This window comes from Candidatus Babeliales bacterium, from assembly GCA_036260945.1.
Lineage (GTDB): Bacteria > Babelota > Babeliae > Babelales > JACPOV01 > JACPOV01.
In genome coordinates this window covers 460,007-575,349 of the sequence record DATALT010000002.1, presented here as the reverse complement: position 1 = coordinate 575,349, position 115,343 = coordinate 460,007, and the positions used below count along the sequence as shown (strand labels likewise).

Here is a 115,343-nt window from a genome sequence, read left to right as displayed (position 1 = left end):
GGTGCCGCTGTAGGAATGGGTGTTTATCTTTATGATTCCTTTAAGAACCCAGCATTGATTGATAGTCTTATATGTAATCCAAATGTGGCATTAGTACAAGCAAATAGCATTCGCAAACAATTTAAATCGGAAGCGAAGAAGTCTGGATTAGATAAAGTAGAGAATACGGAAAGACTAATAGGCGAATCAGATAAATTACTTATAAAATATGAACAAAAATCGCCAATATTTTTACTTGGAGAATGTGTTAAAGAGGGATGGGGGCCATGTCTTTTGAGTCGATCTTATCAGCCAAAATACCGTGAAGTATTTGAAGAAAAAGTGAGTTCGGCGCTCTTAGGAAAATTAAATTCAAATGGGTCAGCAAATTATGTTTCTTTTGCGTCTGGAGGTAATTTTCAGGATCTTGTTTTATTGACAAAGACATTGGCTTTAAAGCCTGATGCACAGCTTGATGTTCATTTGATCGATTTTCAATATACTCCGTTTGTTAAATATTTAGATGTTGCTCAAAACAACAGAAAATTGGATTCAGATAAATCGTTTGATTTTAGCGAAAAAGTTCTAAGTGAAATGGCTGAATTTGCTCGTAAAGAATGGGGATTAGGGGAGAAAGAGCCAGAAGAGATTAAGGAAATGTTAAAGGGTGACATTCATGGAATTGGTTCGGCAAAGAATCAACTTGCAGTGACATTGAAAAAAATGTTTCCACATGCAGTAGTCAATTTTCATTTACACGACACTGCTGAAAGTTACCTCAACTACATAAAAGATAAGAATTTATCTCATGCTGATGTTATTTCTACATGTGATATTCAAGATGAGATGAGTTTGCTCAAGAGAAGTTTGCTTCATTACAAGAAGTTGTGTGCAGAGACATTGCAAAAAAAACAGGATTCAAAAAATATTTTTCTTACAAAAGATCCTTACAAAGGTGAAGCGGGGATTGCAACTTTATCACTCAATGAAAATCAGAAATCTGAAAAATGGGAAGCTGATGAATCTGAAACAGATAAGACAGTAGTTTACTTAAATATTGAGCCGATAAAAGCGGAATGGTTTACTTTTTTAAGAAAATCAAATTAATGCTTAGGGACAAACTATGAATTTTAAAAAAAATATTATCTACGGATTAATTCTTAGCATGGCGGTTAACGCTGCTTATGCTATGGAAAGCTCGAACCAAAAATCAAAAGAGAAAATCAAATTGCTTGTTATCCCCGGTCAAAATGGACTTGGAGGGGGGAATATTGATAAAGTACTTCCTCAGCTGGAAGCGATTGCGGTAGATACTCCTAGGATAAATACGGTTGCAGATTTATTTGGGAAAAATTCTCCAGATTTGGGCCAGGGAAATTGTATCAATCTTTTGAAACAAACAATGGAGCCTATTCTTCAAGATTCAGATGCTGAAGGAGTAATCATTCATGGTTCTTCGCAAGGAACTGCAACAGCGATAAATTATACAGCAGAAAATCAAAAAAAGGTTAAAGCATTAATAATGGAGGCTGTTTTAGGTTCGGGAAATAGCGCAATTTACCATACGGTAAAAGAAATGATGTCACCTAAATTAGCCAATTTGCCTCTAAGCTATTACTGGATGCCTTATTTTGCCAAAGCAATGTTCCCTTTTTATTCTCCCGGTGGCAAGCAACCAATTCTCAATGCCGATAAAATACCAACTGATATTCCTGTCGTCATTATTCACAATAAGAACGATCCACAACTTGCTTATTCTGATGCACAAGCGCTTTATGCAAAGCTAGTATTAAATGGAAACAAGAATGTTTATTTAATGCCAATGAACCGCAATTATAGAGAACATGTGGTATTATTAAAACGTAATGAGAATGAGAAAGAAATAAAATCGATTCAAACTATTTTGCATAATCATCGTTTATTAAAAGCGGAACAAACAGTAAGTGCTGCAACACTCAAAGAATTTCAACCTGCGCTGAATGATGAATTTCATAAAGCACATTCAAATTTAGTAAGCAAAGAAGAGAAAATGCGATATGTTGATTTTGGTGTAAAAACAACAACGTATGCTGCATTATGCTATTGTGCCTATAAAATATATAAATATTTAAAACCTCAGTAATTAAGATTAGATATTCGATTAAGGACACAATTCATGATTCGTAATTCTTATATTACCAAACCTCTGTTTACTTTATTATTCATCGCAATTGGATCAAATCATTATCAAGCTCAAGCGATGGATCTCAATCCTCTCAATTGGGATTTCAAAACTAAATGCGCTGCGATCGTAGGTACAGCTATTGTGGCAAAAAAGGGGTGGGATGCTGCATGGCAATTAAAAGATCGCTGGCACTATGATGGCACAAAAATTCCTTTGGTGTACCATGAAAATTACGACATTGGTTTTTTTGGTATAGAAAAACTTCATCCATTTGACTCACATAAATATAGTAAAGTTGCACATATATTAAAAACAAAATGGAAAATTTCTGATTTACATTTTTATCAACCAGCATCCCAAGTGTCGCAAGAAGATCTGCTAAAAGTTCACACAGAAAAATATTTGAATTCTTTAAGCTCTTCAAAGGTGATTCAACAGATCGTAGAAGTTCCCGTCGCCAAAATTCCAAATTTTCTTTTGCAGCACTATTTACTTTCACCTATGCGATATGGAACGCAAGGGACGGTAATGGCTGCTCAATTGGCGTTTGATCACGGTGCTGCAATTAATCTCTCAGGCGGTTACCATCATGCAAAGCAGGATAATGGAAGCGGTTTTTGCGTCTATGCAGATATTCCTTTAGCGATTCAAAAGCTGCGGGAGAAAGAAAAAAAAGATTTAAAGATTTTCTATATTGATCTTGATGCGCATCAAGGCGATGGTGTCGAATCATGTTTAAAAAATGATCCGAATGTATATTTCTTTGATTGTTATAATGAGAAAAATTTTCCCTATGCGAGTGATAGTATCGAGCTTCGAGAAAAAATACATAAAAAATTAACTTCAAAAGATATTTACTGTCAGGGCGTGCAGCATTCTGGAAAGTGTCAAAATTGCAATCACGCATATATTGCGAGCGTAAAGAAAGCTTTGCCAGAAGCGTTAGATGAATTTCAAAAAATACATAAAGCAAAACCTGATCTTATTTTTTATAACGCAGGAACTGATCCATTTGAGGAGGATGCGCTTGGCAGGATGAAATTGACTAAGAAAGGTATTATAGATCGGGATGAATTCGTATTTGCGCAAGCAATAGAACATGAAGTTCCAATATGCATGACGCTTTCAGGTGGTTACTCCCTTCGAAGTGCCGAAATTATTTCTGCCTCAATTTGGAATTTGTGGAATAAAGGATATCTAAAGAAAATTGATAAAGAGCGCGTTGTTAAACTTGATTAAGATTTGATTTAGAGTCACCTGGACTTGTTGATTTTTGAGTAATCAGATATACTTTATCTGTGTCCTAAAAATTCTTAATTTTTGATGCAATGCGCGCAATTAAAAATTGGGGAAGTTTGTAAAGATAGAATGCTTAATTTGTCAGGTCCGAAAGGAAGCAGCAAGGGCACGTCGATTCTTGTATGAACTTCCCCTTTATTGTACTCTAAATATAAGCTTCTCTTGGTAAGCTAAATTTCGTAAATAATTTTTTTGGGGTCCCCGAAACCACGGCCGAACGGGCGTGTATGGGGTTATTATCATGGATTTAAATCTAACGCGTAAATGGCGCTCGCGCACGTTTGATGGCATTGTTGGCCAATCGCTCGTAGTTCGCATGCTCAAAAATAGCTTATATCTCGATCGATATTTTCCTGTTTACCTGTTTTCGGGCCAGCGGGGATGTGGAAAAACAACTACCGCCCGTATCTTTAGCGCTGCGGTAAACTGTGAGCAGTTGCCAAACTTCCAAAAAGATCCAAGAAATAGAGCAATTCCATGCCTTTCGTGTGAATCGTGTGTTGCATTATTTGAGAGCCGTCATCCAGATTTTATAGAAATTGATGCTGCATCTCATACAGGCGTTGATAATGTCCGCCAAATTATTGAGGCGGCGTCGTTGCTTCCGCTGCTTGGCAGAAAGAAAATATACCTGATCGATGAAGCTCATATGCTCAGCAAGGCGGCATTTAACGCGTTTTTAAAAATTTTAGAAGAGCCGCCACGCTCAGTTCTCTTTATTTTGGCAACAACCGATCCTCATAAAATTATTGATACGGTTCGTTCACGGTGCTTTCAAGTGTTTTTTGGCCCAGTAGCGATGCCAGAAGTGGTCGATCACTTGAAAGACCTATGCGCAAAAGAATCTATTGCCTATGAAGATGAAGCACTTGCTTTGATCGGAACGCACACCGAAGGATCGGTGCGTGATGCAATTAACTTGCTGGAGCGTGTTCGATTTTCTCATGCAAGCGTCGGCAAACAAGCAGTTCTTGACGTGCTTGGCTATATTGATGATACCCAGCTTATTGAGTTGATGAAGGCGGTTTTAAGCGAATCAAGTGAACAGGTAATTTCTTGGTTTGAGATGAATAAAGTGCAGGATCGATCAGCACCAGCGCTTTGGGATTCATTTATTGAATTGTTGCGTGCTCTTTTATGGGCTCATAACGGTAAAACTATTGAGCGGTATTTGCCACTTGCGCAAGAAGTAACTGCGCTCAGCAAGCAGTGCTCGCTCCCATTTATCAGCCAGGCGCTTGAGCTTTTTTACGATCATGAACTTTTGTTTTTAAAAACAACTTCGCAACATCGCCTTTTTGAATCGCTTATTATGGCGCTTTGTTTGCGCACGCATGAAAAGCAATCATCTACATCCGGCTCAGCCAGTAAACCGACCATAAAACATTCTGCGGTAAAGCCAGTAACTATTTCTGCGCAAAGCACGCCAAAAGACAATACGGCAGTTGTAGTTGAAAATTCACTAGCACAACCTGCGCAATCGGCTCAAGAAACGCCAAAGATCGATAATCGTTGGCACACGGTAGTTCTCGCGATAGAAAAATTAGATGATCCGTTGCTGATATCTCTTTTCAAGCAAGCACGATTTATTTCATTTGAGCAAGAATCGGGCAAGCTCGAAGTAGCATTTGGCAAAGATTTTATTTTTTTTCAAGAGCGAATAGAAAACACGAAAGCAGTTTGGAAACCGATCATAGAATTAAGCTTTGGCGCTCAGGTGCAGTTTCATCCATCGTTTATTGATCATTCAGTTGAAATTGCTGCCCCAAAACCGGTAGCGCCAAAACAGCCAATGCCAACTGCGCAGCAATCAGCACGGCCACAAGCGGCACCGCAATCGGCGGCCCCTCAAAATCAATGGCAGCAACGCCGCAATTCGTACGAAAAAAAAACAGTTAAACCAACTGAACGGGTCAAGCCGTTCGATGTTTCGGATCGCGAACAATGGAAAAAAGCACATCGCATTCTTGAAACATTTCCCGGTATTATCAGCGAGGTACAGCAATGAGTTCATTACCCCAAGTAGTAATTGTTGGGCGAACCAACGTAGGCAAATCAACACTCTTTAATCGTTTATCGACCGACGTGAAAAGCATGACGCTCGATTACGAGGGAGTTACGCGAGATTTTGTGCGCGATACGGTTTGCTGGAAAGATACCTGTTTTGAATTAATTGATAGCGGTGGCATCAGTATTCATAAAGTGCACGATCCATTGGGCGAGCGTGTGCGCCAATTAGGTTTTGATCTTATTGAAAAGGCTGATTTACTTCTTTTTGTCGTCGATGGGAAAGCAGGATTAACTGAAGACGATCGCCAATTGATTCAAGTGGTGCGTCGCAAAGGAAATAAAGTGCTTTTAGCTATTAATAAAATGGATAGCAATCAAGCGCAAGAAATGCTTTATGAATTTGTACAACTCGGCTTTGATGAACAATTCCCGATCTCAGCACAACATGGGACTGGAATTGCAGAGCTTCTGGATGCAATTCTTGCAGCGCTTCCAAAACACGCAAAAATTAAAGAAGAAGAACCGCGTTATTCAGTGGTGCTTCTTGGTAAGCCGAACGTAGGAAAATCGTCTCTTATGAATTTGCTTTTGGAACAAGAACGATCGATTGTTTTTGATCAACCGGGCACTACGCGCGAAGCGATCACCGAGCCAATCAAATTCTATCAAGAAACAATTGCGATGACCGATACGCCGGGTATTCGTAAAAAAAGATCGATCGATGAATCGCTTGAAGAGATGATGGTGAAATCATCATTTCGCGCGGTAAAAAACGCATCGATTATTTTATTATTGATCGATTCTCCGCAAGGGCACATGAGCGATCAAGAATTGAAACTCGCATTTTATTGCTTTCAAGAAGGCAAAGCAATCATTCTGCTTTTCAATAAAGACGATTTGATGACCGATTTCAATAGAAAAGATTTAGCATTTGATCTAGAACGATACGATTATTTTATTAAAAAAATCCCTTCGCTTACGATTTCATGCAAAACCGGAAAAAATATCGGCAAAATTTTACCGCTCGTGAAAAAAGTTTGGGAACGTAATACGCAGAAACTGAACGATCTTGAGCTCACACAGGTATTTAAAGCGGCGCTTGAACGAACGCCTCTTTATTATCAATCGAAATTATTGATGCTTTATCGCGCAGAGCAGGTGCGCAACGCTCCAATTACTGTTTTGCTCTATGTAAACGAACCAAAATGGTTTGGTCAGAGCCAGGTAAGTTTCTTTGAAAATGTAATGCGCGAACATTTTGATCTGGTAGGTGTGCCAGTTCTTTTTATTCTGAGAAAAAGAAATTAATTTTTTTTGAGAGGAAAAGAGCATGAACAAGAAGATTCATTTTCAAGGCATGGATTCGTCTGTTGCCATTGAAAACTATATCAACGATCGATTGCCAAAAATTGAAGAATTTCTGAAAGATAATGCAGGGCCTGTATATATTGATTTCACCGTGCGCCCAGGAATTCCGCATGCGCACAGTCAAGCTGAATTGCGCGTAAAAACGCCTCATCATGAAGTGATGGCGCTTAAAGAAGGGCCGCATGCTTATCAACTCATCGATATGGTGATCGATAGCGTTTATGATCAGCTTCATGAACATAAGCGGAGAATGACTGCCAATAAAAAAAACGGCAATAGCGATTACTTTAAAGGTGCGTAGTTACGAGATTTTATTGATCAATAAAAAAGGGCGCTTGAGAAAGCGCCCTTTTGCATTTCAATATTAATTATTTTTTATAGTGAACGTTCAGCTCATGAATAAATTCGTCACGCGGCATCTGATAGAGCTCACTCGACCAGCGTTTTTCGATAGATTCAGTAGCCGGATCTACAATCAAGAATGCAGGAAGGCCGACGATCTTAAATTTCTCTTTTACGTACTTATATGATTCTTCGCATTCATCGGTACCATCAATTTTGAGCGGTATATAATTGCTGAGCGCATTTCTTACCGCATCATCTTTAAGAGTGCTGTTATTAATGAGTTTGCAAATTGAGCAATAACGAGCCCATACATCGATAAAAAGCTTTTTATTTTCTTGCAATGCGAGTGTGCGTGCTTCTTGATAATGTGTTTGCCAAAAGTCATCGTGCGGACATGCAACGTACGATTTATATCCCTCTGAAAGCGCGAGAAGTGCTCCAATAATAAATAAACTTCCAAGTGCGTTATTAATTTTTTTCCAGCGTCGTGAAGTATGCGTTTGATCTGCAGATAGATAAACGATTCCCACCGCAATCAAAAAGAGAGCAACGAATATCATCAGAATGTGCCATGGTATTATGACGGAAAGATAATAAAAGCACACGCCGAAAAGAAGGAGCCCAAAAAGTTTTTTTACTTCAAGCATCCACATGCCAGCTTGCGGAAGCAAAGAAAGTGAACTAGAGAAGGTGCCAATAATTAAAAGAGGCGTACTTAATCCTACCCCGAATATAAACAAGAATAAGAATCCCATGAACATGCTGCCCATCGTTGCCACAATACTCAAAAGCAGAATGAGTCCGGGAGAAACGCAGGGCGATGCAAAGGTGCCGCTTGCGGTGCCAAAAAGAAACGCGGAGAGAAGCGAGCCGGAGCGTGAACGATGCGAGCCTGATTGTTGCATAAAGCGTGGCACGTACATTTCATAAAGACCAAACATTGAGAGCGCCAAATAGGCAAGAAAGCTGACAATAAACAGTATAAAAATTGGATGTGTAAGTAATTTTCCATAGATCGGGCCAGTATAGCTTGCGCCAAGCCCTAACAGTGCAAACGTTGTTGCAAGGCCGAGAGTGTATGCTCCTGCTCGCGCAAAATTTCCGAGCAATGAAGCGCTCTTTTGCGCATGGAGAATGCCGACCGTGATCGGAATCATCGGATAAATACAAGGGGTTAAGCTTAAAAGTAAGCCAAGCAAAAAAACGAGAGCTAAGCGTATGGGCAAAGAATTAGTATTTTCAATTAGTTGAGAAATGTTTTCTGAGATAGACCATTTTTTTGGAGCAGCTTGCTCACTATTTTTATTTATTGCATTATAGTTTTTTTCATCTTGTACAATTACGCTTTCATCCTGAGCTGACTGATTCTGGAAGGAAATCGGCTTGGTAATATGCCCTGGGCCACGATCGGTATTGATATGGTACATAAGGTGTAAAAAAGCATCGGCAAGTGGAGTGTCATTTTTCTGCTTAACGTCTACCTTAAATTCTGCACGATCAACGTATACCAATTGAGTTTCTTTTGTTGCTGGATCATAACGCTTGAGCGGTTCTTGTTGAGGTTGGAGAGCGGAAACATACATATCCGGATGATCAACCGAAATATGCAGTGCATCTTTATAGAGAAGCTCTTGCGGTTCCAGATTAAATAGAATAGAAACTTCTAACTCATTTTCAGATTTTTTGATTGTTTCTAGAAGCGGTGTGCTTTCTGCAAAAACTGAGGATGCAATCAAAAAAGGGATGATCAAAAAACGGAGAAGGTGCATGGGATGCCTTTTAAAACAGATGACATTGATATTTTTTCTATAGTAATACAATTTAGGTAACATGTAATCGGTGTTCATGCAATATTTTTTTAATTGCATACTCGTTGATCATAATTTTTTGAACTGTAACTCAGCACTATTATCACATTGATCAATCTGTTTTTTCCGTGAGTTTGTCACTAATCGCGACTATTAACTATATTGATAGATTTGTTTTTGGAGCATACGTCGATTTTTGCAAATGAATTTTCTGCGTTTCTCTCTTCAGGCAATTGCTGTGCGTTCCCTAAATAGCCGGTAATTTCTTTGCGCATTTGGTTCCAGGTATTTTTATTTAATTTCGTGCAGAAGGGTTTAAAGGTAAAAAAGAGTTGGCAGTTAATCGAGCCGTTTTCCGCTTTTGCATTTAATTGTGCATTTGTTTCTGGGGGCAATGCGAGCTCGATTTGATCTTTTGCGGTAATGGAAATGGTGCTTTTGAGTGGAATCGTATGAAAACTGATCGAGCATGAACTTTCAGAAATGGCGGTTATTGAATTGCCAATGTGCCGAACGTCGATCGTATCTTGCGTTTTTATATACATGATGCCATCGACCGATTTTATTTTTACCGGGCCGCGTCCCGTTATCGAAACGGTGGTTTGTTCAGGAATCATGAGTTCAAGATCTATTTTGATGCCGTCATCGATCGGTTTAGGTATTGTTATCGATGCCTGTTTTTCATCAACTGAAATATGCATAGTAGGTTTTGGCTTTTTTTCTTTTATATGTTTTACCGATTTGATCACCAGCATTGGGCGTGCCCATGTTTTTATCACAATTGAGCCGACCGTTTCATTATGCACATTTAAAGTACCAAGTGGTTTAAAATGATGTTCTTCGTAACCAGATTCTTGTTGCCCGCCTGAGATCCAACTATTCATTGACTGGAGCGAAATTCCACTTGCGGGCAATGATATTAGTTGCAAGAGGCAGCTGATAATGCATACACTGAAAAGCTGATTCATAAAAAGTACCTTTTTACGCACGGTAAATTATCAGGATGTCACCATGCAGTATACAAAAGTTGATGCAACTATTCAAAAGCGCCTCACTCAGATTATTAATGAGCACTATCCATTAGTGCAGTCGATAGCGCAAAAACTCGCTGAGCGCGGTTGCCAAGCATTGCTTGTTGGGGGAGCGGTGCGCGATCTGTTTTTAGGATTGCCACTTAAAGATTTAGATATCGAAGTTTATAATTGTTCGCTTCAACAACTTGAAGCGGTACTTGGTGAATTTGGCCAGGTAAGTTTGGTTGGTAAAGCATTTGGCGTTTTGCGTGCGCATGGGCTTGAGGCCGATTGGTCCGTTCCGCGCAGCGATGCCTTTGGGCGTAAACCAGAGGTGGTACTTGATCCAAATCTTTCTTACGAAAAGGCTTTTGCGCGCCGCGATTTAACGATTAACGCGATGGGGATTAATTTAATCACGTTTGAGTTGATTGATCCATTTGATGGATTTACCGATTTAAAAAAGAAGATATTGCGCGCGCCAGATCCTGTTTTTTTTATTGAAGATCCGTTGCGCTTTTATCGCGTAATGCAATTTGTCGGGCGGTTTGAAATGAAGCCAGATGCAATTTTAAATAAGTTATGTTCAGAAATGGATCTCAAATCTGTTTCTCGAGAACGCATCGAAGCGGAATTTGCAAAACTTTTGCTCAAATCGAAACAACCATCGCTTGGTATTTCCTGGCTTGATGAGATTGGCAGACTCAAAGATATTTTGCCAGAGATTGCAGCTACCAAAGGAGTTCCTCAAGAGCCGGATTGGCATCCTGAGGGTGATGTGTACGAACATACTAAACAGGCTTTAGATGCCGCGGCCGCCCTTGAATATGCATCGCAAGAAGAAAAATTAAAAATTGTGTATGCAGCATTATGCCACGATTTAGGAAAATTAAGCACGACTCAGATTTTTGATGGAAAGATCATAAGCTATGGGCACGAAAAAAAGAGTGAAACACTCGCTAAGAGAATGCTTAAGCGAATTATGCGCAATAAAGATCTTATTTCATGCATATCAAAATTAGCTCGTTATCATATGCAGCCCGGCCAACTGGTTAAGAATAATGCAAAATTTCCCGCCTATAAACGACTTGCGCGCAAATTGGCTCCAGAGATTTCGATGCAGATGCTTGGCAAGCTTATGCTTGCAGATAGACAAGGAAGAAATCCTAAAAAAGGGGCGCCTCTTACCGAGCAATTTTCTGATGTTGCCTCATTTCTTGAGAAAGCGAAAGAGGCTTTCGTACTTCACGAACCGGAAAAGCCGATTTTACAAGGGAGAGATTTGCTGGATGTTATCAAACCAGGCCCTGAATTAGGAAAGCTTATTAAGCGGGCTTATAAAATTCAGATTGATGACGGTATTAGAGATAAAGAAGAATTAAAAAAACGCGTTTTAAGTAACAATTAACTTATTTTTTTGTTTGTACGAAGTGCTTCATATCAAAAGTTAAATTATTTTTTTGATTGAATTTGCTTTGAGCCTTTTCGAAAGAAAAACGATAAGGTTCCGGTTCAAGTTTCTTTATTATTTTAATTACGCGGCGATCTTTTGTGCGATCTATCCCAAGTGAATCTGTAGTATAGTAATCTGGACGATGCATTAATTTTTGAGCTATTAACAAGAACCAATGTCCACGACCTGAAGGGTTTTGTTCACTCATGGTGCCAATTGGAAATAGTAAAAGACCATTTTCAGTCTGGCGCCAGTCATCGATTGCTTGCTGATATAAATCAATTTGATTTACATCATCAAGTACAATGATACCAGAACGATCATTTGAGTCATGAAATTGAGAAGCTAGTTCTTTAACTTCATCTCCTTCGACCCATTGATCTGGCGTAGAATGCTTTTTCTTCACAAGTTCAGTAATGAGATCATCATCAACTTCAATTTTTATTTTTGCAAGATCCGGTAAGAATTTTTTTATATTTTCTGACTTCTGAAGGTGTGGGAAGTTAGCCATTTGCTTTCTAAAAATGGCATTTATTTCTTTTTCAGTAACCGTAAATTTTTTCTCATTCATTTCTATATAATAGTCAGCAAGACCTTTAGCAATATTATCAAGAGCTTCTCTATATTGGCCCCAAACTTTTTTATCGTTTTCATCTGTCGCTGGTATACTGATTAGGAAATCTTTTAGCTTTTCTTGCAAATATGCTTTAGTTTCTGCCTTTTCTCGATATTCTTTGACAATTAATTTATAACTTTTTCTACCCTGTCCCCCTTTATTTAACGCTAATTTAAAAGTTGCGTCATCGACAAACTGTCCGTGATTATCTAAAGTTATTCCATTTTTATGAAGTTCAATTGCGGTTCGTAAATTGTGAAATGCATGTATACCGCATGTTGCAGGTTCATCTTGCTCGGTACTAGGAAGATGTTTAATTCGATTTTGAATTTCAGGGTTGAGATCGCAAGACTGCCGATATTTTTTTGATAAATATAAGAGCGAGCTCGTAATACCTGCAAGCACGGTGAGAACACCAGCTGCGCGGACAGCTTCTTGTTTTTGTGTATCGAGAGATTCGAAGCGTTTTTTCAAATACTCAAAGCTTTGGGTAAAAATATTTGCTTCAAGTGGGGCAAAAGCAATGCCAAATACTAGTGCGAGAATTACAAAGTTTTTGTTATTCATGGTATTTTTCGTCCCTTATTATATCAATAATTATTGCATTAATTATCAAATTGTCAATTGGCTGGGTTGGCAAACCATTTTTCGTACACTTGTACCAGAGCTACTACTTCAGGCTCTTTAGTGCGGTCGATCTCTTCAACCGTTAATGCCGAAGCGTCTAGCCCTTGTTCTGCCAATAATTGTAATACTTCAGGTTCTGTTTCTGTATGCAGATCGTGCTTAAGAGAATCAAAAATATATGCTTTAGCTTTTTCATTTCTTCTTTTTGTTATGGCCAAGCAATACCAATGACCACGAGAATTAACGTTGTTTTCATTCATCGTTCCGAGAATGTGGACACGAATATAATCTTTTGTCGGATCATATTGGTTATACAATTGGTGGTTTTCAATTTCATTTTTACTACCTAAAACGTCTATCTTGTTGCGATGTTCATATGGGAAATATTTTATGAGGGCTTCAATTTCATCACTTTGCAACCATTCGTTCGTTGTATCTTTTATGAACTTCTTAACAAGATCTTGAAGGTATTGAGGTGTTACTTTTAATTCAAATTCACCGGGAAAATAGGTATTGAAATTTTCAATTAATTCTTTGATACGTAATTGTTGTCTTAAAATATCTAGAATGAATGATTTATCGAGAACAAAAGTTTTCTTGTTTTCTGTTTCAATTTCTGCGATGCCTCTTCCAAAATTATCGAAAGCGCCTATGTATTTCATGCATAAGCAAAGTTCAGAAGGCTTATCATTTTTTGTGTGCTTACGGCTTCGTGGGCACTGAACATTCTTAAACAGCAATTGCTGTAGTTCATTTTTTAATGCGATAGCTTCTCGATAATTGCCCGTTTCTTCTTTCCACGCGATTAGATTGAGTTTGAATAGCTCTTGATTTAGATAGTTATCTGTGGTCTCAATGTCTTTACCCTTTTCAAAATTATCAAAAACAGATTGCGCATTATGCAAGGCATAAAATGCACAGTCACCGCTAGTAGAAGATTGTACGAGCGATTCTATTTTTTTAATTTCAATTGGTTCGATTTTTGAGTTTGAAGATATCGGAAAAACGATTTCTTGTTTACCGTCATTTTGAGCAGGTAAACGTTGTTCCTGCTTGCCGGGATTTGGTTGAGCAGCTGTATCTGCTTTTTTAATCGGGGGTTGTTGCGCAGGTTGAGGATTGTTTTGTGGCATCGATTGAGGAGTCTTCCATTTCAATTTGGTGATTAAAGCCCCAATGATAATTCCAATGGTAAGGGTCCCAGCAATTTTTAATGTTTCTTTGCTGAAGAGATAGTTTTTAAAAGACGCATAGCTATCAGAAAATATATTTGCTTCTGCTGCAGGCATGCACCCAAGCAGAACTGCAAGAATTCCCGTAATAATTCGTTTATTGGTAATCATATAAGCCTCCATTAATTTATAGATTGCCATATAATTACAAATTGTCAAAATTTGATCGATTTTTGACTAGTTCATATAAATCTTGTCCAAAACTATTAAAAAACTGTAGAATAACCGTACGTGGAGGTATAAAAAAAGTATTACTGAAGGGAATTTCATGGTTGGGGTATACTCGAATCCGGTTATTCAGCTGATTACTCAATCAGATGCGATGACAAAAATTATTTTGCTTACGCTGCTCGCTCTTTCTATTATTTCATGGGCGCTTTTTATCTATAAATTAATTCTTGGCGCGGCTCGTCGTCGGCAGCTTATGCAAGCCTTAAAGGATGTTAGGCGTGCTTCCACTTTTGATGATCTACGAGCAGTTGCAAGTGAACATGCGCATACCATGCCCGGATTTGTCATCACAAAAAATTTAACTATTCTAAAAACCATATTGGAAACGCGACAAAGTTTTACGCCACTTTCTGATCGAGAACTTGAGATCGTTGAAGGAGACTTGGAGCAAAGCGTGGGCGATGTTTTGCACACTGAAGAATCGTATTTACCGTTCTTTGCGGCGATCGCTGCCGTTTCTCCATTGCTCGGTTTATTTGGCACCGTGTGGGGATTAATTCACTCGTTCGTGCGCATTAGCGAAAAGCAAACGGCAGACATTCCAACGATTGCTCCTGGTATTGCAGAAGCGCTTATCACGACGCTTGCGGGGCTTATGGTGGCTATTCCAGCTTTAATGATGTTCCATTATTTATCGACGCGTGTACGCACTCTTGAATATTATCTTTATAATTTAACCGATCGTTTAGTGTTTTCGGTCAATACGTTATTCCTTAAATAGCGGGAAGGGTGCGCATGATGAAATTACGCAGACGCCGTCGCGCGCAAGCATCAATACCGGAGCTGAGTTTAACGCCGATGATCGATACGGCACTCACTTTGCTGATTATTTTCATGGTGACAACGCCGATGATTCATAACGCGATTAAAGTAAATTTACCGCAAGGCCAATCAAAAGAGGGCGGCAAGGACGGGCAAGAGATTGTGGTAACGATTGATGCTAAAGGCGGTTTATTTTTGAATAGTAAACCGATAGCATTAGAACAGCTTGGCACTGAAATTAAAGTGCACGCAAGCCGTTCATTTAAAAAACCGGTCAGTGTTTGGGTGCGCATTGATGAAGGGAAATCATGCGGTACCTTGGTAGGGGTTATAGATCGCATCAAGGCTGTTGGGGGTGTTCAAGATGTTAAGATTGCGCTGGCAAGCGTTACGGTTTAATCTATCGCGCTTAATTATTATTTCGTGCACCGCTTCCATTGCATTGCATATCGCAATGGTAGTTCTTCTATTTGTGCCGCCAAAAAATACAAACACGATGCAGGTGATGATCGGTTCTCGCCGCATTTCAGATTTGCCTATTCAGTTTGTTTCCACGGCACATCATATTCCTGGTGCGATGAAGCGAGTTGCTCAATTGCAAAATCAATCACCGAAAAATGTTTCGGAAAAAAAGGTGCCAGTCACTGCATCTCCTGGGCCATCTACGACAATTAATAAAATGAAGCCGGAAAAAAAACAGATTGTTCAAAAGAAACAGCAAAAGCAACCATTAAAGACATCGGCCAAAGAAAAAAAAGCGGAACCTAAAAAAGAAAAAATCGTTGCTGCAGCAAAAAAAACGCCGGAAAAAATAATTGAAAAAAAACAAGAATTAAAACCGGAGCCACTCAAAAAAATTCTAGAAAAAAAAGAAGAGATAGAAAAGCAGCCCGAACAATTAAAAAAAATGGTTACTGAAAAGCAGGAAATTCAGCAGCAACCGATTCTTTCTCAAAACGATATTAAACCCACTGCGGTCGATAATGAAATAATTGCGATCGGCCATCAAGAATATGATGCTCTTTGTTTATATGCGGTTATCCAAGAAGAGATTGAGCGCGCTTGGCATCCACCGGCAGGAATTCGGCCTCCGCGCGGCTGCATCGTGAAAGTATCTGTTGATAATGACGGGAAAGTTTCAAATGCGGTGATTCAAGAATCATCAACCCTTATTACGTATGATATTGCTGCGCGCATGGCGCTATTGCAAACTTATTTGCCACGCGATCTTGCAGGAAAAGAATTGGTTATTGCGTTTCAATTGTAAAGAAAAATGATCCGCACCCGTTCGATACGATTTTTAACAAACTTAAAAATCACTCAGGGCGAGCGGAATTTTATTCAGTTCCAAATGAAAATGAGTAACAAAATTTTTAACGAATGTGTGCTAGTATTATAAAAATATAGAAATTACAAAAATAAAAAAACGCGGGCCGCTCGTCCTGAGTGATTTCGAGCAGAGCGAGAAATTGTATCGAAGGATGGCGGAGCGCAGAATCTTTCCATGATAGGATTATAGATGACGATAAAAAGATATATGAAGATGCTTATTTATATCAACATTGTCTTTTGTACACACCTCATTGCAGAAAATGCTCCGATGAATGTTTCTATTAAAGGATCCTCAGTTCAAAAAATGAAATTATTAATTGGCGTTATCGATGCAAATGAAATAATGGACGAAAGTTCCACGTTGCTTAAAGAGATGCTTGAACGTTCAAAGGCGATGTTGAGCGGATTTTCGGTTACGATCATGCCGTTTGAAAAACAGCCATCAAAAGCTGCAATGAAAGAATTAATGAAAGATGGATTTGGTTTAGGATTATTTTTAGCGCACACGTGGTTTGGCGGAACACTCGAATGGCGGTTATACGATCTTGACGCGCATTGTATGATTAAGGGGAAGAGGTTTTCAATTAAAGAGTATCCTGCGCGGATTGTTGCAGAACATATTGCTGACCAAGTATGGCCATTGCTTACCGGCCAGGGTAGTTTTTTTTCAACGCGCATTGCGTATTGCAAAGAAAAAAGAATCAAGGGGAAAAAAATTGAAAAACATATTTATGTAACAGCGCCCTATATTGATTGCGAAAAGTGTGCAGAACAATCGTCCTTGCTGGTGAAGAATGCAAATGCATTTGCCCCGCGTTGGAACAACGATTCTCTTTCACCCATGATTTTATATTCAGAAATTACGAATTCAAATGTACGGTTAATGTCGGTAGCTATGGATAAAAAAAGAAAAATGGTCGCGAATCTTGATGGATTTGTCATGCGTCCTTCGTTTTCAAGCGATGGGAAAAAAGTGGTCTACTGTTCGTGCGATGGTTCAATTGGAAGCAAAAGCACCATTTATTTATATCAGATAGATGAGCAAACAGGCAGATCTTCTCTTTCACAAGTTACTCATAACGCTGGCCAAAATATTTCGCCAACGCTTTGCGATAATGGAGACATTATTTTTTGTTCAGATGCGGGCAGTAAGCAACCCTATATTTGCTATTATCATGCAGATACAAAAGAATTTGAAAGATTAACCCCAGACGGCTATTGTTCAAGCCCAAGTTTTTGCCAAGCGACGAAAAAAATAGCTTATTCACGTATGTGCAACGGCACTGCACAACTTTTTTCATATGATTTGAATACAAAGACGCATACACAATTGACGTTTGATAACAGTAATAAAGAAGAATCGTGTTGGTCGCCCTGCGGAAACTATTTAGCATTTACTGTCACCAATGGAAAGACAAGCAGAGTTGCAGTGCATCATGTTTTTAGCAATGAACGAATTTACGTCACGAGCGCACAAGACCGTTGCTGCTATCCAAGCTGGTCGCCGCTTTATGAACAGCCAATAGGCGTATAGAATAGATGCTCGTTATTTAAATTTTGCTGGAAACTGTTTTACAATGCCGTTTGACAACTCTTGGCCCATGCCTCGTAACTGTTCCATAACTTTATCAAAATTGGTTACGTCGCCACTCCAATCTTTTTTCAAGCGAGCTAGCACTTCATTTGTAGTCAATTTAAGGTGATCATAAAGCATTGTCTGCAGGGGCTTGAATTTCCAATTACCTGGATTTGCATTTCGTAGAAATAGCGCAATATCATCTGCATTTGAATGCCATAAATTATCGTTGGCTTTTAATTTTTGTTGGTTATTTGCTTTTGCAGCATCGACAATGTCTACGGCAATTTTAATATGATTTTTTAACAGAGCGGTCATTTTTTTTCCAGCGTCTTCTCCATAAAACTGCGCAATCGCATTACCAATATCATCTTGATTTTTCATCAAGCGGTCAGCAGCAGCTTCTTTTCCTGGAGCGTTATTAAGTGCTTCGATAATGTAAATGCGTGTCCAGATACCATGATCAGACCAGAGCTGCGTCATCGCTTCGCGAAGATTGTACTCTGCCATTGGAATTGTTTTTCTAACATCGGGTTGAGTAATTGCAGCGGTAATTCCAGATGTTTTACTGAAAACAAAAATGATAAATAATGCGGAAATTCGTGATAATTTCACCATTCTGGCCTTTCGCAGTGCATGCCAATAAAATATTCATAATAGAAATTTTATCACAGTTCGCACATGTCAAACAATAAAAATAGACAATCGTTGCTTGGTAAAAAAATTTTGTTTTCTTTTGCTCTTTGGATATAGAGCTGCGCATTCTACAATGATTCTTCTTGAAAAATTGCTGAAGAACATCAACTCATGTTTGTTCACGCCCTAAAACGCTGATTTTAGGGCAATCTATCGACAGTTTTTTGATAATATTGTATACTTTGGACATAATAGAACGGCCCTTAGGCCGTAAATTAATTCAGTCAGGAAAAAATGGCTCTGGGGTTTGAAGCGAAAGAGCCGGTAACGCGACACGTTAAAAAAATATAAGACCGATAGGATAGCGCTTATGAAAAAAATGCGATTCAATCAATTATCCAAAGGGCCTCGAAATCTTATCTTTATTGTTATATTATTTGTTGCCTGTTTGGGACTACTTACAAAGCTGACCGATTATACGCGTCAGGTTAAAGGAATTAGTTATTCAAACTATTTAAAAGCGGTTGAAGAAGGCAATGTTAAAGCGGTTCATGTTTCTGGCCAAGATGTTTTTGGCGTTATGAACGATGGCTCTCGTTTTGAAGTAACCGTGCCTGAAAATACTAATAATTGGGACATCCTTAAAAATCACAATGTAGAATTCTCGGTAGCTGCAAATTCTAATCCGTACAATATGTGGTACATGATGTGGATTGCAATGTTGTTGGTGGTGCCTCTTGCAGCTTGGTATTTCATGCGCCAAGCACGCGGCTCAAATAATAGTAGCGGCGGCATTTTTTCCATGGGTAAAAGCAAAGCAAAAATGTTTACCCCTTCTATGATCAGTGAAAACTTTTCCGCTGTTGCAGGCGCTACCGATGCCAAAGAGGCGTTAAAAGACGTTGTAGATTTTCTAAAAAATCCTGAAAAATATCGTCGTCTTGGGGCGCGTATTCCTCGTGGTGTGCTTTTAGTGGGCGACCCAGGTAATGGAAAAACATTACTGGCAAAAGCGATGGCAGGCGAAGCGCATTGCCCATTCTTTAGCGTTTCCGGTTCAGATTTTATTGAAGTATTTGTGGGCGTAGGCGCAGCGCGCGTGCGAGATCTTTTTGAACGTGTACGCCGTCATTCGCCGGCGATTGTTTTTATTGATGAAATTGATGCAATTGGCCGTCAACGCGGAAGCGGTTTTGGTGGTGGGCACGATGAGCGTGAACAAACGCTTAATCAGCTTCTGATTGAGATGGACGGTTTTGAATCGTATAATTCTGCGGTGATCGTAGTCGCAGCTACTAATATGCCAGAAGTTTTGGATAAGGCGCTCTTGCGTCCTGGTCGTTTTGATCGCATGGTGACGGTCGACTATCCCGATGAAATGGCGCGCGAACAGATTTTAGCAATTCATGCACAAAAAGTTAAAATGGGTTCCGATGTTGATTTGAAAGATATGGCACGAGAAACGGCCGGATTTTCTGGCGCAGATTTGGGCGATCTTATCAATAAAGCAGCCTTGCAAGCCTCAAAAGAGGGCAAAGCGGACGTTGGTATGGCAGATTTAAAAGCTGCGCATAAAAAAATCGTACACGAGAAGAAAACGAGCGGCGCTACTTCCGTTAATCCGATGGTTACGGGAAGCGGAAATGCGAAAATGTTTGTTCCTTCACAGATCAAAATTACGTTTGCCGATGTCGCCGGTATGCCCGAAGCAAAACAAGAATTAAAAGATGTTGTAGATTTTCTGCGCAATGGTGAAAAATATCGACGTCTTGGCGCGCGCATTCCGCGCGGAGTGCTTTTAGTGGGCGATCCAGGCAACGGTAAAACATTGCTTGCAAAAGCGGTTGCTGGGGAAGGAAATTGCCCATTCTTTAGCGTTAGCGCTTCAGATTTCATAGAAAAATATGTGGGCGTGGGTGCATCTCGCGTGCGTGATCTTTTTGCACAAGCGCGAAAGCATATGCCAAGTATCATTTTTATCGATGAGCTTGATTCAATCGGTTCGCATCGCACATCTGGCGGCGATGGGGGCAGTGAAGAGCGTAATCAAACATTGAATCAATTGCTGACGGAGCTTGATGGATTTAATACGATCGATTCTTCGGTTATTCTTATTGCTGCAACAAACCGTTCAGATGTTTTAGACCCGGCATTGTTACGACCAGGAAGATTTGATAAGCAAATTCACGTTCCTTATCCAACGCTCAAAAGCCGCGAAGAGATTCTTAATGTTCACCTTGCGCGCATTAAAACTGATGGTGGTATCGATGTGCCTCGTATTGCGCGAAGCACAACAGGATTTTCTGGTGCCGACCTTGCGAACTTAGTAAACGAAGCGGCATTGATGGCAGCAAAACGAGCGGATGATAGCGTGGTAACTATGCACGACTTTGAAGCGGCGCGCGATCGTTTAACTCTCGGCCAAAAAATGGAATCTCGTGTAATGAGCGACGAAGAGAAAAGAATTACCGCCTTTCATGAAGCGGGGCATGCATTGGTACGCATTCTGATGCCGGAGCATGGTGATCCACTTGATAAAGTAACGATCGTTCCACGCGGCGGAGCATTGGGCGTAACTCACTTCTTGCCTGAGCGGGATGTAATGCTTGAAACAAAAGATAGATTTATGGCATTCGTGTACGTTGCTCTTGGTGGGCGCGCTGCCGAACTGCTTGCGTGCGGTGTGATGACGCCTGGCGCTGGTGATGATTTCAGGAAGGCGACTTCTTTGGTGCGCAGAATGGTATGCGGCGGAATGACGGATGAAATGGGCCCAGTGGTCTATGATCAAAGCCGCGAATATCGTTATTCTGAAAAAACTGCCGAGCGCATTGACGAGCTTGTTGAAAAAATTCTGAGCAACTCGATGGTGGCGGTAAAAGAACTCCTTCAGAATCACCGAGAAAAACTTGATAAATTGGCAATTGCGCTTCTTGAAAAAGAGGTTCTCTATGCCGATGAGGTTTACGAGCTTCTTGGTATCGATCCGCGCAGCAATTTCCGATTAACGGGGCAAGAAAGCTAAAACTCCACCGATACTACGGTTATCCAGGCCTTCCGTCTTGGCCAAGGCTGTGGCGGGCCCTTAAAGTTGTATGGGATATCGCAGTCAGAATGCCTCTTAATTTTGGAGGCTCGTGGTCTGGTAGGAGCGGTCATCGGGGCCGATTATCGAGCCTAGAGTACTGGAAATCCTCAAATTTATCGGTAATTGATGCTTTATCTTGTTAAATCAGATTGAAAAAAAACGATTTTATAGTACATTGTAAAGAAGAATACGATTTAATGACGTTCGTGAAAGGATGTTTGGTATTATGTCAAGAATCTGTTGCCTCTGTGATAAACGTCCTCAAAGTGGAAACTTAGTGAGCCACGCAAATAACCGTACAAAGCGCTGGGTGTACCCAAACGTACACAAAATGCGTTTCAGTATCGTTGGCCAAGCGCAAAAGAAAGTAATGCGTGGAGCTGTGTGCACCAAGTGTATCAAGGCTGGTAAAGTCGAGAAAGTTGTATAAAATCCTCAATTTACACCGCTTCGCGGCGGGTTGTGGGGACCCTGAATAAAATAATCTTTGCATACAGGCAAAGATTAGAGAAAAAATAAGGTCTAACGATGGCAAATACGAAATCTGCTAAGAAACAAGCACGTAAAAATATTAAGCGCCGCGATGTAAATCTAGCGCGCAAAACAGCAATTAAAAGTGCTGCAAAAAAAGTTCTTCTTGCAATCGAGCAAGGCGAAGATATCAAAGTAACGCAAGAGCTTATGCGTGATATCGAAGCGAAATTAGCTCGCGCAAAAGGCAAAGGCACGCTTCATAAAAAAGCGGCATCCCGCAAAATCGGCCGTTTGGCAAAGCGAGTAGCAGCAGCAAGTAAATAAATTTGCGCTGATTGCTAAAAATTTTTAAGAGCAGTGGATTAAATTCCGCTGCTCTTTTTTTTGCTCGTTAGCTATAATATTAGAAAAAATAATAAGGGGATTCATATGCATAAATTCCTTAGCAACTATTTTCGTTCTTAGTTTTTGTGATAGTTTACGCGCAATGGAGAGCACATCTGGATGGGTTATTAAAAAGGAAACCAATACCTACGAATCATATTATCTAGGTACAGAAAATGTTAAAGTCAGGGCGACTCATTATTGAGAGGGCCCATTGATGGGGATTGTTGATTGCAATTATTTATCTGATGGCAACCCCAAGCCTATTAATGTAGGATCAACTACATTAACAAAAATAGAGGAGAAAACTCCTAAGGATATGTTTCAATTACTTAAAAAGATGTACGAGTTGCAGTTTGAGGCGGCGCTACATGCACATCCAAGCAATTAAATGATCACGATTATAAAATTCTGAGTATTATGATTCTGGCTTTCTGAATATTTTGGGGAATCAAGATGTATAAAATGTTAATAGCAATAAGCTGTGTTGTTTTTTTGAATAATCTTGATGCGATGGATAGTAAAGTTTCTAAAGGGGAAAGTGAAAAATCTGAGTTCTATAGCTTTGACGGTATTGTTGCCACTCAAAATAAAAAAAACAAAAAGACCTTTGCAGCAAAATATGTAAATGGTGAAGTTGTCCAAGTGCCAGGCGCTACAGATATTTTTGAAAAACTAAAAAAACAATATGAAAAAGAGCAGGCACTGCGCCGAACGACTTAAAGAGATTATTGCGAGCATTAAAAAACGCTCATTGCCGATTGCGGTGCTATTTTTTTATGCCAATCACTTAGTCCATATTACACTCATTTTTATGAGATGGAGTTCTGAATGAAAAAATTTTTATCGTTAGCCATACTAATCAGTTTAAATGCTTCTTTTTATGCTATGGAAAATATTTTCAGAGGAGAGAACGTCAATTGTGAGTGGTTTATTGCGAGCACTGGTAACCAAATAATAATGGCGAGTTGCTTCTGGGAAAACAAGACATTTTTTGCGATCAGCAAAAGCAATAATGAAGAGTTTGATGAAAAAACGCTGAGCAATCCCGAGAACATCTTCAACGAGCTAAAAAAAGAGTTTCATAGGCGAACGCAACTTTCTAAAACCGCACGAAAAAGCTGAGCCTGTTTATCTATTCTAAAATTAAGCAGCTGCAGCGCATTCTTTTTCTGCCATCATATCTCGATAATTAACAAAGAACATTCTTTAAATTTCTAATAACGAAATTTTGCGCTATCAGAAAAATAGTAATGATTTTCATTATTAGTAAACAATATAAAAAAAATAATTATAATTGGAGGTGCATAATATTAATTGGCAGAAGGAATATGTATGGAAAAAAAATTTACAATAAATCATAAATTAAAAATTTGGTTATTGGTCATTGCGAACTTTTCATATACATATCCTATGAATCGCCCGAGCAATTCGAATCCTAGCTCGCCCAGAACTCCTGTCATTTCAGTCACGCGTTCAATAGGGGGATCACCGAGCACCGCCTCAAAAAGTTCACCAAGTCAGCCGAGCAGCGGCTCATCAAAAAGCAGTCAAAATACATCAACGGCGAAATCAAGACAGCCGGTCATGCTAGTTCAGCGCACAATAAATGGTGTAAGCAATCAATCATCCAAATCGGCTCCAGCTATTTCGAATACACATGGGCAGCCTAACCAAAATACGTCAAATCATAAGCCAGCATTTGTACCTGAAGCTCCTAAAGTACCCCGAGCTAAACCCACTTCAATGCAGCGAGATTACACTTCTCATGAACCAAACCTTTCTCAGGTGGAAATAAAAAACCCAACCCGAGATCCATGGAGCGAAACACTTCCCGTTGTGCCATATCATGATTTCGCAAAACCTACCAAATCTCAGAAGACAATAAATAGCCTTCAGGGCGATGATCAAAATGTACAACCCAAATTAATGCCAGAATCAATGAAAGACAACGCAATTAAATTATTGCAAGAACTGGAGTCTAAAAAAAATAATCATGAGGCGTACCAAGCGTGTGTTTTTGATCACAGATATGAAATAGCTCGTATGCTTAAGGCGCTGGGCTATCCTATTCCTGATACTCATCCAAGTCAAGCGCATTTCGCTCCGCCGGCGATAGGATTTATTCTTGCAGAAGGACCCAGTTTAATAAGATATGCTTTGGAAGCCAGTATGGCAATTGCTGGTGCGGCAGGGGCAGCTTGGTTAATATCAGGCAATAATTCTGAGCTCGATTGCACTAAGGAAATTGAGAGAATCAATTCTAATCCTAAGAATATAAAACAATCGTTAAAGGAAGCAAAAAAACGATATCAACGAGATTATGGATATGAGTTCAATATGCTTAGCACCGATTACGCAGATCGTGTCTATTCTCCCTCAGAAGTAAAAGAAATGAGGCAACGTGGCATCGATTCTCGTATTTTGACGCTAGAAGATGAGAGAGGTGCCTTTTTTGATCAATCACCACCTATCGAGCAAGCAAATCAGATAAATGCGTACTCTCCGATTGGTCAAATGGCTGAGTCAGAAGATGCTATCAGAAATTCGACCTCGAACAACGAAGTAAATAGTTCTCAACTTTTATCCACTATTACTCCAAATAATCAGAAAACGGGGCAGAAAGAAAAGAGTACGGAGAGAAATACGGAAACTAAATCCAGTCATTCAAGTGCAACTGGTGGAAGTCCAGATCCTGAAGATCCGTGGGGTGGAAAGAATAGGCAAAATTCAAAAAATAAGAAAGATTTTAAGGAACGTAAAGAAAATAAAATCTCAAAGAAAGAATTTTTTGAAAAAGTAAAACCAGATTATGAGTATTGGAAAGATGGAATTTACAAGAAAACAAGCAAAGCTGAAAGTTTAGCTGGAGCAGAATACTTGCAATGGGACCATCTTCACAATGATGTTGAGGCCTATAATTCCTCTTATAAGCATCTTGGGTCGATTGACCCTGAAACTCTAAAGCTATATAAGCCGGCTGTCCCATCAAGAAAAATTAATAAATGAGGATTGTCTATGGATTCCCCAAAAAATAATAAGCACATTTTTGAAGAAATTACGAACATGATCGATAACGGAGCGTCGGATGAACAAATAAAAGAGATTTTTGAAAAAATAAAATCTGAAGATTTTTATTTAACCAATCCGATCGTTTACGATCTTATTTCAAATAAAAGAATCAATATTTTAGATTATTTATATGAAAAAAAAATTCCTCTATCTTATGTGGACAATACGGGTGCTACGCCGCTGCACGTGGCATGCGCTATTAATGGAAGTCTTGAAGCCGTAAGATTTTTATTTGAACATCATATTGCTACTGACATTAATGCTAAAACTGATGAAGGCGAAACTCCTTTCTTGTTAGCAGTAATGTATGAACATGAGGATATACTAAAGTATTTTTTGAAGCATGCTAAACCAAATTTACAAGTAACTAACTCGTCTGGCGATACGGCATTTTCCTTAGCAGAAAATATTGGAAATCCTGAAATATTATTACTCCTACAAAAATTTAAAAGTGAAGATAAATTAAAGAGCAGGTAACGAGATTCTTTTTGAAATTAGCGCGTTTTTTACTATGGAAAAAAGAATTATTTTGGTATGTAAACCATTACGTTTTTACACAACTAATGATGAAGATTTGTTTTTTAATTGGTTAAAAAAAATAAAGTGCATAGAAGATTATAAAGGGGTGGGAAATGCTCTCCACGTTCTTATCAAATCTAAAAAAATCGAAGATAGCGAATTGCTAGAATTATTCGGAATTTTCGATCGATATAATTTGATGCAGAACAATTAACGATATTTAAAAATGCGGGCAACAAAGCCTGGTTCAAATAGCGGATTTAAAAAAAGAAAAAATGAACAATAATACAAACTATTTAGTTTGCAAAAATATTAAATTTGGTTCTCAGCATGATGAAGATGCTTTCTTTGAATGGATAAAAAAATTAAATGCATAAAAAGTTTTGAGGGCGCTCGGAATGAATTATATTTGGATTTGGTGGATGATAAAATTGAAGATCTAGAATTGCGGGACATTATCGCTTTATTTCGAGGATATAAAGTTGATATGGCGCAATTGAAGAGATTTTTGACTGAAGATAATAAGCGGTGGTTTTTTGACAATAAAAGAGCTTATTGGTATAAAAAAGTTTTTGAAAATAGGAGATGTTAGACAGGTTATTTTTGAGGTATTTATGGAGCTTATGCCGCAGCGGCAGATTCTTTTTCTGCCATCATATTGCGATAATTAACAAAGAATTTTTTAGCGACTTTTGGCGCTTCTTTAGAGGAACTTACATTTTCAACAAGCAATACCATAACGAGCGGTTTTTCTTTTTTATATCTAAAGCGGCCGGCAAACCATGCATGATAGAGCGGTTCAAGCTCCCCACTTTCTTGCGTTTCCATAGAGAAAATTTGCGCCGTTCCTGTTTTTGCATACACTTTCACGTTATTTATTTTATTAGTGCGCTGCGCTGTTCCGATGGTTACCACCGCTTCCATCGTCTTTTTGAGAAATTGGCGCGTTTCAGGTTTAATGGCGAGCGGTTTTTTTATTACCGGTTCGCTTGCAATAATGCGTGGGTTCACCAAATAGCCGGTGAAAATACTCGCGATCATGCGGGCTGTTTGCAGTGGGGTTACTAAATAATAACTTTGACCAATAACGGCTGATAAATTTTCTCCGGGCCACCATGGTTCACGCTTAACTCGCCGTTTCCATTCACTGGTTGGCACGAGGCCGGTATTTTCCGGCAATAAAATATTTGTTTTTTCTCCCAAACCAAAGCGATGTGCATAATCGGCTAGCGTATCGATCGATATTTTTTTTGCTATTTCAAAAAATAAAATATTGCACGATTTAGCGACCGCTTCATGAACAGAAAGTGCGCCGTGTCCATCTCTATTTGCGCAGTGATATTTGCGCCCGCGAAAGCGCGTAAACCCTTTGCAATAGGTAACCATTTCAGGATTAATAAGTTTATTTTCAAGTGCTGCACTCAAGGTAACAAGTTTGAAGGGCGATGCTGGCGGATAGCAGCAGACGGTTCGGTTTAAAAACGGTTTTTTCTCTTGCAATAATTGCCATTCACTGAGCGGAATCGGATCAAGAAAGAGCGCTGGATCGAAAGCGGGGCGGGAAACAATCGCTTTTAACGCGCCATCTTCAGGATCCATAATTAAAAGGCAACCACCATTTTCTAGCGGGAACGATTCTTCCGCAATATCTTGCAGCGTTAAATCGAGCGTTGTTGCAATATCTTGGCCCGCGAGCGCTTTGGAAAGTTCTTCAGCATATAGATTCGTCCCTACCGAATTGATCATTTTCAGTACGGTGCCTTCTTGGCCTCGCAGCATCGGCTCAAACATTTTTTCAATCCCCATTTTTCCCGCACCTTCTGAGTTCATGCTGCTAATATAGCCAATCACGTGACTTGCCTTGCTTCCGTAGGGATAGCAGCGTTTTAATTCTGTCGTAATGTTTATATTTTTATCGGTCGGAAAAAGTTCCGTAATTTTTCCCAACTGCTCAAACGTTGCGTTGGAAAAAAGAATTGCATCTTTTGAGGTGCGCTCTGCATATTTAATGGCGCTCAATTGCGTTTGTTCGATAGTAATTCCTAAAAGCTCTGCAACTTTTTGCAGCGTTGCTTGTTGCTCAGTAGTAAGTTGTCGGTTACCAGAGCCGCGCCAATAAATATTAGTAATAGGGCGATTCGTGGCAAGAAGTTTACCATTGCAATCAAGAATATTGCCGCGGCGCGAATATACTTTTTCGACGCGCAAAAAATTATGGCGTGCTCGATCATGAAGGTCTTTATTGAGATACACTTGGAGATACGTTAAGCGCATCATAATAATCATGCATGCAATCACATAAAAAATCGCAATGTATTTTATTTTTTTTGTATACGAAACGATTGTTTCCATGTATTAACTCCCCTCAATTATCGTCATCTGATTTAATTATGGTATTGAGCGGGTGGATTGTATCGCACATTTCGCTTAACTGTTCAGTGCTTACATGCGTATATTTTTCGGTACTCGCGAGCGTTTTATGCCCGAGAAGTTCTTGCAGTGTTCTTAAATCAACGCCTTGATTAAGTAAATGCGTTGCAAATGAATGACGTAATTTATGCGGCGTTATCTCTTTTTTTATTTTCAAAAATGCACGAAACATTTCAATAATCCGCTGCACAGAACGAGTGGTGAGTGGTTCGTTTCGGTTGTTTAAAAAAAGACGATCACTTTGACTTGTTGCTTGCGGACGTTCATGGGCAAGATACGAAAGCATCATCTCTTTTGCTTTTTGGCCAAAAAGAGCAATGCGTTCTTTTCTTCCTTTTCCATAAATCCGGATTGTTTTTTGTTCAATATCGATGTCCGAAATCTTAATGTGCACGAGTTCTGAGCATCTAATACCGGTCGCATAAAGAAGTTCAAACACTGCTTTGTCCCGATAGGGTTTGCGTGTTGGCAATTCATCAATTCTGACTGTATCAAGCACATGAAATATTTCATCCACGCTTAAAAAAAGCGGAAGTTTTTTATCCAGGCGCGGTCGGGTAATGGAAAGAGGAACGGTAATTCCAAGGGTTTTAAGAAAAGAAATAAACGATTTCATGCACGACATTTTTCGTGCAATAGAACTTTTTTCAATTTGTTCATGATAGAGAGCAACGCAATAGCGTTCAAACGCTCGATTGAGCGGAATATCTTCAGAGCTATTATTTTTCTGAATTGTTTGCCAGAAAGTAAGAAAACGTTCCAAATCGGTTTGATACGCGCGTACGGTATGTACTGAAAGATTGCGCTCAACTTCTAGATAGCTAATAAAATCTTTTATTTTTTCTCTAAATAGTTCTGGAGACATTTTTAACCTTGTAGTGTGTTTGTTGCATACAACATAAAACAGGTGATTATATTGATCAATAAAAAACGTTAACTATTTCTGCTAAGATGAGGCATTACGGACGTAAACTTAAAAAACAGGGCGGAAAACATATGTTTAATTATCTATCGATTGGCACTGCTTTTGTAACCATTTCATGGCTTTTCATGCTTTATTCAATGATTCCCCAGATTATATTAAATTATCGTCTTGCTAATGTGCATGGCCTGAGCGATATGATGCTTACCGGTAATCTTATTATGAATCTCTGCGGCATTTTTTTTATTTTTTGTTGTGAATTGCCTTTAGTATATCAATTATTAGGATCTGTTGGTTTTCTATTATTTCTCGTTGTTCTTGTGCAGAGGATTTTTTACGATTGGCCACGTTCAACATATTTCTTTATTGTAATCGCAAGTATCATTTCTCTTTTTGCCAGTTCAATTCCGTTGGTGATGCGCCATCCGTATTTTTACGGTTCAATCCTGGGGTGGTTTGGCTTCTGGGCCCAATTTTTATATTTATTTCCACAGCTTATAAAAATTATTCAAACCAAATCGGTAGAGGGTTTTAGTTTTGCATTTATTACATTACTGACGCTCGCTAATCTTTTTGAACTGATTGGTGCACTTATTCTTAATTTACCGTTCAATATTATTGCAAATGATATTCGTGGTTTGATGATGTATGTATTGTTTTGTATCCTCTTTGGGAAATATCGTAAAACTAACGACAAGGATAGCAATGGCAAGTAGATGGCGTTTATGGCATCTTTTAAGGGATTGTTCCCTTTTTGCAGCGATTAATTTTTTGGTATTTACTATTTTTTTTAACGCTCAATCGGGTTCATTGACTTATTATAATGCGCATCTTGCAGCTTTTTTTGTTCTTTTGGGATTTGCTTTGCGGCGTGTTTGGCGGCAGATTCCAGAATCGCTTTCTTTTCTTTACGCGCTCATTATTAATCTTGTTTTTGCGAGCATGCTCATTCCATGCACTTGGTAGCTTATACAAAAAAAATGAGATGAGTTTTACTAAGGAACCTATTCTCATTTCATAAAAATTCATATTTGAATTGTTTTGGGCCTTAAGCCTTTGCTAAATTAGGTACAAATTAATTAACGGACCATTGTAAAAATGTGAGGTTGGTAATGGTGAAGAAGCTGGCTTTATTTACGATATTGATAAGTGGATCGTACCTTTTTAGCATGGAATTACCATCAGCAAAAGTTGATGAGGTTGTCATTGCATGTGCAGATGGGAATACAAGCATTCCAAGAATTATTTTCAAGGCTATTTTGCTTAATTCAAAAACGCTCAAAAATTATCTAGAATCTACAGGGCAATCAGCTGCAGAAATTAATGAGATACCGTTAAAGGCACTCAGTATTCGCCAAGTTGAGTTTATCGCTAAATATTCAACACATCTCGGGCAGAAATCAGAATTGATAGAAGAGTTCAGTAAAAAAGATATTTCACTTTTTAATTTGCAAATTATTTTGAAGACAGCCGATTATTTGGAAATAGATAATTTATATAAAGCTGCAATATCTGTGCTAGCAAAAAAAGCTGTAGAACTAGCAAAAAAAGATCCTACGAGTGTGAATTTCAATGAGCTAAGCAATGATCTGGATCGTGTACTTGTTGCTGCAATGATCGAAAGCGATCCTGCATTTCTTTCTGATTTTTTTGGCAATATCAAAGTTCAGTCGATTTTCGAACGAAAAGAAACATATCGCGTTTCACCTCAAAAGCCAGCTGCAATGGCAATTAGTCCGAACGGCAAAACGCTAGCGGTGCTCTCTGGCAATCTTATTAAAATAATCGATAGCGAAAGCAAAAAAGAAATACAGGTAATTGAACTAAGTAGCGACGAGAAATTCAATGCTCTCACTTTTAGCCCGGATGGGAACATGATAGCGGGGATTTTTTGGAGCGGTGCCATTGCTGTATGGGACGCAAAAACTGGTAATGAGCTTTGGAGGTTACAACAACCAATTCTTGGGACATGGTCTAATTTTTATGCAATTAAGTTCAGCCATAATGGTCAAAAGGTGGCCCGCAATAATAATCGATCAGTTGATTTTTTTGATGCAAATTCTGGTGCACTTATTAAAACGTTGCCGACGAATATAGATTGGGCTCAATTTGCATTTAGTAATGATGATCAGAGCATATTTGTAACAATGAGGGGCGCAAGTGATAAGGAGTATTTAGTTGAGCGCTATGATTTGGAAACGCTTAATGTTGTTGGAGAACCGCTTGTAATAGTTGGCGATCCGCATGGTGCTTTAATGGATGAAAAATATGAGCGGATGGTGACCTACGGCCCTTACAAGCTGCCTCAAGAAACAACCACGGTTACTGTATGGAATTTGGAAACGAAGAGCAATCAATTATTTGAAATACCATCAGTGGTTAAGGGGCCCCATTTTTTTGGAATAGACGGATTGATTTTTGCTAGTGGACGACCATTCGAGATGGTATTTTCAGAAATAATTTTTTATAACATGAAAATGCGCAAAATAATTAAGTCATTACCAGTTCCGCAAATTACTAACGAGATGATCCATATAGGAGGTCAATTAGTTGGCATAAGTGGTTACAGCGAAAAAGAATCTAATTATTATGTTTTCGATTTTTCTCAATTAGAGAGTGTCATGGCTCAATTAAAAAAACTTTCAAGCAAACAGTTTGCACTTATTCTATATGCGGTAATGAATCCGGCAGTAAAAGCAAAACGGATTGATTTAAAAAACAATCAGGCATTTACCAAAGCGTTTGAAAGTCTTCCGTTACAACTGCAAGAAATTATTGGTAAAAGTGCACGCATAAAAGTTGGTTCGTGTCCGATTATGTAATAAAAAAGCGAATGCTTTTCTATTCTAAATTGTATTCTTTACATCTACGATTGACCGATGAGCGGTTGACGCCGAGGAACGTAGCGATTTGGTTTTGATTACCAAATTTGTTCCATAAAAGGGACATCATGCGCGGATCTTTGAGCGCTTTTTTGCCAAGACGAGCTGCTTGGATCAATTCGGGATCGGTAACATTATAAGCAGGATCGAATTGCGTTTCATGATAAATATGCGATTTTTTAGATTTGTTTACTAAGAACTGTTCAATCTTCGCTTTAAACTCATGCAAACTTACCGGTCGGTTATAAATAATCCGGTTCGTTTCTTGATCGGTCAGTTCGAGTAAGTTTTTAAATGGCTGTGTTTTAATTGCCTGTTCACTAAATCCGTGCGCAAGTTCTGCAAGTTCTTGCTCTGAAAGCGTGAGCAATGAAGGAAGGCTGAGCGTTGCTTGCTTTAATTCACTGTAGAGTTCAGCACTGAATTTACCCGATTGCACGAGAGGCATCATATCAAGCTGCGTCGTGCAAATAATGCGCGCAGTACTCGATAGTTTTTGCTCACTTTTAAAACGACGATAGAAACCATATTTCATAAATTCTGCTAAGTGATTTTGCGTTTCAAGCTCAAGTAGATGAATGTTTTGGATAATAAGTGTCCCCGTTTCGTTTAATTTTTCTAGAAGTGCCGGTTCATTCGAGCCGCCAAAAAGCTGGTTCAAGCCAAAAATTTTATGCGCAGTTTCGCTATTTTTTTCAGGTGAGTGCAATTTTAGAATGTGCAGCGTTTCGCGCAAACTAATATGGTGAATAATTTCTGCAGTTGCGACCGCATCTTGCTCAGCCATATCGAGCAATAACGCTTTTTTACTGAGCGCGACTTTTAAAAGCTCTATTTTATATTGCAGCAATCGTGGGCTGTTACTCGGAATAAGTTGATTGATTAATTTTCCTGATTGCGTCGTTTCTAGATACAGTAAATAATCCCATTCGCTTGGATCTTTAATTTGTTCGAGTTGTGGCTTGAGCAGATCCCCGATTTCTGGATAATAAACCGTGATAATAACTGCATTCTCTTCCAAATGGGGAATGCCGGAAAGCACTATTTTATTCCCGTTAGTATCATTTGCAAACGCCGTTTGGCCAGTGCGATAATCTTGCACTTGAAGAGCGATATTTTTGAGTGCTTTGGAGAGCGGATGGCCCTCAAGAGAGTTTGGATTAATACTCACAAGCTCTTTTGCCGCTTGATTGCCAAAAATGAAACGTCTGTTTTTATAAAAAATAATACCAATTTTGCGTTGCTGAGCTGAGCGGAGAAACGATTGAATGCTTTCTTTGTATTGATTAATTTCTTGATGCTTCCGATAGAGCTCTTCTTGCATCTCTTTTTCACGCTCCATGAGTGCGTCAAGATTTCGATTTTGAAGCAAATGGATAATGTTGCTCAAATAACTTGCAAAAACTACCATCTCATCCCGCTCAATCCGATTATAAAATTCATTCGTTCGTGCGTTTCGCTCAACGAGAATATAAGCAATGATAAGATCTTTTTGATAAATTGGCAGAAAAATATCAGCGTCGATTTCATCCATGAAGCGAGACACGGAGCTGCCAACAGAACTATCTTCATAGAAGTTACTGAACGCGATCTCGTCAGCGATTAATATTTTTGCTTTCTGCAAATAACGTGCAATTTCACAGGTCGCTTCATCATGATTGCAGATAAAGTTTTCTACGATCGATTCACGCCATTCGAGAGTGCCGTATTCATCTTTAGTCATTTCCGTATTCGGCAAACGGCGCAAATGGAGCGAGATTCTATTTGCAGGCAAATAAAATGCGCCTTTAAAGAAGTTTACCGTGATATGCGCAAGCTCTTGCTTGGTGGTGGCAAAACTGAGTTGCTCAAGAACGTTTTTGAAATCATCAATAAAGTTAAAGTGGGGCGCTGTTTGTACGTGTTCCTGGAAGTTTAAAAAGCGTAGGCCAATAATTTTTTTGGCAGAAAAGTAAAAAGCCATCGTTAATAAAATTGTAGAAATGCTTACGACTGCATAGTTACTTGCAATATAGGTCTGTGAAAAAGAAAAGGGAAATATCTGAATAAAATCAAATAATAATTGCGGTGCAATTATCATCTGAATTAGAATCTTAATCTGTTTTTTTAAAATTTTTGGCATGTGAGGATTTCTTAGGTGCCTCAGGACAACTAAGATGCTTGGAATAATTAAGAAGAAAATATAAACGGAATTAATGGTTAATAATTGAAATTCAATTGGAGGACGATTTGTAGGATTATTGAATTCAAAGATTGCAAGATACACAAATGAGAGTGCGAAAATCGTGCTGATTGCCATGAATATTCTCTGATGCAAACGAAGGCGACGATCTTTCTCTGTTAAGCTTTCAAGAAAAAAACATAAAGACTGGTATTGAATAATTGTTAAAGCCCATGCGAGTCTAATAATGAATAAAAAAGGGCGATAATCAAGATTAGAGAAAAAAAGTCGATATGACGTCGAGGTTATCCATGCTATATCAGAGAACATTGCCCCAATTAGTACTGGAACTAAAAAAAACCAAGGACGCTGGATTTTGGATGCCCTAATGCCATGCGAAATGGTCATCGCGAACAGAAATGTTTTACAAATTAATGCAGTAATTGCAACAGCTAATAAAAATGGATTACTGCTAATAATTTGGTATAAAAATAAAACAATATTCATCATGTTTCTTGCTATTAGGAAGTCCAGTAGCTATAATGATTTCGTCTAAAAAAATGTGTTTAATAATCTATATTAAGGGGCTTTTTGTATGCTATCTCTATTTTATAAATTAACCGGAATTCTTTTTGCAGTCGTGATTTTGTTATCTGAAATTCCGCCAGTAAGCTAATAGTGGATTTATATTCTTCATTCTAACAGGAAGCGCAGTTTGCGCAACCCTGACCAGTTTTTTAGGGGTAAAGCCATTTCTTCGCTATCGGCTTCAAAAAAAGAGCATGTCAAGCAGATAATTTCGATTCTCGAGAAAAATGCTGAGCATCTTGGAAACCCGATGGTTTTTTCCATCAGCGAGCAATTAGGGCGGGATCCGTTTCTAGTACTTATCAGTTGCTTACTCAGTTTACGGACCAAGGATACGGTGACGTTTCCCGCTTCAATGCGTCTCTTCGAGCACGCTCGCACGCCAGAGCAACTTCTTAATCTTCCTATTTTAAAAATAGAAAAACTTATCTATCCGGTGGGGTTTTACCATCGCAAAGCATTTTTGATGCATAGTGTCAGTAAAGATCTCCTTGATCGTTTTGGGGGCAGAGTCCCTAATACGGAGGAAGATCTTTTAAGCATCAAAGGCGTCGGTCGCAAGACAGCAAATTTGGTCTTAGGCGAAGGATTTGGCATTCCGGCTATTTGCGTTGATACCCATGTTCATCGCGTCGCTAATCGGCTTGGTTTAGTGGAAACACAGACCCCAGAAGAAACCGAAACTGAACTCAAAAAGATTATTCCTAAAAATTATTGGATCCGTATTAATCAATGGCTCGTCGTTTGGGGCCAGCAAATTTGCGTACCAATCTCTCCATTTTGTTCAAAATGTCCATTACGGCCCGTTTGCAAGCGGGTCGGTGTTATTAAAAGCCGGTAGGTCTTTTGTGCCATCACTCGACTGTCCGCATCCTTCGATACGATTTCTCGATTAACTCGAAATCACTCAGGACGAGCGGAGAGTTATCAATTTTTTCGCGGTGCTTAAACAAAAGTCGAGCTGAAATAGATTGAAATTAGTTCTGGTGCCCCCAAAACCAAGGTCGAAGCGCAGTTTTTTGGGGATAAAAAAAATAAAAGCGCTGCAAACCAGAAGGTTTTTAGCGCTTTTATTTATCAAATAAGCGAAGCTTATTTTCTTTTAGCGGCTTTTTTAGCTGCTTTTCTTTTCGTGGTAGCTTTTTTAGCTACTTTACGGCGAGCTGTTGTTTTCTTAACAGTTCTTTTTTTCTTCATTGCCATGGGCAACTCCTTTTTTTAGAAGAACGATTAAATAATACTTATCATCTTCACTTTTGATGTTACAATTTGAGATAAATTAAAGTCAACAGTTTGCGTCTATTAAAATTGATTATTTCAAATAAATGCGCATCAAATTTTTCGATAATATAATAAATAATTGTTCTTTTTAGGAAGATGCTAACTCTTTCGCTTTGATCACTAGATCGTTAAATTGGAGATTTGGTTCTTGTGAGCCGTTTGCATGCCGAAGCGTAACGGTTTGCATCTCAACCTCTTTTTTACCAATTACCAGCATCCAGGGAATTTTTTCTATTTGGGCAGTTTTAATTTTTCCAGAAATCGGATCTGAGGTGTGATCCAGTTCGCTACGAATCCCTGCATTATTCAAAAACTGCAAGAGTTTTTGCGCATATTCTTTCTGATCATCGGTAATAGTAAGGATTTTAACCTGTACCGGCGCAAGCCAGAAGGGTAGATGTCCTTTATAATGTTCAAGTAAAATGGCAAAAAACCGTTCTAACGAGCCGTAAATAGCTCTATGAATAACAACTGGCCGTTCTTTAGTGCCAGCAGGGGTAACATAGCTTAAATCAAAGTTTTCAGCTGCAAAGAAATCTACCTGAATCGTACCGCACTGCCATTCCCGCTCCATAGAATCTTGAATCTTGAATTCAATTTTAGCGCCGTAGAATGCCCCTTCCCCTTCTTGAATCACAAACTTCATTTCTGCTTTATTAAGGGCGTTTTTGAGTGCGTTGATTGCTTTATCCCATACTTCTGGAGAACCCATTGCGTCGTTAGGACGCGTTGAGATCGCAACTTTGATATTTTTGAAGTTGAAGCGATTGTAAACTGTTTTTGTCAGGTTGATCATTTCAATCAGCTGTTCTTCTAGTTGTTCGATAGTGCAATATGCATGCGTATCATCCTGCGTAAACGCGCGCACTCGCATTAACCCATGAAGCACGCCTGAAAGTTCATGCCGGTGCACAAGGCCAAATTCTGCTAATTTCAGGGGGAGTTCTCTATAGGAATGTGGGCGTTCTTTATATACCAAATAAGAACCAGGGCAATTCATGGGGCGAATTGCATATTCTTTCTCATCGATCGTACAAAAATACATATTATCTTTGTAATGCGCATAATGGCCAGAACGTTTCCACAATTCATCGCTGAGCATAATCGGTGTGGCGATCTCTTTATACCCATGCTTGGTTTGCAAATCGCGCAAATAACCAATAAGCAAATTGATTATTAATTTGCCATCGGGATGAAAGAAGGGAAATCCAACTCCTTCATCGTGAAATGAAAAGAGATTCATCTGTTTGCCGAGTTTGCGATGGTCAAATTGCGCTAATTCCTCTTTCTTGCGCAAAAATGCATCGAGCTCTTCTTGAGTATAAAAAGCGGTGCCGGTAATGCGCTGAAGCGCTTGATTATTTTTGTCCGCTTTCCAATACGCGCCAGAGATGTTCAGAAGTTTAAAATGTTTGATATCGCCAGTAGATGCAACATGCCCACCGCGGCAAAGATCATAAAAATCACCCTGCTTTGAGAGGCCGACCGTTTCAGCCGGGATTTCATCAATTAATTGAAGTTTAAATTTATTATTTTTAAAAATTTTTCGCGCTTCATCTTTACTGATTTCTGTGTGCGAAATAGGCAGATTGCGCTGAGAAATTTCGTGCATGCGCGCTTCAAGGAGCGGTAAATCTTCTTCTTTAAAGTTTCGCGTTGGCAAAAAATCGTAAAAAAAACCTTCCGAGGTAGCCGGCCCGATTGTAAGCAGCGTTTCCGGATAGAGTTCTATAACTGCGTGTGCAAGTAAATGTGCGGCAGAGTGACGAAGAACCGAAAGATTTTTATCTGATGCCATTGGAAAACCTTTTTCTTAATTCGAAATGTTCGTTTCATAGACTATTTTATCAATTATAAACAGAAACGCATCGTTTGCATCTAGATGCGGTTCCTGTAGAAATCGCTATTGTTATCGATTTAGATGTAGAAGACGCAAAAAAAGTAAAAAAAAATCATTTACCGGCGGGAGCCGGCCGTGGTCGTAATGAATGTGAAGTGAGCAATACAATTAATTTCCATGTTATTATCGATAGCACGAATTGCGCTATGCGTCAAGATTTCATATGTTGAACCAGTTTTATCTTAATTGAGCAATTGTTCGCTTTATATCGTTGAGCAATGTTTTTGCATCTTCAGAATTTTCATCTTTAAACTCTTCTTGCAACATTAATTGAAGTGCTGTTAGTTTTGGCATAAGCGTTTTCTTCTCGAGAGCCAATCGATCTTTTGCAAAAGCGTCTACAGCATAAGCAAGATAGGAAATCAAAGCGGCATAGGTTGAAAAATAAAGTACGCTCGTTATTTTTTCAGCGCTTGAATGGCGATAATCTGAAAAATAATCGATGGCCTTGTAGGAATAAAAAGGGGCATACGCAAGCGCATATCCTGCGGAAACGATTCTGCCTAATGATGCAGCACGCTCAACTATGCGTAAATCTTTCAATAGTGATTCGTATTTATAAAGCAAATCAAGTAAACGCAGCGTGTTTCGTGCTGTATCGCTGTGGGGCGTTTCTCGAATGTTGGTTAATTCTATGGTGTCTGCATGTAGTTGAATAGTGCTCAATAGAAGAGCTGCTAAAAGTATGCGATACATGTTTCAATTTCTTTTGAAGATTCTATTGTATTGCGCGTAATTGTATAAAAGATTACCAGTTTTCTCCAATTTTTCTATTTCTGGCGACCTGTTGCGGATAATGGAAACTGTGTTATCATTAAAAAAACAGGTATATATTTTACTGAAAGGCTTTTATGGCACATCCGATCTATGATGCGACCATTTTTAATACATTTTCTTCTAGCCTTCGAGTCCTCCCTCTAGCGCTCGCGCGCCACCTTTCTCTTTTATCAAATTAATTTATTCTTTTTTCTTTACAAATAACTATTTGTTTGGGTTGTAATATTTAGTAATTTTACAAAAGTGATTTTTATGAAGAGCAAACACTATTGGAGAATCGTTATCGTCGTAATGGGTTCTTCGTTTATGATATTTTCTAATCCAGAACGTAAGCCAATAATTTATAAAGACATCGTTGATGAAATGAAAGAATCGCGTAGCATGCCGGAACCGGCAGTTTGCGAAGATTTTGATCTTATGCAGAAACGGTTTAAAGAAAATAACTGGCTCTCTAAAGATTTTCAAATAGATGTGCGGACCTATAACGAAGCGGATGAACAAGAATTGAAAGCGGTTGGTTCGCCAACTGATCACAATCTTTTTAACGTTTCGAGTGCAGTAAGCCCAAAATCTGTTGTGATGATGGCTAAAAATCATCATAATTTTTTTACACGGAAAGAAAGCCAAGGGATTTTCGGGCATGAAATTGCACATGCAATTATTCGTGAAAATGGTTTTATCAATCCGCATAATTGGATGTTTCAAGGGCAAATAGCTGGTATTGCGGGTATTATAGTAGGGCCATTAATCATTGCCCGCGGAATGGCTAAGAACTCTGTCAAAACTATCGCTACCGGAGGATTTGCTACTATTGGTGGGCCCATGATGTCGACCTATGTTGGCCAGAAAATGCATATTCATCGCCAGTTCGGCAAATATGCAGTTGAATATGATTTTCCATTTATTCGTAAATTTGTTGAGATTGAGTGCGATATCATTTCAGCTCTTGTGCACAAAGACGGTGCGAGTGCGATTAAAGGAGCGCTTCAAAAATGGCAAGTTTACAATACTGAAAAGAAGATAACTTCATCTCCTGATCATCCAAAATTGTCGACTCGCATCGCGATATTAAATGCTTTGGAGAAAATGCAGAAGAAGAATAGAAAAAATCAATCTGAAGAGTAATCGGACTATTGTAAGATTTTTTACAAAGAGAGCGAAGAGAAATCTCGCTCTCTTTTTTTGACAGAAATTATACTCATTATTCGTGCGCCATGAGGTGGCCCATTTGATCACACGTTTGGTTGTGCTGCGTTCTGCTATCCCGTGCAAGATGATCCTATCATAAGATGACTCGTTAAAATCGTCGACTCGTATCGCACAATTAAACGTCCTGCGGCGCATTCAAGCAGTAGGAAAATTTTGTGGAACTAAAAATTGATTTAATTGCGCGGGTATTTGGAGTGTGATACGGTTCAATCGACATCGAGAAGGTAGTAAATGAAGCTTCAAAAAAAAGGAATCCTATGGCAGCAGAGCGTATTTATGTCCTTGATACGAATGTGTTGTTGCACGATCCTGAGTCGATTTTTAATTTCAAAAGTGCGCAGGTTGGCATTCCTATTTTAGTTCTGGAGGAGCTTGATAGGTTCAAAGGTGAGAGCACCGATCGCGGGCATAATTCTAGGCAAGTTATTCGTTATCTTGATGGGTTGCGCGCGCGTGGTTCGTTGCGGGAAGGAGTTGAGCTCGATAATGGGGGAATTTTAAAAGTTCTATTCGCACCTGATAAAAAGGTGATGTTGCCAACATCGTTAAGTTTAAATATCGTTGATAACCTTATTCTTCTTACGATTCTTGAGCTTAAGCAGCGCGGCTATGAAGTGCAATTTATTTCTAAAGATTTAAATGCGCGCGTAAAAGCGGACGTTCTTGGCATCTCTGCGCAAGATTATCTAAAGGGGTATATTACCCCCGAAACATTTTATAAAGGATGGGCACAATTTAAGGTGCCATCAGTTTCATTGAAAAAAGATTCACCGGTCGAACTCCAGGAGATTGCTGAGCATCACCATTTAATTTTGAATGAGTTCGTGCTTCTTGAAAGTAATAATAATCCATTTAATTACAAAATTTTTAGATATCTTGGAAATAAGCAGTTCAAGACGGTTACCGTGCCCACCCTCGGTTGGCCACTTGAGCCACGCAATGTTCATCAATTAATGGCGCTCGATCTACTTTTTGATGAGCGAATTCAGTTGGTAAGTTTGCTTGGCCCAGCAGGAACGGGAAAAACATTCTTGGCGCTCCTTGCCGGGCTTTCTCAAGTGGTGAATCAACCAATTTATGAAAAAATGCTGATCTCTCGCCCCGTGATTCCGTTGGGGCCCGATATTGGTTATCTTCCTGGCACGATTCATGAAAAATTGCATAGTTGGATGCAGCCAATTTACGATAACATGGAATTCATTTCGCACACCGTTAATCGTGGACGGCAGCAAAGTAATGAATCATTTGATCATGACGCTCCTCTTTATACGGGAAAACGTGATAAAGGGAATAAGCACAAGAAAAAATTTGAGCATCGACAGGATAAAATTTCGCCACTCGATCAGTTAATTAAAGACGGAAAAATTAGCCTTGAAGCGATAACCTATATGCGCGGCCGCTCCATTCCTTATCAATATATTTTACTTGATGAAGTTCAAAATTTAACGCCACACGAAGTGAAAACATTAATTTCGCGTGTCGGGGAAGGAAGTAAAATTATTTTGGCGGGTGATCCTTATCAAATCGATTCACCATACTTAGATTTCAGTTCGAACGGTATCGTGGTTGCAACTAATAAGTTCAAAGGGCAATCATTATTCGGCACCGTATTCTTACAAAGTAGCGAACGTAGTTTATTAAGTAGATTAGTAAGCGAGATTTGGTAAAACAGAAATTATCAAAAAATAGGGCGGCTCGCAACGGGCCGCCGTTTTTATTTTAGACGTGTTTACCCAACGGGCAGAACTGTTTTTTAAGATGTTCAATTACATGTTAGACTCGAGAGGAATGTTATAAAAAAGGGAAATATATGCGATCGCCAAGCAAAATTACTATTTATTATTTAGCTAGAATCCTAATTTTATTTTTAGTGCAGCATCCGCTTATCGGAATGGAAAAAAAAGAGGGAATGGAGATCGCCATTTCTAAACATACGCTTTTTATTACACAATACGTTGAGAAGCATATCGATCCTATTTGTCGCGAGGATTTTGCAAAAGACAAATGGCCCGATCTATTTACGATTCATACTGTGCAAGGAATTCCTCATTCTTTTCATACATCGTGTTTGTATGATCGAGTAATAAAAAACAGTCAATTAAATTGCCCAACTTGCAATGTACCGATTTCCCATGAGCAAAGTGAAAGAATACGATTAACCTTCGGGTTACCCAAAAGGATAGGAAAGCTTTCCGAATCTGCAAAAAATGAGTTTAAAGTATATATAGCACAAAAAGCTAAAGAAATAATGCTGAGTCGGGAAAGTCTTGAGCAAAAGATTGCTAGGAAAGATTCAGTAATCAGCATGCAGAAAACATGGATTCAAGAGTTGCAGGCAGCATGCATGAAAACCGAAAAAGAACTGCAATTAAAAGAAGAAATAGTAACTATTAAGGATCACGTGATTGGCATTAAAGACCAAGAGACTAACAAATATAAGCGGCAATTAATGTTTACGATTATTTGCAATGCCGTTTATTACGGTTATAAGGGTTTTGAATTTTTTTCAGGGCAATAGTTAGGAACGAAGTCTGGCCCTTGAATTAGTTGAGTATATAAAACCTAAACCGATATCTTAGCTGGCCAGAAACATAAAGCTATGAAAGAGTTAAAGGCAATCAACAATTAAAAAAATAAATCCATGGTGAGCACGTAATGAAAAGCATTATGTAAGAAGCATCTTGCATAAGCGGGTGATATTCTTTATGTGTTTTTCTAGCGCGCTTTGACTCAAATTAATTGACCGATCAACTGTGTACATCATCGGCTCAATCCCAAGAAATTGCAATGTTTTTTTTACTTGATCCCGAGCCGGATCCCCGAGCCATAAAAGATTATACCAGCGTGGCGTGATTGTAAGATTTATTACTAGCGCTTTTTTTATCTGATGCAAAGGAATGGCCGATTTGTACGGCCCATTAAATTTCCATGCAAACTGATTAATTAAATCGAACCAACATTTTAAAATGCCTGGTGTACTATACCAATAGGTGGGGAAAACAATAAGCAAGCGATCAGCTTTTAAAATTCGCTCTTTATTTTCTTGATAGAAAGCATTGGCCTCAAGTTGGGCACGGTTACTCGAATAAAAGGGTATTTCTTCCGCGCGTGAATAAAGATCTAAAATATCAAGCTCGATATTTTCTTGCTTGCTCAAAAAAGTGACTGCATGATTAAATATTGTTTTGCTGAGCGATGTTTCTTTATCGTGAGCAATTATTGCTAGAATGCGCATAGGAAAATCTCATCATTACCAAAATGGGTTACAGGCAATCAGTTGCCTTAGAATTGAAGGAAGTGCTTTTTTCAACGGTAAATCTTGTAGCTGCATGATTGCAAAATTTCCACATGAGATTGGAAATTTGCACGATGCAAATCCTAAAAAAGGGCGAAACGCTTGAAAAAGAGAAATAAGCAGCTGGTTAATCATGTGGCCGTAACCCTTTAAGAAGAAGGGATTTTGTTTCGTCAAATGAGAGCGTATGCGCTCCCGGTTTGATAAAGACCAGCACATCTTTTTTAAGAGAAAATAATTGTTCGCGATAGTAAATAGATTTAAGACGACGTCGGATAAGATTTCGTTGTGGAGCGGTTCCAACTTTTCGGGGAATAACAATTAAAATACGCCCCACAGCAGAAAGGCTGGGAGCGATTCTAATATCCATAAACGATACTTTTAACGCCGGCTGAGCTTGAGCAAAAAGCTTTCTTATCTCAGCCGGAGTAAATATCGTAATTAAACGCGCAATTGAGCGATTTTTTTTAACCGCTGACCGTGAGGCGTTTTCTGCCTTGAGCGCGGCGGCGGTTGACGATTTTTCTACCATCTTTTGTTGCCATTCTCTTGAGAAAACCGTGTTTTCTTGTTCGTTTGCGGCGACTTGGTTTGTAGGTAATTGACATCCTGATATCCTTGCAATATAAAAAGTGGCGCTTTTTGGGCAACCATTACTTGTGATTGTTTACCTATTCTAAGGCCAAATCACATTTTTTTCAATCCAATCTTTGCGTATCCGGCACTTGCGACTTTGCTAAATTCCTTTAGCTACGCCCAACAGGTTCCAACTTTTTGCTCCGCCGCGACCGCTAGCGGCGATTGGCGTGATTGATTTCTTCCAGGTAGCGTTGGGCGTCAAGGGCTGCCATACAACCGGTACCTGCAGAGGTTATCGCCTGCCGGTAAACCGCATCGGCAACATCGCCAGCAGCAAATATTCCTGGAATCGATGTTTGGACACCTTTTACTTTAAGGTATCCATAATCGGTCAGATCTAATTGGCCCTTAAAAAGCTCGGTATTGGGGGTGAGCCCTATGGCGACAAATACGGCGCCGACCGGCAGATCCTGGGTTTCACCCGTTTCTTGATTGGTTATTACCACTTTGGTAACATGCGAACCGTCCCCAATAATTTTTGATACGGTGCTCTTGTAAATAAGAGTAATTTTAGGATTATCGAGTACCCGTTCCTGCATGGCTGCAGAAGCGGTGAGTTTATCTTTTATATGCACGATCGTGATTTTATCTGTGTACCGGGTCATGAACGAAGCATCTTCCATGGCGGTATCGCCGCCGCCCACGATGATAACGGGCCGATCTTTATAAAAGGCACCATCGCATACCGCGCAGGTGGTAACGCCCTTGCCCCAATATTCATTTTCGCCCGGGCAACCGAGTCGTTTCGGAGTGGCTCCCGTTGCAATAATTAAGCTATGCGCTTTAATCGTTTCGTTCGTGGTCGCTATTGAGAATGGATGGCGCATGCAATCAACACCGATAGCAGGCTCACTAATAATCGTGCAGCCTAAATCGCGTGCGTGTTCTCGCATATTCATCATAAGGGTAGGCCCGAAAATTTCGCGGTTGCCCGGCCAGTTTTCGACCATTGTGGTGCCCATTAACTGTCCGCCGGGAGCTTTGCCTTCAATGATAATCGGATGGAGATTAGCACGTGCGGTATAAATACCTGCAGTAAGCCCTGCTGGTCCTGAACCCAGTATCACTACCTCATGAATCATAGAGTCGTTCATATGATGGTTACTTTCGCGTCAAATGATAAATAACATGGTTGAGTGTTTTTTCTCGCAAGCAGCACCGTTTAAGAATTTGCGTAGGCAATGGCATTTCTTGGCCTTGAATTTTGGTCGGTGGTGGATTAAAGTACACAAATTCTTTGGTGCGTGCACGTTTTAAGAGATTCAGATAGCTTTTAATATCATCCAGCGTAATTGTGATATTTTCGTGGAACGCTAGTTGATCTACAAACAATAGTTCACGTGCTTGTTTAAGTGCTAGCTGTTTGATCATATCTTTAAACGAATTTTCCGTTTTATAAACGTGATAATCTGGGTTGTGCATCACCGATTCAAGAACCGATTTTTGTTGGCGCAGCACTAAGTAATGCGGAACATCGATGTGATGTTTTGAAATGAGTAATTTAAGTGCTTCTTCGGCCATCATGCGTCGTTGCGAAATATCGTTTCGAAATGAAAAAACTTCAATGAGCTTTTGATGCATCTCTTTTGTGCTTTTGAGCTTGAAATGTTGCTTAAATAAATCGAACGAAAAATGAGATGCAGGAATTCGATCAATAATAATAATTTTAAAAACGTATTTGGTATCGAGTTGAGTACTAAAATATTCTTGCAGGCAACTGCTTGCGGTTATGAGTTCATCGCCAACTTTATGCCCCATAAAAAGCTCTTGAAATGGTGCATCAGCTTCTTCATTGCCAATTTTTAACCAAACATGTTCTCTATGCTCACCCAAAAGTGGCCCATTTATTTTATTGAGAAGATACATTTCAAAGCACACCCAATCTCCAATCTGGATTGAGTCACTCGCGCTGTTTGTAAATGCATGTTCTTCTTCTTTTATAAAAAGTTCAACTTGGCGATCTATATCTTTGTAGTTTTTTCTTTTTGGAGCTTTAAATGGGAGCGTTTTCCAATCTCTAAATTCAATCGGTGTGCTGACAGAAAGTTCAAAAACAAATTGAGCATCTTTGCCGGGAATAATAATGATATCTTGCAATCGCGGTTCGCCAGCAATCGCGGTATGAGATTCGTGAAGTTGTTCATATAGTTGACTCAGAACACAGTATTTAAAAAGGAATTCTTTTAAATGCTCCGTAAGATTACTTTTATAATGTTCTTTAATGTAGGAGAGGGGTGTTTCACCTTTGGTAAAACCATACGTGCTTGTGTTTTCTTTTTGATCGAGAGCAGTTTCATGGTAGAGCGTGTTGACATGCTCTGCTGGAACAGTAACGGTTGCTCTAAAGAGTCGGGGATTAATTTCTTGAAACGCACACGATTGCGTGCTTGCTGTCATTACCATATTCATCTCCTTTTGCTTCTGCCAGATTCTAAGTCATATGGCTAGAACTTAGCGCAGTTCAATACTCTTTGCAAAAGGTTTTCATGAATAAAAGCAACGCATTTCGGAAATAGGATGAACAAAAAGAAAAAAGGGTCAGAATTGAAAGTGGTCCCTACTTTGCTCGTGAAAACGAGCTACGAAGGGCATACTTCCCCTTTAAAAGATTGGCTCGACTTACGAAGCCTTGGCGAAGTATGGTGCAAGAGAGGGGAGTCGAACCCCTATTCCCTTTCGGGAGCTGGATCCTAAGTCCAGTGCGTCTGCCAATTCCGCCACTCTTGCGATAATATTTCAATGTATGGAAACTGCTGCGTCGGTCCAGGCTTCGTTTATCCGGGTCATCAGACTCGACAAACTACGCCGGACAGCCTCCGCATTAACCTGGCCGCGCCAGGCGTAGCCCGTTAGGGCGTAAACTGGTGGGCCGCATTGGAATCGAACCAATAACCTGCAGATTAAGAGTCTGTCGCTCTACCAATTGAGCTAGCGGCCCAAAAACTACACGATAGAGTGTAGTTCAGGTGCATTAAAACGTCAAATTAAACTGTCGTAATTTCTTTTTCTTTTTTCTCTGCCAACGCTTCTGCTTTTTTAATAAAATCATCGGTGATTTTTTGTAGCAGATCGCTCAATCGGCGCGAATGATCTTCAGATATAGCTTTCGCCTTTTGGCTATCGCGTACGAGATTGTGAAAATCTTTGCGTACATTACGAATGCTAATGCGTGCATCTTCCAATTTCTTACCTAATACTTTAACTAATTCATCGCGACGCGCGGTAGAAATTTCTGGCAAGATGACGCGCAAGATTCCTGAACCATCGTTTTGCGGTGAAATCCCAAGCTCAGATTCACGCAATGCGCGTTCTATATCACCGATAACGGCAGGATCCCATGGTTGAATAACAATCAAGCGCGCTTCTGGCGTTGTGATCGAAGCGGTTTCTTTCAAGCGCATGGTGCTATTGCCATATGCTGCAACTTTTATATCTTCCACAAGAGATGGATGTGCGCGGCCTGTACGAATTGTTATGAGTTCGCGTTCGAAATGTTTAATGGGTTTATCCATTTCGACATTCATCGCTTTTTCAAATTCTTTGGTGTTTTGTTCTGTAAGTTTCAATGTTATCATAGTATCCCTTTCAAACAATTTTTTTCAGTAACTAACTTATGGTACTGCCAAACGTGCTATCGTTAGCTGCGCGCACGAGTGCATTATCGCTAAAAATGTTAAACACCCGAATCGGCAATCGAGATTCGCGCGCTAACGCGATCGCTGTTGCATCCATGATGCCAAGCTTTTGCATTAATGCATCGTTATAGGAAAGTGAGGCAACAAGTTGGGCGTGTGGCGCTGTTTTTGGGTCTGCAGTATAAACGCCATCGACGCTCGTACATTTCCAAACTTCGTGTGCATTAATTTGTAAGCCGCGCAAAATTGCGGTCGTATCGGTGGTAAAAAACGGATTTCCGGTACCGCCAGTAAAAATCATGAGCGAATTACCAGCCCGGGCATTTTGAATTGTCTGCGCCGAAATTGGAGAACCAACTTCGGGTGACGGAACAGCGCAAAAAACGGTGCAAGGTAATCCTTCTTGTTCAAGAAGGTCTTTGACAATGAGACCGTTCATCATCGTTGCAAGCATGCCAATTTGGTGGCCGACAGATGGGGTTAATCCCAAAGCTGTTCCCTGCTTACTGCCACGGAAAAAATTTCCGCCGCCGATAACAATGCCAAAACGATGCGTCGCTTGCAGCTGTTTAATTTGTTGAGCAATAACCCGGACCCGTTGGCTATCAAGCGCTTGAGTAAGGGGCGAAACAAGTATTTCGCCCGTCAATTTCAATAAAATCGTAGTTTTGCTATGCATACATCAATCTTAGTTTGCTCGCGAGAGCGGTTTTCTTGATCTCAGTACTTTAGTTTACGCCAATTTCGTAGCGTGCAAACTGTTTGATTTTGATATTTTCGCCAATTTTACCAATAAGCTCTTTCAATAATTAATCAACGGTTAGTTGATCATTCTTAATAAACGGCTGATTAAGCAAGCATACTTCGCTGTATACTTTTTGTATTTTGCCTTCAACGATCTGATTGATTATCTTTTCAGGTTTTCCTGAACTTGCAAGTTGTGCTTTAACTATATCGATTTCTCGTTCCAGGAACTTTGGATCTACCTGTTCTGGAGAAAGGTACAGTGGTTTCATTGCAGCGATATGCATGCAAATATCGTTTGCAAATTTTTTAAGATCTTCCGTAGCTGCTACAAAATCTGTTTCGCAGTTGATTTCAATTAAAACACCAACGCGTGCACCTGGGTGAATGTAGGCGTGAACTAAACCTTGATCAGTAACGTTTGCGCCACGTTTTGCAGCCACGGCTGCCCCTTTTTTACGCAAAAGCTCAACCGCTTTCTCAACATTGCCTTCTGTTTCTTCAAGCGCTTTTCTGCAATCAAGCATACCAACGCCGGTGCGGTTTCGTAATTCTTGTATAAGATCTAAGCTGACTTTTGCCATATGAGGGCTCCTGTATCAAAAAAATAGTACTTTGACTATTAGTTTGCCAGAAAGGCCATAATTGGCAAATTGCTTATATATTCCAGTCTGGTCCCCAATCGTATGTAAAAGTCGCTTCAGATTCTTCAATTGGTTCAGAAATAGTCACCGTAGAAATCATTGAAGCCGAAGGATGTTCAGATTGGTTAATGCCATTTTTATTAAGAATATCGTATCGAACGTGGGATTGTAACCCATCAGAGGGGCCTATTTCTTTATGATCAGACTGGCTGAAATGAAGAGTTGTATTAAATATGGTTTCATATGAAAGCTTATTAAAATAATATTTGTTAGAATTTGATAAAAGTTTCAATTTTATCCAGAGTTCCAGATTATACAATTTGCTATCATTCGTATTAAATAATATTATTCTTCGTGCCGGTCTATACGTGACTTTTTCGTACTGCGGTATACCTTCCACAACCGTATAAAGCAAAGATTCGTTTAAGATAAATTTTTATTTATTGCTGTTTCTGTTTTAGGCTTAAGCTCTATTGCTATTATTTCCTCTTTATCGATTTTGCTCATGATATTCTGTTTACTTTCAATCTCCCCTAAAGAATCCGTATTTGACTGAAGTAACAAATAGAGTTCACACGAAGTGTTTTTTATACTTTGCAAAGTTATTGAATAACTGAGTGGATTCGGTTTTTTATCTTTTGGATGAAAATCCATGCAGCTTGCGGGTGCAGAAATGTAAAACAAAACGATAGTTATTATTGAAATTAATAATTTCATATTAATTAATGCTAAGTTTACATTTTCTCAGGGCAACTAATACCAATAAGCTTCATGCTGGTGCTAAAGGTATTTCTCAATAATTTGATCAGCAAGAGTCGTCCGCGGCTTTGCTCGATATGGTCCGCATCAATCACGCGATTTTTTGCATAATAACTATGGAAAAGTTGTGCCAATTCAAGAATATAATACGTAAGTGCGTGGGTTTGATGCGTATTACCAATAGTTTCGAGCAATGTTTTGAGCGAAACCATTTTTTTTATCAAAAGTTGCTCAGCTTTGCCTAAATTCTTCGCATCATGCACGCCAATTTCAGCCAGTCCTTCTTCGTGCTTACTTTTTTCTAGAATGCTACCGGTGCGAACGTATGCATATTGAATATAAAATACTGGATTCTCTTCAGTTTTTTTAAGCGCGAGTTCGATGTCAAAATCGAGATGCGCATCAGCCTTACGGTTCAAATAGAAAAAGCGGGCGACATCTTTTCCCACTGCTTCAATAACATCGCGCAAATTTACTATGCGCCCAGCACGTTTGGACATTCTGAGCGCTTCACCGCCCTCTTTAAGGGTGACCAGCTGATATAAAATGACATCAAGCATTTCTTTATTGTAACCAAGCGCTTGCAAGATTCCCGCAAGGCGCTGCTTATAGCTATGATGATCTTGACCAAGCACAATTACTAATCTATCGGCGCCGCGTTCAATTTTGTTTTCAAGATAGGCAATATCGGCCGCTGCATAGGTCAGCTCGCCGGAAGTTTTACGCACAACGCGATCTTTATCGTCTCCATACTCTGTTGAGCGGAACCATAACGCACCATCTTTTTCGTAGGTCGCATTATTCTTGGCTAATTTTGCGAGGCTTTTATCGATCGCTCCGCTTTCGTGTAACGTTTTTTCTGAAAACCAAACATCAAAGGTAATGCCGTACTCAGCAAGGGTCTTTTTGATCGCTTCAAGAAGGGCCGTTTTTGCATACTGCGCAAAAAAAGCATCATCTTCACCAAGAAGAGAAACGCCATATTTGTCCACGCATGTGCGTGCAAGTTCAACTAAATATTCACCTTGGTAGCCCTCTTCAGGCAATTGTGCATCTTTTCCGAGTACTTGCAGGCATCGTGCTTTAAACGACGCGCCGAGCTTTTGGATTTGATTGCCCGCATCGTTGATATAAAATTCTTTGGTTACGTTGTGCCCCAAGAAGCGCAAAATATTGCCTAAAACGTCGCCGATAATGCCGCCGCGGCCGTGCCCCAAATGAAGTGGGCCCGTTGGGTTTGCGCTTACAAATTCGATATTGAAATTAGAGCGAGGCGCCGATTGCTCAAGCTTGAAAAATTGATCTTCTTGCTCATACAGCGTTTCTGCAAGGGTAATAAACGCATCTTGCGTTAGGAAGAAATTTAAAAATCCCGGGCCAGCGATTTCTATTTTTTCAACAATCGGATGAGTGAATTTTTCTTGAATTTGTTGTGCAATTGCTCGCGGCTGCATAGAAAGTGGCTTGGCCAAAATCATTGCGCTATTGCTTGATAGATCGCCAAATGTTTGCTTTTGCTCATCAACATTAAGGGAAAGTGCGTGATCTTTAAGGAGATTTTTGTCGATACCAAATGTTTTGATTAAGAAATCGTGAAATGCTTGCTCGAGATGGACTAACAGATTCATTGTGCTTACCTGAAATAATGATTTTTTATTTCAGTATAATTCCAGAGAATGAATTTGTCATTTATAAAAAAGGGTCAATTATTGAAATTGACCCTAACTGTTATCGATATGAAGGGCCGGCGATAAACCGGCCCTTCATATTTTATAACGCTTGCACTTCTTTCATCAATTTATTGAGAGCAATTTGATAAATACTTGCTTGTGCATAAAGAATGGTGCCCACTTTGTCTTTTGTTGTAGAGATTTGCGCCATTTGGAGCGATGAAGCGCTTGGATAGATGTCGCGAACTCGTTTAATAATCGCTTGCGCCGTGTTAATAAAGGCTAAGTTACTTTCAATTTTCTTTTTTCTGCCATCGTTGCCAAACCAGCTTGTTTCGATCTCTTTGCTCAATTTTTCGTTATCTTTTTGCAAGCGATAAATAACTTGATCCAGCGTATCGGCAACATCTGCAATCTTATATTTGCTCGTGATCCCATTTTGCTTTAAGAAGTTTATAAAATCGCTATCGGTAAATACGCGGCCTTTTGTTCCTTGGTGCAGCTTATCCCATTGAGAAAAGAATGAGCCGTAGGAAATGCTTCCTTTTGTATCTGTTTGGATCATAAGTTTCGAACTATCGGCTTTTGCAATCCAGTCGGCAGGTGCTGGATTTTGCCGTGCAATTGAATCAAACGTTGTTTTTTCGATCAGCGAAGCTTCTTGTAGTTTTTTTCGTAATTCAGTTTCTGTTTCTTGTTTTCTTGCCGCCCCGATTTGCTTATCTTTCAATTTTTGAGCGGTGTATTTCACTAAAGTAAGAATGTCGTTCAGCGACGAAACTTGAAGAGCATAGCCTTGGGCTGCGGCTCCCTTATTTATTTGCGATGTGACGTATCCATTAGCTGCTTGCGCGTAATTGGCCCACTTATCAAAATCTTCTTTCTGGATGCCAGATTTACTGAATGAATCGACAGCAAATGCTGGGATGCTCAAGTTATTAAACTGTTGATAGATTTCGTAGGGCGAGGCACTGGCTATTTTTTCATAAAGGGGCGTTGATGGATTTACCGGTTTTTTTGCGTCAAATGATTTGCCTGTGCAATCTGTGTCAAATCCTAACTCTTTAAAACCCTCTGCGTTTTTTGTGTTTGCAGCACCTAGGCTCTTGAACGATCTGAACCGAGCTGGTGGATTTGATTTAAGAGCATCGTACGCGTTATTTATTTGTTGATAGGCCGCTTCGGTTACTTTTTTTATTTCTTGATCGCCGGGAAACCGTCTATTAATCGTATCTGGATGGAATTTTTGCAGCAAATTAATCGAGGTGGTTTTAATTGTTTTTTCCGCAGCCGCCTTATCTACGCCAATTACTTCATAGGCAGTATCGGCGCATAGTGCTCTTTTAGCTTCGGCGATGAGTTGTTTTTTTTGTTCGTTAATTTCGCTGGCTCGGCTTATAGTTGCCAGTTGGGCCCCCACAAAAACAAGTTGCACGATATAATATAATTTTTTCATAACACCTCCGTTTATTAAAATGAGATTTTTTGCCCTTACGATCCATCGAAATTTAGTAAAGTGTGCCAGGATAAATCAATACATTCGCTCGATAACGGTAAGCTGGAGGGTAAACGGGGCGGAACCTGTAAGCCGGGCCTGATTTTTTTTAGTTTTTGCGCTATTCTAGGAGAGTAGTTGATTTAGTAAGGGTTTTTGGATGAATATTGCGGTTCTCGTATCTGGCGGTGTTGATAGCTCGGTTGCGCTCAAATTGTTGCGCGATCAGGGGCATAAGGTGACCGCTTTTTACTTAAAAATCTGGCTTGAGGATGAGCTTTCTTTTTTAGGGAATTGCCCATGGGAAGAAGATTTATCGTACGTTCAGGCGGTTTGTGCGCAGCTTGATGTGCCGCTTGAAGTAATCTCTCTTCAAAAAGAGTATTGGGAGCAAGTAGTTTCCTATACGATTTCCCAAGTGAAAATGGGAAATACTCCAAATCCAGATATTTTATGCAATCAACGAATAAAGTTTGGTGCTTTCTTTTCAAAAATTGATGGGTCATTTGATAAAGTGGCAACGGGGCATTATGCACAAGTACACGAAGAAAACGGGGTATTTGTTCTCAGCCGGGCACCAGATCCTATCAAGGATCAAAGCTATTTTCTCTCGCATTTAAGCCAGGAACAATTAGGCCGAGCGCTTTTTCCTATCGGGCATTTGCAAAAAAATGAGGTGCGAGCGCTGGCTCAAGAGTTCGATTTACCAAATAAAACGCGCAAAGATAGCCAAGGAATTTGCTTTTTGGGAACGCTTGATTTTGCCGCTTTTCTGCGCCATCATCTTGGTGAAAAAGAGGGTACGCTGGTTGAATTGGAAACGGGAAAAATAGTGGGTACCCATAAGGGCTTTTGGTTTTATACGATAGGCCAACGGCAGGGATTGGGGCTTGCTGGCGGTCCTTGGTATGTTGCCGATAAAGATCCTGAAAAAAATATTGTCTTTATTTCTAAAAATTATCACAGCGCGGAAAAAGAACGAAATTCATTTTATGTTGGCGATTGCCATTGGATTTCAGGAAGAGATCCTGAACAGAAAGAATTTTTAGTAAAAATGCGGCACGGCGCTCAAATTTATAAAGCGTGTGTCGATTATAATCGTGAAAAAAAGAGTGCATTTGTGCAGCTTGAAGGGCGCGATCAGGGAATTGCGCCGGGCCAATTTGCTGTATTTTATGATGATGCTGTATGCATTGGAAGTGGTACAATTACGAAAAATGCATCGGGTGATGCATTATGAAATTGATAAGCGAAAAACACCTCAATTGGTACGCATGGTGTACCTTGCCGACATTGATTACGCTTTTTCGCATTGCACTCATTCCTTTTATTGTTTATGCGTTGCATGATCAATCGTATTTACGTGCATTTATTTTTTTTATATGCGCCGCGATCAGCGATGTGCTTGATGGTATGCTTGCTCGATTTCTTAAACAGCAAACAATCATTGGAGCGCTGCTTGATCCGCTAGCAGATAAACTGTTAATCGGAGCGCTTGTTGTTTTTTTTACGTTTTATACGCAGCAGCTCCCGGTTTGGTTCTTTATGCTGTACGTTATAAAAGAATGTACGCTCATTTGCGGTGCGGCTTACTTGTTTTTTACAAACGGAGCGACGATTAAAGCGGATGTTTGGGGAAAGTTGGCTATGGGAATCCAAACCATTCTTATGGTGGTTCTCATCGGTGATTTAATGAAAAAGAGTTTTTTTCAAAGCAGCATTATGCTGGTGTTCATTACCGCATTTTTTTCTGTAGCAGCTCTTTTTTCGTACGCAGTTCAAGCGATGAAGTTAAGGAGGTCGGCATGCATCGATTAATTATTCCAGTTTTTGCTTTGTGTATTTTAGTGAGTAATTCTCCCGCGCCAAAGAAAGAACGTGTTGGCGCTCTCAAGGATGAGATCGGGCAACTGTATGGAGAATTAATTAAACAAAATAACGATACCATTCTTGCGTGTGCACGCTTAAATCAAACCTTTATGCAAGAGTTGCAAGATTTAATTGATGGGGAACGCCTCTTTGCAAATCCCACTAAAGAAGATCTGCAAAAAAAACGGGATCAATTAAAAAAGCAATGTATATAAAGATCCCTTGTCTTAAGTAATTTTTTTTTTCTGTTATTATCAAAATAAAAATAATAAATTTTTCCCGTTTGGAAAGGACATCTCGTGGCTGGCTATAATCGTATTATTATTATGGGTAATTTGACTCGTGATCCTGAATTTAAACAATTAGCATCCGGTCAAGCGGTGTGCCAATTAGGCTTAGCTTCAAATCGCCAGTATCGCAATAAACAATCTGGGCAGATGGTGCAAGAAGTGTGCTTTATTGATGCAGATGTTTTTGGTGCGCAAGCAGAAAGCTGCCGTCAATTTTTAGCAAAGGGGCGCGCAGTGCTTGTTGAAGGCCGTTTGAAATTTGATACGTGGGAATCTCCAGAAGGCCAAAAGCGCAATAAATACTCGATCGTTGCAGATCGCGTTGTATTCCTGGGCAACGGCGGTGGCGCTGATGCGGAAACTGGCGAACGCTCAATGCGCCCAGCATCACGCGGTAACGATAGCGTGCAAGCGGCCGCAACGGCAGAAATCGATGTTGATTATGATGAAATGCCAGCAGCAGCAAAAAAGAAACCGGCGGGAAAAAGTGGCGAACTAGAGTTCAAAGATGAGCCGCCATTTCAAGACGACTTGCCATTTTAAATCCCCACTCATGATCTGTGATCATGTCGCCGGGGCCCCATTATAAATTGGTTTCAGCCAAATAACGAATAATAATTAGAATTTTATTTTAAAAGGTGGCGTTAAAGCCACCTTTTTTATTTTCTTACGCTATACTATTCATTGCATTTATGCATCTTGATAGGAAACAAGACAATGAATCTAAGTAAAGCATTATTAGTAGGGGCACTGATCCCACTTCAGATAGTTGCAATGGAGCAAACAGATCAAAAAAAACAGAAGCGTGTTTCTTGGCCGAAAGAATTAGCCCAGATAAGATTTTTCGAACGCTATTTGCCGACTCCTGCGGAAGAATTCAATTCATCGACAACCGATGAACAATTTTCCACAGTTTTTACTCTTGTTCCTGGCGTGATGCTCAATAAAAAGAAAGAGAAAGAGCTCTTTCTTAAGCTATTTGGATTTGATTTTACACATAGGATTGGCAATCTGAGAGCAACTGGCAAAAAAATTACGTTTACCATAACTAAAGATGGCAAAACCGTGAAAACTATTTCGTTAAAGCGTCCTATAGATCACGCTCCGACTAGCTCTGATGGAAAAAAACGCAAAAAAGATGAAAATATTGAGAACTGATATGAAAAGTTGCACCAAAGTTTTTATCTTATTGATAGTGTCAACTCCACAGGCGATTTTTCCTATGGCAAAAACACCTAAAAGTGTGACGTGGGCCGATGATTTCGATAAACAATTGGCGAGCGTACGTAAATATACGCCAGATCCAAAAGAAATAAGCTTCGATAAAGAATTCACCAGCTTTTATGAAATAGCGCGGGCGTTGGCGCGATCTAAATCTGAGGCTGATGAACACGATAGATTATTAAATGTTTTCGGATTAGAAAAAAATGGAAGCATAAGTAATATTCAGTGCAGAAAAAATACATGGCATTGTGATGTCCGCATCAATGGATGTTTCATTGATGATATTTACACTTGTTCTGTTGCGCCCAGTAGCGATGATGATAATAAACCGTTCCATTTGCAAGTAAAAAAGTGCGCAAGCGTGCCAAATACGGTAGCATTTTGTAGTTTAGTGGTCGGCATTATCGGTGGAGCAATGGTTACTTTGGGTAATTTGAAATAATTTATGAAAAATGGCCTTATTTTTTTAACTATAATTGCTTTAACGCCGTACAACGATATGCGTTGCATGGACGATAACTCTTCAATTATCGTTGCCTGGCAAGATTTTACTTCGCAAGAACCAGCTCAGATTCAAAAAACGGCTGATTATCTTATGTGGCTTTCTCAGGGCAATTTAATTATTGGCAGTGATATACAAATTTATCGGCTACGGAAAGTATACAAACAAAGTTCAAAGCAAATTCACACGACTTATATTTTAGAACCCAATTTGCTTTACCACCGAGTTCAAGATCAGTTTTTGGAAGTGTCGGCTAACTCTCAGAGAAATGATGCAGCCCACATGGAACATCTAGGGCATCGCTTATTGGGATTTCCCAAATTCGTCGGTTGCACACCTCCTTTTAACAGGGATTTGAAAGCCCTCCATAGAGCGAATCGTTCCCTCCCCGATCTTGCGAATCTCTATAAAAATGAATTCTCAGCGCCCTATTATGTAGTTTCTGGCTACGTTAAAACTGCTGTTTTTATTGGGTGTTGTTTTATAGCGTATAAAGAGCTGAGATCGTTCTCTTCGCGGCTTCTTATTGCCTTGACTCCATAACTAAATCGTTCAACCGCTCTTTTTTGTGTAAAAGCCGCTCATTTAGGAGCTTCTATTTATTTTTAATTGACAATTAGAAAATAAATAATGCATTCTGGAGATGATGAGGCAACATTTGAGGTTAAGTGGAGTCTGAACATGAAACATCTGAAATCGATGGTACTTTTTCTTCTTTTTTTTCACATGAGAGCTACAGAGCACCCATTAACCGATATGGTGGCGGTTTCAACCGAATATCTTTATCCCTACAGCCAATTTTATCATATTGAAGCGATCTGCAAAAGTGTGTGGAGCGATCTTGATCTTTATTTAACACATGAACCGTTTGAACAGTTGGCGGAAAAAATTCCCCTTTTGAAGAAGAACCTTGAGCAGTTGATGCATGAAGTGAAGCGCATGGTTTTTAATTGCCCTGAATCGGCTTCCTTTTTGCCAGAAGACACTATTTATTTAATGCGGATGGTTACCGTACTTGCAAATAAATATCGCCTCGTATGCCAAAAAATTAAAGAGAGCACAGGAGAAGATGTTTCTATTTTTAGTCAACGATTTGAAGAAATGCGCCTAGATCTTGAATATTTGCGCGAATCACGCGATGAAATTGCACTGCTTGAGTAGTTTGATACCCGTCTACGCTAAAGCTATGCCGGGTCTTAGTACGAAAAAAACCTTATGTTTCTGATGATTTTAATTATTTCGCAAATAAAGCCATGCTTTTTCGGATGAAATTTGGGGTCCTCGCGGCTACGTTTCGTCCGAGCGGGGGATTAAATTTGGGGCCCCACGGCATGACTTTGTCATCAAGTGGGGATGTTTTAGTATACCCACGCGCAATCAAGGCCGATCATTAAATCATAAAGATGTGCGTTAAAAATGCGTCTGCCACCAGCAATAATATCAAACCAGAAACCGATACGTGGGCCAACATCTCTTAGAGTATCGGCGCAATCGTACTCTATCATTGCATGAACGGTATGCATGTTCCATCCGCGCAATCGTTCATCTGAGTTGATGACGAGTTCATTAAAATAGCTCCCGCCCGTTTTAAGCTCAAGCGAATCTGCATCGCGCTTAGTAAATGAATACCCAGCCAAAAGTGATAAGCCACGCACAAAATGATCCGCTTTAAAATACGTGCCTAATTCCCAAATAGTTCCTGGATCTATTTGCACTTTGTTTTGAGCAAGGAGGATGAACCCATTTTGTTGCTCAGCAGTTTTGAGCCGTATCGTTCGATCTTTTTTAAAAAGAAACAATGCCCCGCTATGAAAGCCGATGGTCACCCAATCAAAAAAACCAATTGCACAATCGAATTTTAATGGTAATCCATAGTGCCCATTATAACCGAGTGGCAGATCAAACGGTTGATCGATGTTTGTTGTTTGGGCGGTAGGAAAAAGGACCCCGATTTTTGCACTCGCATCAAGAAAATCTAAAATACAAGTATCTTGATACGTGCCGGCCCAGCCTGCAAGAAACGAAAAATCACCAATGCCGGTTCTGTGGGATGTTGGTTTGAATCGGACGCCGTAACGATTAAAAATTGGCCCCAAATCGCCAAGAAATGCTTGCCACTCGGGAGTCGTTATATTTGGAAAGGTATCATCTCTTGGTGATAGGTCCTCGAAATGAATATTGGAAATGGTCAGCGAGCGAATGAGCGGCATATGAAATTGAAGAAAAAAACCGTTTTTCAAATTTTGATAATATTCTCCAATGCATTCAAAGAGTGCAAAGTTTCCGGTAAATGATAGCTTTCCAAACGTACCATTTTGCGGGAGCTCAGCTAATGCTATTAAAATTTGATCAATCGGATTTGCTGGATCAAGATTTGGCACACCTAAGCCGATAAGCTGCATATTTTGCGGACCAATAATATCAAAAAGGGGGCCGATTTTTCCGCTGTCATCGCGCGAGTGGCTGGTGCGCGCAAATCCGCTATTGAGTTGCCATGAACTCAATTTATTTCGTTCAAAACGGGGCTCATCCCAAAATCTGAGAGCGCGATAAAAATGTGGGTTATCAATAGGGAGCGTTGCGTGTGAGCAAAAAAGTAAAAATAGTGCAAGCAGGCAACCAATGTTAGCCTTCATCTGTTTATATCCTTAATGCTGCCTGATTGGCAATTTTATTCGCTATGTACCAAACCAAAAACTCTTTCAAGCCAAAGTAATTTTTTTCTGGTCAAACGGCTGCGTATTATAGATATACTAAAAAGGCAGAGTTGTCACGTATTCATCATATGCTATACTAACGAGAAAGACACAAAAAAATTGCAAAAGGTATATCTATGGATAATTCGGCTATTAATCATCAAGCGCAAGATGAAAACAGCGTTACAGAGGGTAATCAAGCGGGCGATAAAGCTTTAGAGGCTTGTGAGGCACAATTGGCTGAGATCAAGCGTAACTATGCGCTTCTCAATGCTGATTTTGAAAATTTTAAAAAGCGTCTGGAAAAAGAACAAACTGCGGTGATGTTTGGGATGCAAAAAAATTTGTTAGTGCCGTTGCTTGATATTGTCGATAACTTTGATCGCGCTTTAAGCGATAATGCGATGGCCGATAAAACTATGGCAGCACATCTTGAAGGCTTTTCTCTTATTAGAAAGAATTTGCAAAAATTACTTGAAAAATTTGGGGTAAAAGAAATTACCGATAATGCGTTATTCAATCCAAATTTTCATGAAGCGGTAATGAGCGTTCAAGCAACCGATGGAAAAGAATCCGGATCTATTGCGGCGGTTCTCCAAAAAGGTTATATGCTTAATAATCAAGTGTTGCGTCCGGCAAAAGTAACGATTGTTTCATAGGGATACAGATGATTATTTTTAGGGTGGGATTTTTTTTAATTCTTCAATTGTTTGCTATTTCGGCTTATGCGATTAATCTCAAGGGAATATATAATAGAATTGTTACTAATGGTTATCAAGAGCAATTAAGACAAGCCAAATTATTAAAAAAGAAGCAACAAGCAATGTGGTTTGTTCAGCTTGACTTGACGCCACGAGAAAATGAACTCTATGCTCAGCTTTTTAAAAATATTTCTAACAAATCTGCAAACGCTGGGCCTGGATCGGAATTTTTAGTTAAATTGATTGAGGACATTGATTTTTCAAAAGTTGACGGGAGTCAAGACTCTATTATTCATGCAATAACAGAAAACATCGCAAATAAAAAAGACACACTTTTTCTTGCTAGCGATCCCGAAATAAAACCGATTGTGTCTGAATTATTCAAATCAAACGCAATGAACTCGGTAACCATTTTAGCTACTTTATACGTCACGCTCCTTACCTCTTGGCCCAAAGTCGTTGACCAGGAAGAATTCAGAAGGGCTTACAATAATTTAGCAAATACCAAGCAAGTACAGGATGCAGTACAAGAAATTATCCAAAACCCGAAATTGCAGCCTAAAGAAAAGCGAAAATCGTTACAACTATTAGAACAAGAAATTAAGCAAATTGTGCTTGCTCAGATTTCTAAGCCTCTTGTGGGCAAAGAGTGGAATGATAAAGCTGGGAACCTTCTAAATGAATGGTCCGAAACGGTTTCTAACGCGGAGGCTTTCAGTAAAATCGAATTTAGAAAACCCGTCATTTTAAAACCTTTTGTTTTCGAGACGCCGTACTATTCATTATCGGATGAAAGAGAGCGTTTGTATAAAAATAAGAAGAAACATCTTAATAGCATCGTTTCTAACCTAGAACTATTTCAAAGTTATTATGCTGATGAATTACAAAGAGCAAAGGCAAGGTTTGATGCTGTGGACCCTTTAGAATTGGAAAAATGTTGCATTTTTTTAGGTGTTAATGGTAATGAACCGAAAGAAATGCTGGAAAAAAAAGCAAACGAACTCAAAAAAGCTAACGCCAAGATTTGGCATCCAGATAAATATCAAGACCCAAAGGGAAAAAATTGGGCAACAGAGCAAATGAATATGATAGGGCATGCACCTCAATACATTCATTCGTGGCAACAAAAAAAAATAGAGCTAGAGATGGTTCAAAGGCAGGTCGAACGACCGCTCGCCTTTTTAGGCTTGTGGATAAATAAGTATAAAGAAATACAAAAAAACTCAGAAAATGTTTATTTGCCAGCTAACCACTCAAATCAATATCTAAGTAAACTGATAAGAAAGCCTAAACGTGATTTATATCCTCTCGTAGAAAAATTTTCAAAGGAAGAAATAGATCAAATGGGCGATGCTGAAATAAGACTGAAGATAAAGCAAACTCTGCTTTATGCTGATTTAGTCAATGTCCGAGGTCCAAAGTCTCTTAAGACTGTCGAATTTGAACAAGATTAAATTTGCTAATTTATTTTAAATAACTCAAAATACCGACTACGAGCTCAATAAAAATTAATACAATGACGAGTACTGAAAGTAGATCTTCGCGCGTTGTATCGATTTTGCTTTGATAAACTGAAAGTACATCTTTAATAATATCGAGTTTGGTATTGAGCGAATCTTTCCAGCTTTTTAAATCGAGTTTTTCAACAAGCAGCGTATAGGTTTCAGCAACGTATACATCGCCCGCCGTTTTCACGCTACTTTCTATGCGCTCAATAATAACCGAAATTTCTACTTTCAGCCGATCGAGATTGCTAATTGGATCTTTGGCGAGTGAACTAATAAACGGAATGTAAGCAGTAATCGGAAGCGACCATGCTTCTTGCTGATAAACCACATTGAGTTGCTGATCAAGAATGCGGTCGTAATAATGCAGTTCTAATTGCTGAATATTTGCAAACTCAAAGAGATCTAGAATTTCTACATAATCTTCGTCGTAAACAAATGCTGCGGCAGTATCGATAATAATTAAATCGCCGCGATAGTAACCGGTGGCCGATTCCATAATGGCATCTTTTTGATATTCTGAAAGGCTTTCGGTTTCAAATTGCAGCAGCGAAACGATTGTACTACCATGATTTTGCTTGAGATCGACAACGCTCAGTTGCGGATCCTGATCAACTTGTATAACAACGTACGAATTCCGTAAATGAAAAAATCGAGCTTGCTTAATATAGTTTTTTATTTTGCTAAATATAGCATGTGCATCGGCAATACTTTGCTCGCGAAATTCTGCATCGAGAGTATTGAGCGTTTTTTTCATCGTCTCGAGCGTATCTTTAAAAGGCACTTTGTAAACGAGTGAAATAACGCCAAAGCTATGCAGCGTCGCTTTGATGCATTTGGAATTGGCAGAAGCTTGGGGAAGATCGACTGCTAATGGGATATGATAATTTTTAAAATATTTTGAAAGCGTATGTTGTTTAATTAAGAGTTCATTGCTTGCTTCAACTTTGTTGAGCGCAATGTCATCTCCCACATCAAATGCGTAGAAAATGAAAAAATTGCCGGAAACTATATTCGCTTCATTTCCTTCAACGAGCGGCATCTCCGTTTTCATTCCGTATTCCTTTTTTTTACGAATCCGATTTTTTTAAGATAGCAAGGAACGCTTCATGAGGCACCTCAACGCTACCCACTTGCTTCATTTTCTTTTTACCTTCTTTTTGCTTTTCAAGCAGCTTACGTTTTCGTGAAATATCGCCGCCATAACATTTTGCGGTAACGTTTTTGCGCAATGCAGAAATTGATTCTCTCGCGATAATTTTTGCGCCAATAGCAGCTTGAATGGCTACCTCAAAAAGCTGACGCTTAATTACTTCTTTAAGACGAGCCACCAGATCTTTTCCTTCTTGGTACGCTTTATCGTTATGAACAATCGTTGAGAGTGCGTCAACCGGCTTACCATTTAAAAGCACATCCATCTTAACCAAATCTCCCGGTTGGAACCCAGCTTCTTCATAATCGAAGCTCGCGTATCCTGAACTTATAGATTTAAGTTGATCGTAAAAATCGGTGGCCACTTCATTGAGGGGAAGGGTATAATGCATGATCACGCGATCTTCGCTCAAATAAGAAAGCTCTTTTTGTACACCTCTTTTATCTTGGCAGAGTTTGATAATACCGCCCAAATATTCTTTTGGAACAATAATTGTTGCATTAATTACCGGCTCCATAACTTCTTCAATCTGGCTAGGATCCGGAAAGTCGGCAGGGCTTTCTATGTTTACAATTTCATTTGTATGCGATTTGCGAATTTTGTAAAGAACGCTTGGTGCCGTAACGATTGCGGTTATATCGTATTCTTGCTCGAGCCGTTGCTTGAAAACATCCATATGAAGTAATCCAAGAAAACCACATTTAAATCCGAGCCCTAAAGCGACCGATGTTTTTTTCTCTACCGTTACGCTTGCATCGTTGAGTGTTAATTTTTCAATTGCGGTTCGCAATAATTCAAATTCGGTATTATCGACCGGATAAATACCGGCAAACACCATTGGTTTTGCAGGTTTGAATCCGGGAAAAGGTACGACTTCTTTGCGCGCTTGATAAATCGTATCCCCGATCCGCGCTTCTTTAACCGTTTTCATACCGGAAATTAAATAACCTACTTGGCCCGCATAGAGCGAATCCATGGGAGTTTGATCTGGATACATTAACCCGAGTTCAAGAACTTCGTATTGCACGTTTGAGTGTGCAAGCTCTATAATATCGCCTTTGCTTATTTTTCCATCTTTAATAGCTAAAAGACAAACAACCCCTTTGTATTCATCAAACCATGAATCAAAAAGAAGTGCTTTCAGCGGTTTATCGAGCGCACTTTCTGGTGCCGGAATGCGTTCAATTACTGCATCTAGTATTTGCTGAATCCCAATCCCAGATTTTGCAGATGTCCCGATGACCTCATGTTCATCAAAATCGAACATTTTTTTCATTTCGCCAAGAACTCGTGGCAAATCTGCCGTGGCAAGGTCTACTTTATTAATTGCGGGAATAATCGAAAGGCCTTGTTCGAAAGCCAAATAAAAGTTGGCAATAGTTTGTGCTTCAACGCCTTGTGAAGCATCAACGAGCAACAGCGCGCCTTGGCAGGCATAGAGAGAGCGCGAAACTTCATAGCTGAAGTCCACGTGGCCAGGGGTATCAATTAAATTCAAAAGATACGTTTTGCCTTTATAAGTATGAAACATTGAAGCGGTTTGCGCTTTAACGGTTATGCCTCGCTCTTTTTCAACCTGAAGCTTATCAAGAAATTGTTCGTGGTGCTTCAGGTTTGATAGGGTGCCGGTAGTTTCCAGTAAACGATCGGAAAGTGATGATTTTCCGTGATCAATATGAGCTATGATGGAGAAATTGCGAATACGGTCTGGCGTAAAATCTTGTAATTTAATTTTTTTGATATCCATGATATTCAAGATGAAAGATTGAGAAATGTTAGTTGCATGCTTGCAGTTTACTTGAACACGCCGAATTTGTAAATTTCTAACATCCGTAGATAAAAGCGCGATCGTTATTCGATGCCAGCTTTCTTGCGAAGAGCAAATTCCTGGCTAGCGCTATCGAGCGGCATGCAGCAGGCAGAAGCGGTTAATTCATAAACGATGTTTTTTAGTTTTTGTGCTTGTTCAAAATTGTTAATTTTATTTATTCCAAGCTTTTGGAATGCTATAATTGAAGCAGAGCATTTATGAGCCATAGAAATTGCCATGAACTCTCTAAAAAACAGACTGGCTCTTTCAATAGCCTCTTTAGATAGATCATACCGTAAATCTTCAACGTCATACCAACCTTTATGAAGGAAATAGTTGTTATTCGTGAAATCTGTTAATTCAATAAAGATTTTCTCAGGCTTGCTAGTTTTTTGTTTTGGATACTGATGGGGTTTAAAGAACGGATTCATTGCGTTTACAACAGGTGAGGTTCCCATAAGAACGGTGAACACAAAAAAAATGGGATTAGAGAAGAATGGTTTCATAAGAATCCTCCTCAGGTAGGTTTTAGGTGTTTTCAAAACGATTTATTTTTGCACAGTTAACTCTATTTTATCAACCTCTTTGAACTTGTCTCCTTTTGAAATTCAGGATATTATTAAAGTATATAATCTTGCATTAACGCAAAACATTCAATAACTTCTCAATCAAAAGAAATTAGTGCGGTATTTAGAAAGGTCATGGTATGTCATCTTCAACTCATGATGCTCAAAACGAAAATCTTACCGGCAAACTTAAGCCAGTTTTGATTGAGGATGAGCTCAAAAGTTCGTTTCTTGATTATGCGATGTCGGTCGTCGTTAGTCGTGCAATTCCCGATGTGCGTGATGGATTGAAGCCGGTGCATCGCCGCGTGCTTTATACCATGAATCAGCTTGGTTTTCATTATAATAAACCGTATCACAAATCTGTTCGTATCGTCGGTGAAGTACTGGGTAAGTACCATCCCCATGGTGATCAAGCTGTTTATAATACCATGGTAGGTATGGTTCAAGAATTTTCAAAACGATATCCACTTTTAGATGGCCAAGGAAACTGGGGATCGGTAGACGGTGATAATGCGGCAGCGATGCGTTACACAGAAGTACGCATGGAAAAAATTTCTCAGGAAATTTTGGCGGATCTCGATAAAGAGACGGTCCATTTTGTTCCAAACTTTGATGAATCCACCGTTGAGCCGGTTGTTCTCCCAAGCAAGTTACCCAACTTACTAATTAATGGAACTTCGGGCATTGCCGTGGGTATGGCGACCGCAATTCCACCACACAATTTGGGCGAAGTAATAGATGCATGCTTAGCGTATTTGGCAAATGAGTCGATGACCGATGAAGAACTCTTTGAAAAAATTCCTGCTCCCGATTTTCCAACAGGCGGCATTATTTGCGGCCGTGCCGGCATTGTACGCGCTTATAAAACAGGGCGTGGCAATTTAATTTTACGCGGCGTTGTCGAAATTGAAGAAACTAAAAAAGGAAGTGCGCTTGTTATTAACGAACTTCCGTATCAAGTAAACAAAGCTGAATTGATTATAAAAATTGCAGATTTGGTTAAAGATAAAATTATCGACGGCATTTCCAATATTCGCGATGAATCTGATAAAAAAGGTATGCGCGTTGTGATTGAACTCAAACGGGGCGAGATTCCGACCGTGGTGCTCAATCAGCTGTATAAATTCACTCAGCTAGAAACAAGCGTTTCTATTTTGATGCTTGGATTACTTGAAAATCGTCCATTGATTTTCAGCTTACGCGATCTGATTCGTGAGTTTCTTTTGCATCGCCAAGAAGTGATTTATAAACGAACTGTTTACGATCTTGGCAGAGCGCAAGCGCGCGAACATCTTCTTGCTGGTTTCATTATCGTTCTCAATAATATTGATGAAGTGGTAGCGCTTATAAAAGCTTCATCTACGCCCGAGGAAGCGATTGCGAAATTAAATCAGCGCTTTTTACTCACTCAAGAACAAGGGAAAGCGGTTCTTGAAATGCGCTTGCAGCGTTTAACAGGGCTTGAGCAAGAAAAAATATTTGCGGAAATGGAAGATCTCAAAAAAATTATCAACGGCCTCAAATTGATTTTGGCCGATAAAACAATTTTGAAAAAAGAGATCGAAAAAGAATTAGTCACTATTAAAACCGATTACGCTGATCCTCGCAGAACAAAAATTGAAGGTCCGATCGATATTCTCACTGAAGCGGATCTTATTCCTGATGAAGAGACGGTGGTGACCCTTACCGATCGCGGGTATCTCAAGCGCGTTCCACTTTCTACTTACGGTGTTCAGCATCGGGGCGGAAAAGGAAAAATGGGCATGGCGCCGCTTGAAGAGTCGGGTGATTTTGTAAAAGATGTTTTTGTAGCTAAAACGCATGATGAATTAATGTTCTTCACGAATTTAGGACGCGTATACAGCATGAACGTTTTTGAAGCGCCTGAAGGTTCTCGAACATCCAAAGGACGCGCAATTGTTAACTTGCTGCAATTAAATCCTAATGAGCACGTGGTTAAACTTCTGTGCATTCGGGAGATGGAAGGTAAATCGCTCGTGATGCTGACCAAAAATGGCATCATTAAACGTACCGACGCTGGTGAATTTTCAAATATTCGCAGCTCAGGAATTCGCGCAGTCAGCTTGCGCGATGGCGATGAATTAGTATTCTGCGCATTAAGCTCCGGCAACGATTCGATCGTTATAGCCACGGCAAAAGGCCAAGGTATTCGCTTTAAAGAAACTGAAGTGCGTCAAATGGGCCGCCAAGCATCGGGCGTTATGGGAATTCGTTTGCGTGGTGGAGATCGCGTTGTGGGTATGGAAGTTATAGCTGACGATCGTGATATTTTATTCGCGACATCTCGCGGGTATGGAAAACGTGTAAAAGCTGAAGATTTCCGCGTTGCGCATCGTGGTGGTTATGGTGTTCGAACGATTCCGACCGATACGCGTAATGGAGAAGTTATAGGGCTATGCGCGGTTACTGATGAATCGAACGTTCTTCTTATCGATACGACCGGAAAAATGATTCGACTTTCACCGACAGAAATTCGCACAATGGGAAGACAAGCTAAAGGTGTTCGTTTGATTCGAATGGATGAAGAACAACGACTTGCGCATTTAGTTGCTTTTGAAGAAGCTAACGATGAAACAATTGAAAATGAACCAACCAGTGGTTCTGCTCCTGCAGAAATTAAAACCGATGCGTTTGAAGTGGATCATCAAGTAAGTATTTTTGATATGGATGTTAATACTTCCTCACAAGACATTTTTAAAGCACTTAATTTTGATCAGCAATCAAGTGATGAGGGTATTGATTCGTAATCGGCATGAAAGAAACTATTGCACAATTGGCTCTACATCTTTCGCTTGTAAAAGGAGTAGGGCCAGGTTTGTGTAAGCGATTGCACGATGAGTTGGGCGATAATTTTCTTCTTTTATATAATCTGAAAATAAAAGAATTAATGTCGTTCGGTTTTTCGGAACAAACTTCTGAGCTGATTGTTTCGGGGCTCGCGCAGCGATCAGTTCTTGAAAGAGAGCTTGAGCTCTTAAAAAAAAATAGTATCTCTTTTGTAACGCTTTTCGATCAAAACTATCCAGCACTCTTAAAAGAAATTCACTTACCGCCGATTGTTCTTTATTATAAAGGGCCACTTGTGCAGGAAGATGCTTTGGCAGTTGTGGGTTCGCGTGATGCAAATAACTATGGGCAATACGCGATTGAACAATTTGTCCCCCCACTTGTCGCGCACAATTTTGCGATCGTGAGCGGCGGAGCACTTGGAGCCGATGCGATGGCGCATAGAGCTACTATAAAAGCTGGCGGTAGAACAATTGTTGTTTTGGGCTCTGGATTGCTCAAATGGTATCCAGCTACTAACCAACGATTGTTTCAATCTGTTTTGGATAATGGTGGTACGCTGATAAGTTCATTTGCATTAGAGACAACGCCGGCTCCTGGAAACTTTCCCGCACGAAATAGAATTATAGCTGGGCTTTCGCGTGGTTGCTTGGTTGTTCAAGCGGCTCAAGAAAGTGGTGCCAAAATTACAGCACTGTTTGCACTTGAACAAGGAAGAGAAGTTTTTGCAGTTCCTGGTCCAATCAGTGATTCATTGAGCGCAGGATGCCACAGCTTGATACAACAGGGTGCAAAATTGGTACATACTGCGCACGATATTTTGGCAGAATTTAATCTGGTGCCCGCAGGAAAAATTTTCGCTACTGGTGAAAAAGAAAAGATTTCTCGGAGCGCTGAACAAATTACGATAAATTTTTCACTTCCTCTTGCGCAGCAAATAGTTCAAGCATGTTCACGGCCACTTTCGCTGGATCAATTAGTGGAGCAGCTCAACAGCGATTTGTCGACCTGCCAGGCTGCGATTTTTGATTTGCAACTTGCTGGTGTGCTTGAGCAAACATTCAATGGGATGTGGCAAAAAAGTGTATAGGACGTTACTATTGATGAATAACTCAGCCAAATGAAGAGGGCACTATGATATTGTGGGATGTGAGCGGCGTTCTATTTAAATCTGATACCTGGCGTCTTTCGTTTTACGAAATTGGCTGGTCTGCGTGCGCGCAATATCTTCTGTTGGATAGAAAAAGTATAGAACACTTAAAAAGTATTTTGTTCGATGATCTTCTTTTTCGTTTGAACCCAAAAGAGACGCAAGAGGAACTTGCACGAATGCCGGATGGTTCTAAAATGTCTCCCATGATGATGGCATGGCTGAAGGGTGAAGTTAACGGCCCAGAAATGATTTTTTTACTCAATAATTTAATTGAGCAACTAGATGGAAAAAACTATTTCTATTCGAAACGGGAAAGAGATTTGATTCTAAAAATTATAAAAGTTGTTTTCGATCCGACGATTATTGCACGGTATACCAAACCAATTAGTTACGGCGCGCAACTTTTAAAAGAGAGCCGCGCGAACGGAAATCGTAACGGTATCGTTTCCAATTGGGATTCGCTTTCTTTTGATCATTTGAATAGCTCTCCACACGGAAAATCGGTTTTCTCATTGGTTGAACCGAACGATATTTTTATTTCAGGCAAATGTGGTTTAATAAAACCCAATAAAAAGTTTTTTGAGACAATCCTCCAACGATGCAATGTTGCCCCGGAAAAATGTTTTTTTGTCGATGATCAGCCCGAAAATATTGCAGCAGCTGAACAAAGTGGCATTAAAGGGCATTGCCTTGGAGATGGCGATTATAAGCGACTGAAGAAAGTCCTAATAGGTCATGGCTATCTCTAGGGGCTACCACATTGTGTTTTTTTGCCTTATTGGTATGCTTAATTGAGAAAAAGCTTCACCAGAAGGGAAGAAAATGGCAACGATAAATTCAGCTAGAAAACATTTCTTGTTTTTAGTGCTCACGCTTTCCGTTTTTGCAGCAGATGCGGCCAAAACCGTATTATGGGATATTGGGGGCGTTCTTTTTAAGCCCGATATGTTGGGTATTTCCTATTATGAGCTTGGTTGGACCGATTATGCTAAATACATAGTTTTTGACCAAAAAAGTCCCTTCCACATCAAAGATTTGTTATTTGAAGATATTTTATATCGCTTGAACCATCGTGCAAGCGAACAGCAATTTATTGCCTATTTGCCTGATGGCGGCCTTATGCCTCCTATTATGATGGATTGGCTTAAAGGAAAAATTACTGGGCAAGAGATCGTTTCGTTGGTTTTCCAGGTAATTAAAGACCTTGACGGCCAGCATTATTTCTCAAGCGACCATGAACGGATTATGCTTGAAAAAATGGTAAAAGTTGTATTTGATCCGCAAGTTTTGGGACGTTACACAAAGCCAATTTCAGGCGGAATAGAACTCGTTGCTTCATGTGCTAAACACGGGTGTACCAATATGATTATCTCAAATTGGGATCCAATATCGTTTAGCGTTTTGATGCGTTCTTCCCATGGAAGAAAAGGATTGCGTCATTTTGATCCAGGCAACATTTTCATTTCTGGTAGTTATGGAATAATGAAGCCAGATAGCGCTGTTTTTAGAAAAGTGCTTGAAATGTACCAACTTAATCCAAGCGAATGCTTTTTTGTTGATGATCAAATTGAAAATATTCATGCAGCAGAAGCTTTAGGGATAAAAGGCTATTGGTTACAGAAGGGTGATTATAAAGGTTTAAAACGTGCGCTGATCCAAGCAGGTTTTTTACCCGCTGATTAAGAACGTTTTTTGCGTTTTGGCCCAATTTGCTGTACCATAGGACAAGAAATTAAAAATTGCTAATTATTAACTACATGTTGGAGTTTTCGTATGCCAGTACCAAAACGTAAGCGGTCCCGAGCGCGCCGCGATTCTAGATTTGCAAATAAAGGTCTCAAGGTTAAAGCGATTACCACCTGCAAACAATGCAATGAGCCACTTTCTCCGCACGTCGCGTGCAAGAGCTGCGGTTTCTATAAAGGTGTTAAAGTTATTGCTACCAAAAATGAGCGTGGTGTAAAGCGACAAGAAATTCGCGCTAAACAAAAGACGCAACAAGCTGGCAGCGAGCCTCAAGCTGCAGAATAATATTCAGACAGCCAAAGCTTGTTAGTTAAACCTATGATAGCATTAGATGCGATGGGGGGCGATTTTGCTCCCCATGCAATTGTCTCTGGCGGATTGCTTGCTGCTCGCAAGGGAATTAAAATTGGGCTTTACGGAGACCAAGATCGTATTCTCGAGAGCCTTGATAAGCAAGATAGTGACTGGAAAAAATTACCCATTTCAATTATCCACTGTTCTCAAACCATCGAAATGGAAGATGAGCCATCTTCTGCAATTTTGCGCAAAAAAGATGCTTCCTTGGTCGTCGCATTGAACGATGTAGCAAAAGGTAAAGCATATGCGTTTGTTTCTGCTGGAAATACGGGTGCTTGCTTAGTAGGCGGCATGCTTATTATTGGCAAAACGGACGGCATATTGCGGCCGGCAATCGGTGAATTTATACCTGCACTTCATGGATCGGTTTTCTTTATCGATCTTGGTGCAAATGTCGACTGCAAGCCGGATCATTTAAAGCAATTTGCCATCATGGGCGATGTGTACGTTAAGCTCAAGAAAAATATTGCTTCGCCTCGTGTTGCGCTCCTTTCAAATGGTGCTGAACGAACAAAAGGCAATAAAGCTGTTTTAGAGGCGCACGAGCTTTTGGCTTCTTCAGGATTAAATTTTATTGGCAATCGCGAACCGCATGATATTTTACATGGCGAAGTGGACGTCGTAGTTTGTGATGGATTTGCGGGCAATATTATGCTGAAATCTCTCGAAGGAATGCTTTCATTAATTCCTAAGGTCGTAGATCGTGAATGTAGAAAAACATGGATCGGTCGCTGCTTGGGTTTCTTGGGAAGTCGTTTGCTCAAGAGATTAAAAAGAAATGTCGCCCGTGTGCAAAAAGGTGGCGCGCTTCTTCTAGGTGTTCGCAAACCGATTATTATTGCTCATGGTGCATCGCAAGCATCTGCTATCGAAGATGCGCTCATTTATGCGCATACGATTCATCAAACACGCTTTGTTGATCGTTTTAACGAGTCGGTCGGATCGATGTTAAACAATTCTTCAATACTACAAACATCTCTTGAGGCGCCGTCTATTTCTGAGCGTTGAGAGTTTTTGTGTCCTATGCTACGTTGTGCCTAATTCATTTTTATTATTTTGAGTAAGGAGAAATTATGGAACTATCATCATATCTCTCAGTTGATTTCTGGCTCACCCATGGGGAGCGTTATAAAAATTATTTAATGGCCGCCGGTATTGCTTTAGCAATTATTATTGCAGGCTCATTTTATTGGTATACATCGTACACAAGAAAGCAAGAGCTCGCGGTTTCTACGCTTTCCGATATTTTTCATGATGCTGCTCGAGCACAGCAGAATAGTGAATTGTGGGCCGAAGTAGAAATGGCTGCTCGTACCGGTTATAAACAGTTTGGCTCAACCAAATCTGCGCCATATTTTTTGGCATTGCAGGCTGAATCACTTCTACAGATGGGAAGAAGAGACGAATCGCTTGCGATGATGGAAGAGGTCATTAAGCAGCTAAACTCGCGTTCGCCACTTTATTATGTGTATGCAATCAAACAAGCGCGCATGATGCTTGATACTCAAGATGCAAAGATGCAGCAAAATGGTTTGGCAAAACTTGAACTGATAGCTCAAGCAAAAGATAATAAGCAAGCTGATGAAGCATTGTATTATATTGGCCAGTATTACGCGGCTCTTGGCAATTCAGTTTCTGCTAAAGCTGCTTTTGAAAAAGTATTTGAAATAACAAAAAATCAAGCATCCGATTATCCATCTCCTTGGGTTAAATTGGCGCAAGAAGCTGTGCAGGAGCTTGCATGAAGCGAATTCGAGTACGATTTGCACCTTCTCCGACAGGGCATTTGCATATTGGTGGTTTACGTACTGCTCTTTTTAATTGGCTTTTTGCGCGGCACAATAACGGCGATTTTCTATTGCGTATAGAAGATACCGATATTGAACGTTCAAAAACCGAATTTACCGATTCGATTCTTGAATCTCTGGAATGGACATCAATTGAAAGTGATGAACCATTGGTTATTCAAACGAAACGAATGGCTATTTATAAAGAAAAAATTCAATGGCTTTTGCAGCATGAAAAAGCATACCGCTGTTTTTGCGCAGCGGCCCCAATGCGTAGCGAAGATGATTATTTCAAGTATGATGGCAAATGCCGCTTGAGAAAACCGGAAGCGGGCGACCAAAACCTGCCTCATGTCGTTCGCATTAAATTACCGCTGGAACAGAAAACAATAGAATTTGATGATATTATTCGCGGACCGATTGTTTTTGAAACAACGCAATTAGATGATTTTATTATTGCACGAACCGATGGAACGCCGATTTATAATTTTGTCGTTGTTGTTGATGATGCGCTAATGAATATCTCGCATATTATTCGCGGCGAAGATCATATTTCAAATACGCCAAAACAAATTGTGCTTTATAATGCGTTTGGTTTTGATGTGCCGCATTTTGCACATTTACCGCTCATTTTGGGGCCATCAGGTGCACGTTTAAGTAAAAGAGATGCGGCAACGGCAGTAACCGATTATAAAAAAAATGGTTATCTGGCAGATGCGCTTTGTAATTATTTAGTGCGTCTTGGTTGGGCTCATGGCGATCAAGAAATTTTTACGCGTGAGCAATTAGTTTCGCTCTTTACGCTCGATGGCGTTGGTAAAAAAGCTGCTATTTTCGATCAAGCAAAACTTGATTGGGTAAATAGCATGTATCTTAAAGAGCTCGATGCCAAAAAGATTTTATCTTTTATCACCCGCGATGTAGAAGCCGGTTTTGTTGCAGCACTTTCTGATTGGAATGAAGCAACGATTTTGAAAGCTGTTGATCTTTATAAAGGGCGCGTTAAAACAATGCGTGAACTGGTTGATGAAATAAATGGATTTTATCATGCGACCGCGCGTGCTACCAATGAAGAGGTGCAGCAATTTGGTACAGCACAAGCAGCGCTTCTTTTGAAAGATTTTAATGCGGCAGTTAGTGCAATGACGGTAGTTGATAGCTCTGTCGTTGGGGAGATTGCAAAACGACTGGCTGCAGAGCGCGGCATCAAATTAGTTGAACTTGCGCAGCCGATTCGATTAGCTTTAACGGGTAAAGTACATGGGCCCGGTGCATTCGATATCGTTGCACTTTTGGGTAAACAAGAGAGTTGCAAACGCTTGGAACGCTTTATAAACGAGTATGGTACTCGCGTTTAGCAAACTACATTCTAGGGGAACGCGCAGATGAAAATTGGCATGCTGTTTCCAGATTATGGGAGCCAATATGTTGGCATGGGAAAAGAGCTTTATGATACTTCTCGCATTATGCAGGAGTATTTTGAAGAAGCTTCTACGTGTCTAAATATTAATTTTGTTAAACTTTGTTTCGCTTCTTCTGAGCAAGAACTTGCTCAAATTGATCACGCTTATACGTCCGTTTTTCTTTTGAGTTGTGCGATTTCATCGCTTTTAAAAGAAAGAGGAATCTCAGCGCACGCTGTTTCTGGTTATGGAATTGGTCAATGGAGTGCATTGCACGCAGCTGGTAGCTTAAGTTTGCCAGACGGGCTTTATTTTCTTTCAAAATATGCACAATTCTATCATGAACTTTTAACAACGTTAGAACCGCGCATTTTAGAGCAAGAAGGGATGGAGGCAGTTAAAGTTCGTGAATTATGCACAGAATATAAACACGCTTCAATAAGCGCTTACCATACCCCGAATAAACTTCGCGTATCCGGTTTAAAAGATGAGATGATTGGTGTTGAAGATCAGCTCAAAGAACAAGATGCTCAGACCGATGATGTTTCTGTTTTTGCAGGGCTCCATAGTCCATTAATGAAACCGGTACAAGATCATTTGCGTACTTATTTGGAGAAGATAGATTTTCACGATTTGCAAATCCCGTTGATTTCAACGATCGATGGAAGTTCGCTTTTAAGTGGCAACCAAGCGCGCGAAAAAATTATGGAACAAATCGTTAACCCCATTCGTTGGGACAAAGTAATTAGTTCTATAGCCGGTTGGGATTTAATTATTTATGTCGGGCCGGGCGATTCACCCCAGAAAATCGTGCGTGACTATTATCCAGAAAAGCGGCATATTGCGATAAATAGTTTGATTGACGTTGAAAATCTTTTGGTATTAATTAAAAAATAGCTACAGCCTCAATTTATTGTGGAGCATTATGGCAAACTTTGATTCTCAAGATACTTATCAAAAAATGGTAATGATTATTTCTGATGTTTTACATGTTGATAAACAAAAAGTTACCCGCGATACTTCATTAGAACAGCTAGGCGCAGATTCGCTTGATAAATTAGAAATAGTTATGAAGCTTGAAGAAGAGTTTGGTATAGAGATTGAAGATCAAGAAGCTGCCAAAATCGATTCTATTAACGAGGCGGTAGAAAAAATTAATGAGATGCGCACCAAATAGTAGCACATCGCATTTTTAAAAATTTATGCAGTTTTTAATGCAGCGTAGATTTCTTGAGCAAGTGCTAATCGTTCACTATTTTTTGGATGTGAAATTCCGCGATTTTCTCCGCTTGCTCTTATCGTCTCATTCATAAAAGTAATATACGCATGTGCATATTCGGGCGCCGTTAATGCAGCATGAATATCTGCTCGTATTTCTTTAAAGCGACCGTAAATGTTTCTGGGAAAATTAACGGTATTTTTATGTGCAATATTATTTTTTTCCATTGCATCATTAATCGTATAAGTTGTTGAGTTATCTTTAAAATGCATATGCGCAAATTCGTGTGCAAGTACAAATTGCTGAGCCTCATGCGAAAGTGCATTAAACAATTTTGTGTTGATATATAAAATAGAATCGGTTGCCATAGCGTGTGAGTCCTCGTCGGTGATCGCGATAGTTACCGATTGCGGATTTATTTTGCAATCAACCATAGTTTTATGAATCAATTCTAAAATAGCTTTTGGCAATTTTGCAGGTTGCGCGATGTCCGATTCTTTATAATCTTTGCTATTTTGGAGGTAAAGGGCATCAACTTTTGATTTTGTCAGCCCGATGGATGCAAGCGCGTTCCATGTATTTTTTTCTTGGTCAATTATCATTTGATGATAATAGTCGACAGGATTATTTTTGGGCGCGTTTGAAACTGTGTTTTTTTGCAAAACAACGACGCCCAGAGCAACTAATCCAAGTAGCGCTATTATTGTTACTATTTTTTTGTAATTTTTTAACATGGGCTAAACCTTTATTCTTTAAGCGGTTTGCATAGATGCATAAATTTCTTTGGCCATTGCAACACGATTTTTAAAGAGCGGATGAGATGTTTCTTCATCATCATATGGTTCTGTTTCTTTGCCCATTTTTGAAAACTCGATATATCCTTGTGCATACTCAGGGCCTGTGAGCGCTGCTTTAACGTCTGCGCGCCATTCTATAAAGCGAGAAAATTCGTTCAGCGGGTAATCACTTCTTGGAGATTCCCAGTCGAGTTTTTGATTCGATAAATTATCTATGGCGGCTTTGCAGAAACAATCCTTGTGCAGTATGTGCTGCGCCTCATGGCCTAATACGAATTTTTGTGCATTTTCTGTAAGCGAATGTAACTCTTTTTCATTAATAAAAAGTGTATCCTCTTCAACTTCAGCAGGCGAATGGCTATCAATAGGTTGTATTGAGATTGAATCCGGATTTATTCCGAAAGAACTTAATACTTCTTTTGCCAACTTAATCGTCTTTGGAGAAAGCTTTTGGCTGATGCAATTTTTTTTCGCATGCGTTTTATTATACTGCTTTTCAATTGGAATAATTTCTGCAAGGCATTCATCTTTATTAACGCCTACCGTTGCCAATGAATCCCAAGCCTTTTTTTCAAAGGTAGCAAGTTGTTCATTGAATTTATTCACAGGCTTTTCATCTATTGGTGTCGCCAAATAGAGGCCTGCTGCTATGAGAATGCATGTAATAATAACTATGAAAGCTTGGTGTATATTTTTCATTGCTGCCTCCATTTGTTGCTAAGCTGTTATGCTTGCGCAACTTCCGAATAAATTTCTTTAGCTAATGCAAGGCGTTCGCTATCCAGAGGATGAGTCGTGCCTGGATTGAAATAATCTTCATCAACCATCGATTGAACAAATTCTAAATATCCTTCAGCAAACTCTTTACCTTTAAGTGCAGAATTTACATCGGCGCGCCATTCGCAGAAACGAGAATAACAATTTGAAGGGTCGTTAACTTCATCTCGTTCATAACTCACATTTTTGTCTTTCATTACATTCGTGAGCGCCCATTTGTTCAGATAATCTTTATGGATCATATGCTGAGCTTCATGGCCAAGAATAAAATGCTGTACGTTTTTTGAATAACTTTTGAGCAATTTTTCATTGATATATAAAACAGTTTCTGTCGCAGCAGCAGGAGATTCCATATCTGTTGCAACTACTAATATATTTTTTGTATCAATTCCACATGATGATAAAATGCTTAAAGCGAAATCTTTAGTTTCTTGAGAAACTGTACCGCTGCTCTTGGTTTCTTTCTGCTGCTTTAAAAGAGCTGGCTCTAGTTGGTTCGCCTTGCTCTCAAGCGTTTCTTTTTCTATATCAACTGAGGTAAGAGCATTCCATGTTTGCTGTTCTTGGTGCGCAACATATTGATGTGCGTATTCAATAGGATTTGGCTTATATATTTTTTTGCAAAGCATATAAGTTGCAGCTGTTAAAATTGGTAGCGTCAGTAATATTATTTTTTTATTAAATATTTTCATTTTTTATCCGCATCTTTTTTAATTAAGCTGTTTGCATAGCTGAATAAATTTCTTGTGCCAGCGCCAAACGTGTTTCGTGTTTTGGATGAGTTGTGCCGGGATTTGATTTATTGTTTTTCACCCATAATTCTGCACGATCTTGGTAACCCTTTGCATAATCTTTTCCAAGTAACGCTGCCAATATGTCTGCCCGATTTTCAAAGAATCTTGATAATTGATTCACTGGGCAATCTATTGATGTATAATCCAAGGATTTGTCTTTTACTTCTTCCATAATGATATCTTTAACGAGGCTATCTTTATGGATAATATGTTGCGCTTCATGAGCAATTACGAATTTTTGAGCATGAATCGGTAGACTTTCAAATAGCGTTGGATTAATAGCTATTGAGTCATTATTTGCACCAGCTGCGCAAGGCGCATCATTAATAACTATGAGAGAAATAGTTTCGGGGTTTATTCCACAAACTCTAAGTACTTCATTAACTATTGCGCGCGTGTTTTCCGAAAGTGTTTTATCGACAGTTGGGCTCTCTTCATTCCTCAACACGATCTCAATTTTTTGTGCTTTTTTATAGCAATTGTCTTTTGAGATTCCTAATGATTCAATTGCGCGCCACGCGTTTTGTTCTTCGAGGGCTAGTTGACCAAGAGTGCTGACTGATCGATTCGTTTGTGTATAATTTCTATACGCAAGCAAGGATCCAATCCCTATAGCAGCTAAGAACATAAGAAGGATGATTCTTTTGTTTACTACCATTTTTTTACTCCATCTTTAATCAAAATATATTTCTATTATTAAATATAACCTATTTAAGGTTTTTGTCTAGTACATTCTTTATATAAAACTAAGGTAGAATTGGTAACTCTCTATAAGAAATGGCGTTGTTAGAAAGCTGCTAAGATTTCTCTCCCGAGATTTAGTCGTTCACTATTCTTTGGGTGGGTTATTCCATCAGTATCGCCTTCTAGAGCGAGCAGTTCCTCGATGAAAGCGACATAACCCTGGGCATATTCTTTGCTGAAGATAGCTGCTTTAACATCGGCTCGAAGCTCGGTAAAGCGCAAATAGGTATAAAGGGCTCCATCGTGCCTGATTTCATTAAGCTTGCCATTTTTTACAGCATTAGTTAAAAAGTGGCAGAAAGAGTTGTCTTTATAAATAATATGCTGCATTTCGTGGGCTACCAAAAAAAGCTGAGCCTTGGTGGAATACCGGAAAAAATATTCTTTATTAATAAAGATGGCAAAATCGCGTGCAGTGATGGCAAAAGGGTTATTTGAACCCACAATGCTTATCGATCGGGGGTTTATGCCAAAATCGTTCATAACGCGGTAAATGAGGGTTAGTGTCTCTTGAGGTAGGTCGATTTTTGGCGAATCAAAGATCGTTTGATAATTCTGCGCTTCTTTCAAGTAGGGAACTTGGATCGAATTTCTATAAATACCGATAGCTTCAAACCGTTTCCAGCAATAGTTTTCTTGCGCCAGGAGCTTTTGATCATAATGATTTAATGGGTCAACATGCTCCGTGTATAAAGGTAGGGAAGTAAGTGGTAGAAGAATTCCCAAGAGATTGGGCAATAAGCGCTTTAAAATAGCCATTTGAGCCTCCATTAATCTCCATTATAATAGCAGAGGATCAAACGTCAAATAGGCTCTCTATAAAAAATGCCAGCACTGGAGCAAAAAAAATGCCCCTTTGAGCATCCATAAGAAAGCTTAAAGGGGCAAACTTAATTAAACTAACGAATTACTGTTCGTAAGTTTGACCGACCATAAGCTTTGGAGCTTCAGTAGCGCAGTCAGAAGGACATTCCCAAGAATAAGAAACGTGCTTAGTTCTTTGAGCAGGTTCTTCAACGCGAACGTAGCGAACGCAGCAAGGAGCTTGTGGGCAAGCTTCTTCAACTACGCGTTCAGCGCAGCAACGTTTTTTTGGGCAAGTGTTACAACCATAACGTGCATCTGCTTCGAATGCGAACAATGCAGCAACTGCTAGAGCAGCTAGTACGAGCTTCTTCATATGCTCTCCTTTAATAAGGGTTAATATTGCTTAGTGTTTGTAGGTTAATCCTACATACTTATTACCATTTTCATACAAACTGAATATAAAATGCAATAATTAAAAGTATAAAATGTGTCAAATAGAAAATATATTAAAGACGATTGGGGTTCTTTTCGCGTGAGTTTCTTCCTGAATTTCCCTGAAAAATGCCAATAATCCTTTGTTTTTTCCATGAGGCTAAAAGTTTTAAGGCATGTAGAGGAGAACTCTTTGAATTGTATAAAAGTTGCCTGAACCACCTCGGGATTAACTACTTTTGTTTAAATGTGGGTGGTGGCGAGATTGGGCAGGAATGGCAGAGATTCGGTGGATAATGGGAAGTTTATGTCCGGAAACTGGCAATTTTTAAATAGGCTCAAAAACGAGTTGATAATTATTGGTTTGAAGAGTTTAAGAAATTTTTACATACGCTGATTAAAGCAAATGATTACGACGGAATGCGGACATTGCTCGAAAACAATCTTTAAAGCGGAAAAAAGAGATCAAGAGGAATCTCAAGCACATTTTACTGAAAATGGAAAAGCGATAAACGTGCCCTTGGAAAGCGTTCGTTTTTGCGCAACTACAACTTGATTTATGCAAAATTCTTTATTAAGAACTCAAACGAATGCGTGATACTATTCAATCAAAGCAGCAAAAAATAAAAATAGTTGTTAGTAGAGCTTTTATAATCTAAAAAGAATTAATAAAAAAAGCCCGGAAAAACTCCGGGCTTTTTTTTCAGTATAAGAACGATCTTTAAATGAAGGTGAATCCGCCTTTTATCCAAACGCCCCATTGATCAAATGCGCGACCATTGCTTCCTGAGATCTCAACCTCCCCGCCAATTCCCAAGAATGGTAGATAGTCGCAGTTTTCCCAAGTGTAACCAAAGTGCGTGAAGAATTTGTTTGAATATGCACCAGGATTTGCAGCAGAATCTGGGTCGATACTATCGTTCGTGATTGTTACCGGACTGCTAGCATCTGCTGTTGGTGGTTGAAACGTACCGTTGATCATTGTAAGGCTTTGTGTATTATTTCCAGCACCAGGAACAGGAGCAGTTGGAGTTAAACCTTGCAATCCATAGGTTCCGTTCGGAATATCTTGCGTGATCGCGATTTTATCTTTTGAAATTCCCCACACGTTGTAACCAACGTCGATCGTCCAGCTTTTATGTTTATAATCAAACATTAATGCCGCATCGCCGTGAATATCGTTTTGTACTTTGCATTCAAGGGTTAAAATATTTGCACCAAACACTACTTCGTTTTGATAAGTGCCATTCAAGAAACGCTTAAACAGCAGATAACGACTACCTATGCCGTTGTTCTTTAAATCAAATGTACGATTTTGGCGTGCATAAAATACGTGATAAGCGTTTCCTTCAAAATACATCCCAAACGATTGATCGCAACCGTTGTTCCAGAGTTCATAATGGGCAGAGAGGCCAGCGCCAAATTCAACATGATGTCCGTTACCAAAAACCGGTTCAAAAAGAAACTCGCCGTTGGGTCTATTTCCTGTTGGCGCAATAAGAGCAAGTTGAACGCTTAAATGAGAACAATCTGAGCGCCAGAAATTATAACCAAGCAAGAACGTTAAATCTGCAACGCCCGCTTTAGATTTTTTACCATCAACCTTGGCATTATTTAAACCTTGGCGCAAATGCGGCAAGCTTGGATCGGTTACGCCGCCTTTCCATGCTTCGATAATGCTATTAAGTGGGGATGGTTGTACCGCAGGATTTCCAAAGGTATTTGCAGGAAAGCCGGGCGATCCTGTATTAGTAACAATTTCTTCAAGCCCTAGATCCCAGCTTGTCCAACCGAACGGAACGTCTACGCGAAAATAAAGGCCACATATCAATTCATCAAGGCCTAAGTAGAGGTTCATATCAAAAATAAAATTACGCACTAAGGGATGCGCTGAAACGGTCCCAAAAAAGTTAGGATTTAAAAGAAAATTTTGTGCAAATACATCGGTGCTTGCGCCTGCAGGATCTGGCATTCCGGTTATTGTTGTTTTAGCTGGGCCGAATGTCATAGTATCGGTGCCATTAAAGAATAAGAATTCTCCAATTTTCTTACCGCGGAATGTTTGGCCATATTCGCCAATAAATGCGATGCTTCCATTCAAGCAATCAAGATCTGGTAAATAAAGATGGTGCGCTTGCCCTGCCATCCAACGAGCCTCATTTGATCCTTGAGAACGTTGGCGGTAGAACGATTTGCCAAAAACGGTGCTCATATCTGCGTAAATGCTAGGAACTGCTACGAAAGCGAGAGCGCAGAGCAGCCTTTTAAGATGATGCTTCATATAAACTCCTTAATAAAAATCAAAACCAAGCTAACGCTACTATTTTTGATTTTTTTCGTCAATGCAGTTTGCGCTTGCCCAGCGGTTATTTATACTTGGAAGAAATTCTCATCTCAGCAGAAAGTAGTTTCGATGATACTTGGTTTTCTTATTATCAGTTTTTGCGCTGTATTACTTGAAATGCTTCCGATTAGTAGCTCGACGCATATTGCGATGCTTACGAATGAATTGCAAGCTCACGGCTTCTTTATTTATAACGAGGAATTGCTCAAAGCGCTCGATTTTTTATTGCATGGCCCAACGGTTATAGTGCTCATTTTATTTTTTTTCAATCGCTGGAAATTATTGCCGTACTATTTTTTAAAAAATCGTTACTCATTTTTAAACTATTTAATATGCGGATTTATAGCAGAGTTGGTAACGCTGCTCTTTTTTATTTTTTTTGAATATACCGGGATGAGCTGGTGGCCGCGGTGGATCGGATTTTTATTAACAGCGGTTGCATTGCTCAGCGATCGCTTATTGGGGCCCCAAGAAGAATCGGTTGCATGGAATAAAATAAATGCTTTTGCGCTGGGCGTTGCTCAAGGGATTGCGTTTTTGCCAGGCGTTTCTCGATTTGGGTTAACATTTGCCGCAGCTCGTTGGTGCGGCTTTTCTTTACGTCATGCATTCGAGCTTTCTTTTTTGATTGAATTTCCAATAAGTTGCGCAGCCACGGTAAAAGGATTTTACGATATGCACAAACTCCACGCGCTCAATCTCTTGAATTGGCAATGGCAATTGACTATGGTGATAGCGATAGTAGTTGCGGTTGCTCTTTTATTTCTCATCAGAAAAATAATAATGGCTCGCAAATGGTGGTTATTTGGTTGGTATGCCGCAATCTTAGCGGCAGTTACATGGTTGGATGACCATCCATAAATATTAAGTAAAGGGGGGCTTATGGTTTATGAATGGTTGTATCGCATGAAATCATATTCGTTTCGCACCGTTGCGATTATACTAACGCTCTTTTTTATAGCATGCTTTTTAGCTCTTTCATTGTGGACCTATTGCCCCACAGATAGTTCACTTTTTTATCAATCAAGTGAGCATTCTAGCACAGCGAACAAAGCGGGATTTTTGGGCGCCCATATAGCAGCGCTTTTTTATTTTTTATTTGGCACAAGCGGGCTTTTTTTTGCGATTTTTTTATTTTTTTTAACGTGGCACTTTCTTTATTATGGCGGTGTGAAAAAAATTTATTCTCAGCTGATCGGATGGTCGTTATTCGTAATGAGTTCATGCATGGTTGGTGCATGGTATCATGTATGCGTGATGAGAACCGGTTTCTTGCCTGGAGGGATTTTAGGCAATGCACTTGTTGCAAAAACAATTCGATTTGATCAGTTTTTGGTCGGCATATGTTTGCATAGTATTCTCCTCATTTCCCTCATCTTAATTTCGCAAGCATCTGTTTTAAAATTGCCAAATTATTTAATGATTGTTTTTTATCGTTTAAAAATCTTCAAGCAATTTTTCTCCATTATAATAATGCCGGCGAAAATACTGAAAAAAATAATCTCTCATGCAAATAACTCATTTATTACGTTGCTCGTTGGTACCGCTGATCAACAAAAAAATAATAATCCCACAGAAATACTCAATGATGCGATATGGCAGATGGTTTCTGAAAAAAATAGTGCGCAAGAAAAAAAATCACCTCCTGCGCATCATGAAAAGATTGAAAAAAAATCTCCCATTGTGGAGCGTAAAAAAGAGGCAGCTTCTTTATATCAGTTGCCCACAGGATCGATTTTTTCTTCGCCTGATGTGAGCAAAGAAGAAATGCATTTAGCAAAAAAGCACGAACAGCTCGCTTTGGTTCTTGAAGAAAAATTACAGCGATTTGGTATTCAGGGTCGCGTTGTTGGCATAAAGGCGGGCCCGGTTGTTACACTTTTTGAATATCAGCCGCACATTGATGCAAAGGTGAGCAGAATTCTTGCGCTTGAAGATGATTTAGCGTTAGCACTTCAAGCAATTTCTATTCGGATTATTGCACCAATCCCAGGAAGATCGCTCGTTGGTTTTGAAGTAGCGAATCAAACGCGTTTGCCTGTTTATTTTTCTCATTTGCTGCAGAGTTCCGAATGGCAAAAAACAACGGCGCAATTGCCGCTTATTTTAGGAGCCGATACGAGCGGAAACAAAATGATTGTAGATCTTGCCGCGATGCCACATTTATTAATTGCAGGATCAACAGGATCGGGAAAATCGGTTGCTCTCAATGCGATGATCGTGAGCTTACTGTGCAAAAAAACGCCAGAACAATTGCGCCTTATTTTAATTGACCCTAAACGTCTAGAATTTGCAGCATATGCTGATATTGCACATTTGCTTTTCCCTATTGTTGATGATCCAAAGCAAGCGGGCGTTGCGCTCAAGTGGGCGGTTCAAGAAATGGAGCGCCGTTATCAGCTGCTTGCTGCTGCTGGTGTTCGCCATCTTTACGATTATCAAAAATTATGTGCTTCCGATGCATCACGAGAAAAATTGCCGCTGATTGTTATCATTATTGATGAACTTTCAGATTTAATGATGGTTGCTTCAAAAGAAGTAGAATTGCGCATTGCGCGCATTGCTCAAATGGCTCGCGCAGCAGGAATTCATTTAATAGTTGCAACGCAGCGGCCGTCGGTGGATGTTATTACTGGTATCATCAAAGTTAATTTTCCAAGTAGAATTGCTTTTAAAGTTTCATCAAAAATTGATTCGCGCATTATTCTTGATTGCGCGGGAGCTGATAAATTATTGGGTAAAGGCGATATGCTTTATTTGGATGCAGCCGGCCAAATTATTCGCGTGCACGGCGCATTTATTTCAGATAAAGAGCGAGAAGGCGTCGCACGGCATATAAAAGAACAACAAGATGTGGAATATTGCGATATGAACGATCTTGTGTCAATTCAAGAAGGTGATGATATTGATGAAAGTGATCAAGATCTTTATAAGGAAGTTATCGAATTTTTAAAATCGGTAGATGAAGTTTCTATTTCGTTATTGCAAAGAAAATTCAGAATAGGATACAATCGCTCCGCACGTATTATTGATACATTGCAGGCACAAGGACTTATTATTTCCACTGAAGGTGGTAAAACGCGTAAAGTTCTGCGCTGACAAGATCTTTTTTATTTTTGTATTTCTTGACAATCGTTCAAAAAAAGGACATTTTTTCAACAAACTGAAAAAACTAAAGATCTGCATGCATTAAAGAAGGCGGAGATTCTTCATGATAATTTCTGAATTTATACGCAGCGTTTTGCCAAATAGTTCGTTTCTTTATGCACCACTTCAAGCTGATGCTACGTGGTCTATAGATAGTCGTACGATTCAAAAAGGTGATATTTTCGTTGCCATTTGTGGAAACAATCTTGATGGGCACCATTTTGTCGCCGATGCGTTTGCACGCGGCGCAGCGGGGTGCATGATTGAGAAGAATCAAGAATCATTGCTTTCAAAAATTGATAAAGCAGTTTTGAAAGAAAAGACGGTTATCGTCGTTGATAACACCCAACAAGCACTTATTAAGCTTGCGGTAGCGGTTCGCCAAAAATTTTCCGGGCCCGTCATTGGCATTACCGGTTCGATTGGAAAGACATCGACCAAAGAAGCAATTGCATCAATTCTTAAAGCTAATAATCAAACGTACTTGGCAAGCATCGGTACCCAAAATACTGTTTTAGGTATTTCTCTTGCGCTCCTTAAATTAAAACCGGAGCACCAAGTTGTTGTTTTAGAGCTTGGTATTTCAAAACGTGGCGAGATGGCACGGTTAGTTGAAATTGCGCAACCAACTATTGGCGTCATAACGGCGGTTGGCCACAGCCACATGGAAGGGCTTGGTTCTATTATTGATATCGCTAACGAAAAACGAGATATCTTTAAATATTTTAAAGAAGATAACATCGGAATCATTAATGGTGACCAGCCGTTGCTTGCAAACGTAGCTTATAATCATCCGGTCATAAAATTTGGATCCAAAACAACTAATCAAGTACAAGCTCGCAAAGTTCAAGCGACGAGCGATTCTCTGAATTTTACGTTAAAGCTGTACGGCCAAAAATATAAAATTACCTTGCCTACAAATCACAAAGGTGCCGTTTTGCATTGGCTTGCAGCTGCAAGTATTGCGTATCTTCTTGGGATAGATAATCAAATTATCGTTGATTGTATGGAAAAACCGGTTGTGGTACCAGGAAGATTCGAGCGACGCCGCCTTAAGCTTGGCAATGGCATTATTATTAACGATTGCTATAACGCAAGCCCAGAAAGCATGAAGGCCGCCCTAACTGCCTTTCAGCAGGTGCAAACTTCAGGGCATAAAATAGCGGTTCTTGGCGATATGCTTGAACTCGGCGTTAATAGTCCGTTTTGGCATCGCCAAATTGGTAGATTTCTGCGCAAGGTGCCCACAGTTCGAGATCTCATTTTGGTAGGTTCGCACGTTGAATGGACAAAAAAGACGTTGCCTTTAGGGGTAAGGGTTGAAGTGGTGCCAACATGGAAAGAGGCTTCCCAAAAATTAAAAGAGCGCTTATCGCAAGAAGTGTGTATACTGGTAAAAGCTTCTCGTGGAATAGCTCTTAATAATTTAGTGGACGAATTTAGTTTATGACGACTGACGAAAAACCATATCATATACCGGTACTTCTAGACGAAGTTATTGAATTCATGGCGCCTAAGCCCAAAGGCATCTACGGAGATGTTACTTTTGGTGGTGGCGGGCACACGCGTGCACTATTGGAAAAACAACCAAAGTGCGAAGTGGTAGCAATGGATTGGGATACGGTTGCTCTTGAAAAAAATGGTGAAAAGCTTGTTGAGCAATACCCCAAGAGATTAACGCTCGTTTGGGGGAATTTTTCTCAAGTTGATAAGCATTTTAAAAAGGCCGGCTTTGATTACGTTGATGCACTGCTTGCAGATTTCGGTACCTCTTTCTATCAATTAACGGAGCGTGCAGGTTTTTCGTTTAATAAAGATACCCCACTCGATATGAGAATGTCTCCCGCGCACCAAAAGACGACCGCAGCTGAAGTTTTAAATCGAGCTTCTGAAGAAACGCTGCGTGATATCTTTACCCATTTGGGTGAAGAACCAAAAGCGAAAGCTATTGCGCGTGCTATTGTCGAAGAACGCAAAAAGAAATCGATTCGTACGACAAAACAGCTAACGCTGATTATCGAACGAGTTTTAGGTGTGCGTGGTTCGCGCAAAATTCATCCGGCGACCAAAGTTTTCCAGGCGTTGCGCCTTTACATCAATAAAGAGATTGAAAATATAGAATCATTTTTAGTTTCCGCGATGCGCATTATAAAGCCAGGCGGGCGCTTGGTGTGCATAAGCTTTCACTCTTTGGAAGATCGCTTAGTAAAGCAGTTCTTTAAAGAACAGGAAAAGCTTGGTCATACGATCATTACCCCAAAGGTAGTGGTGCCAACAGAAGATGAAATTAAGCGAAATCCGGCAAGCCGATCGGCTAAATTGCGCGTTTTAGAGCTAAAATCGTAAAAGTTACCGATATTCATATTATTGTAGAGCATAAAACGCTCTAATCAATTTACAGAATTTTGAAAAAATCAGCCTAATTAATCAATGTACGACGGCACTATTTTTTATTATTTTTTACGGCGTTTTTTAGCCAAAAAAATAAATGTAAAAAATTTGACAAAAGCCCCCATGGACGTTACATTATGAACCAGTTGGTTTAAATAAGACCAATAGGAGAGAGTAAACCTGAAATTCCTAAGGACGCTAGATGAAAATAACAGAAGTAAAAGTGTTTCCATCTCAGGAAAGTGGCAGGCTTAAGGCCTACGCAACCATCGTGTTCGATAACGATTTTATCGTTAGGGATTTAAAGGTAATTGAAGGAAATAAGGGGCTCTTCGTTTCTATGCCTTCGCGCAGAAAAAAAGACGGTTCGTTCAGAGATATTGTTCATCCGCTTAATTCTGATACGCGAACAATGATTGAGCAATCAATTATTGCAGAATACGAAAGCGTAATGAAATCGGGCGCTACTTATCCAATGGAAAGTAACCGCTTACAACTCTAGAAATTTCTTTTTTAGTGGGGCGTAGCCAAGTGGTAAGGCACCAGGTTTTGGTCCTGGCATCGGAGGTTCGAATCCTTCCGCCCCAGCCAATTTTTATGCAGAATTTTTCTGTCGTAGGAATAAATCTGTCTTAAATTTTTTTCTTTTAATCCTTGTACTTAAAAGATGCTAAGAATAAATACTGATTATTCAGTTTCACGGGCCTCACGCAAAAATGTCCTTAATTGCAATTCGCTTTTTTATTCAGCTGTTTGTTCATGCGGCGTTTGCCAAAAAATTTAATGATAGAATCTGCTATGAAATTCAATTCTTCTTCCAGAGCAAAATGTCCTGTATCAAGCAGGTGAACTTCTATATCCTTTAAATCTTTTTTATACGGATGCGCACCATCGGCGGGGAAAATAACATCGTTTTTGCCCCACACAATTAATGTAGGCGGTTGATATTTTCTGAAATACTCTTGCCAGCTTGGATAACGGGATGGATTCGATCCGTAATCATAAAAGAGTGCGAGCTGGATTTCTTTATTGCCAGGCCGATCAAGCAAAGCTTGGTCGACAGTCCATGTATCTGGGCTTACTAGAGCCAGATTTTTCACGCCATCGGTATATTGAAACTTAGTAGTTTTTAAGGTGAGAAGATCTAATAATGGTTTAGCAGTTTCAGTGTTCTTATTTTTCCAATAGGCTCGAAATGGGTCCCAAAAGCCTTTGAGGCCTTCCTCGTAAGCATTTCCGTTTTGAACGATAAGTCCCTGAACTCTTTCAGGATGGTTGACTGCAATGCGATAGCCGACAGGCGCTCCATAATCCATCACGTATAAAATGTATTTTTTTATGTTCAGGCTTTCAAGAAGGGTATTGACTATGTTGGCAATATTATCAAACGTATAATTAAAATTGGTAACTAACGGCATAGAGCTGTTGCCATAACCTGGATAGTCGGGCGCTATCAGATGAAAGTTTTTACTCAGTAGGGGAATAAGATTTCTAAACATATGCGAAGAGGTAGGAAAACCATGGAGCAAAACGATAGTTGGTTTTTCTCTATTGCCCGCCTCACGATAAAAAATATCAAGTCCATCAATTTTTTTAGTATGATAAGTAACGCGTTCGTGATTCATGTCGCCAACAGCTTTGATTGCCAAGCTGCTTAGAACACATAACGAAAGGAGAGCTGTGTGCTTCATAGTTTCCCATATTTGAATTTCTACATTCTATTATTAGGTCGATTTTATATTAAAATATATACTGGAGAAATTTCAATAACCCGCGTTTCGGGTGCGTTAATAAATTAGTTCGTAAGGTTTTTCCCACTAAAGTTTATTTGAGAAAATTGCTATGAATACTCTCTATCTTGGTTCAAATTCTGCTTCGCGCAAAAAATTATTAGCCGAAATGGCAATTCCGTTTGAAGTAGTTGGCCATCAAGCAAATGAAGAAGCGTGCGGATGGGAACTGCCGCTTGAAAAATTGGTTGAGACGATTGCGACTGCAAAAAGTGAGCATGTTATTATTCCTGATCACGCAGACAAACAAAAATCAGTTTTTGTGCTCACCGCGGATTCTTTATGCTGCGATTCTCGGGGTAAAATTCATGGAAAACCTCAAAGCCGTGATGACGCGATCGCTAAAATTAAGGCACTCAATGGCAAAGGAAAAGTATCAAGTGCTTTCTGTTTAGAAAGAAAATTTTTTGAAGATAATTCGTGGATTGCTCAAGAACGAATTTTAAAAACAGTTACGGCTGATTATGAATTTGATTTGCCCGATTCTTGGATTGATCGTTATCTGCAGAATGTTCCGTTTTATATGAATATTTCGGGCGGCATAACAATCGATGGTTATGGTGCACAATTTCTCAAATCGATTAACGGATCATATTCAACTATTTTAGGGTTGCCAGTGTTTGAAGTTCGGCAAGCTTTAGAAAAAATAGGTTTTTTTGAATAAATAAAAAAAGCTGCGTATATATAACGCAGCCTTTTTATTCTTGCTAATTTAATTGGCTATTTTTAAGCGGCTTCCAGCGCTTTAAAAGTTCAGCGCAGAGAATATCTTTGGGATTTTTTTCAGGAAATGCTTCGAGCGCGGCGGTTGCTTTATCAAGCGTTGTTTGTAACGTTGATTTATCGCAAGAAGTAGTATCTATTTGATCAATCGCAGGCATTAAATTATATTCAACCGCTTTTTTGATCCTGGATTCATGTGAAACTTCTAGAAGAAGGGTATCAATAAGTTCAAGAAAATCGACAATGCTTGATTGCACAAATTCTGGATTTACGTTTTTTGTGGTTCCAACATCGCGCATAAAGTTATTGCGCACTGCTCGTGCGACTATTTTTTTTAAATTCTCAGATTCATTTTCTACGAGCCACTTAAGCAAAGCTAGAAATTCGTATGAGAGCTCAAACTGTGTATTTTCGTTATCAAAAAAAGAATTTTGAGCCATGTGAAGCCTTTCAGGTTAAAGGGCATTCCGATGCTTTAACTGTACCCGTTTTTAGCCCATATGGGAATAGTTTTTTAGGTATAACATCATTTTATCTTCGGGCAGGGGCTTGTCAGCGGCCGGGGCTCAATTATCAAGTGAAAAGGCTCAATTATCAAGTGAAAACGATCGTATTCTTGGCAATTTTTATATTTTAAGCGTCAGTGCGAAGTTAATCTTCGTAAGAGATTTCCCATTCAGGTAAATCTAAGGGCTTAATATCTTTTGAGATGGGGCTTCCTGGGGTGAATGAAGGGTCTGGCGCCGCCGGGTGCATTTTGTTTTTCTTCAATTCCAGGAGCCGCTGCGTACGCTGTTTTGCTTGTTGCTTAAATTCTTCAGATTGTGCTGTAAGATCGGTCTGGGTAGCTGCAAACGCTTTATTTATTTCTTTTTGTAGCTTCTTTATCTGCTTTTGAAGCTTGAGTACCATTTCCACGCCGGCAAGATTTATCCCTAACTCGTGAGTAAGGTAAATTATTTGCTCAAGTTTATCGACGTCTTCTTCTGAAAAAAGGCGGGTATTGCCGTTTGAACGTTTAGGGCAAATGAGCCCCTCTTTTTCATACAAACGTATCGTTTGCTGATGAACAGAAAACATTTTGGCTACTGCCGATATCGAAAAAAAACCTTTAGCCCTTTTCATGGTACTCCTTGAGGCCCACATATCAATTGTGCAACATACTTACTCTACCAAAAAAAGTAAATAAGTGCACTGATTAGACGTTCGCGCATCTAAAAATTTCAAATTGATAATTTTATTAGCGGTTTTATTTGTTTGATTTGCCAAATATATTGTTTTGGTACGTTGCATTGGTATAGAACTTAACTAGTTAAAAAGGAGAATTTTATGAAAAAAATGAGAATGTATTTAGCGTTAACAGTGTTTTCGGTATTGTTTATTTCGAATAATTCAGCTGCTCAGATTTCAGCCTGCGCAGTGGATAAGGAGCATTCTACGTTTGATAGTGAACCTGGTCGTATTCTGCCTGTTCCTGCAACGTTAATTGCCGCCCTTTTAGAAAAGCTTTTAAGCAATAGCACGATTGTGCAGTTACTTTTAGGACTTTCAGAAAAAGCGCTTGAAAAATTGATTGAAGATCTCATAAATCACGCACAAAGCCAAGTTGATTGCCCACCGACTGCGCCAGTAGAGGAAACTCCTGCGTCCTTTTTCCATTCGCTGCATAATCAAATAGCTGCCGATTTGGGTCAAAAGTAAACAACAGGTAAAAAAGTAAGGAGAAAGATGTATCGAATTTTTAAAAATAGGCAAATTTTTTCTTTATTGTTTCTTGCCACGGCATCTTGTGGTTCTGCTCAAGCAAATAATGGAGCTTTAGCAAAATCTTTAGAGCGGCTTCAACTTAAGATCGATGAATTTGCAATAGTGATTGCGCCAAAAGGACAAGGAACAGGTTTTAATTTTGGGGAAAAATTTCCAAACCTATCAGTGGAACAAATAAAACTTCTAGAAAAAATTCTAGGCAGCCAAGCGATAGTAAAAACTTTAACAGCTTTAACTGAACAAGAAATTTTAAAAATTATTGAAGATTTACTGCGTACGCCTGAATATGCGGCGCCCGGGCAAGAAGATGTGCCTCCACCTCCAACGCAAGAGGGTGAAGATGATATTCCGCTTCCTCCTGGGCAAGATGACGATGGTGATATTCCTCCTCCTCCCGGTGAAGGGATGCCTTCAGGCGAGCCTGAAAAAAAAGAGCTCGGGCTTACGATCGATCAAATCGCAAAACTTTCCGCTGATGAAAAAGAAGCTTCTGATGAACAACTTCTAGCGGTTCTGAAAAAATTGGCTCAGGTTTATCGCGGTAGTTTCCAATCGTATCTTGATGCAATTAAAAATGTTTTTTCTTCATTGGGTTCTAAAAAAGATAGCGCATTTAAATTTATGCAAGGAAATGATCCTAAAAGATTAGGTGAATCTATTGTTTCTTTGATTGAAAAACTTATGCCTCAAGATAAATCGCCTGAACAGCGTTTTAAAAATGCAAGCATAGTTGCACAAAATAAAAATCGGGAACAGGAATTTCTTGAATTACTTAAACCTTGGATTTTAGGTTCTGCCGAGCAATTTGATGCATCTGCAAAAAATCTCATCCCTCAATTATTAATAAATAGTGCGGCAGCAATGCGTAAAGATTTGCCTCAGATTAAGATTTTGGAAATTGACCAGGATTCAAGAATTGCAGCAGTATCCGATAAACAATTTCTTGAAGCGGTTTCGCGTGCGCAAACTTATGAAGAATTATTAAATGAACTCAATCTTCTTCGTTTGAATCAAAATTATCTGAAAGCAGAAACACTTGAAGAGGATCTTTACAGATCTCAACATAAAGCGGGCGTAAAAGAAAGTGTGCGTGAGGAAGCTATAGATCTTCGTCAAGCTCTTGAACGAGAAATTCGAGAAAAAGGTAAATCGCGCGAAGGTGGCGCTGTTGGTTATGGGAGCGCTCCATTATTACAATTATTAAAAGATGCAAAAACGGTGCAAGAAGTAATGCAAAAAGTAGATCTTGGTCGTTATCTTTTTTACATTGCTAGATTTAATAACACGTACCAGGCCTCCCTTGATAAGTTTTTGCAAGGAGCAAAGCAGCAGGATAAAGATAAAAAGAATAAAGATATTCCAGAAATTAGTTTTGCTGAGTATCTCTCCCGAGCAATTAATAAAGCTACAACGTTGAGCGCAATTTTTGATGTTCTGCGCTTGGTACTGAAAGCACCACAACTTGGAGAAGATGCAATTTTACTTCAAATGCAAGAGGGCACAAAAAAATTAAGTTACTATGTTAAGTACGATGCGCAGATGAAAACATTCCAAGAAAATAAACTGATTCAAAGGTTAGCTAATATAAAAGATCGGTTCACCGCCAATCAGCAAGAATCATTTGCGCAAGAGCTCAAGAGATTTAATTTGAGCGCTGAAGATGGAAAAAAAGTTGATGCATTGCGTGCTCAATCTCAGGCGACATTTGATTTAAGTGGAGCAATCGATCAATATCTGCGTGCTATACAAAATCCGGTTGAACTTACGCCAACTGAGAAACGAAAAGCGGTAGTAGCGCTTTATCAAAAGCTTTCAACTCTTGCAAACGATAAACAGTATGCAGCACAAAAAGAATTGCTTGAAAGCATGAAAGATGTGCTCATCAATCCGCTGCGTACAAGAAAAGAGGTTCAGGAAAAACTCCTGCCGCTCATTATTCATGCGAGCCCTGAAAATCGCAATAGAGTACTCGGATCTCTTGCGATTATTGAGCCATATGGTTTTCTTGCACAACTCTTTAATATCTTTTCCGATAAGGTAGAGAACGCAAAAACAGTAGAGGAAAAAGCAAAAATTCGATCTGATTTGCTCGAAATTCTTACCGAATTAAACGAGCGAGGAATTGTCTCCGAACCGGATCTTGCTAAACTAATTGGATCTGAGTCGTACAAAGAGAAACTTTCGGAAGCGCTTGAATTATTTAAGGCGGGGCGCTTGCATAACCTTCTTTCCTATTTTGATGAAAACTTTTTCAGTGCCGGAAAAAGCATAGCGCAAGAAGTGAATCGTCAGGATATGGTAGAACAATTTAACAAACTTGAAGAAAAAATGTATCGCTTGTTTGCACATACTTTTTATGCGGCGATTGTTTCTCATTTACAAGCGATTAAAAATAAAAAAGAGGAAATTATAGGGCTTGAAAGAAAAAGCAATCTTGAGCTTTATCCAACTATTTATGAACAATTCACAAGATATAGCGGTGAATTGCTCAATAAACTAAAGCAGCTTAATTTTACTGATTTTTCTGAACAGGATAATAAAAGCGTTCAGGATGACTTTGATGATTTTGCTATCCAATGGACAACAGCCACAACCAAAGCGCTCGAAGATGAAAAGATAAGTAAAGACGATATTAAAACTATTGAAGATAGAATCAATCTGTACGCGCAAGACATCAGAAGACGATTTTCTCAGTTGGTAAAAAAATAGAGGAAGAGAATGGAGATTTCTTATATTTTTATTCCCGCTTTTTATATTGGTGTTATGATCGCGGGTACCTGGTTTTCACAAAAAGGAATGGCGTGGTACCGAACTCTTTCGGTACCACATTTTACGCCTGCGCCTTGGGTTTTTTCGGTTGTTTGGTCGATTCTTTACATTTTAATGATCGTATCGGCCCTTTTATGGTGGCATAGCGAACAATCTTGGTGCCAAACAACAACAATAGGTGCATTATATTTGATCAACGCATTTATTAATGTGCAGTGGAGTTATTTATTTTTTTATCGGCATTTGATTGGCTGGTCTGTTATAAATACTATCGCGCTTGAAATTTCCCTCTGGGCGCTTATGTATATGCTTTGGCCAGTAAATCCAGCAGCAGCCCTCGTGCTTGTTCCGTACTGCACTTGGGTGCTTTTTGCACTCTTAATTGATGTATTGGTTTGGTGGCGCAACTAAACGTTGAATTTAACTAAAACAATGTCGCCATCACGAACGAGATAATCTTGGCCTTCGGTTCTCATTTTGCCTTGCTCTTTGAGTTTGGCAATGCTACCGGCAGCAAAAAGATCTGCGCAGTTAAAAACTTCAGCGCAAATAAAGCCGCGTTCGAGATCTGAGTGAATTTCGCCAGATGCTTGCCGAACAGTGAGCCCTTTTTTAACTGGCCAGGAATGAATCTCTTTTGGGCCGCAGGTGAAAAAAGTTATAAGGCCAAGGTGTTCATAGGTTTTTTGAATAATAGTCGCAAGGCCCCGTTCTTTTACGCCGAGCATGCCCATCATTTCTTGTGCTTCCGCATCGCTCAAACTAATTAACTCAGATTCTAGTTTAGCGCAAATAGGAATAACGCGGTTTTGCCCAAAGCGTGCAACGAGCGATTTATAATGAACGTTATTTTTATATCCATCATCTTCAAGCTCGCCTTCAGAAACGTTAGCAATAATAAGAAAATTTTTTGCGCTTAAAAGAGAAATAGTGTTGAGCGGATGTTCTTTTAATGCAGTACGAACGCCTTCAATATTTAAAGCGTCAAGGGCTATTTTAATTTTTGCTAGTGTTTCTTGCTCGAGATTCAATTCTTTTAATTCTGCAGGTTTATTTTTTGCACCCTTCATAAGATGCGCGACTTTTTCTTCACGCTTTTGAACCGTCTCTGCATCTTTGAGCATAAGTTCCGTCATGATGATTTCGTAATCTTCAAGAGGATTAAGTTCGGCGCCTGAATAAATGATATCAGGATCGGTAAAGCAACGAAGCACATGTAAAATCAGATCAACTTCCCGAATATGGCTTAAAAATTGATTGCCGAGTCCTTCTCCCGACGCTGCGCCTTTAACAAGTCCTGCAATATCAACAAAGCTAACGGTTGCAGGAATAATGCTTTGACTTTGATAAAGAGCTTTCAGTTTTGCTGTGCGCTCATCGGGCACTTCGGTAATCGCCAAGTGCGGCTCAATGGTGCAAAACGGATAATTTTCTGCAGGGACCGACGATTTAGTTAACGCATTAAATAGGGTAGATTTGCCAACGTTAGGAAGCCCAACAAGGCCCGCTTTGATACTCATTTGATTCTTTCTACAAATTAATAGTTTTCTTTATTGTGCGTTAAAAAACGAGTTTATTCAAATAGTGTGCGCCATTTGCATGAGGCAAATTATTGCTTTTTTCTATCTGAATTAATTACTTTAGTTTTGTAATCTGCTTTGAGAGTAAAATTTTTGAAAAAGGGTGGGTATGAAAAAGGGAATTGCAATAAGCGTGTGTGCAGCTGCGCTTATTTTGCTCATCGGCATGGAGCGAACTACTGATCGCGGTTTCAAAAATGAATCTCAAATTGAAGACGAATTGAGATCTCAAGAGGAAAAACGACGAACGGATGAAAAAAGACTGGCAGATGAACGCAAACGAGAGGATGATCTTCGGCAAGAACAACGTGAAGCAGAGGCACGCTTAGAACAAGCATCTGCAAATTTTGGGCCTGACTCTAAGCAATATACGTTGATCTCCAGAAGAATGGCGGAGCGTGACGGTGAAATAGCCGATGCGATAAATAATCAAAAAGCGGCCCAGAAAGATATTGTTTCGACGGAGCAAGAAATAGCTGCCTTAACGCAGCAGCTTAAGAGCTTGCGCGAGTCGCCCGATTATAAAAAAGATCAGTTGGCAAACTCTTTTAATTCAGAAATTCAAAATGAGATTCGTGGGCAATCGTCTGATGCGATTAAAAACATTATAGATAATAAGATAAATTCGATTGCAGCTCGCTCATCGTATGCTGAACAAAAAGTGCTCCTTAATGCGTTGATAGAAGTTGCACGAACCTATAACGACAACGAAGTAATTGATAAAGCGCAGCGTCGGATTAAAGAGATTGATGCATTTAAGCCGCAAAATTTGGCTACAAATGCGCTGGAACGAGAATTAAAACTTGATCAAAAAATTCCAATGGATCAAATCGCAGCCCTTGATAGTAAAACGGTCGATCTCATAATCGCTTTCGAGCAAACGTACCAATTAGGCAATAAAAAAGAAGTTAATCGCGTCATCCAAAGCATGCAAGAAGTGAAAACTGCTGTCGATCGCTATAAATTAAAACAAGGAACCATGGAGTCGCTCTTTGCGATTGATTTGGCTATTAAGGCCTCTGCTAAGATGCCTGAGATCGAGGTGTTTGGTGAAATTTCGGAAATAACTGAGGATATTGCGCGAAATCCTGCCGTTCGTGCGGTGGTGCAAGATTTGACTGAAAAAGGAAATGCGATTGTAGCGGCAGTCGCTCAGAAAGCGATAGATGATGTTCCGTCAATTCGCGCTTTAGCAAAAAAAAGCGGAGCTAATCTTATTGAATATGCCGATACTATAGAAGAGATCGCAAAGGTTATGAGAGCTGGCGGTGGTGGACTCGATCTCATGGTTAACAACTTAGGAAAAGTGGACAGTCTTTTAAGTGCGGCTGAAACGGTTGTCCGTTTAGTGCCAGTTCAAAGTGCACGAGATATTGGTGCAAAAGTTACTCAATTAAAAGAGCTTTTGATTAAGAAAAAACCACTATTAACGACTGGATTGAAAACGGGTAAGGATTGGACGGCGGCACTTTCTGAATATGGTTTTCAGTTGGCCGATCTTGTACGTGGCTTTGGGGAATCTCTTGCTAATCTACGCACGACTGATGATTTAGATAAGATCGCAAAAGCTCAAACGCTCATCGATATCGAGAAAGCAAAACTATCTGCTATACCTTCTCCTGAAAAAAAATCACGTTTCGCGCAATTATTCACCCCGGTGACCGATTTCTTTAAGAGTATTAGTGAATCAGTAAGGAATCTCTTTAAGGCTAAGCAGCCAACTCTTCAAGTGGCCAATGAGAATTATGAGCAATCACAAAGAAATTATTTAACAGTTCTTGGATTTACTCAACAAGAAATTTCAGGAAATCCTTCTGCGGCCCAAATTCAAAAGAGACTATCAGCTGCTTTAGGTGATCCAACGAAACAAAAATCTGTGGCCGATGCACAAAGTAAATTAGTTAGCGCGACCAATGATTTGGTGGCGATATACAGCGATATCACAAATCAACTTAAAGGAGCGTTGGTAAACATTGATTATGTAGTTACCGGATGGGATGCTTTAGAAACTAATCAAAAATTAACCTTTGCAGAATATGTTCCAACAATTATTACTGCTCATGATCAACGAGTTGCTTATTTGGATGCTGCATTGCAGGGCGTAGCTATTCTTCAAAATGATTTGAAAGCGCTCAAAGGAACAGGTATGGATGAAATTGCTACAACATTTGCAGATAAGGTAGCATCTCTTGTTTCTGGCGAAATGGTTTCTACCATTGCAGAATACGCTCAAATTATACGCGCGATGGATAAATCACTTGCGTATCAAAAGCAAGAATTGCAGGCTGCAATTGGGCAAGGCGGAGGGCCTGAGTAGGAAATTATGCGACTGAAAAAACAGATTGAAAATGTTGGCATATTGAACTGGTTTGTGTATATTGCGATGAAAAGAGTGTCACGTATCATTTAATAAAAGGAGACGATGTTATGATGCATACTTCTGGCATGAGATTAATGTGGATGGTCGTTTGTTTAATTACTGCTTTAGGCAGTATCCACCTTGGCCTTTTGGCTCTTGGCTATAACCCGCTTGAAATGTTGCATATTATGCAATATGAAAAGATAGTTTACTATATTATTGGTGCTTGCGGGGTTATCAGCCTCTTGAAGCTCGTTATGGGCGGATGCTCATCACACTGTGGCTGCCATTGTGGTTCAAGCTGCGATCACAAACACAAATAAAATTATTTTTGTTTTGATACAGTAAATAAGCCTGGGGGAAACTCCGGGCTTATTTTTTTAGTTGGAAATAATAAACAATCCATGTACTCTGATCACTAAAAAGTTAGTTGTGCGCATGGTTCGATATTTTTTTCTTACTTTGTTTCGCAAATTATTCACCACGAGCGTCCTTAGGTAATTTCTGTAAGCGCTCGTCCTGAGTAACTTTGAATGAAATGAGAAATTCTATCGAAGGGCGTTTGCCTTATTAAAAATTTTTCAAGGATCTTGCAATGTTTTCAATAATCTTCCTTTATGCATTATGTGCAAGTAGTTTCACGTTATGTAAAGCGGTTCTTATGTATAGTAAGCCAATTTTTTTTGTTGGCGTACGTATGATAGCTGCAGGATTATTGTTAACTGGTGGGTGGGTTTTTTATCATCGAAAAATGCCAACGATTGCGCGTGAAGATCGGTGGAAATTTTCGGCGATTGTCCTTTTTCATATTTATGCAGCCTACGTTTTAGATTTATGGGCGCTGCAAGGTCTCACATCATTTAAATCTTCGTTCTTTTTTAATCTTTCTCCTTTTATTACCGCTTTGCTTTCGTACTATTTGTTTTCAGAACGCCTAACAGTAAAAAAATGGCTCGGATTGACCATCGGTATTCTAGGCTTCTTACCAGAACTTATTCAGCACATACCGCAAGAAGAACTTTTTGGTTCTGTTCTTTTCTTTTCACTTCCTGAAATTGCGATGTTGGGGGCCGTTGTCTCTTCTTGCTATGGATGGACTATCATGCGCGATTTAATGCAAACAAATCGTTACTCGCCTGTTGAAATAAATGGCATCGGAATGCTTGGCGGTGGGGCGCTCGCATTATTAACGTCTCTTATTTTTGAAGGATGGCAACCATTGCCCGTATCAAGCTGGGGCCCATTTATTGCTCTCACGGCAACGATTATTGTTATCGTTAACGGTATTTTTTATAACTGGTACGGATCGCTTTTGAAAATCTATACGGCGACATTTCTTTCATTTGCAGGATTTCTCTGTCCGCTCTTTGCAGCACTTTTTGGTGTTGTCTTCTTGCATGAGCAGTTGACGTGGACGTTCTTCTTTTCCTCGGCAGTCGTCGTAGTCGGATTGTATCTTTTCTATCAAGAAGAGTTGCGAGAAGGTTTTACACGCATGAAACACAGGGATGCTGTGCCTTCAGTAACGCCATAATTATTTATTCTTGAGATACGTAAAATACAAGGCTGCAAATCCGCCAGAAGTTATTGCCACGCCGGTAAAAAATGGCAAGAGTGACCTTTTGGAAAATATTGAATTCGATTTAGTTTCATGTAGTTTCTTAGCATCTTTATTGCGTAATCGTTGCGATAGTAAATCTTTACGAGCCATTTCTAACTGCTCTTGTAACTTACTGATATGTTTATTTTGTTCAGAAAATAAATCTAAAATTGGCTGTTTATTATATTCTATATGGCCATGCTGAGGAAATTTAATGCTCTGCATAACTTTTCCCATAGCTCTAATAAATGAAGAGGTTTCATCTTCTTTAGTAAATGACATACACGAAAGGGCTTTTCCGAATTCATTAATCTCGGTTTGTTTTTTTTCCAAAGAAGTACTATCTGCTCTCAAATCCGCTGCTTGCACATCAAGCTCTGCATTTTCTTCTTTGAGCTTTTGTTTTTCTAACTCCGCAGCTTTTGTCGCAGCGCTACTAGCGGTAGTTTTGGGTATAGGCGTAGCTAGTACGACGGTATGTTGATGCACAATTGCTCCAACGGGATCGTTGGAAGAATAGCAATTTTTTCTTTTGTCTAAGTCGGCATTTAAAGCTTCATACTCTTCTTGGTTTGATGCAACAATTAATGTCTTAGGATTTGGCATTTGAGATTTCTGATGAAAATCCAACGGATGCACGCGATCTTGATCTTGATGGATAGCTGCTTTGCAAAGCGAGCTCAAAAGAATAACGACGAGTAAAGCTGCTAGATTTTTTTGCATACTAATTTTCATATTTGTGTGGTTTATACTATACTTTTATAGAGTAGCGGAACAATTTTGTTTTTCAATCAGCACTAATCATTTATTTTAATTGTCATTGTAGATAGGTTTTTATGCATTGTGTATTGCAGGTTCGGCAATTAACAAAAATTTTTCATTCTTCTTCATGGTTTAAAAAAGGTCATCCTTTTGTCGCGGTAGATCAAATATCGTTCTCTATTGAAAAAGGTGAAATCCTCGGCCTTTTGGGGCCAAACGGCGCTGGAAAATCTACTACTATGCAAATGCTTCTCGGTACGCTTACGCCGACCGGGGGCAGTATTAGTTATTTTGGGCAGAATTTTGCTACGCATCAAGCGACCGTGATGGAAAAAATAGGATATGCGACAGGATACGCAAAGCTGCCATCAAAGTTTACCGTATGGGAAAATTTGCGCATTATCGGCAAGCTTTACGGTTTATCTGCCGAGCAAGCGCGCTTTAAAAGTGAAGAGCTACTAAGCGCATTTAACGTTTCTCATTTGCTTGATCGATATACAGGTGGTTTATCTGCAGGGCAGATGACGCGCGTTATGCTCACCAAAGCTTTTTTATCAAGCCCTGAGCTTGTTCTCCTTGATGAACCTACCGCATCGCTTGATCCCGATGTAGTTGAAAGTGTTCGGTACTTCTTGCTTGATCAGCAAAAAAAATCTAATGTTTCAATCCTTTTAGCTTCTCACGATATGAACGAAGTTGCGCATGTTTGTGATCGCGTATTAGTTCTTAAGCAAGGAACGATTATTGCCCACGATACACCAGATAAATTAGCGGCTACCGTTTCAAAATCGCGTGTAAAAATAACGATCGTGCGTAATCTTCCATTATTAATTGATGAGCTTGAAAAGCAGGGTGTCCAATTTGTTGTTCACGATCATGATCTGGATATTACCATCGATGAGCAGGCAATTAGTGGGCTCTTTTCAACATGCTCCCGATTGGGCGTTTCTTATTCGCACATTGCGATAGAAAAACCGACGCTTGAAGATTATTTTTTAACGATCGCACGAAAAAATATATAAGGAAAAACTATGCTTATTAGATGGCATTGCATAGCTGGCGTTATTGAGCGGCACGTGCTTTTGCAGTTTAGAGATTTATATCGCATTATTGATAATTTTTATTGGCCGATGTTTGACGTCATCCTTTGGGGATTTATGAGTTTGTGGGTAACCGAACGGGACGGCAATAAATCTCCAGAAATCATGTTGGCTATTCTGGGCGGTGTTTTTCTTTGGAATATGCTTTATCGCTCAAGTTTAGAAGTTTCGGTAAATCTGACCGAGGAACTTTGGAGCAGAAATTTAATTAATCTTTTTTCAACCCCGCTTACTATTTCTGAATGGCTTTGCAGTCTTTTAGTAATGGGGGTAATTCGTGTGCTGTTGACCGTTGCAGTGCTTTCTGCGGCGATTTTTTTTATTTTTAACGTTAATGTGTTCAGTATCGGATTGCCGATGCTCTGGTGCATTTTACTGCAAATGATTTCTGGTTGGTCGATCGGCATTATTTGCGCGGCGCTTATTATTTATTGGGGCCACACGGTTCAATCGCTGCCGTGGCCCATGGGTTGGTTCTTTGCGCCGTTTTGTGGTGCGTTTGCTCCTATTGAAGTGATGCCTGCATGGATTCAAAAAATAAGTGCATTTATCCCGATGACCTATACGTTTATAGCAATGCGTGGAGCGATCGCGGGTGAGCCTGTTGAGATTTTTCTCTTAAAAGGTTTGCTGCTGAATCTCTTTTATTTAATGTGCGCGCTTTTTCTCTTTTTCTATTTGTTTAAATTAAGCAAGGTGTATGGGCTCGAGCGACTCGAAGATTGATTTTTAAAATTCGCTATAGTTCGATACATTTTTCTCACAAATTGCGAAAATCACTCACCGCGAGCGGATTAGTTTCGCCGCTCACGCTGAGCGATTTGGAGCGTAGCGAGAAATTGTATCGAAGGGCGCGATAGTATTTTTTTTGTTCGTCCTCCAATGCTGCAACGGCAGCAAGGTAAACCTTGTAATCTTTTTTTTACTCATGTTATTATGCGAGCGAAATTGTGAGCAGTTAATTTGGGGCCCCCCTAGTCAACGGCAATCCATGAGGCAATAAAAAAAGGAGCAAATAATGCGTTCGATAGCGATTATTAATCAAAAGGGCGGTAGCGGCAAAACAACCACGACAGTAAATTTGGCAGCTGCACTTGCAGAAAAAAAAAGAAAAGTGCTCGTAATCGATCTTGATCCGCAAGCATCCACCACGCAGTGGTTCGGTTTTTCTAGCACCGAAAAAGGCATTTATAGTGCATTTGTTGAAAATGTTTCTCTTGCCTCAATCGTTGCAGCAACGGCATACAAAAATATATCGTTGGTTCCATCTTCTACATGGCTTATTGGCGTCGAGAAATTATTGGCGCATGAAGTTGGCTCTGAGACGCTGTTAAAGCATCATATTGAGCAAATGGGCAGCACAACATTCGATTATATTCTTATTGATTGTCCCCCAACGCTAGGTGTTTTAACGGTGAATGCGTTATCTGCAGTTCATGAAGTTATCGTACCGGTGGAAACTCGCTTTATGGCGCTTTCTGGGCTTGTGCAATTATTGCAAACGATTGAAGTAATTAAACAACGTCTTAATCCTGAACTTGCTATTGCGGGAATTGTTCCGTGCCGCGTTGATGCTCGCACAAAGCATGCAAAAGAAGTTATCGATGAGTTGAAAAATAATTTTAAAGATATGCTTTTCAAAACTGCTATTCGAGAAAATATTAAACTTTCGGAAGCTTCTTCATTTAGCGAGCCGATTTTTTCTTATGATGATGCAAGCCACGGCGCAGCCGATTATCGCGCATTTGCAAAAGAAGTAATGAAACAAGAAGTGATATAAAAAGGAGATTTTCATGGTTAAAAAGAAAAGAACATTAGGCAGTAATCCGCTTGAGGCCTATTTAGCAGCTACAACAACTCGTTCGGCACAAAAAAAAGTTGAATCGGTGCACGAGCAAGAAACAGAATCGGTAAAAAAGCAACGCATTACGATCCATTTACCAATCGATTTAATAGATAAAATTAAAAATGTGGTTTTCTGGGAACCTGGGTTAACGCTTACGGCGCTTGCGCAAGAAGCATTTGAGCAAGCAGTCGTAAAATTGGAAAAAAAACGAGGCGACCAATACCCGGAACGCAAGGAGCGCAGCCTAAAAGGCGGAAGGCCGCTGGTATAAAATAGCAAAAAGAACTTTTAGCATAAAAAGGCGCAAGAAATTGCGCCTTTTTTTAGTGAGCTATCGTGGACAATTCTTAGGCAATAGCTAGAATGGGAGGGGAAATCTGATTTTTTTAGGGGTATTGCATGAAAAAAATATTAATTTTTGCGCTTGCACTGCTTGTTGCGCAGGCCAAATCTATGGAAACAACGTCATTTACTTCTGCGCACGTTTTTGGTGGGAGTTTAGGAGTTGGATTAGTGGGGCTCGGCGTTCATTGCTATGATCGATTGAATCATGCCAACGCGATTAAGGAATATAATGAAAAAGTCGCGCCTATTCAAAAAAAGAATGAGAAATTTGGTGACAAGATCAGATATCAAAATCATCACGGACATATCCAAGTATCTAAAGGTAATGAAAAACAGTTGCGAGAGATATGTAAGAACTACGATATGGCTAAGCCGAGCAGAGCTTATGTAGGTCCGCGCGTGGGTATTCAAGGCTCAGTTGGTTGGAGTGCGCAGGTTATGGCCGAGGATCGAAAGATAATGTACTTGCCAAAAGAACCGATCATCGAAGATGGGTTTCAAGTGAATAAAATGATGAAAGCGGTAGTAATGGAAAAAGAATCTAATGAATGGGAAGCAACCTTTCAAGAAAGTTTTTTGAATGAACTCGAATCACAACTTTCATCTGATTCTAAAGATAAAATAGAAAAAGATTCCCCGGGTTGGAAAAAGATGTACCCTTATTGTGTATCCTTGCAAGAGGTTTATTGCCCTCTTGATAATACAGCTATCTATTTTAAGGAACAAGAACTTCCTGAAATGCCGCAATATGCGCCTCTTTTAAAACATCCGAAAAAATTTTTTTCTGCATGGTTTGCTATAACGAGTGGAATCGCTCTTTATTGGATAAAATCAAAAAAATAGAATATTAAATTAATTGAGGAGAAACATGAAAAAAACAGCCTTCATTTTGTTAATGGCTTCATCTTTAGCGCATGCGCAATCACACGATACATTCTTTTCGACCATTTCTTCATGGTTAGTAAATCACAAACTTGGGATTGCGGGAATTGGATTGATTGGTGGAGGACTTTTTGCCAAACGAATTATTCATGGAATTGAAAATAAAAGATTGGATCGCTACAGGCAGAATACTGTCGTAGATACTCAAAAAATGAATGCATCTGAAATTTCTACTTTAATCAATAAAAAAGTCCAACACGGTTTTTCAGAAAGTTCGCAGATAGGGGAAAATTATGACAATTCAACTCTTAATGTTACTTTTAGAAAAAATACAACACTCGGAAAAGAGTTAGAAGATAAAATTACATTAACCGTTTCAAAAGACAAGCATCTTATTCATTTTAAGAATCGGGAAGAGATCAGCATAAGCTCGTCTGCTGATGAAATTTTTGTGAAAAGTTATGAGAGAGAGCTTAAAAATGTAGGGTACGCAAACTGGGTGCAAAATGCATTTATTGGAATTGGGGCACTAGCGGTATTCAAAAGCTTCGCTTTAAGTAATCGTTAATAAGGGACAGGTTAGGTGCTCGGTAGGCAATTACTGTTGGCATCACTCTTTATTGGATAACATTTAAAAATAAAAATGCATTTGATGAGGAAAAAATGAAAAAAATAGCGTTTCTTTTGTTAATAGTTTCGTTTTTAGGTCACGCGCAATCGCACGATACCATTCTTTCATCCGCATGTTCCTCGATGGCAAACCACAAGCTGGGGATTGCGGGACTTTCGTTTATTGGCGGTGGGTTAGTTGTTCATCGATTGATTAATCATTATGAGCACAGACGACTGAAGCACTATAATGAGACCCATCCTGTGCGGTCATTAATAAAAAATAGCGATGAGGCTCAAGATTTAATTAATGAAAAATTAAAGAGGGGTTATGAGATAATTTATTCTGGTGTAAATTGGAATGATAAATCAGTTCAATCATTTAGAAAAATAAATTTGTTGGGTAAATGTTGGGATGATAAAATCCAATTTACCGTACTAAAGACTCAAAGTATACAGGTAGAGAAGGTGATGAATGCGAACGATAACTATCCAAGAATGGGAGTTTCCGTGAAGGAAGGCGATAGTGTTTTAGATAATCCGAACATTCAAGTGACGACCCATGAGCGCAAGCTAAAAAGTATTGGTTATGCAAATTGGATACGGAATGTATCAATTGGTATAGGAATTCTTACTATTTTCGGAGAGATTTATACAGCGCACCGATGATTTTCGATATTTTGAGTAAGCAAGGGGCGCCCATACGGGCGCTGCTTTTTTTTACAATCATCAACTATTGAATATTATTTTTGAGAGCCACTATTCTCAAGTTAATAAGAATAAATTAATTCTCTAGAAGAGTGTACGCATTGATGTTAGAAAATTAATCGTTCTCATCGTAATTTTTACTCTATTAAACTGTATGGGGAAAAGGGGGCTGGGGATATTAAGCAATTTGATACAGCGGAGCATGAACGCAGAAAGAAACGTGCGATACTTTAATTTTTTATAGACAGGTATTACGATGTCTTCTCCCTTATCGTTAACCATGCAATTGATCATAGTGCTTTTGTTCTATTTTTTTATTCGAGCGGCGATTTCTTTTCATCAAACTAGTCTTCAAAATAAAGTGTTAGCCAACAAAACGGAATTTACCGTCGACGAATATCAGGATTTATTAATTGATATGTTTGGACGCATTCAAAAAAGCAAAGAATCTTTTGGAGACATAGAGAATATTGAAGGCACCGTCGACGATGATCGCGCTGTTTTCATATGGATCGAAGATCGAAACTGGCACACGCAAAGGTGGCTTATTTCACGCGATCTTTCACGAAAGCTGATAATAGTTGAGCGAACGTCTGAAATTGAACCCCGCTGGACGCGACAAGATTTAGTTACATTAACTCTCGTTGCCATAGCTTTATGTATGCTGAATGCATTGATATCGCTTCATCAGTAAAACTTGTATAAAAAGCTTTTTTCAAATAATCTTATTTCGGAAAAAGCCTTTTATTTAAGAGATATTTTATGCGACCACACCTTTTTTTATTATTTCTCAATTTGATTATTTTTAACTTTTGTTGCGCTCAAGAAGAGAGTAAGGTTGGGACGTACAGCGTGATTGCGTACCTTCATTCGGCAATGAAGATGGGTGCTGGAAGAGTTGTTTTTGAGAGGGCCAATGGGGAGAAAGTACTCAAATGTCTGAGAGAATTTGATGAAATAGATAACGATATCACTAGTATTGTAGTAGAAATTCCTGGAAAGAAGAAAATCAAGACTTTCACGTTTGTGCGTGATGGCAATGATTGGCTGAGAATAAGCGTTGATAGAGAAACTAAAAGATGCACAATTCTTTAGTCTCAGATAATAGTGTAACTTTTTTTGAGGAGTTTTTTATGCTGAAAAATATCGTTTGGGTGGCTCTATTATTAGTTTTCTTTAATTGCGATGCCGGCAAGGTGGTTGTGGATGGGGGAGATAGTTTGGTTTTGTCCATACTAGCACGCTCTAATGATACAAATGATTTTATTGTTACTTTTCAGAATCAAAAAAAAGAATCGATTGATGCCGAAATCCCAAAAAATCAAATAGATATGAGCATAGCACCATTTAATCAAGTTTCATTGATCATGATTAGAAAAAAAGCAGTAAAAGAAAATGAAGCGGCAGTTACCTATCTTTACAAAAAAAAACAGGGCAAATGGATTGTGGAGCAATTTGATCAATTTAATGAATTGCCTGAACGTACCACGAAGAAAAAGAAATGCGTGATTCTCTAGGTGATTAATAGAAAAGCGCTTTCTGCGCTGCGTTTTATTGCGATAAGTAACGCTTTCTTGAGATTATAATAGAAAAACGCTCAACGTGGGCGTTCTTTTATTGCGGGGAACTATGGGAAGTCTGGGGAAGGGATTCCTTATAACAGTTTCGATGATAATGCCATTTTTTCTTTTGGCCCAATCACCAATTCCTTGTCAATTCAAAATAGTGACAGGATGTGCAATTGCATTTCTCAGCCAGAAGGCTATTCATCATTTTTCCAAGAGAGAGCACGAATTTAAATTGATTAACGCCCAGTACAGCGAGCATTTGAAAGTATGTAAGAAATTTAATGAAGACTTTCCAGGGACCATAAATATTTCTTTTGATCGATTAAAAGCAGCTCATGATAGGTGGGACCGCGAGGTGCTTAAAAGTCAGCAGTATTTTTCCTATGGGGATAAAAAGTACACAAATGATGGGATTGTTTGGCGGTGGCAATTTCCGCCGCACATAAACAATAGGGTTGAATGGCGATGCTTAATGAGCGATCCACATAATGTTGATGAAACGTTTCCTATTCACGAATCGTTTCCAAGCCAGTTTGTACCGGTAATACAAAAAAATGAAAGCGGGGAACGATTCATGGATCTAACCATTCGTAAATCGTGCGCAAAAGATCCATCTATTAAATCAGTGCTTCCTTATCTATGGATCAGTAGAGCTTTTTTTTTAATCGGTACGAGTTTGGCGCTTAAGGGTGCGCACGAATTTGTTTTTAGAAAACGCTAAGCGTTTTTTAGATTTCCGAGAACGAAATATTCTTGACTGAATAGTAAAAAAAATAAAGGGCGCTTTTTAGGGCGCCCTTTTTATTATAGCAAATGAGCTTTTGGGTTATTGAGCATCGGTATCAATTGGCCCTTGCTCAGAACCGGACTGTTTATCGGTGCCAGCTTCTGGTTGTGATGGGCCGGTTTGTTTATACAATTGCTCAGCAACTTTGTACCAAGTTTGAGAAAGCTCATCGGTCGCTTGTTGCAATGCTTGCTCATCGGTTGATTTTTCTTTGAGCACGACGCGCGCTTTTTCAAGCTCTTTCTCAACGTTTTCTACGTCGCCTGCTTGGATTTTTTCTTTATTCTCTTTGAGCGAACGCTCGATTTCAAGAATCAATCCATCAAGGCGATTTTTCTTTTCAATTGTTTCGCGCGCTTTACGATCTTCAGCTTCGTGCGCTTTTGCTTCGTTGAGCATGCGATCAACTTCTTCTTTTGAAAGACCGCTCGATGAAGTGATCGTTATTTTTTGCTCTTTATTGGTTGCTTTATCTTTTGCAGAAACGCTTACAATACCGTTGGCATCGATATCGAAGGTCACTTCAATTTGCGGCATGCCGCGGGGAGCCGGTGCAACGCCTTCTAATCTGAATTGGCCAAGCATTTTATTATCTTTAGCAAATTCACGCTCACCTTGAAACACACGAATATCAACAGCTGTTTGATTATCTTCAGCTGTTGAAAATACTTGTGATTTACGGGTTGGAATGGTTGTATTTCGTTCGATCAACTTTGCTACAACGCCGCCGAGTGTTTCAATCCCAAGTGAAAGGGGAGTGACATCTAAAAGAAGTACATCGGTAACTTCGCCAGCCAAAATACCGCCTTGAATTGCAGCGCCGACTGCGACCACTTCATCAGGGTCAACTGACTTATTTGGTTCTTTTTCAAAGAATTTGCGCACCAATTCTTGTACTTTAGGAATACGGGTTGAACCACCAACCAAAATAACTTCATCAAGTTTATCGTTGCCTATTTGCGCATCGGCCATTGCACGTTTGCATGGGATCAACAAGCGATCGAAAAGATCTTGGCAGATCGATTCGAATTTTGCGCGTGAAATCTTAATGTTCAAATGTTTTGGGCCGGAAGCATCTGCAGTAATATAGGGCAGGTTGATATCGGTTTCAGGAATTGAAGACAATTCTTTTTTAGCTTTTTCGGCAGCTTCTTTTAAGCGCTGCAATGCCATTTTATCGCTACGAAGATCGATGCCTTGTTCTTTTTTGAACTCATCAACGAGATAATCGATAATGCGTTGATCAAGATCATCTCCGCCCAAATGCGTATCGCCGTTGGTTGAACGTACTTCAATAACGCCATCGTTAATTTCGAGCACCGAAATATCAAATGTTCCACCACCAAAGTCGAATACTGCTATGGTGCCACTTTTTTTCTTATCCATACCATACGCAAGGGCAGCAGCGGTTGGTTCGTTGATGATACGTTTTACTTCAAGGCCTGCAATCTTTCCCGCATCTTTAGTTGCTTGGCGCTGAGAATCGTTAAAATATGCGGGAACAGTGATAACCGCTTCGGTTACTGTTTGGCCCAAATATTCTTCAGCTGTCTGCTTAATTAAGCTCAAAACTGCAGCGGCAATTTCTTGAGGAGAATACTCTTTGCCTTGCGCTAAAATGCCAACATCGCCATTGGCTCTTTTTACGAGCGTATACGGCATGTTTTTAGCTTCATTTTGAACTTCGTCAAAACGATGGCCAATAAAGCGTTTGGCCGAATAAATAGTATTTTCAGGATTGGTAATTGCCTGGCGTTTTGCTAGGGTGCCCACAAGGCGCTTGCCATCTTTGGTGAACGCGACGACAGAAGGGATAATATTACCACCATCCTTGCTTGGAATTACTTTTGGCTTGCCGCCTTCCATGAAAGCTACGACAGAGTTGGTTGTTCCTAAATCGATTCCTATAATTTTTCCCATACATTTCCCTTGTTTTTGCCCCCAATGTTCATTGAGGTATTATTTCCATAGTAATAACTACTTTTCACGTATATTTTATAAACCATAGTTTAAATAATGTCAAATAATTACTCATAAAATGTGAGTGTATTACGCTAAGATTTCTTTCATTTAGATAGGGTGGCGGAATGGCTTTTTGGCCTGTCTGCGCTTACTTTTGATCACAGTGCACTTTTTCTGTTTGCGCGCGATTTAAGCAGGATTTTTGAGATGCGGCCGGCACATTGGCGCATGCTCTATTATGGCATAGCGATTTTTTATCGAAAGGGACGCAAGTAATTGACTTATTGTCGCATAATTTATGATAGGCCCGAGCCAGGGAGGGCCGGGTGTAAAAAGGTTCCTTTTTAATGAAGCTGCGGCCGCGCGGGGAGCACTCCGTCTTCGTCCAGGCAGCCTTCACAGCTTCGATGTGTTACAAGGGGCTGCTGGCCTAGACTCCGTTCAAATAGCGCAGCTAAGAAAGAAGTTAAATGAAAAAATGAAAAGGATATAACTCTCTATACTTTATAAGGAACAATTCATTACACCTTATTAAGGAAGCTATCCTTATTCATCCCCGCACGAGTAAACACTCGGGCGTACAAGAACGTACGCGCACGAAAAAAGCCCCATTACTACTCTCCCCTGAATTTTCACGCGAAAGCACGTCTCTTAATTAGCTAAAGTCTCTTAACCAATCGGACGCTTCAATTATTATTTTTGGTTTTTGAAACATCGAGATCAAATAACAAGAACAGAAATTCCTGAAAGGGGAAGGAGGGCGCGGCGCGCACTCTGCTCTCGTCTTTTTACGAATAAAGATCGTACTTAATCTGCACTCGTCTCAAAACCATCTCTTGCTTCGCTCTAAATCACGCAAGCGTGCCGATCTATAATTCAAATAGTTACCCGTTGCAAACTCAATTTCCCATGCTTGAAACATCATTTTTTCTATCTGTGCAGCTGAGAAAGTGTAGCCCACCATCTTTGCTTGAGTTACAGCATTTGATAATGCACAATTTATAGCGGTCATAATGGCGAGTGCCCGTTGCTCTTCATCTGGCGTTAATTGATCGGTCATAACTCGATTCTTGAGTCCAATAAGTTTATCAATGATTGTTGAATGGGTTATTAGAGATGAGTCTGCTCTGATAAGATCTCCTACTTTCTGCGCATCAATCGTATCGATAGCATTGATGAGTTCTATTGGTTCGGTCTTGATGATTCCATATTGAAAATAAGAATCAAATCTCCCGCGAAGCGCCGAGTTCGTGGCGATTTGTGCGATCAATGCTGCGATAGGTGCTGATAGAATGGTAGCTCTACCTAAACTTAAGAATCTGCGCGGTACCTGCGTGCTCATGGGCCGGATTAGAGTGCTGCTAAAAGGGCGAGCTTTAGTTATTAGTTGCAGCGGCTTGTACCGCATCGCTAAAAATAAGGTTGATGCGACCATAATTATCATAATAAAAGCATGCTTGCGCATAGCGACCTCCCCCAATTAACACTATTCCCTTTTTTGATTCTACTCTGATGCGCTATGGGGGTTCAATGGAATAGTGCTGCACGCATTGGGTACATTGATGATATGGTTGAAAAAGAACTAAATGGCAGCTTGGTAAACAAGGCACGCCATTGTTACTTATTTTGATGATTTTATAAATAACGCAACACCGGCAAACATTATTGCTCCTGATATAATCACTCTGCTTGTGCAGGTTTCTGAAAGAACAGGAATTGCGAGTAATGTTACAAAAACCGGAATTAAAAAACCAAAAAGAGAAAGAAGCGTAGCTGAATATTTTTTGAGAAGTGATGCATAGAGCGGATACGCCAAAACATTTCCTATAAAGGTGGTGTAAAGAACCGCAAAAATAAGTTTACGTGAATTCAGGTGGGAGAGTTGCAAAAAAAAATCGGTTGGGCTGGCCATGAGCCAAGCGAGTGCAATCGATCCGGAAATAATCATCATACCAGCATTGAGTTGTCGGGGGGTCAGATGAGTATCGACCAAAATCTTTTGTGCCTTTATCCATCCATACCTGCCGATTACCATAGCAGCAAACGCTGCGCAACTAGCGATGGGAGCTCCAGTGCCCCATCCTGAAATACCATCATAGCAAAGTGAAGCGCTGCCGATCATTGCCAGAGCGATTGCTAGAAATTGCTGAACATTAAGCGCTTCTTGGAGCGTCACAAAAGCGATCATCGCGGTAACAATCGGATCGAGACCAGCAATGAGAGCCGCCTTGCTTGAGGGGAGGTGTTGCAACGCGTACGCTTTAAGAAGTGAATTAATGAAGGTGGTACAAAGCGCAATAAGGGTAAGTGGCAAAATAAAATTCTTAATATTTTTGAGAGCGGATCGTTCGTACCATAAAAGTACTAATCCGCCACCAAGCATTCGAATCGCAACGAGCGCCATGGGCGAAAGAACGCTCAACGCAAACTTGTTGGCGATAATAGCGGAAGCTAGTAAAAAGAAGGTAGATATAAGCAAAAACACAGATATTGCTCCGTTATTCCCTTAAAAGGCGCCTTATTTTATATTTGATACTTGTAATAAAGAATACTTCATTCTATTCGATCTAGCAAGGCGATTGCACGTGCGCTCATTATAATGTGCACAAGAAGGCATTGTGAAAAATATTAAATTCTTTCAATGTGTGTAAAAAATAACATCGAAAATGCTCGTGGCGATTAAATTTAACCTATGGCCAACGCTTTAATCTTTTTTAACAAATACAAGGCGCGTGGTTAAAACTTTTATCTGAGCAAAACGTCGAAATCGTTTTTTTTCAGCGCGGTAGATGTTAAATTTTAAAAATAACTAAACTTTTTTTCAACGAGTATCTCGGAACAATTTTAAATCGCGTTCGTTTGTGCTAGACTGTATGCAACAGGTAAAGCTTTTTCGGTAGGTGTGTTAACGCACGTGCTTACAGAAAAGGGAGTACGTATGATGGTTCGTTTTGAACTGAACGAAAAAGTTGTATACCCGGGACATGGTGTCGCCAAAATTAATCGTATTGTAGAAAAAGTTATTTCTGGAAAAACAACAACTCTTTATGAATTGAGATTCATAAATAAAGAGATGACAATTTTGGTACCGGTTAATAGTCTTGAGGTGAATGGGATTCGCCCACTCAGTTCTCAAGATAGCATTGAAGTAGTTTTTGAATTACTTTCTCAGCCATCTCCAAGAAAAGCCCATCAACAAGTTACGAGTAATTGGAAGCACAGAAATAAAGCTTATCAGGGAAAACTAAAAGAGAATAATCTGAGAGCGACTGCTGAAATTTATCGAGATCTAAAATCTATAGAACTTAATAAAGAGCTTTCTTTTTGCGAGAAGAATCTTTTGCTGCAAGCTGAGATGCTTTTGGCGCAAGAAATTGCCCATGTGCAAAAAATTGGTGAAGAAAAAGCTATAGAACATTTACGATCTTTTTTTGGATCGATAGGCCACAAAGCATCACAACAAATACTATAATGTATGAGCACCATAAAAAAATCTTGCCCGGATCTCCTTGATCGCCAACGGCAAAAAATATCGCAGAAACAACCTGCGATTATTATTTACGGACCTACCGCCGTTGGTAAAACTGATTTGGCGATTGAACTGGCACGCTTGATGAATGGTGTGATGATTAATTGTGATCTAGGGCAATTTTATGAGCCACTTTCGATAGGAACTGCAAAACCATCACTTGATCAACTGGATATTCCGTACGCATTATTTGATATAGTTTCTCAGCCGCGGCCAATCACTGCGGTTGAGTATGGCCGTTTAGCGGTGCAAGCACTAGAACAAGCTGGACAAAAAGGGCAGACGCCAATAATTGTTGGTGGCAGCGGTTTTTATTGTATGTCACTCCTTTTTCCCATGAATGAACCTATGCATATAAAAAGTGCACCGACGGCTGATCGACCACCGTATTCATGGAAACTTCTTGAGCAGATCGATCCGGCGCGCGCTCGCGCGATTCACCATAATGATGAGTACCGGATAAAACGTGCACTGGACATTTGGTACGAAACTGGTCAATTGCCATCTTCCGTTCGGCCAGAGTACCGTCCTTTCGGACCATATATCTTTATAATGGTGACACGAGAACGAGAAGATCTTTATGCGCGGATAAATCAGCGCACCGATCAAATGC

113 protein-coding genes, 3 tRNA genes, 1 other RNA gene and 1 pseudogene (2 of these 118 running past the window's edge) are annotated in these 115,343 nt (G+C 39.6%); 75 read left to right on the top strand and 43 right to left on the bottom strand.

Annotated elements, in window-relative coordinates; genetic code table 11:
• From VHO47_03520 to VHO47_03490, 7 genes are all read left to right on the top strand, one after another.
• A protein-coding gene (locus VHO47_03520; GenBank protein ID HEX2978161.1) for a hypothetical protein crosses the window boundary here: on the top strand, positions 1-1,086 show its 3' portion. Its footprint begins 270 nt before the window's first position; 1,086 of the gene's 1,356 nt are visible here — the last part of the coding sequence; the start codon falls outside the window, past its left edge; the stop codon is at positions 1,084-1,086.
• Positions 1,087-1,102: 16 nt separating this feature from the next.
• Entirely contained in the window at positions 1,103-2,101 is a 999-nt protein-coding gene (locus tag VHO47_03515; GenBank protein HEX2978160.1) for a hypothetical protein, read from the top strand.
• Between the two features lie 33 nt (positions 2,102-2,134).
• On the top strand, positions 2,135-3,382 hold the full coding sequence (locus VHO47_03510) for a histone deacetylase (protein HEX2978159.1): 1,248 nt from the start codon (positions 2,135-2,137) through the stop codon (positions 3,380-3,382).
• A 105-nt stretch (positions 3,383-3,487) separates the two neighbouring features.
• Positions 3,488-3,582: signal recognition particle sRNA small type (ffs, locus tag VHO47_03505), an RNA gene on the top strand.
• Positions 3,583-3,683: 101 nt separating this feature from the next.
• Positions 3,684-5,450, top strand: coding sequence for a DNA polymerase III subunit gamma/tau (gene dnaX / locus VHO47_03500; protein ID HEX2978158.1), 1,767 nt, complete (start codon positions 3,684-3,686; stop codon positions 5,448-5,450).
• Positions 5,447-6,760, top strand: a complete 1,314-nt coding sequence (gene der / locus VHO47_03495; protein HEX2978157.1) for a ribosome biogenesis GTPase Der — start codon at positions 5,447-5,449, stop codon at positions 6,758-6,760. Before dnaX ends, der begins: the two co-directional genes overlap by 4 nt.
• 22 nt (positions 6,761-6,782) lie before the next feature.
• Positions 6,783-7,121 (top strand): HPF/RaiA family ribosome-associated protein, encoded by a 339-nt coding sequence (locus tag VHO47_03490; protein HEX2978156.1) that lies wholly within the window; start codon positions 6,783-6,785, stop codon positions 7,119-7,121.
• Between the two features lie 67 nt (positions 7,122-7,188).
• Here the strand turns inward: VHO47_03490 and VHO47_03485 are convergent, their stop codons facing one another.
• Together VHO47_03485 and VHO47_03480 are read right to left on the bottom strand one after the other, a co-directional pair.
• Entirely contained in the window at positions 7,189-8,934 is a 1,746-nt protein-coding gene (locus tag VHO47_03485; GenBank protein HEX2978155.1) for a cytochrome c biogenesis protein CcdA, read from the bottom strand.
• A 179-nt stretch (positions 8,935-9,113) separates the two neighbouring features.
• On the bottom strand, positions 9,114-9,941 hold the full coding sequence (locus VHO47_03480) for a hypothetical protein (protein ID HEX2978154.1): 828 nt from the start codon (positions 9,939-9,941) through the stop codon (positions 9,114-9,116).
• 43 nt (positions 9,942-9,984) lie between these two features.
• Here VHO47_03480 and VHO47_03475 point away from each other — a divergent pair, with 43 nt between their 5' ends.
• Positions 9,985-11,394, top strand: coding sequence for an HD domain-containing protein (locus VHO47_03475; GenBank protein HEX2978153.1), 1,410 nt, complete (start codon positions 9,985-9,987; stop codon positions 11,392-11,394).
• Position 11,395: 1 nt separating this feature from the next.
• Here the strand turns inward: VHO47_03475 and VHO47_03470 are convergent, their stop codons facing one another.
• Positions 11,396-12,622 (bottom strand): hypothetical protein, encoded by a 1,227-nt coding sequence (locus VHO47_03470; protein HEX2978152.1) that lies wholly within the window; start codon positions 12,620-12,622, stop codon positions 11,396-11,398.
• 53 nt (positions 12,623-12,675) lie between these two features.
• Entirely contained in the window at positions 12,676-14,025 is a 1,350-nt protein-coding gene (locus tag VHO47_03465) for a hypothetical protein (GenBank protein HEX2978151.1), read from the bottom strand.
• Positions 14,026-14,182: 157 nt separating this feature from the next.
• On the opposite strand from VHO47_03465, the gene VHO47_03460 reads away from it, so the two are divergent.
• From VHO47_03460 to VHO47_03445, 4 genes are all read left to right on the top strand, one after another.
• Positions 14,183-14,866, top strand: coding sequence for a MotA/TolQ/ExbB proton channel family protein (locus VHO47_03460; GenBank protein HEX2978150.1), 684 nt, complete (start codon positions 14,183-14,185; stop codon positions 14,864-14,866).
• 14 nt (positions 14,867-14,880) lie between these two features.
• Positions 14,881-15,306: a biopolymer transporter ExbD gene (locus VHO47_03455; GenBank protein ID HEX2978149.1), complete on the top strand. Its 426-nt coding sequence runs from the start codon at positions 14,881-14,883 to the stop codon at positions 15,304-15,306.
• Positions 15,272-16,174, top strand: a complete 903-nt coding sequence (locus VHO47_03450; GenBank protein ID HEX2978148.1) for a TonB C-terminal domain-containing protein — start codon at positions 15,272-15,274, stop codon at positions 16,172-16,174. The genes VHO47_03455 and VHO47_03450 overlap by 35 nt, the downstream gene beginning before the upstream one ends.
• Before the next feature lie 252 nt (positions 16,175-16,426).
• Entirely contained in the window at positions 16,427-17,773 is a 1,347-nt protein-coding gene (locus VHO47_03445) for a hypothetical protein (GenBank protein ID HEX2978147.1), read from the top strand.
• Between the two features lie 12 nt (positions 17,774-17,785).
• Here VHO47_03445 and VHO47_03440 read toward each other — a convergent pair whose 3' ends face one another.
• Positions 17,786-18,433: a hypothetical protein gene (locus VHO47_03440; GenBank protein ID HEX2978146.1), complete on the bottom strand. Its 648-nt coding sequence runs from the start codon at positions 18,431-18,433 to the stop codon at positions 17,786-17,788.
• A gap of 388 nt (positions 18,434-18,821) precedes the next feature.
• On the opposite strand from VHO47_03440, the gene ftsH reads away from it, so the two are divergent.
• From ftsH to VHO47_03395, 9 genes are all read left to right on the top strand, one after another.
• Entirely contained in the window at positions 18,822-21,476 is a 2,655-nt protein-coding gene (gene ftsH, locus VHO47_03435) for an ATP-dependent zinc metalloprotease FtsH (GenBank protein HEX2978145.1), read from the top strand.
• 289 nt (positions 21,477-21,765) lie between these two features.
• Entirely contained in the window at positions 21,766-21,969 is a 204-nt protein-coding gene (rpmB, locus tag VHO47_03430) for a 50S ribosomal protein L28 (protein ID HEX2978144.1), read from the top strand.
• A gap of 98 nt (positions 21,970-22,067) precedes the next feature.
• On the top strand, positions 22,068-22,337 hold the full coding sequence (rpsT, locus tag VHO47_03425; GenBank protein ID HEX2978143.1) for a 30S ribosomal protein S20: 270 nt from the start codon (positions 22,068-22,070) through the stop codon (positions 22,335-22,337).
• A gap of 277 nt (positions 22,338-22,614) precedes the next feature.
• Positions 22,615-22,788: a hypothetical protein gene (locus tag VHO47_03420; GenBank protein ID HEX2978142.1), complete on the top strand. Its 174-nt coding sequence runs from the start codon at positions 22,615-22,617 to the stop codon at positions 22,786-22,788.
• Between the two features lie 65 nt (positions 22,789-22,853).
• Positions 22,854-23,120, top strand: a complete 267-nt coding sequence (locus tag VHO47_03415) for a hypothetical protein (protein ID HEX2978141.1) — start codon at positions 22,854-22,856, stop codon at positions 23,118-23,120.
• 108 nt (positions 23,121-23,228) lie between these two features.
• Entirely contained in the window at positions 23,229-23,522 is a 294-nt protein-coding gene (locus tag VHO47_03410) for a hypothetical protein (GenBank protein ID HEX2978140.1), read from the top strand.
• 210 nt (positions 23,523-23,732) lie between these two features.
• Positions 23,733-25,406 (top strand): colicin E3/pyocin S6 family cytotoxin, encoded by a 1,674-nt coding sequence (locus VHO47_03405; protein HEX2978139.1) that lies wholly within the window; start codon positions 23,733-23,735, stop codon positions 25,404-25,406.
• A gap of 9 nt (positions 25,407-25,415) precedes the next feature.
• Positions 25,416-25,946 (top strand): ankyrin repeat domain-containing protein, encoded by a 531-nt coding sequence (locus VHO47_03400; protein HEX2978138.1) that lies wholly within the window; start codon positions 25,416-25,418, stop codon positions 25,944-25,946.
• Between the two features lie 394 nt (positions 25,947-26,340).
• Positions 26,341-26,580, top strand: coding sequence for a hypothetical protein (locus VHO47_03395; GenBank protein HEX2978137.1), 240 nt, complete (start codon positions 26,341-26,343; stop codon positions 26,578-26,580).
• A 29-nt stretch (positions 26,581-26,609) separates the two neighbouring features.
• On the opposite strand, the gene VHO47_03390 is transcribed toward VHO47_03395, so the two are convergent.
• Both VHO47_03390 and xerA read right to left on the bottom strand, forming a co-directional pair.
• On the bottom strand, positions 26,610-28,340 hold the full coding sequence (locus tag VHO47_03390; GenBank protein ID HEX2978136.1) for a penicillin-binding transpeptidase domain-containing protein: 1,731 nt from the start codon (positions 28,338-28,340) through the stop codon (positions 26,610-26,612).
• 13 nt (positions 28,341-28,353) lie between these two features.
• Positions 28,354-29,244 (bottom strand): annotated as a pseudogene (xerA, locus tag VHO47_03385) (site-specific tyrosine recombinase/integron integrase).
• Positions 29,245-29,414: 170 nt separating this feature from the next.
• Here xerA and VHO47_03380 point away from each other — a divergent pair.
• The 3 genes from VHO47_03380 to VHO47_03370 all read left to right on the top strand — a co-directional run bounded on the left by VHO47_03380 (position 29,415) and on the right by VHO47_03370 (position 32,162).
• The gene (locus tag VHO47_03380) at positions 29,415-30,056 is read left to right on the top strand and encodes a PQ-loop repeat-containing protein (GenBank protein ID HEX2978135.1); all 642 of its coding nucleotides are present in this window, start codon (positions 29,415-29,417) and stop codon (positions 30,054-30,056) included.
• Positions 30,046-30,306 (top strand): hypothetical protein, encoded by a 261-nt coding sequence (locus VHO47_03375; GenBank protein ID HEX2978134.1) that lies wholly within the window; start codon positions 30,046-30,048, stop codon positions 30,304-30,306. The genes VHO47_03380 and VHO47_03375 overlap by 11 nt, the downstream gene beginning before the upstream one ends.
• Before the next feature lie 146 nt (positions 30,307-30,452).
• Positions 30,453-32,162 (top strand): hypothetical protein, encoded by a 1,710-nt coding sequence (locus VHO47_03370; GenBank protein HEX2978133.1) that lies wholly within the window; start codon positions 30,453-30,455, stop codon positions 32,160-32,162.
• A gap of 19 nt (positions 32,163-32,181) precedes the next feature.
• Here VHO47_03370 and VHO47_03365 read toward each other — a convergent pair whose 3' ends face one another.
• Entirely contained in the window at positions 32,182-34,893 is a 2,712-nt protein-coding gene (locus VHO47_03365; GenBank protein HEX2978132.1) for a sigma 54-interacting transcriptional regulator, read from the bottom strand.
• 328 nt (positions 34,894-35,221) lie between these two features.
• Between VHO47_03365 and nth the strand changes: the two genes are divergently transcribed.
• Entirely contained in the window at positions 35,222-35,812 is a 591-nt protein-coding gene (nth, locus tag VHO47_03360) for an endonuclease III (protein ID HEX2978131.1), read from the top strand.
• Positions 35,813-36,340: 528 nt separating this feature from the next.
• Here the strand turns inward: nth and thrS are convergent.
• Positions 36,341-38,050, bottom strand: a complete 1,710-nt coding sequence (thrS, locus tag VHO47_03355) for a threonine--tRNA ligase (protein ID HEX2978130.1) — start codon at positions 38,048-38,050, stop codon at positions 36,341-36,343.
• A 74-nt stretch (positions 38,051-38,124) separates the two neighbouring features.
• Between thrS and VHO47_03350 the strand changes: the two genes are divergently transcribed.
• Positions 38,125-38,322: a hypothetical protein gene (locus VHO47_03350; protein HEX2978129.1), complete on the top strand. Its 198-nt coding sequence runs from the start codon at positions 38,125-38,127 to the stop codon at positions 38,320-38,322.
• A gap of 7 nt (positions 38,323-38,329) precedes the next feature.
• Here VHO47_03350 and VHO47_03345 read toward each other — a convergent pair whose 3' ends face one another.
• The gene (locus tag VHO47_03345; GenBank protein ID HEX2978128.1) at positions 38,330-38,848 is read right to left on the bottom strand and encodes a hypothetical protein; all 519 of its coding nucleotides are present in this window, start codon (positions 38,846-38,848) and stop codon (positions 38,330-38,332) included.
• 333 nt (positions 38,849-39,181) lie between these two features.
• Between VHO47_03345 and VHO47_03340 the strand changes: the two genes are divergently transcribed.
• The 3 genes from VHO47_03340 (at position 39,182) to VHO47_03330 (ending at position 42,656) form a co-directional block, all read left to right on the top strand.
• Positions 39,182-40,054, top strand: coding sequence for a hypothetical protein (locus tag VHO47_03340; protein HEX2978127.1), 873 nt, complete (start codon positions 39,182-39,184; stop codon positions 40,052-40,054).
• A gap of 341 nt (positions 40,055-40,395) precedes the next feature.
• A complete protein-coding gene (locus VHO47_03335; GenBank protein HEX2978126.1) occupies positions 40,396-41,805 on the top strand; it encodes a PhoH family protein in 1,410 nt (469 codons plus the stop codon).
• Between the two features lie 143 nt (positions 41,806-41,948).
• Complete coding sequence (locus VHO47_03330) at positions 41,949-42,656, top strand: hypothetical protein (GenBank protein HEX2978125.1); 708 nt, start codon at positions 41,949-41,951, stop codon at positions 42,654-42,656.
• 147 nt (positions 42,657-42,803) lie between these two features.
• Here VHO47_03330 and VHO47_03325 read toward each other — a convergent pair whose 3' ends face one another.
• The 14 genes from VHO47_03325 to VHO47_03260 form a co-directional block, all read right to left on the bottom strand.
• Entirely contained in the window at positions 42,804-43,373 is a 570-nt protein-coding gene (locus VHO47_03325; GenBank protein HEX2978124.1) for an NAD(P)H-dependent oxidoreductase, read from the bottom strand.
• 187 nt (positions 43,374-43,560) lie between these two features.
• Positions 43,561-43,965 carry a ribonuclease P protein component gene (locus tag VHO47_03320; protein ID HEX2978123.1) on the bottom strand — a complete coding sequence of 135 codons (405 nt, stop codon included), beginning with the start codon at positions 43,963-43,965 and terminating at the stop codon, positions 43,561-43,563.
• Positions 43,901-44,041 carry a 50S ribosomal protein L34 gene (gene rpmH, locus VHO47_03315; GenBank protein HEX2978122.1) on the bottom strand — a complete coding sequence of 47 codons (141 nt, stop codon included), beginning with the start codon at positions 44,039-44,041 and terminating at the stop codon, positions 43,901-43,903. Before rpmH ends, VHO47_03320 begins: the two co-directional genes overlap by 65 nt.
• A 183-nt stretch (positions 44,042-44,224) precedes the next feature.
• A complete protein-coding gene (trxB, locus tag VHO47_03310; protein HEX2978121.1) occupies positions 44,225-45,166 on the bottom strand; it encodes a thioredoxin-disulfide reductase in 942 nt (313 codons plus the stop codon).
• A 7-nt stretch (positions 45,167-45,173) separates the two neighbouring features.
• The gene (locus VHO47_03305; protein ID HEX2978120.1) at positions 45,174-46,475 is read right to left on the bottom strand and encodes a trigger factor; all 1,302 of its coding nucleotides are present in this window, start codon (positions 46,473-46,475) and stop codon (positions 45,174-45,176) included.
• A 237-nt stretch (positions 46,476-46,712) separates the two neighbouring features.
• Positions 46,713-46,799: transfer RNA gene (locus tag VHO47_03300), tRNA-Leu, on the bottom strand.
• A gap of 135 nt (positions 46,800-46,934) precedes the next feature.
• Positions 46,935-47,010: transfer RNA gene (locus VHO47_03295), tRNA-Lys, on the bottom strand.
• A gap of 46 nt (positions 47,011-47,056) precedes the next feature.
• Positions 47,057-47,647: a ribosome recycling factor gene (gene frr / locus VHO47_03290; protein ID HEX2978119.1), complete on the bottom strand. Its 591-nt coding sequence runs from the start codon at positions 47,645-47,647 to the stop codon at positions 47,057-47,059.
• Positions 47,648-47,678: 31 nt separating this feature from the next.
• Positions 47,679-48,386, bottom strand: a complete 708-nt coding sequence (locus VHO47_03285; protein HEX2978118.1) for a hypothetical protein — start codon at positions 48,384-48,386, stop codon at positions 47,679-47,681.
• A 130-nt stretch (positions 48,387-48,516) separates the two neighbouring features.
• Positions 48,517-49,035, bottom strand: coding sequence for a translation elongation factor Ts (locus VHO47_03280; protein HEX2978117.1), 519 nt, complete (start codon positions 49,033-49,035; stop codon positions 48,517-48,519).
• A gap of 73 nt (positions 49,036-49,108) precedes the next feature.
• Positions 49,109-49,387 carry a hypothetical protein gene (locus tag VHO47_03275; GenBank protein HEX2978116.1) on the bottom strand — a complete coding sequence of 93 codons (279 nt, stop codon included), beginning with the start codon at positions 49,385-49,387 and terminating at the stop codon, positions 49,109-49,111.
• 131 nt (positions 49,388-49,518) lie between these two features.
• Positions 49,519-49,812, bottom strand: coding sequence for a hypothetical protein (locus VHO47_03270; protein ID HEX2978115.1), 294 nt, complete (start codon positions 49,810-49,812; stop codon positions 49,519-49,521).
• Positions 49,813-49,829: 17 nt separating this feature from the next.
• Positions 49,830-51,482: an arginine--tRNA ligase gene (argS, locus tag VHO47_03265; GenBank protein ID HEX2978114.1), complete on the bottom strand. Its 1,653-nt coding sequence runs from the start codon at positions 51,480-51,482 to the stop codon at positions 49,830-49,832.
• A 142-nt stretch (positions 51,483-51,624) separates the two neighbouring features.
• Positions 51,625-52,980 carry a DnaJ domain-containing protein gene (locus tag VHO47_03260; protein HEX2978113.1) on the bottom strand — a complete coding sequence of 452 codons (1,356 nt, stop codon included), beginning with the start codon at positions 52,978-52,980 and terminating at the stop codon, positions 51,625-51,627.
• Positions 52,981-53,179: 199 nt separating this feature from the next.
• Here VHO47_03260 and mnmA point away from each other — a divergent pair, with 199 nt between their 5' ends.
• The 8 genes from mnmA to VHO47_03220 all read left to right on the top strand — a co-directional run bounded on the left by mnmA (position 53,180) and on the right by VHO47_03220 (position 58,065).
• On the top strand, positions 53,180-54,259 hold the full coding sequence (gene mnmA, locus VHO47_03255) for a tRNA 2-thiouridine(34) synthase MnmA (protein HEX2978112.1): 1,080 nt from the start codon (positions 53,180-53,182) through the stop codon (positions 54,257-54,259).
• A complete protein-coding gene (locus tag VHO47_03250; GenBank protein HEX2978111.1) occupies positions 54,256-54,837 on the top strand; it encodes a CDP-alcohol phosphatidyltransferase family protein in 582 nt (193 codons plus the stop codon). The genes mnmA and VHO47_03250 overlap by 4 nt, the downstream gene beginning before the upstream one ends.
• A complete protein-coding gene (locus tag VHO47_03245; GenBank protein ID HEX2978110.1) occupies positions 54,825-55,103 on the top strand; it encodes a hypothetical protein in 279 nt (92 codons plus the stop codon). Before VHO47_03250 ends, VHO47_03245 begins: the two co-directional genes overlap by 13 nt.
• Before the next feature lie 84 nt (positions 55,104-55,187).
• Complete coding sequence (ssb, locus tag VHO47_03240) at positions 55,188-55,721, top strand: single-stranded DNA-binding protein (protein HEX2978109.1); 534 nt, start codon at positions 55,188-55,190, stop codon at positions 55,719-55,721.
• Positions 55,722-55,895: 174 nt separating this feature from the next.
• The gene (locus VHO47_03235) at positions 55,896-56,336 is read left to right on the top strand and encodes a hypothetical protein (protein ID HEX2978108.1); all 441 of its coding nucleotides are present in this window, start codon (positions 55,896-55,898) and stop codon (positions 56,334-56,336) included.
• Between the two features lie 64 nt (positions 56,337-56,400).
• The gene (locus tag VHO47_03230; GenBank protein ID HEX2978107.1) at positions 56,401-56,844 is read left to right on the top strand and encodes a hypothetical protein; all 444 of its coding nucleotides are present in this window, start codon (positions 56,401-56,403) and stop codon (positions 56,842-56,844) included.
• Between the two features lie 3 nt (positions 56,845-56,847).
• Entirely contained in the window at positions 56,848-57,447 is a 600-nt protein-coding gene (locus VHO47_03225) for a hypothetical protein (protein HEX2978106.1), read from the top strand.
• 138 nt (positions 57,448-57,585) lie between these two features.
• Positions 57,586-58,065, top strand: a complete 480-nt coding sequence (locus VHO47_03220; GenBank protein HEX2978105.1) for a hypothetical protein — start codon at positions 57,586-57,588, stop codon at positions 58,063-58,065.
• Between the two features lie 197 nt (positions 58,066-58,262).
• Here the strand turns inward: VHO47_03220 and VHO47_03215 are convergent, their stop codons facing one another.
• On the bottom strand, positions 58,263-59,540 hold the full coding sequence (locus tag VHO47_03215; protein HEX2978104.1) for a hypothetical protein: 1,278 nt from the start codon (positions 59,538-59,540) through the stop codon (positions 58,263-58,265).
• A gap of 197 nt (positions 59,541-59,737) precedes the next feature.
• Here VHO47_03215 and VHO47_03210 point away from each other — a divergent pair, with 197 nt between their 5' ends.
• Entirely contained in the window at positions 59,738-60,259 is a 522-nt protein-coding gene (locus tag VHO47_03210) for a nucleotide exchange factor GrpE (GenBank protein ID HEX2978103.1), read from the top strand.
• Positions 60,260-60,267: 8 nt separating this feature from the next.
• Positions 60,268-61,755, top strand: a complete 1,488-nt coding sequence (locus tag VHO47_03205; protein ID HEX2978102.1) for a hypothetical protein — start codon at positions 60,268-60,270, stop codon at positions 61,753-61,755.
• Between the two features lie 10 nt (positions 61,756-61,765).
• Here the strand turns inward: VHO47_03205 and VHO47_03200 are convergent, their stop codons facing one another.
• The 3 genes from VHO47_03200 to VHO47_03190 form a co-directional block, all read right to left on the bottom strand.
• Positions 61,766-62,860, bottom strand: a complete 1,095-nt coding sequence (locus tag VHO47_03200) for a hypothetical protein (GenBank protein HEX2978101.1) — start codon at positions 62,858-62,860, stop codon at positions 61,766-61,768.
• 16 nt (positions 62,861-62,876) lie between these two features.
• Positions 62,877-64,706, bottom strand: coding sequence for a translation elongation factor 4 (lepA, locus tag VHO47_03195; GenBank protein ID HEX2978100.1), 1,830 nt, complete (start codon positions 64,704-64,706; stop codon positions 62,877-62,879).
• A gap of 104 nt (positions 64,707-64,810) precedes the next feature.
• On the bottom strand, positions 64,811-65,275 hold the full coding sequence (locus tag VHO47_03190) for a hypothetical protein (GenBank protein ID HEX2978099.1): 465 nt from the start codon (positions 65,273-65,275) through the stop codon (positions 64,811-64,813).
• A gap of 200 nt (positions 65,276-65,475) precedes the next feature.
• Here VHO47_03190 and gyrA point away from each other — a divergent pair, with 200 nt between their 5' ends.
• From gyrA to acpP, 10 genes are all read left to right on the top strand, one after another.
• Complete coding sequence (gene gyrA, locus VHO47_03185; protein ID HEX2978098.1) at positions 65,476-68,106, top strand: DNA gyrase subunit A; 2,631 nt, start codon at positions 65,476-65,478, stop codon at positions 68,104-68,106.
• Positions 68,107-68,111: 5 nt separating this feature from the next.
• On the top strand, positions 68,112-69,236 hold the full coding sequence (gene dprA / locus VHO47_03180) for a DNA-processing protein DprA (GenBank protein HEX2978097.1): 1,125 nt from the start codon (positions 68,112-68,114) through the stop codon (positions 69,234-69,236).
• A 44-nt stretch (positions 69,237-69,280) separates the two neighbouring features.
• Complete coding sequence (locus tag VHO47_03175) at positions 69,281-70,048, top strand: HAD-IA family hydrolase (GenBank protein ID HEX2978096.1); 768 nt, start codon at positions 69,281-69,283, stop codon at positions 70,046-70,048.
• Positions 70,049-70,121: 73 nt separating this feature from the next.
• Positions 70,122-70,982: an HAD-IA family hydrolase gene (locus VHO47_03170; protein ID HEX2978095.1), complete on the top strand. Its 861-nt coding sequence runs from the start codon at positions 70,122-70,124 to the stop codon at positions 70,980-70,982.
• Between the two features lie 90 nt (positions 70,983-71,072).
• Positions 71,073-71,330 (top strand): 50S ribosomal protein L32, encoded by a 258-nt coding sequence (gene rpmF / locus VHO47_03165; GenBank protein ID HEX2978094.1) that lies wholly within the window; start codon positions 71,073-71,075, stop codon positions 71,328-71,330.
• A 33-nt stretch (positions 71,331-71,363) separates the two neighbouring features.
• Positions 71,364-72,410: a phosphate acyltransferase PlsX gene (plsX, locus tag VHO47_03160; GenBank protein ID HEX2978093.1), complete on the top strand. Its 1,047-nt coding sequence runs from the start codon at positions 71,364-71,366 to the stop codon at positions 72,408-72,410.
• 65 nt (positions 72,411-72,475) lie between these two features.
• Entirely contained in the window at positions 72,476-73,147 is a 672-nt protein-coding gene (locus VHO47_03155) for a tetratricopeptide repeat protein (protein HEX2978092.1), read from the top strand.
• Complete coding sequence (gltX, locus tag VHO47_03150) at positions 73,144-74,547, top strand: glutamate--tRNA ligase (protein HEX2978091.1); 1,404 nt, start codon at positions 73,144-73,146, stop codon at positions 74,545-74,547. Before VHO47_03155 ends, gltX begins: the two co-directional genes overlap by 4 nt.
• A 27-nt stretch (positions 74,548-74,574) precedes the next feature.
• On the top strand, positions 74,575-75,489 hold the full coding sequence (locus VHO47_03145; protein HEX2978090.1) for an ACP S-malonyltransferase: 915 nt from the start codon (positions 74,575-74,577) through the stop codon (positions 75,487-75,489).
• Positions 75,490-75,517: 28 nt separating this feature from the next.
• The gene (acpP, locus tag VHO47_03140) at positions 75,518-75,769 is read left to right on the top strand and encodes an acyl carrier protein (protein HEX2978089.1); all 252 of its coding nucleotides are present in this window, start codon (positions 75,518-75,520) and stop codon (positions 75,767-75,769) included.
• Positions 75,770-75,792: 23 nt separating this feature from the next.
• Here the strand turns inward: acpP and VHO47_03135 are convergent, their stop codons facing one another.
• From VHO47_03135 to VHO47_03105, 7 genes are all read right to left on the bottom strand, one after another.
• Positions 75,793-76,545 carry a M48 family metalloprotease gene (locus tag VHO47_03135; protein ID HEX2978088.1) on the bottom strand — a complete coding sequence of 251 codons (753 nt, stop codon included), beginning with the start codon at positions 76,543-76,545 and terminating at the stop codon, positions 75,793-75,795.
• Between the two features lie 18 nt (positions 76,546-76,563).
• A complete protein-coding gene (locus VHO47_03130) occupies positions 76,564-77,307 on the bottom strand; it encodes a hypothetical protein (GenBank protein ID HEX2978087.1) in 744 nt (247 codons plus the stop codon).
• A gap of 26 nt (positions 77,308-77,333) precedes the next feature.
• The gene (locus VHO47_03125; GenBank protein HEX2978086.1) at positions 77,334-78,077 is read right to left on the bottom strand and encodes a hypothetical protein; all 744 of its coding nucleotides are present in this window, start codon (positions 78,075-78,077) and stop codon (positions 77,334-77,336) included.
• Between the two features lie 22 nt (positions 78,078-78,099).
• Positions 78,100-78,837: a M48 family metalloprotease gene (locus VHO47_03120; GenBank protein HEX2978085.1), complete on the bottom strand. Its 738-nt coding sequence runs from the start codon at positions 78,835-78,837 to the stop codon at positions 78,100-78,102.
• Positions 78,838-78,965: 128 nt separating this feature from the next.
• Positions 78,966-79,682 (bottom strand): hypothetical protein, encoded by a 717-nt coding sequence (locus tag VHO47_03115; protein HEX2978084.1) that lies wholly within the window; start codon positions 79,680-79,682, stop codon positions 78,966-78,968.
• 148 nt (positions 79,683-79,830) lie between these two features.
• Positions 79,831-80,103, bottom strand: coding sequence for a hypothetical protein (locus tag VHO47_03110; protein ID HEX2978083.1), 273 nt, complete (start codon positions 80,101-80,103; stop codon positions 79,831-79,833).
• A 780-nt stretch (positions 80,104-80,883) separates the two neighbouring features.
• Positions 80,884-82,443 carry a hypothetical protein gene (locus VHO47_03105; protein HEX2978082.1) on the bottom strand — a complete coding sequence of 520 codons (1,560 nt, stop codon included), beginning with the start codon at positions 82,441-82,443 and terminating at the stop codon, positions 80,884-80,886.
• A 132-nt stretch (positions 82,444-82,575) separates the two neighbouring features.
• Here VHO47_03105 and VHO47_03100 point away from each other — a divergent pair, with 132 nt between their 5' ends.
• From VHO47_03100 to VHO47_03075, 6 genes are all read left to right on the top strand, one after another.
• A complete protein-coding gene (locus tag VHO47_03100; protein ID HEX2978081.1) occupies positions 82,576-83,367 on the top strand; it encodes an undecaprenyl-diphosphate phosphatase in 792 nt (263 codons plus the stop codon).
• Positions 83,368-83,388: 21 nt separating this feature from the next.
• The gene (locus VHO47_03095) at positions 83,389-85,605 is read left to right on the top strand and encodes a DNA translocase FtsK 4TM domain-containing protein (GenBank protein ID HEX2978080.1); all 2,217 of its coding nucleotides are present in this window, start codon (positions 83,389-83,391) and stop codon (positions 85,603-85,605) included.
• Positions 85,606-85,717: 112 nt separating this feature from the next.
• Positions 85,718-87,103 carry a UDP-N-acetylmuramoyl-tripeptide--D-alanyl-D-alanine ligase gene (gene murF, locus VHO47_03090; GenBank protein ID HEX2978079.1) on the top strand — a complete coding sequence of 462 codons (1,386 nt, stop codon included), beginning with the start codon at positions 85,718-85,720 and terminating at the stop codon, positions 87,101-87,103.
• A complete protein-coding gene (gene rsmH / locus VHO47_03085) occupies positions 87,100-87,999 on the top strand; it encodes a 16S rRNA (cytosine(1402)-N(4))-methyltransferase RsmH (protein HEX2978078.1) in 900 nt (299 codons plus the stop codon). Before murF ends, rsmH begins: the two co-directional genes overlap by 4 nt.
• A gap of 247 nt (positions 88,000-88,246) precedes the next feature.
• Positions 88,247-88,546 carry a septation regulator SpoVG gene (gene spoVG / locus VHO47_03080; GenBank protein ID HEX2978077.1) on the top strand — a complete coding sequence of 100 codons (300 nt, stop codon included), beginning with the start codon at positions 88,247-88,249 and terminating at the stop codon, positions 88,544-88,546.
• 15 nt (positions 88,547-88,561) lie between these two features.
• Positions 88,562-88,635 (top strand) — tRNA-Gln (locus VHO47_03075).
• Between the two features lie 131 nt (positions 88,636-88,766).
• Here VHO47_03075 and VHO47_03070 read toward each other — a convergent pair.
• Positions 88,767-89,735, bottom strand: coding sequence for an alpha/beta hydrolase (locus tag VHO47_03070; GenBank protein HEX2978076.1), 969 nt, complete (start codon positions 89,733-89,735; stop codon positions 88,767-88,769).
• 151 nt (positions 89,736-89,886) lie between these two features.
• On the opposite strand from VHO47_03070, the gene VHO47_03065 reads away from it, so the two are divergent.
• A complete protein-coding gene (locus tag VHO47_03065) occupies positions 89,887-90,498 on the top strand; it encodes a Maf family protein (GenBank protein HEX2978075.1) in 612 nt (203 codons plus the stop codon).
• A gap of 43 nt (positions 90,499-90,541) precedes the next feature.
• Here VHO47_03065 and VHO47_03060 read toward each other — a convergent pair whose 3' ends face one another.
• On the bottom strand, positions 90,542-90,997 hold the full coding sequence (locus VHO47_03060) for a hypothetical protein (GenBank protein ID HEX2978074.1): 456 nt from the start codon (positions 90,995-90,997) through the stop codon (positions 90,542-90,544).
• 211 nt (positions 90,998-91,208) lie between these two features.
• On the bottom strand, positions 91,209-91,682 hold the full coding sequence (locus VHO47_03055; GenBank protein HEX2978073.1) for a MerR family transcriptional regulator: 474 nt from the start codon (positions 91,680-91,682) through the stop codon (positions 91,209-91,211).
• Between the two features lie 204 nt (positions 91,683-91,886).
• Here VHO47_03055 and VHO47_03050 point away from each other — a divergent pair, with 204 nt between their 5' ends.
• The 3 genes from VHO47_03050 to VHO47_03040 are packed head-to-tail and all read left to right on the top strand — an operon-like array spanning position 91,887 to position 95,504.
• Positions 91,887-92,258, top strand: coding sequence for a hypothetical protein (locus VHO47_03050; GenBank protein HEX2978072.1), 372 nt, complete (start codon positions 91,887-91,889; stop codon positions 92,256-92,258).
• Between the two features lie 27 nt (positions 92,259-92,285).
• Positions 92,286-95,033: a hypothetical protein gene (locus VHO47_03045; protein ID HEX2978071.1), complete on the top strand. Its 2,748-nt coding sequence runs from the start codon at positions 92,286-92,288 to the stop codon at positions 95,031-95,033.
• A gap of 9 nt (positions 95,034-95,042) precedes the next feature.
• The gene (locus VHO47_03040) at positions 95,043-95,504 is read left to right on the top strand and encodes a TspO/MBR family protein (protein HEX2978070.1); all 462 of its coding nucleotides are present in this window, start codon (positions 95,043-95,045) and stop codon (positions 95,502-95,504) included.
• On the opposite strand, the gene ychF is transcribed toward VHO47_03040, so the two are convergent.
• Positions 95,501-96,613 carry a redox-regulated ATPase YchF gene (gene ychF / locus VHO47_03035; GenBank protein HEX2978069.1) on the bottom strand — a complete coding sequence of 371 codons (1,113 nt, stop codon included), beginning with the start codon at positions 96,611-96,613 and terminating at the stop codon, positions 95,501-95,503. The genes VHO47_03040 and ychF overlap by 4 nt on opposite strands.
• A gap of 169 nt (positions 96,614-96,782) precedes the next feature.
• On the opposite strand from ychF, the gene VHO47_03030 reads away from it, so the two are divergent.
• From VHO47_03030 to VHO47_03020, 3 genes are all read left to right on the top strand, one after another.
• On the top strand, positions 96,783-98,990 hold the full coding sequence (locus tag VHO47_03030) for a hypothetical protein (protein ID HEX2978068.1): 2,208 nt from the start codon (positions 96,783-96,785) through the stop codon (positions 98,988-98,990).
• 110 nt (positions 98,991-99,100) lie between these two features.
• Entirely contained in the window at positions 99,101-99,355 is a 255-nt protein-coding gene (locus VHO47_03025) for a hypothetical protein (GenBank protein HEX2978067.1), read from the top strand.
• A gap of 272 nt (positions 99,356-99,627) precedes the next feature.
• Positions 99,628-100,566, top strand: a complete 939-nt coding sequence (locus VHO47_03020) for a DMT family transporter (GenBank protein HEX2978066.1) — start codon at positions 99,628-99,630, stop codon at positions 100,564-100,566.
• Here the strand turns inward: VHO47_03020 and VHO47_03015 are convergent, their stop codons facing one another.
• Complete coding sequence (locus tag VHO47_03015) at positions 100,567-101,355, bottom strand: hypothetical protein (protein HEX2978065.1); 789 nt, start codon at positions 101,353-101,355, stop codon at positions 100,567-100,569. It lies immediately after the preceding gene.
• A 113-nt stretch (positions 101,356-101,468) separates the two neighbouring features.
• Here VHO47_03015 and VHO47_03010 point away from each other — a divergent pair, with 113 nt between their 5' ends.
• The 11 genes from VHO47_03010 (at position 101,469) to VHO47_02960 (ending at position 109,173) form a co-directional block, all read left to right on the top strand.
• Positions 101,469-102,416 carry an ABC transporter ATP-binding protein gene (locus VHO47_03010; GenBank protein HEX2978064.1) on the top strand — a complete coding sequence of 316 codons (948 nt, stop codon included), beginning with the start codon at positions 101,469-101,471 and terminating at the stop codon, positions 102,414-102,416.
• A 9-nt stretch (positions 102,417-102,425) separates the two neighbouring features.
• Positions 102,426-103,220, top strand: a complete 795-nt coding sequence (locus VHO47_03005) for an ABC transporter permease (protein ID HEX2978063.1) — start codon at positions 102,426-102,428, stop codon at positions 103,218-103,220.
• 292 nt (positions 103,221-103,512) lie between these two features.
• Entirely contained in the window at positions 103,513-104,274 is a 762-nt protein-coding gene (locus tag VHO47_03000; protein ID HEX2978062.1) for a ParA family protein, read from the top strand.
• A 13-nt stretch (positions 104,275-104,287) separates the two neighbouring features.
• Entirely contained in the window at positions 104,288-104,611 is a 324-nt protein-coding gene (locus VHO47_02995; GenBank protein HEX2978061.1) for a hypothetical protein, read from the top strand.
• A 128-nt stretch (positions 104,612-104,739) separates the two neighbouring features.
• Positions 104,740-105,528: a hypothetical protein gene (locus VHO47_02990; GenBank protein ID HEX2978060.1), complete on the top strand. Its 789-nt coding sequence runs from the start codon at positions 104,740-104,742 to the stop codon at positions 105,526-105,528.
• 25 nt (positions 105,529-105,553) lie between these two features.
• The gene (locus VHO47_02985; protein ID HEX2978059.1) at positions 105,554-106,135 is read left to right on the top strand and encodes a hypothetical protein; all 582 of its coding nucleotides are present in this window, start codon (positions 105,554-105,556) and stop codon (positions 106,133-106,135) included.
• A 95-nt stretch (positions 106,136-106,230) separates the two neighbouring features.
• Complete coding sequence (locus VHO47_02980) at positions 106,231-106,845, top strand: hypothetical protein (protein ID HEX2978058.1); 615 nt, start codon at positions 106,231-106,233, stop codon at positions 106,843-106,845.
• Positions 106,846-107,140: 295 nt separating this feature from the next.
• Entirely contained in the window at positions 107,141-107,578 is a 438-nt protein-coding gene (locus tag VHO47_02975) for a hypothetical protein (GenBank protein ID HEX2978057.1), read from the top strand.
• A gap of 68 nt (positions 107,579-107,646) precedes the next feature.
• Positions 107,647-107,979 carry a hypothetical protein gene (locus tag VHO47_02970; protein HEX2978056.1) on the top strand — a complete coding sequence of 111 codons (333 nt, stop codon included), beginning with the start codon at positions 107,647-107,649 and terminating at the stop codon, positions 107,977-107,979.
• A 38-nt stretch (positions 107,980-108,017) separates the two neighbouring features.
• The gene (locus tag VHO47_02965) at positions 108,018-108,401 is read left to right on the top strand and encodes a hypothetical protein (protein ID HEX2978055.1); all 384 of its coding nucleotides are present in this window, start codon (positions 108,018-108,020) and stop codon (positions 108,399-108,401) included.
• Between the two features lie 151 nt (positions 108,402-108,552).
• On the top strand, positions 108,553-109,173 hold the full coding sequence (locus VHO47_02960) for a hypothetical protein (GenBank protein HEX2978054.1): 621 nt from the start codon (positions 108,553-108,555) through the stop codon (positions 109,171-109,173).
• Between the two features lie 105 nt (positions 109,174-109,278).
• Here the strand turns inward: VHO47_02960 and dnaK are convergent, their stop codons facing one another.
• The 3 genes from dnaK to VHO47_02945 all read right to left on the bottom strand — a co-directional run bounded on the left by dnaK (position 109,279) and on the right by VHO47_02945 (position 113,686).
• A complete protein-coding gene (gene dnaK, locus VHO47_02955; GenBank protein ID HEX2978053.1) occupies positions 109,279-111,159 on the bottom strand; it encodes a molecular chaperone DnaK in 1,881 nt (626 codons plus the stop codon).
• Positions 111,160-112,024: 865 nt separating this feature from the next.
• Positions 112,025-112,666 carry a hypothetical protein gene (locus VHO47_02950; GenBank protein HEX2978052.1) on the bottom strand — a complete coding sequence of 214 codons (642 nt, stop codon included), beginning with the start codon at positions 112,664-112,666 and terminating at the stop codon, positions 112,025-112,027.
• A 156-nt stretch (positions 112,667-112,822) separates the two neighbouring features.
• Entirely contained in the window at positions 112,823-113,686 is an 864-nt protein-coding gene (locus tag VHO47_02945) for a DMT family transporter (protein HEX2978051.1), read from the bottom strand.
• Between the two features lie 453 nt (positions 113,687-114,139).
• Here VHO47_02945 and VHO47_02940 point away from each other — a divergent pair, with 453 nt between their 5' ends.
• Positions 114,140-114,673, top strand: a complete 534-nt coding sequence (locus VHO47_02940; GenBank protein HEX2978050.1) for a CarD family transcriptional regulator — start codon at positions 114,140-114,142, stop codon at positions 114,671-114,673.
• A gap of 3 nt (positions 114,674-114,676) precedes the next feature.
• On the top strand, positions 114,677-115,343 hold the 5' portion of the coding sequence (gene miaA / locus VHO47_02935; protein ID HEX2978049.1) for a tRNA (adenosine(37)-N6)-dimethylallyltransferase MiaA. It continues 353 nt past the right edge of the window; 667 of the gene's 1,020 nt are visible here — the first part of the coding sequence; the start codon lies at positions 114,677-114,679; its stop codon lies off the right edge, out of view.

Coding starts and splice junctions, on each gene's coding strand:
- plsX (HEX2978093.1), top strand. CDS start 71,364: ATGATAGCATTAGATGCGATGGGGGGCGATTTTGCTCCCCATGCAATT.
- dnaX (HEX2978158.1), top strand. CDS start 3,684: ATGGATTTAAATCTAACGCGTAAATGGCGCTCGCGCACGTTTGATGGC.
- VHO47_03065 (HEX2978075.1), top strand. CDS start 89,887: ATGAATACTCTCTATCTTGGTTCAAATTCTGCTTCGCGCAAAAAATTA.
- VHO47_03135 (HEX2978088.1), bottom strand. CDS start 76,545: ATGTTAAAAAATTACAAAAAAATAGTAACAATAATAGCGCTACTTGGA.
- VHO47_03040 (HEX2978070.1), top strand. CDS start 95,043: ATGGAGATTTCTTATATTTTTATTCCCGCTTTTTATATTGGTGTTATG.
- rsmH (HEX2978078.1), top strand. CDS start 87,100: ATGACGACTGACGAAAAACCATATCATATACCGGTACTTCTAGACGAA.
- VHO47_03280 (HEX2978117.1), bottom strand. CDS start 49,035: ATGGCAAAAGTCAGCTTAGATCTTATACAAGAATTACGAAACCGCACC.
- VHO47_03095 (HEX2978080.1), top strand. CDS start 83,389: ATGGTTTATGAATGGTTGTATCGCATGAAATCATATTCGTTTCGCACC.
- VHO47_03420 (HEX2978142.1), top strand. CDS start 22,615: ATGGGGATTGTTGATTGCAATTATTTATCTGATGGCAACCCCAAGCCT.
- der (HEX2978157.1), top strand. CDS start 5,447: ATGAGTTCATTACCCCAAGTAGTAATTGTTGGGCGAACCAACGTAGGC.
- lepA (HEX2978100.1), bottom strand. CDS start 64,706: ATGGATATCAAAAAAATTAAATTACAAGATTTTACGCCAGACCGTATT.
- VHO47_03475 (HEX2978153.1), top strand. CDS start 9,985: ATGCAGTATACAAAAGTTGATGCAACTATTCAAAAGCGCCTCACTCAG.
- VHO47_03010 (HEX2978064.1), top strand. CDS start 101,469: ATGCATTGTGTATTGCAGGTTCGGCAATTAACAAAAATTTTTCATTCT.
- VHO47_03220 (HEX2978105.1), top strand. CDS start 57,586: ATGAAACATCTGAAATCGATGGTACTTTTTCTTCTTTTTTTTCACATG.
- dprA (HEX2978097.1), top strand. CDS start 68,112: ATGAAAGAAACTATTGCACAATTGGCTCTACATCTTTCGCTTGTAAAA.
- VHO47_03450 (HEX2978148.1), top strand. CDS start 15,272: ATGTTAAGATTGCGCTGGCAAGCGTTACGGTTTAATCTATCGCGCTTA.
- VHO47_03005 (HEX2978063.1), top strand. CDS start 102,426: ATGCTTATTAGATGGCATTGCATAGCTGGCGTTATTGAGCGGCACGTG.
- VHO47_02940 (HEX2978050.1), top strand. CDS start 114,140: ATGATGGTTCGTTTTGAACTGAACGAAAAAGTTGTATACCCGGGACAT.
- VHO47_03345 (HEX2978128.1), bottom strand. CDS start 38,848: ATGTATCGCATACTTTTAGCAGCTCTTCTATTGAGCACTATTCAACTA.
- VHO47_03260 (HEX2978113.1), bottom strand. CDS start 52,980: ATGAAAAAATTATATTATATCGTGCAACTTGTTTTTGTGGGGGCCCAA.
- VHO47_03120 (HEX2978085.1), bottom strand. CDS start 78,837: ATGGTAGTAAACAAAAGAATCATCCTTCTTATGTTCTTAGCTGCTATA.
- VHO47_03340 (HEX2978127.1), top strand. CDS start 39,182: ATGAAGAGCAAACACTATTGGAGAATCGTTATCGTCGTAATGGGTTCT.
- VHO47_03365 (HEX2978132.1), bottom strand. CDS start 34,893: ATGATGAATATTGTTTTATTTTTATACCAAATTATTAGCAGTAATCCA.
- VHO47_02980 (HEX2978058.1), top strand. CDS start 106,231: ATGAAAAAAATAGCGTTTCTTTTGTTAATAGTTTCGTTTTTAGGTCAC.
- VHO47_03465 (HEX2978151.1), bottom strand. CDS start 14,025: ATGATTACCAATAAACGAATTATTACGGGAATTCTTGCAGTTCTGCTT.
- VHO47_03455 (HEX2978149.1), top strand. CDS start 14,881: ATGATGAAATTACGCAGACGCCGTCGCGCGCAAGCATCAATACCGGAG.
- VHO47_03415 (HEX2978141.1), top strand. CDS start 22,854: ATGTATAAAATGTTAATAGCAATAAGCTGTGTTGTTTTTTTGAATAAT.
- VHO47_03105 (HEX2978082.1), bottom strand. CDS start 82,443: ATGAAGCATCATCTTAAAAGGCTGCTCTGCGCTCTCGCTTTCGTAGCA.
- VHO47_03320 (HEX2978123.1), bottom strand. CDS start 43,965: ATGGTAGAAAAATCGTCAACCGCCGCCGCGCTCAAGGCAGAAAACGCC.
- VHO47_03390 (HEX2978136.1), bottom strand. CDS start 28,340: ATGGAAACAATCGTTTCGTATACAAAAAAAATAAAATACATTGCGATT.
- VHO47_03210 (HEX2978103.1), top strand. CDS start 59,738: ATGGATAATTCGGCTATTAATCATCAAGCGCAAGATGAAAACAGCGTT.
- VHO47_03395 (HEX2978137.1), top strand. CDS start 26,341: ATGGATAAAAAAATTAAATGCATAAAAAGTTTTGAGGGCGCTCGGAAT.
- VHO47_03015 (HEX2978065.1), bottom strand. CDS start 101,355: ATGCAAAAAAATCTAGCAGCTTTACTCGTCGTTATTCTTTTGAGCTCG.
- VHO47_03410 (HEX2978140.1), top strand. CDS start 23,229: ATGAAAAAATTTTTATCGTTAGCCATACTAATCAGTTTAAATGCTTCT.
- VHO47_03235 (HEX2978108.1), top strand. CDS start 55,896: ATGAATCTAAGTAAAGCATTATTAGTAGGGGCACTGATCCCACTTCAG.
- VHO47_02990 (HEX2978060.1), top strand. CDS start 104,740: ATGAAAAAAATATTAATTTTTGCGCTTGCACTGCTTGTTGCGCAGGCC.
- VHO47_03330 (HEX2978125.1), top strand. CDS start 41,949: ATGCGATCGCCAAGCAAAATTACTATTTATTATTTAGCTAGAATCCTA.
- VHO47_03225 (HEX2978106.1), top strand. CDS start 56,848: ATGAAAAATGGCCTTATTTTTTTAACTATAATTGCTTTAACGCCGTAC.
- VHO47_02950 (HEX2978052.1), bottom strand. CDS start 112,666: ATGCGCAAGCATGCTTTTATTATGATAATTATGGTCGCATCAACCTTA.
- VHO47_03480 (HEX2978154.1), bottom strand. CDS start 9,941: ATGAATCAGCTTTTCAGTGTATGCATTATCAGCTGCCTCTTGCAACTA.
- murF (HEX2978079.1), top strand. CDS start 85,718: ATGATAATTTCTGAATTTATACGCAGCGTTTTGCCAAATAGTTCGTTT.
- VHO47_03060 (HEX2978074.1), bottom strand. CDS start 90,997: ATGGCTCAAAATTCTTTTTTTGATAACGAAAATACACAGTTTGAGCTC.
- dnaK (HEX2978053.1), bottom strand. CDS start 111,159: ATGGGAAAAATTATAGGAATCGATTTAGGAACAACCAACTCTGTCGTA.
- VHO47_03370 (HEX2978133.1), top strand. CDS start 30,453: ATGGTGAAGAAGCTGGCTTTATTTACGATATTGATAAGTGGATCGTAC.
- VHO47_03190 (HEX2978099.1), bottom strand. CDS start 65,275: ATGAAACCATTCTTCTCTAATCCCATTTTTTTTGTGTTCACCGTTCTT.
- gltX (HEX2978091.1), top strand. CDS start 73,144: ATGAAGCGAATTCGAGTACGATTTGCACCTTCTCCGACAGGGCATTTG.
- VHO47_03440 (HEX2978146.1), bottom strand. CDS start 18,433: ATGGTGAAATTATCACGAATTTCCGCATTATTTATCATTTTTGTTTTC.
- mnmA (HEX2978112.1), top strand. CDS start 53,180: ATGAATATTGCGGTTCTCGTATCTGGCGGTGTTGATAGCTCGGTTGCG.
- rpmH (HEX2978122.1), bottom strand. CDS start 44,041: ATGTCAATTACCTACAAACCAAGTCGCCGCAAACGAACAAGAAAACAC.
- frr (HEX2978119.1), bottom strand. CDS start 47,647: ATGATAACATTGAAACTTACAGAACAAAACACCAAAGAATTTGAAAAA.
- VHO47_03515 (HEX2978160.1), top strand. CDS start 1,103: ATGAATTTTAAAAAAAATATTATCTACGGATTAATTCTTAGCATGGCG.
- VHO47_03270 (HEX2978115.1), bottom strand. CDS start 49,812: ATGAAATTATTAATTTCAATAATAACTATCGTTTTGTTTTACATTTCT.
- nth (HEX2978131.1), top strand. CDS start 35,222: ATGGTTTTTTCCATCAGCGAGCAATTAGGGCGGGATCCGTTTCTAGTA.
- VHO47_03000 (HEX2978062.1), top strand. CDS start 103,513: ATGCGTTCGATAGCGATTATTAATCAAAAGGGCGGTAGCGGCAAAACA.
- VHO47_03155 (HEX2978092.1), top strand. CDS start 72,476: ATGGAACTATCATCATATCTCTCAGTTGATTTCTGGCTCACCCATGGG.
- VHO47_03445 (HEX2978147.1), top strand. CDS start 16,427: ATGACGATAAAAAGATATATGAAGATGCTTATTTATATCAACATTGTC.
- VHO47_03100 (HEX2978081.1), top strand. CDS start 82,576: ATGATACTTGGTTTTCTTATTATCAGTTTTTGCGCTGTATTACTTGAA.
- VHO47_03485 (HEX2978155.1), bottom strand. CDS start 8,934: ATGCACCTTCTCCGTTTTTTGATCATCCCTTTTTTGATTGCATCCTCA.
- VHO47_03125 (HEX2978086.1), bottom strand. CDS start 78,077: ATGAAAATATTTAATAAAAAAATAATATTACTGACGCTACCAATTTTA.
- VHO47_03250 (HEX2978111.1), top strand. CDS start 54,256: ATGAAATTGATAAGCGAAAAACACCTCAATTGGTACGCATGGTGTACC.
- VHO47_03200 (HEX2978101.1), bottom strand. CDS start 62,860: ATGAAAACGGAGATGCCGCTCGTTGAAGGAAATGAAGCGAATATAGTT.
- spoVG (HEX2978077.1), top strand. CDS start 88,247: ATGAAAATAACAGAAGTAAAAGTGTTTCCATCTCAGGAAAGTGGCAGG.
- VHO47_03230 (HEX2978107.1), top strand. CDS start 56,401: ATGGCAAAAACACCTAAAAGTGTGACGTGGGCCGATGATTTCGATAAA.
- VHO47_03045 (HEX2978071.1), top strand. CDS start 92,286: ATGTATCGAATTTTTAAAAATAGGCAAATTTTTTCTTTATTGTTTCTT.
- VHO47_02995 (HEX2978061.1), top strand. CDS start 104,288: ATGGTTAAAAAGAAAAGAACATTAGGCAGTAATCCGCTTGAGGCCTAT.
- VHO47_03205 (HEX2978102.1), top strand. CDS start 60,268: ATGATTATTTTTAGGGTGGGATTTTTTTTAATTCTTCAATTGTTTGCT.
- VHO47_03115 (HEX2978084.1), bottom strand. CDS start 79,682: ATGGCTATTTTAAAGCGCTTATTGCCCAATCTCTTGGGAATTCTTCTA.
- VHO47_03245 (HEX2978110.1), top strand. CDS start 54,825: ATGCATCGATTAATTATTCCAGTTTTTGCTTTGTGTATTTTAGTGAGT.
- VHO47_03285 (HEX2978118.1), bottom strand. CDS start 48,386: ATGCATAGCAAAACTACGATTTTATTGAAATTGACGGGCGAAATACTT.
- gyrA (HEX2978098.1), top strand. CDS start 65,476: ATGTCATCTTCAACTCATGATGCTCAAAACGAAAATCTTACCGGCAAA.
- VHO47_02985 (HEX2978059.1), top strand. CDS start 105,554: ATGAAAAAAACAGCCTTCATTTTGTTAATGGCTTCATCTTTAGCGCAT.
- VHO47_03510 (HEX2978159.1), top strand. CDS start 2,135: ATGATTCGTAATTCTTATATTACCAAACCTCTGTTTACTTTATTATTC.
- VHO47_03110 (HEX2978083.1), bottom strand. CDS start 80,103: ATGAAGAAGCTCGTACTAGCTGCTCTAGCAGTTGCTGCATTGTTCGCA.
- ftsH (HEX2978145.1), top strand. CDS start 18,822: ATGAAAAAAATGCGATTCAATCAATTATCCAAAGGGCCTCGAAATCTT.
- VHO47_03470 (HEX2978152.1), bottom strand. CDS start 12,622: ATGAATAACAAAAACTTTGTAATTCTCGCACTAGTATTTGGCATTGCT.
- VHO47_03025 (HEX2978067.1), top strand. CDS start 99,101: ATGATGCATACTTCTGGCATGAGATTAATGTGGATGGTCGTTTGTTTA.
- VHO47_03400 (HEX2978138.1), top strand. CDS start 25,416: ATGGATTCCCCAAAAAATAATAAGCACATTTTTGAAGAAATTACGAAC.
- VHO47_02965 (HEX2978055.1), top strand. CDS start 108,018: ATGCTGAAAAATATCGTTTGGGTGGCTCTATTATTAGTTTTCTTTAAT.
- VHO47_03380 (HEX2978135.1), top strand. CDS start 29,415: ATGTTTAATTATCTATCGATTGGCACTGCTTTTGTAACCATTTCATGG.
- VHO47_03215 (HEX2978104.1), bottom strand. CDS start 59,540: ATGAAGGCTAACATTGGTTGCCTGCTTGCACTATTTTTACTTTTTTGC.
- VHO47_03050 (HEX2978072.1), top strand. CDS start 91,887: ATGAAAAAAATGAGAATGTATTTAGCGTTAACAGTGTTTTCGGTATTG.
- VHO47_02960 (HEX2978054.1), top strand. CDS start 108,553: ATGATAATGCCATTTTTTCTTTTGGCCCAATCACCAATTCCTTGTCAA.
- VHO47_03070 (HEX2978076.1), bottom strand. CDS start 89,735: ATGAAGCACACAGCTCTCCTTTCGTTATGTGTTCTAAGCAGCTTGGCA.
- trxB (HEX2978121.1), bottom strand. CDS start 45,166: ATGAACGACTCTATGATTCATGAGGTAGTGATACTGGGTTCAGGACCA.
- VHO47_03460 (HEX2978150.1), top strand. CDS start 14,183: ATGGTTGGGGTATACTCGAATCCGGTTATTCAGCTGATTACTCAATCA.
- thrS (HEX2978130.1), bottom strand. CDS start 38,050: ATGGCATCAGATAAAAATCTTTCGGTTCTTCGTCACTCTGCCGCACAT.
- VHO47_03305 (HEX2978120.1), bottom strand. CDS start 46,475: ATGGTAATGACAGCAAGCACGCAATCGTGTGCGTTTCAAGAAATTAAT.
- VHO47_03020 (HEX2978066.1), top strand. CDS start 99,628: ATGTTTTCAATAATCTTCCTTTATGCATTATGTGCAAGTAGTTTCACG.
- VHO47_03055 (HEX2978073.1), bottom strand. CDS start 91,682: ATGAAAAGGGCTAAAGGTTTTTTTTCGATATCGGCAGTAGCCAAAATG.
- VHO47_03130 (HEX2978087.1), bottom strand. CDS start 77,307: ATGAAAAATATACACCAAGCTTTCATAGTTATTATTACATGCATTCTC.
- VHO47_03030 (HEX2978068.1), top strand. CDS start 96,783: ATGAAAAAGGGAATTGCAATAAGCGTGTGTGCAGCTGCGCTTATTTTG.
- VHO47_03375 (HEX2978134.1), top strand. CDS start 30,046: ATGGCAAGTAGATGGCGTTTATGGCATCTTTTAAGGGATTGTTCCCTT.
- VHO47_03175 (HEX2978096.1), top strand. CDS start 69,281: ATGATATTGTGGGATGTGAGCGGCGTTCTATTTAAATCTGATACCTGG.
- VHO47_03145 (HEX2978090.1), top strand. CDS start 74,575: ATGAAAATTGGCATGCTGTTTCCAGATTATGGGAGCCAATATGTTGGC.
- ychF (HEX2978069.1), bottom strand. CDS start 96,613: ATGAGTATCAAAGCGGGCCTTGTTGGGCTTCCTAACGTTGGCAAATCT.
- argS (HEX2978114.1), bottom strand. CDS start 51,482: ATGAATCTGTTAGTCCATCTCGAGCAAGCATTTCACGATTTCTTAATC.
- rpsT (HEX2978143.1), top strand. CDS start 22,068: ATGGCAAATACGAAATCTGCTAAGAAACAAGCACGTAAAAATATTAAG.
- rpmB (HEX2978144.1), top strand. CDS start 21,766: ATGTCAAGAATCTGTTGCCTCTGTGATAAACGTCCTCAAAGTGGAAAC.
- VHO47_03325 (HEX2978124.1), bottom strand. CDS start 43,373: ATGCGCATTCTAGCAATAATTGCTCACGATAAAGAAACATCGCTCAGC.
- acpP (HEX2978089.1), top strand. CDS start 75,518: ATGGCAAACTTTGATTCTCAAGATACTTATCAAAAAATGGTAATGATT.
- VHO47_03335 (HEX2978126.1), top strand. CDS start 40,396: ATGGCAGCAGAGCGTATTTATGTCCTTGATACGAATGTGTTGTTGCAC.
- VHO47_03405 (HEX2978139.1), top strand. CDS start 23,733: ATGGAAAAAAAATTTACAATAAATCATAAATTAAAAATTTGGTTATTG.
- VHO47_02975 (HEX2978057.1), top strand. CDS start 107,141: ATGTCTTCTCCCTTATCGTTAACCATGCAATTGATCATAGTGCTTTTG.
- VHO47_02970 (HEX2978056.1), top strand. CDS start 107,647: ATGCGACCACACCTTTTTTTATTATTTCTCAATTTGATTATTTTTAAC.
- VHO47_03490 (HEX2978156.1), top strand. CDS start 6,783: ATGAACAAGAAGATTCATTTTCAAGGCATGGATTCGTCTGTTGCCATT.
- VHO47_03170 (HEX2978095.1), top strand. CDS start 70,122: ATGGCAACGATAAATTCAGCTAGAAAACATTTCTTGTTTTTAGTGCTC.
- rpmF (HEX2978094.1), top strand. CDS start 71,073: ATGCCAGTACCAAAACGTAAGCGGTCCCGAGCGCGCCGCGATTCTAGA.